The sequence below is a fragment of the Halorubrum sp. CSM-61 genome, assembly GCF_003781945.1.
In the GTDB taxonomy this organism is placed as follows: domain Archaea; phylum Halobacteriota; class Halobacteria; order Halobacteriales; family Haloferacaceae; genus Halorubrum.
Map to the genome: position 1 here is coordinate 1 of NZ_RJJW01000007.1, position 115,343 is coordinate 115,343.

A 115,343-nucleotide genomic window follows, 5' to 3' on the forward strand; every position below is an offset into this window, starting at 1 on the left:
CTCCCCCACAGGTTGACCCCCACCCCCACACCGTGAGTAAACCCCCGCATCTGCTACTAATGAATCAACCTACTCAGCTATAGGGAGAATTTAACCGTCGCCTATGTGTAAATAGTTAACATGGCTCTCTCATCCGGCGACGATCTCGACGCCGTCCTCACCGAGCGCCACTCCTACCTCCGCGTACTCATCGAACACCCACGCTCGAAACGCGATTTAGAAGACGCGGTGGATGTCTCGCGCTCCACGCTGGACCGTGCCCTGCGCGACCTCGCTGCTGCTGATCTCGCCCGGTATGAAGACGGCGTCTGGATGCCTACGCTTCTCGGGTGGTGTAGCTACCGAGCGCAGGAAGCGTATCGTGACCAGCTCTCTACACTCGCCGAAGCCGCCCCAATCCTCAACCACCTCTCGATCGACGAGCCGATTGGCTGTGCGTTCCTCGATGGCGCTGACGTCTACGAGGCCGACCCATCGATGCCGGACGCAGTCATACAGACACTTCTCGATTCGGTTGAGCACGCAACGGAGGTGTATGTCGCTACTCCAGTCGTCGTGACTGGCTTCGCCGAGGAATTCTACGAATGCGTGAAGATTAGCGAACGCTACTCGCTCGAGATGATCCTGCCAACCCAGGTGTTCGAACAGGTCCATACCGCGTTTCCGACGCTCACGAACGAGTTGATGAACGACGGGAACGTGCACCTGTATCGAGCATCGATCCCGTTTTCGTTCGGGCTCTGGATTGCGGATGCGGACGAGGTTGGAATCGTGGTCTTCACTGAGCAAGGGCTGGGTGGCATTTTGGTGAACGATACCGACGACGCGCTCGACTGGGCGACAGACCAGTATGAACGCGCGAAACAGGAGGCTGAGCCGGTCTTCCTCCGAGGCCGCCTCTGAATAGGAGAAAATCACCCCTCCAATTTTTGATTCAGTTCTCGATATTTTGAATAGAAGGTACGCATCAAATCCATCCTCCGAGATTGTGAAAAGTTGAGACTATAGTGAGCTCAGCGAGGCTGTAATGCGTGGTTTCGGCTGTTTCAGTGATCGAGGACTGGCTCAGATTGCTCTCCAAACGGCTATTTCTATTGAAATACCAACCACATACGCGAATTTTAGCGGCTTCCGACAGCGTTGCCACTCAGACGCCGCGCTAACACGGGTGAAACCTCTCTCTATCCGATTCCCGTTTCCTTCTTCAGCAGCGTCAGTGTGTTATCGGCCGTCACAATCGGCGAGTGCTCATACTCGCCAGTCAACTCGATCTGGACGAGCAGATCGACCGCTCGCCAGATTGAATACAGGAGACACGCGAACGCGAAGTAGAAGAACCTGAGTCCGAAATCCTTCGACGTCGTCGCAGCCATGAACCGTTTGATCGACTTGTAACCACTCTCGATTTCCCACCTGTAGCCATACTCCGTGAGGTATCCACTCCCCCGATTCGTCATGAACACCGAGTACTGCCGGTGATCGTCATGCTCGGAGTTCTCCTTCCGTCGATAGATCAGCGTTGTTGAGTGCCACTCGTTGTCACCGAGATGGAGTTTGCGGTCGGTTTCGTACCGATCTCGATCATATCGAAGCAACCGCTTGGCCTGAGCCCTCTCACTCGTCTGCATCCGCTTGGGCACGACATACGAGAGCCCGCGCTGGCTGATCATCTCCAAGACGTGCTGGCTGTCGAACTCCCGGTCCATCAGCACGTTATCGACGTGAACAAGGTCCTCGGCAGAGTCGAGCAGATCCTCGACGATTTCTAATCGTGTCTCACCCTTTCGGACCGGACGCGCGTCCAGCACCATTGGTACGGCATTCCCGACCAACTGCACCGTCGCCCACTGGTAGGCGTACTCGTCGGTCTTCTCCTTCGTCCCGATGATCTCGTCTTCGTGGCCGGTGCGGTCGCCTGTGAAGGGATCGTCTTCAGTGATATCGATCGCAACGATTCCAGCACGATAGAACGCCTCCGTCGCTGCGACCTCTTCTAAGAGTCGGCCCACCGCTTGCCGATACATCTCTCGAATCCGTTCGATCGAGAGATCACGAAGATGGTCACGATGCGCGTGTCCCATCGGAGTCCGGTCACGAGTCGATTCGTGGATGAAACTGCGAGCTCCCTCGTTCGCGGCGAGATTCTCTCGCAATCCCAGATACGTTTGCAAATCCCAATACGCATTCTCGGGGATCTCACAGCCCTCACTACGACTGAGCGAGAACGTGGGGAAGATGATGCGGCTGACGTGGTCGGTGATTTCGCTCGCCTGGTCAAGAACGGTCCCATTATCTGGGTTGGGCTGACCGGATTCAGTATCGTGGTGGCGGACCGTTCGATCCGGTTCACGCGGGACCGTGATGCCCGCGTTCTGAGCGGTGATGAGGATCGTTCGAGCAACGATTTCGATGGTCTCGCAGAGCTCGTTCGTGAAGCGTGTGTGCCAGCTTCGCCACAGCGTCGACTGATCTGGGATCGACTCGATACCCAGTTGCTTACGGATATCAGATCGACGGTTGAGGTACTCAACGAGTGCTGTCTCGTGGTCCCACCCGTGGAGTTCTTTCAGCACGAACAGACGAAAGAGCGTGGCCATCTCGTAGCATGTTGAGTTCGTGTAGCGATCGAGAGGATCGAATCGAAAGTAGGCCAGCGGAACCGTACAGACGAACAGCTCAACCGAGGTATGGGCGTCCTGATCGAACCACGCTTCCGACACAGTACGAAGGTCCGACTCCAGTCCAGTTAGCGAACTCCGGTCATACAATGGTGTCGAGTCGTACGCCGGCCACTCGACGTGCGATTTCCGGGCGATCCGACGAAAGACACTCCGGCGAGACTCACTGGTTGGTGCCACTACGAGACGCTGGACATTTCACAGCCAAGAACTCGTTCTCTTCGACGGACAATCAACAGAGCAGACTACAGGTGGCCGTATCCCTTGCGTTCGAGTTCCGCCTTCAGTTCGACATGCATCGCTTCGACAGTCTCCTCGCCGAAGTGCTGTCCCGTCATCGCACCCGAGATCTCCGCGATTTCAGCGTGCCACTCGCGCACTGCGTCCGCAAGGGCCGCGAGGAGTTCTTCCTCCGGCTTGTCTGCTCCGTCAACCTCCTCAACGACCTGCCACCCCGGCTGGAAGTTTTCGAGGACGTATCCCCTCTCTTCGAACTGAATCGCGAACCGCTCGCAGACCGCCCCGAACCCCGTTTCGAGACTGAGTAATGGAATGACGTGGACAACATCATCTCGCTTCTCCAACTCACGAAGATCCGCAACGGGGACAGCAGTTTCAGGGAGCACTGAATAGAGTGGGTCAGGGAGTGGCGAATCGCTTTCAGCGGCTCCTGACGCGTCGTACTGGTCGCCGATAGACTCGCCTTTCTCTTTCACGACCTCCGGGGGTTTGTCGCTCGGCTCATCGCTGAGAATCTCTTTCAAGATTGCGTAGAACCGCCATTCGTCGCCGTAGTCATAGAGGTAGCAGATGCGATCGTACTGTTCGAGACCGAGCTGGCGGGTCATCTCCCCGATCGTCACCTCACCGGCGTTCTCGATCCGCTCGGTACGCAATATCGGATCGCCACCAAGCGACTCTTCGTACTCTTGCGGGCACTGGTATTTCACGGCGCTGTCCCAGTAGTCTTCATCTTTCCCGACGAACCAGAGGTGGCCCTGATCGAGTCCGACTGCGGGGTTGATCGCCGACTGGAACTCGGCGATGGTTCTGTCCGCGCCGACGACGATATCCCGCCACAGTGACGTCGGATCGGGGTCGAACTTGACGCGAAAGCGGTAGGCAGTCATCTCTGCATCTCCGCTCCCGTGCGGAAGCTGGTGAGATCGTCGATACGCTGTTCGAGCTCCTCGATCTCCGCTCGGAGCTGGTTCGCCTCGTCGTCCTCGCTGGCAGCAAGGCGGTCTTTCAACCCCTGCAATCGGGACTCTTTGACGTCTTCATCGACCTCTGCTTTGCGAACGTATTCGCTTTCTTCGACCTCATACACATCGGATTCGGAGAGCGTGGTGACTTCAAGCGCTTCATCGACTTTCGAGCGGTCGACGCTCAGCACACGTTCGCGGTCGATGCCAGCGTTCTCGAGGCGTTCCAGCACCTCCTCGTCGTCTTTGAGCGAGCGGTTACGGCGACTCGTCCGTTGGACGGAGCCATACTGCCCGGAAACCGGACGGTCGTGATGGAGCCGAGCGAGGAGGACATCCGCGATCTCCTTGCGGAATTCGTTAGCATCTCGCTGGACATCCGAAAGCAGGGTGTAGAGATTCACCAACGCGTCCGTCTCCAGTTCGGAGAGGTCAGTCACATCGTGACGTTTGAGTGCATCGATGAGGAGGAGCGTGTCCGAGTAGACATCAAGTCCGTCGGGTTCAGTTCGTTCCTCGTCCGTTGGTTCCTGCTCTGCACCCATCACCTGCGTTGCCGTCGCAACCGCTGATTGTGTGATGATGCCAGCGTCCTCATCGACCTCGAATCGTGGATGGACACTCCACACCGCCGGGTATGGGTCGGCATCCGGCGGGAGACGGTCAAGGTCAAACCCGTCGGAGGCGTCCTGAATTCGTCGATAGAGCGTTTCGAACTGATCCCGCTGGAGCGGCCGCGTCTCGTCTCTGTCTTCGAACTGAATGATGACTCGAGCGTCCTGCACGTCAGTAATACGAAATCGCTGATGGGAGAGTGGCGTGATGAGCGTCGCACTCTCGGGGAGGTTGTCGAGCTCCTCGAGAAGCGTGTGCCAGCTGGCGGTGAAAGACATATACAGAGGTTGCGAGCCATTCCGACTAAATCTTGTTCACGACGCGACTACTGGCGGGTCGTCTCTTCAACAGACACTCTGATACGTGGCTCGTCGAAACCACTGATATGGCTGAAACGTACGCACTCCGTGTTCAGGTCGGGTCACACGAGTACGACGGCGAGTTCTATCTCGTCGGCAACGGATACGGAGCCCCAGCAGACGTGTTGGACCACGTCGCTGCCGACCACCTCTTGCGAATCGCGAATGCGCCACGTATCGAAGAGTACCTGCTCGATGTGCTGAAGCACGGAGAGAATACAGGTGAAGCCGAGTATAAGAGGACAGACAGCGATGTCGAATGCTGGATTCACGTCGACGTCTCCTACCAGAGATACGCCTTCGGTGTCGGAGACAGCGTGTTCGAGTTCTCAAGCGAACCGACCAAAAGCGAAATCGCATCGACTGTCACGCAACTCCAATCGTAGGCTGTGGACTCTCGTTCAGGGATCGAAGTGGTAGATGTAGGGGTGATCAGCCTTCCCAGCGGGCATAATCTCTTCGAGTAGCCCATGAACCTCAGATTCGGAGGGAGCGCTGGTGATGATCCGATCATCGTAGATCGCTACATAGGCTTCGTTGAGTCCCAACTCGCGCAGTTCGCGACCCAAACTGCGGGCTCGAGCCTTCCCCATTTCTTGGTGATAAATCCGCTCCAGCTCGTCGGTTTTCTCCCGCAACTGCTCGATCTCCGACGCGTACCGCTCTCGGTTGCGCTTGTTCTTCATATAGAAGCGCAACTCCTCGGCGTCCGTCTTTTCGTCTTCCTCGGGTGCTGGAAGCGAGTCGATAATGCCGAAGCGATGTTTGGCCTCCTCGTATTCGTCATCGATGTCAGTACTGAGCGAGCCCCCGAAGATGATGTTCTTGACACCGAGCCATCCATCGTAGACGATCTGGTCCTCGAACGGCAATAGGACGACACTCGAAACCGGGACTGGAAGTGCCGACTCGTCCCACAGTTCGGCGAACGGAAGCCGAGCCGGACGGACTGCGTATGCTCTCGGCGGTTCTGTCCAATCGAGGAAAATCGCCTCGTCCTCTCGATAGCGAACGACGACGAACTCTCCGGCGACGAAGTCAGTCCACGCTGCGACCTGTTCGAGATCAGCGTCCGACAGATCAGCCGGATTCTGTTCAACGAAGTCCTCTATCAGATCCGTCGTTGACTCGTTATACAGCGTGTTTCGGAGCGGGATAAGTTCGTCAGTATAGTGCTGTTCCAGATCTGCGACCGATTCGATCTCGTCGATGACATCAAATCGGTCGTTGACATATACCAACAGATGGGCGTACAGGTCCAGAAACCGTTGCTCGCTCTCTTCGGACAACCGTCTGTCGGCTTCACTCATCGGTAATAGATATGTTCACGGGCACACTAAGTCATGAAAGCTAGCCACAAACTGACCACGCCAATGAGTGAACCAGACCAGCAGCAATCGGTCGCCCGCCTGATCGCTCTTTTCGAGATTGGAAACCACGAAGAGACGGTAGAGTGTCTTGATCGGCTCGGCTGATGCTGAGACTCTCAAGCGTGGGTGCGGGCAGTTCGGAACGTCACCGAGGAGCGTTCATCCCGAAGACCCGGAGGAGTTCCCGGCTCAAAAGCGATGACTGATGCATCTAATTTTAGTAGCGAGAGAATCCCGCCGAAGCCGTCTTGTATCTGTCTGACGATCTATACGCTATGGTTGACCGTGCCCAACCCGAACTGCTCTCGCTGTCATTCGAGCTGTGGCACCCCAACTGCTGGGCACTCCAAGTGACTGACTCCCTCGATACAGAATTGTTCGCCTACGGCACGCTGACCGATGGGCAGGTCGCTCGTGAGCGATACGTTGTCTCTGGCGAGTCAGAAGCTGCGCTCAACCGGACTATTGAGACAATTAGTGAATCATCGTTGACCACAACAGTCGCGGAACTGGGAGCGACTCCAGATGGTCCAGCGATTGGCAGTCACACACGAGAAATCTTCGTCGAGTTCGATGCCGCCAACAGCATCGACTCCTCGTTCGTCACGCGCGGGTTCGTCTACGACGGGCTTCCGAAAATGATCGATGGCCACGAAGAGTGGTCGGTTCTGGTCTACGCGTCTCGTCGTGAGGTATTCGACGCGTTCGATACCATCCGTGAGGAACGTGACGCTGACATCACACTCGAACGGATTACCAGCGTCGAGTCTCCCACAGCTCACTCGGTTGACAAGCGGGAACGCCACCTCTCGCCACGCCAACAGGAAGCACTCGCGCTGGCCCGCGAGCGGGGCTACTACGAGTGGCCCCGTGAGGTAACGGCGGGCGAACTCGCCGCCGAACTCGGCGTCGCGAAGACGACGTTCCTCGAACACCTCCGGCGGGCCGAGTCGAAACTTCTGGACCCCGAGTGAGAGATTGCGGCTGATCGAACGCTCCACCCCGACTATGTGAGGGGTAGTTTCAGGCTGTTCGAGCACCCGGGTCCGGGTATGGCACAACCCACTCACGAGCGCGTCGATTCGCCGGACGCCTCTACCGTTTTCGAGTACCACGACCTCACCCCACCGACGACCGCCGACATCTACCGCGCCCGGCAAACACTCCACGACCACCTCCCGCGGACGCCCCTCGTCAGAAGCGAGTGGCTCTCGGCGGAGTATCACGCCGATATCTACCTGAAACGGGAGGACACCCTGCCGACGGGGTCGTTCAAGATTCGGGGCGTGACGACCCTTCTCGCGAATCTGGACGAGGAGTTTCGTGACCGCGGAGTCGTGACGGCGAGCACCGGCAACTACGGACGAGCACTCGCGCAAGCCGCCCGCTGGTTCGATACCGAGGCGATCGTCGCCGTTCCAGAGGGAACCGGCCAGAATCGAATCGACGGGATCGAGCGGCTCGGTGGCCGCGTCAAGGTGGTCGGTGACGACTACGACGATTCGGCGGACTGGGCCGCTAAAATCGCTGCCGAGGAGGGGTATCGGTACGTCCATCCCGGCAACGAACGGCTGGTAATCGCCGGGACCGGGACCGCCGGGCTGGAGATCGCAGAGTCGCTCCCCGAGGTCGACGCTGTCCTCGGGCCTGTCGGTGCCGGGAGCATCGGCGCGGGCTACAGTTTGTCGGTCGGGGCTGTTACCGACGCCAAAGTGATCGGTGCGCAGGCCGCCAGTGTGGACACGGCGTATCGGGCGTGGCAAACTGGCGACCTCGTCCCGCAGGAGGAGGCCGACACCTTCGCTGACGGCATCGCCGCTCGCGTCCCGTACGCCCTTCCAGTACAGGTGATGCGCGAGGAGCTGGATGGGATGTACACTGTCAGCGAAGAGGCCATCGTCGAGACGGTTGCTGCGATGTTCCGAGAGGAGCACATCCTGATGGAGGGCGCCTGTGCGCCGCCGTTCGCGGTTCTAGACGATTTCCGAGAGGACATTACGGGGAAAACGGTCGCGATTCCAGTGACCGGCCGGAACCTTCCAACAGCGAAGGTCGAACGGGTGATGGCCAGTCGATGAGTCCCCGTACTCGAAGTCAGTGCGATACAAAGGGAGCGATATGAACCGATCCGAGCTTCCAGACGGAGCCTTCATCGACCCGAGTGGAAAGAATGCCGAGGCGGTCCGTGACCTCGCTGAGGAAATCCTCGATCAACTGCTCACACAGCTCGAAGCCGCTGACGACCGGTCGCCATTACCCGAACAATCGACTACTCCCTCCGCAGCTATTCCGCAGTCGCCACGATCCCAGGACGACCTGTTCGACGACCTCGAAAGCGTCGTCGAGGGGTCGATGAATCCCGCTCATCCCGGGTACATCGGCCACATGGACACGATGCCGACGACCGTCTCGGTGCTCGGCGATCTCGTCGCCTCGGCGGTCAACAACAACATGTTGAGCGTGGAGATGTCGCCGGTGTTCTCCGAGCTAGAGGTCGAGTTGACCGAGGCCATCGCCGACGAGTTCGGTCTCGGTCCCAATGCTGGCGGAGTCCTCGCGAGCGGCGGATCGCTGGCGAACCTCCACGCGCTATCGGTCGCCCGCAACCATGCGTTCGACGTCCACGGCGGGGGACTTGCCGGGCTGGATTGCGAACCGGTGGTGTTCGCCTCGGAGGTGAGCCACACCTCCTTGCAGAAGGCTGCGATGCTGCTCGGACTCGGGACCGACGCCATCGTTGCGGTCGAGACGGACGACCGCTCTCGAATGGATCCGGCTGCCCTGGAGCAAGCGATTGAGCGTGCGAAACGAGACGGCCGAGCGCCGTTCTGTGTCGTCGCGACGGCCGGAACGACCACGACCGGGAACATCGACTCGCTGCCGGAGATTCACCAAATCGCCGACGACCACGGCCTGTGGTTCCACGTCGACGCGGCCTACGGCGGCGCGCTCGTCTTCTCCGAGGCCGAGCGTGACCGACTCGACGGGATTGAGGCCGCGGACTCGGTGACGTTCAACCCCCAGAAGTGGTGTTACGTCGCCAAGACGTGTGCGATGGCGTTGTTCGCCGACGTCGACGTGTTACAGGAGGACTTCCGGATCGGAGCGCCGTACATGCGCGGTGACGATGCAATTCCAAATCTCGGCGAACTGAGCGTCCAAGGGACCCGGAGAGCGGAGGTCCTGAAGCTCTGGCTCACCTTGCAGCATCTCGGTCGCGACGGGCTCGAACAGTTGATCGACGAGAGCTATCGCCTGACTGCGGAGGTCCGCGACCGCATCGCCGAACACGAGGCGTTGGAGTTGGCCAGTGAACCGGAAATGAACCTCGTCTGTTTTCGTGCCGCACCCGAGTGGTGTCCGCCCGGCGAGCGCGACGACCTGAACAGTCGACTACAGCAAACCTTACTCTCAGAGTTTGACGTGTTCGTGTCGTTACCGACCTATCGAGACGACCGGTGGCTCCGCGTCGTCTTGCTGAACCCGTTCACCGACGCAACAGTCGTCGACCGGCTGTTCGACAGCATTGACGCATTCCTCAAACATTCCGACCAGTAGAACCGGTAATAAAATATTCAGTCGGAGTATCCTCTTCTCAAACGTCTGTGGAGAGGCAGCGCGAGAGATAGGCATCGATGTCTGGACCAGTCTCGTTCGCCAGGACGGTTTCCACCCACGCATCCCGCTCGAACGAAAGCACCTCCAATTCCCACACACATGCGGTGATATCAGTTTCGGAGATATCTTCGAATTCGGTCGGTGTGTCCGGTTGTGAGAGGTAGACGACATTCTTCAACACGTTCTCGTCGACCCACCAGTTCAGCGAGACGAAATTCACATCACGCGCTTCGTGAACGATCAAAACGGCTACGCCGTACCGGTTCTCGGTAACCGGCGGAGAGGGGAGGCGGTCGACCGCCCGCTTGCTTCCAGCCGCAACCATATCGTCCGGTGGATATTCGCCACGCGTCGAGATTCCGTACCGTTTGATCTGCCACCCATCACGTTCCAGACAATCGAGAAACCTGATTGGACGTGTCTGGTACGGCTCAGAGAGGGTAATCGACGCCATATCGGCCCTACGGGTACGCGTAAAATAACTGTTCAGTCCCCTCGTAATTTCCTCCGGTCGTTGCTGTGCCGTATGACCTGCACACGTAGGAATCGAACTCGCCAACCCCTGCCTCACGCACAACCTCGACCGTTCACTCTAATCGATAGACACAGATTGTCCCCGTCACGGATGTGTTTCAGTCAGCCTGCTATAGCAGGTCGTAGATTAACTAGAGGAGGGACACCCCATGACATATGAGATTTGATCTGACCGAGGATCAACGGGCGCTTCGAGATCAGGTTCGGGTGTTCACAAATGAAGAGATCGAACCCAAGGCAAGAAATCTTGACCGGGAGGAGGAATATCCGAGCACGATCTTCGACGAACTCGGTGAACGACGTCTGACGGGCCTGACGATCCCGGAAGAGTACGGGGGACGGGGCGAAGGCTTCGTCGAGCTCGCGCTAGTGATCGAAGAGCTATCGGCTGGGCTGATGTCCGTGGCAAGCACCATCGGACTCCATCTCGGAGTTGCGGAAGTCATCGAGCGCTTCGGAACCGAGACACAGCGTGAGGACTTCCTCCCCGAGATGGCGTCCTTCGACACTGTCGGCGCTCTCGGCTTGAGTGAGGCGAACGCAGGGAGTAATAAACTGGAGAGGCTCTGTTGAAATCCTTCGTCGGTGATAAGTTAAGCCCCGACTGCGGTCAGTACAGGTGAAGCAGTTACCGCTTCAGGAGTCGATCGGACGAGAGCAGCGTGCAGGGGACGGTTCTCATCTGATGTCGATCCTGGTATTAACTAACCAGTCAGTCAAAATTCTCTTAACTAACCAGTTAGTAAGTAGGGGTAGGGAATGGAATCGGAGACACGAAGGGAAATTATCGAAGCGACAAATCGTGCACTCTGCGAACACGGCTACGCCAGCCTGACGATGAAACGAATCGCCGCGGAGGCGTCGATGACGACCGCGGCGATCCACTATCACTTCGACACGAAAGAGGAACTCCTGAACGCCTTCCTCGACGAACTTATCGAACGGTTCGAACAGGAGTTAGCCTGCAACGCCAGCGACCCACGGGAGCGGCTCAACGCGTATCTCGATGCGGTTTTCACTCCGCCAGACCCCGCTTCAGACGGCTTTTCGGTGGCAATCATGGAACTGAAAGCGCAGGCTCCGTACCACGACCTGTTCCGAGAGCGGTTTCTTGATCTCGACGAGTTGATGCGGGAAGTCGTCGCGGACATTATCGAAGACGGCATCCAGGCCGGCCACTTCGAAGAAACGGACCCCGACGAAGTCGCCCGACTCGTCACGACGGTAAGCAACGGCGCACATGCCCGTACCGTCGCGCTGGGTGAACAGGCAGACGAGACGCACCAGGTACTCGAACACACGCTCGAACTACACCTCGGATGGAAACCAGGTTCTGAGGTGATCGCGTGAATCTGTTCAAGGGCCAAGAGGAACTCGACCTCACGAACGGTGGGATCATCAAGCCGCTGTTGTACCTCTCGCTCCCCATTGTCGTCACGAATCTGCTGCAGACTGCCTACAATCTGGCGGACACCTTCTGGCTCGGCCAGTACTCAACGGAGGCGCTGGCGGCCATCTCCTTTGCGTTCCCGATGGTGTTCCTCCTCATTTCGCTCGGGATGGGGCTCGCGGTTGCAGGCAGCGTTCTCGTCGCTCAACACACCGGTGCAGACGAAACCGACCAGGCCGAGTACGCCGCCTCACAGACGGTCACGTTCGCGTTCCTCGCATCAGCTATCCTCGGCGCGGTCGGCTATCCATTTGTGAGGCTGTTCCTCGCGTTCCTCGGGGCCTCACCCGAGGTCCTACCAGGCGCGACAGCCTATATGCAAGTGGTCGCCCTCGGCTTGCCATTCATGTTCGGGTTTTTCGTGTTCATCTCACTGATGCGCGGGGCCGGCGACACCATCACGCCCATGCTCGTGATGTTCGGGACCGTCGTCCTCAACGTGATTCTCGATCCGTTCCTCATCAACGGCTGGTCTCTTGGACCACTCGCGTTCCCCGAACTCGGCATCCAGGGCGCGGCCATCGCTACCGTCTTCTCGCGGAGTCTGGCGATGCTCGTCGGCCTCTACATCATGTTGTCAGGGACGCGCGGCATCCAGATCAATCTCACAGATATGAAACCCGACCTCCAGTATTTGCGGAAGATCCTTCGTATCGGTGTCCCGGCGAGTATCGAGGGGACCGGCCGTGCGCTCTCGATCAACGCCCTGCTGATCGTGGTGGGGCTGTTCTCGACGTCAGTTGTTGCGGCCTTCGGCATTGGGACGCGCGTCTTTTCGGTTATCTTCCTGCCTGCAATCGCCGTCGCCCGCGGAGTCGAGACGATGACCGGCCAGAACATCGGGGCGCAAAAGTACGACCGCGCTCAGAAGGCAAACTACGTCGCCGCGAAGGCACTGTTCGCCATCCTCGGACTTGCAGGCGTGGTAATCTTCCTCGTCCCGACGCCTATCGTCGCGGTCTTCACCAACGACCAGGCCGTCTTGGACGTCGGCGCGGAGTTCCTGCGGTTCGTCGCCCTGTCGTTCGGATTCATCGGGATCCAGCGAGCGTTCACGGGTGGCTTCCGCGGCGCTGGTAAGACGCTGATCGCCGCTGCTATCTCGATTATTGCGCTCGCCGGCGTTAGACTCCCCACCGCATACGTTGCCTCCCAAGGCGTACTTCCCACCGACCTGTGGTTCCTCGGACAGCCCGACGCCCGCGGGATCTGGATCGCGTTCTTCGCCTCGAACGTCGTCGGCGCGATCATCGCCTACGCGTGGTTCCGTCGGGGAACGTGGCGCGAGGGCGACGTCCGTGACACACCGGACCCTGCAGGGATCGAACCAACGGAAGGCGACGCCTCGGTCGGAGACGATTGAGATTTGCAACCTCTCGTGAGTTACTGAAACCAGTCGCTGGCAGCGATGTTTCATGCTGTTCGCAGCTCTCATCGACCGGCTGTTTCAGGCGAAAATATATCTGAAGAATAGGATTTCAACAGAGCCATCGCTCCACAAGGCGTGGAACGCACGCTTGGAAACTGATCTCTACGGCCAACGGAGTCAATCCGAGACGGTCAACTCAACGCTCAAGCGGAAGTACGGTGCGTTCGTTCGCTCACGACGCTGGTGGAAACAGTTCCGTGAACTTACCATCGTCTGTCTCATTCATAATATAGACCGATCACTCTGAGCGGTCAATACAGGGAATCACATACTGATAGAGATTGTTAATCTACTCATGTCGTTGTAGTGGGCCGTGGATTTAATCCCGTGTGAATGTACCTATCACATATGGTCTCCCGACATTGGCTCTATTTCAGTGGGTTCGTCGTCACGGGTATCTTGGTGGTTGGCGCTGGGTTGATTGGACTGTTCGAGGGGCTGTCAGCGCTGTCCGGGGGTATCCCGGCGAGTGGGGAGTTCATTCTCATCGCAATGCTCAGCGCCGCAGCCGAATGGGTGATTGCTGTTATTGTCCTCGGTCTGTTTACAGGTTTCTTTCTCGTTGCGACCGGTGTGTCGATTCTCCGGAATGCTTCTATCCCGCGAGATGACCGACTCGTATCAGTTGTCCAGTGGCTCGAACGACAATATCCACCCCTTCGGAAATTTGACGTATCCGGACATGTTGAGCCGACGACCGAGGAGCGGAGACAGGAGATTGAAGAGGAATACGTCTCAGGAGAGATGAGCGAGGCAGAGTTCGAGCGCAGACTCACACAGCTGATGGATGACACGTCCAGTGAGGAGCGTTCACAAGCTTCCACCGACTCAACGATCGAAATCGAAGACGATACTCGCTGAAACTCTCTGAGCAAGTCGTCTTTGCGGGCACAAAACCTACAAGACTCGCAACTGAACTCAGAGCCGAAGATGTCCGAAGAGACATCTACCCGCCGTCAGTTTTTGAAAGCCGGGAGTGTTGCTCTCACAGCGGCGCTTGCGGGCTGTAGCAACGTCTCTTCGTCTGGTACAGAGCCATCACAGCCGGAGAATCAGCAAGTAAACTCCACGTCACAAAACAAGGGCAGCAAGTACACCCAAGTCTATCGTGAGACGATCCCGTCAGTCGTGTTGGTGGATACGGGACAAGGACAAGGGACTGGGTTTCTGTACAATGATGCGCATATCGTCACGAACGCGCACGTCGTTGGCACCACATCAGAGACACAGATCCGGTTCCACGACGGAACGTGGAGTGACGGGACAGTACTGGGGACTGATTTCCACAGCGATCTCGCCGTCATTTCCGTAGATGAGGTCCCGGAGTCAACAGAGCCGCTGTCATTCGTTCAAAACAGCCCAGTCATCGGTCAAGAGGTCGTCGCCATCGGGAATCCGTATAATTTGGATGGAACGGTCACGTCAGGCATCGTTAGCGGTCTCGACCGGCTGATCCCGTCACCCGCAGGGTACCAGATTCCGGATGCGATTCAGACGGATGCTGCGGTAAACCCCGGAAACAGTGGCGGGCCACTGATGTCGCTTGATGGGAGCGTTATCGGTGTCGTAAATTCCAAGCGCGGGGACAACATCGCATTTGGCATCTCGGCTGCACTCACCCAACGCGTCGTTCCTGAACTAATTGAGGCAGGGGAATACGAGCACGCGTACATGGGTGTGTCGCTACAGAACGTCACACCGACGATTGCGGAAGCAAATGAGATGAGTGGGCCTCGCGGACTGTTGGTCGTCCAGACAGTTCGTGGCGGGCCAGCTGACGGTGTACTCCAATCGAGCGATATCGAGTTTGTGAATGGGGCCCGTGTCCCCGTTGGTGGAGACGTTATTCTTACAATCGACGGGGAACCGATGAGTTCCTTCGAGGATCTAGCGAGTTACCTAGCACTACAGACTCGGCCGGGTGACACACTTGAAGTGACCATCCTTCGTGATGGGACAGAGCAGACGGTTGAGCTCACACTCGTTTCGCGCCCCGAACAATCACAGTCTCCCCTACAGTAAGAGTAGCTTCAGGCGAGAATATCTCTGAAGAATAGGATTTCAACAGAGCCGCCTGGTTCTATCGTTCGAGGGCAGTTCGCCCTTGCGGACTTGTGCCCTGTATGTAGCACGGCCGCTAAAACCTATCACCGATTGAGGGTTTCAACAAGGCCATTCTCTTGGGAGCGCAGGTCTACTCTCGACAGTTATCAAACATTAACTCTGTCGCCCACTGAGGTGGTCAATAATGGTACTCGGTCAGTTCCTCCCCGATACTACAGCGGTACACGTGGTTGTTATCGTTGTCAGTACAGTGATGATCTGGTTCGGTAGTGTATGGCTCGAAAGTTCTGCTGAACACCTCTCCGCGTACTACGGCTTGCCTGCTGTGGTACAAGGTTCGATCGTCGTTGCCGTCGGGTCAAGTTTCCCGGAATTGATGAGCGTTGTCATCACCGCACTCGGAGGTTCGTTTGGACTGGGAGTTGGTGCTATCGTCGGCTCGGCCATCTTCAACATCCTCATGATTCCGGCACTGTCCGGGATAGCAACCAAGGAACCGCTGGACGCTAACCGGACAATCGTGTACAAAGAAGCCCAATTTTACATGCTGGCCGTATCCGCACTGGTGATTACGTTCGCCTTCGCCGTCATCTACTTTCCCGTCGAGGGTTCGCCAGCTCTTGACGGAAACATAACGCGCCCGCTCGCACTGATTCCGTTGCTATTGTACGGTCTGTACCTGTTCATCCAGTGGCAAGACGTTGGGGACCACGAGAGCGATGACAGTGGCAGTGACGTAAACGTGCTCCGTGAGTGGGGTCGATTAGCAGCCGGGTTGCTTGTTATTCTTGTCGCTGTTGAGTTGCTCGTCGGAGCGGTCAAGGGGTTGAACGCAACCTTCGGCATTCCTGAGTTCCTCGCCGGCGCGACGATTCTTGCTGCTGCAACAAGCCTCCCCGACGCATTGGTCAGTGTCCGGGCAGCACGTGATGCGAGAGGTATCACGAGTCTCGGGAATGTTCTTGGGTCGAACACGTTTGACTTGTTGGTGGCAATTCCTGTCGGCGTTCTCCTTGCCGGAAGTGTGCCGGTATCGTTCACCACCGCAGTACCGATGATGGGGGTTCTGACCCTCGCTACGATTCTCCTATTCACCGTTCTTCGTACCGATCTAACCATGACCACAGTCGAATCGTATGCGCTGCTGACTGCCTATCTCATTTTTGTCGGGTGGGTTATCGGAGAGACGATCGGAATGTTCGGACTCATCAAGATGTGAGGGTAGTCCCATAATCTCGGAGGATAGATTTGATGCGTGCCTTCTATTCTGTTCACTAGAAATAAATTAGAGTTGAAGTTAGTATTTTGACGGCTTTACACTGGGTATTCTTCACACCAATCTCGACTGTCAGTCTCTCCGACTAACAAAATGGACGCCCAAAGGTCAACACATCTATAATATAATCTACAGATTTAGGGGTGTTTTTACGCAAATGAAGCCAATTCACTAGCAAACTCCATCTCAACGAGAATAATTACGTGGTCTCCCGGCTCTAGGATCGTCTCTCCTCGTGGGCTTATCAACGACTGCTCCCGTGTGATTGCCCCGATTACGAACTGACCTTCTATTTCCTTCACGAGGTTTTTGATCGGCTTTCCCACGAGACGTGAATTGTCACTTAACTCAAGCTCTAAGACTTCTGCCTGATCGTTTTCGAGGACCGCGATGTTTTCTGCAACGCTCTCGTAGGTGAACCTGATAATCTCTTCAGCGGTTACGGTTCGGGGATTAATCGCAACATCGATGCCGATCTCTTGGAACAGTGTGATGTAATCCGGACTGTCGACGATCGCAAAGACCCGATCAACACCGAGACGCTTCGCAAGAATCGATATGAGGAGGTTTTGCTCGTCAGAGTCAAGCGCTGCGATGACAATATCCGCCTCATCGACGTGCTCTCGCGTGAGGAATTCCGTGTCGGTTCCGTCGTGTTCCAGTACTATTGTCTTCGGGAGATTCTCTGCGAGCCACTGCGCACGGTCAGTGTCCTGTTCGATAATCCGGGCTGCTAGCTCACGCTCTTCGAGAAGTCTGGCTGTTTGATACCCGATCTCGCTGCCACCGAGAATTACGATATCATCTGTACTGTCTGGGGTTACCTGCGGTGCGATATCTCTGGCAAACAGCTGGATACTTTCCGGACTCCCGATCACGACTGCCCGATCCCCAGCGACGATGTCTGTCTCCCCACGGGGTAAGATCATCTCCTCGTTACGGAAGAGCCCGACAAAGGTGAGCGATTCAAATCGGTCGGCCTCAGCAACCGTCTGTCCGACGACCGGACTGTCTTCCGGGAGTTCAAATTCCGCCATTTGGACGAGCCCCCCTGCGAATGGATCGACATCGATCGCCGCTGGTAAACCGATAATTCGCACGATGTTCTCTGCAGTCTTCAGATCTGTACAGACCATGAAGTCGACACCGAAGGCTGTCTGGTCACGTTCCCAGGTCCGCAGATATTCCGTGTTTTTCACCCGCGCGATGGTGAACGCATCACCCAGTGTTTTCGACGTTCCACACGCGACGAGATTCGTCTGGTCATCGTCGGTACAGGCAATGACCATGTCGGCATCCGGAACATCCGCCGAGCTCTGTATCTCGGATGTCGTTCCATCACCGGCTACGGTGAGCACGTCGTATTCGTATTTGAGTTCCTCTGTACGATTCGGATCGATGTCGATCACTACCACGTCGTGACTCGTTGCGAGACTGGCAGCAATACTCGTGCCCACCTCACCTGCCCCAATAATGACCACCTCCATAGACACACTACATATCTATTCGCTGAAGTCGGTTACTATGCCCCCGGCTCTACTGTTGATACAGTGAGCCCAGTAAGATTGCGCTGGGGGGCTGTGACAGCAGTGACTTCAAGCGATCCAGTTCATTGAGTATCGATTCTGTCGTTGGGTCGTGTCATCGGAAATAGAACTCTTGGACACTCCCGATGGATACAAGCGTACACCGAGTAGAAAACGGAGAACGTGAAGAATGGTGATACCGATACTCAAGAGGATGCTTCCTTTCTGGTCAAGGGAATCTCCGTCTGTCGAGTGTCCGTCTTGCGGTACGCCAATTAAGGTCGCTCTTGAAACGTGTCCCCATTGCCGTTCTGCTGTCGCTATCGAATGCCGCGGTTGTGGGAACACGATCGAGACAGAGACAAACATGTGTCCTGACTGTGGGGGAACCGAATACGAAATATTCCTCCTCGAGTAGTCTACCACGCCGACTAGAGTTGTTCAGCGAATCTGCGATCAAACACCCCACTGTCCCACGGATGATTTCACATCAGCCCATATTTCGAATCTCCGGGAGCTAGGTCCTTGCGGGTGTCGCAGCGCAAGAAAACGGATCGTCGATCTTCTCTTGTAGCATCCTCTTCGACAGTTTAATACAGCGAACGAGTCACCGCTATATCGATCGAATAAATATGTCTTGGGGGGTCAACTGGAAGGCGAGTGTGGGGCTTCTCGGGGTTGGAATCAAATATCTTGCTGTCACGATGCTGGTTCCGCTGGTCGTGGCGGTTGCCTACGGTGAAGATATCTGGGTGTTTTTGGTCTCGATGGCGCTGGTCGCCGCGATCGGGTTTCTCGTCGAGCGAGTAGACCCGGATCCAGACCTTGGCCCCCGAGAGGCGCTGTTATTTGTGTCTCTCGCATGGCTCGCCGCTGCGGCCATCGGTACTGTCCCGTACCTCCTCGCCGGCTACGGGACGGCGTCGACAGTCGGACTTCAGACTGGGTCGATTGGCGCACTCACGGGATCGATCAGCAACGCTCTGTTCGAATCGATGAGCGGGTTCACTACCACGGGCGCGACCGTGCTCGGAGAGATCAGCACGGACCGTCACTCGCACGCTGTGATGATGTGGCGCCAGCTTACGCAGTGGCTCGGCGGGATGGGGATCATCGTGCTGATGATCGCCATCCTTCCTGAAGTCGCGGTTAACGGTGCACAGCTGATGGAGTCGGAGGCGCCGGGCCCAGAACTCCAGAAACTCACGCCGAGAATTGAGGAGACGGCACGCGCTCTCTGGCTGATCTACTTCGGATTTACCGTGGTGTACATCGTGATCTTGTACGGGCTCCATCTCGCCGGGATGGCCCCAAACATGAACCTGTTCAATGCGATCGCCCACGGGTTCACGACACTTCCGACCGGCGGATTCTCGCCGGAGGCCGACAGTATTGCGGCGTTCTCAGCTGCCGTCCAATGGGTCGTCATTCCGTTCATGGTCGTCGCCGGCGTCAACTTCGCGTTGTTCTGGCACGTATTACGTGGCGAGATCGAGATAGTGCTGGAGAACGCGGAATTTCGCGCGTACGCTGGTGCGATCGCAGTTGTGACCGCCGTCCTCGCGGTGCTTCTGTTCCGCGGCGCGGCGCCGACCATCGAATTGGGTGGCGCGACACAGGGGATCGCAGAAAACTCGCTCCGACAGGCCACGTTCCAGATCGTGTCACTTCTGAATTCGACCGGGTACGCGACCGCCGACTTCGTACAGTGGGATACCGACGCGCAGATCTTGCTCATGTTCGCGATGTTTATCGGTGGCTCTGCCGGCTCAACTGGTGGAGGTGTCAAGATCGTGCGGTGGCTCATCGTTGGGAAGACGATCCGCCGGGAACTGTTCACCTCCGCTCATCCTGACGTTGTTCAGCCCGTTCGCCTCAGCGGGAACGTCGTCGACGAGGATGCAATTCGCGGCATTATGGCATTCACGATTCTGTACCTCGTCTTATTCGGCATCTCGGCGGTGTTTCTCTCTCTCGACGCCGCACGGATCGGGATTCAGCTAACGATGCTTGAGTCGACGAGTGCGTCGCTCGCGACGATCGGGAATATCGGACCGGGATTCGGTCGCTTAGGCCCATTCGGGAGTTATTTGTTTTTCCCCGACACGTCGAAGCTGCTGATGGTGTTTCTGATGTGGATCGGTCGGCTGGAGATCGTCCCGGTGCTTGCGGTGTTCATTTCGGCGACTGACAATCGATAACGGTCATCTCACTTCATCTGACATTACGGATTTTCCATAGATGAGAGGTCTTCTAATTGTCTCTCACATCCTCAATGTAGAGAGCATATATTCTTAACTGACGAGAATTGTAGTGTTTGTATGACGAGTACCGACGACGCCGATGGGCAGGACCTGCTCGGTCATGTACTCCTCCCGGTCGCCAACGAAGAAGACGCGTTTGCGAGTGCGATGGCACTCGAACCGTACGAGCCGGAGCATGTGACAGTGCTACACGTCGTCGAGAAGGGCGAGGGCGTCCCGGACAAGACGCCCGTCGAGCAATCTGAGGAACTGGCCTCGGAGTCGTATGCCGCCGTTCGGCGCGTATTCCCCGATGCCGACGATCACACTGCGTACGCTCGTGACATCGTCGGCGCCATCTTCGACGCGGCTGATGAGGTTGACGCTAGTGCGATCGCCTACCGGTCCCGCGGCGGGAACCGAATCATGCAATTCCTTTCCGGTGATCTCTCTTTGAAGCTGGTCACAAATGCACACCTTCCCGTGATCGCTCTTCCACGCGAGGACTCAAGCGAATGAGCGACGAGGAGCTCGCCAAGGACCTGGGACTGGTATCGGCGATGACAATCGGGATCGGGACGATGATCGGGGCGGGGATCTTCGTCCTCCCTGGCGTTGCCGTCAACGCTGACGGCGGCGCCGGTCCGATTGTCGTCGTGTCGTTCATCGTCGGCGGTGTGATCGCAATGGTGAACGCGCTCTCCGTCTCCGAACTCGGCACCGCCATGCCGAAGGCCGGAGGCGGCTACTACTATATCAACAAGTCACTCGGTCCGATGTTCGGGTCGATCGCCGGGATGGGCGATTGGATGGGGCTCGCGTTCGCTTCCGCGTTCTATTGTATTGGGTTCGGCCAGTATCTCGCTGTGTTCGTCGGACTCCCCGCAATTCCTGGTCTCAACTCGATTCAGGTGGGGGCGCTCGTGGCTGGAGCTATCTTCATCGGTGTGAACTACATCGGTGCGAAAGAGACTGGCGGGATTCAGACGGTGATTGTCGGCCTTCTGCTTTCGATTCTCGCGATCTTCGCTGTCGCCGGTTTCTTCTCATTCGACTACGCGACGCTCGCGGGCAACGAGGGCGGCCTCGCCCCCGGCGGCTACGGGGCGATCCTCCCTGGGACCGCGCTCGTGTTCGTCTCCTTCCTCGGGTATGCGAAGATTGCCACAGTGGCCGAGGAGCTGAAGAACCCCGGTCGAAACCTCCCGATAGCGATCATCGGGAGTGTCGGCATCGTCACCGTGATCTATGCGATCCTCGTCACAACGATGCTCGGCGTCGTTCCGTGGCCAGAGCTCAGTCAGGACGCACCGGTGGCGCAGGCAGCACGCGTGGCCTTCCCCGAATCGATCGGTCCGATCAGCGGTGTCGCGGGCGTAGCGGCCGCAGTGATGACCGTTGGTGCGCTGCTGGCGACTGCCTCGTCGGCGAATGCCTCGATCCTCGCGTCGGCTCGGATCAACTTCGCGATGGGTCGCGACAAGATCGTCACCAACTGGCTCAATGAGATCCATCCCAACTACGCGACCCCGTACCGGTCGATCCTCGTGACGGGCGGGCTCATCGTGGTCTTTATCGCGCTGTTGGGACAAGACATTGAGATCCTCTCGAAGGCCGCCAGCGTGCTCCACCTCATCGTGTACGCGCTGATGAACGTCGGGCTCATCGTCTTCCGTGAAGCCGACACGCCGGAGTACGATCCCGACTTTACCGTTCCGCTGTACCCGCTAACGCCAATACTCGGCGCAGTTCTATCACTCGGGCTCGTCGCGTTCATGGACGGGATCGAGATCGCGCTGTCTGGCGCGTTTGTCGTCGCCGCCGTGGCGTGGTACTTCATTTACGCCCGCGATAAGACCGACAAGCAGGGCGTGCTCTCCGAACACATCCGGAGCCGCGGGAGCGACCTTCCCGACGGGGTCGTCGATGCCGCGGACGCGGTTGCTCCGACCGGAACCGGGAACGACGGGCCGACGATCATGGTCGCCGTGGCGAACCCGCGGACCGAAAGCGCGCTCATCACCCTAGCAGGTGCACTCGCCCAACACGAAGGTGGTCGCGTACTCGCGACACACATCGTTACCGTCCCCGACCAGACCTCGCTTGAGACGGCCGCCGAGAACCGGACCGGACTCGACCAATCCTCTGAGGAACTGCTCGCCGCCGCCGCGTCTGACGCAGAGTCATTCGATGTGCCGATCGAAACAAAGACGATCCTCTCACACCGCGGGATCGAAGAGGTGTTCGACGCTGCGCGGACTAACGACGCCGACACCGTCGTGATGGGCTACGGTGGGACACAGTTCGCGGGAGGACGGGTCGAGGGTTCGCTGGATGAACTCACTCACGACCTCCCGTGTGACTTCCTCGTCTTAGACGGCCAACGACTGGACCTCTCGGATGTGCTCGTGCCGACTGCCGGCGGTCCCTCTTCAGACCTCTCTGCGGAGGTTGCTCGCGCGCTCCGAGACACAGCCGGTATCGATGTTTCCCTACTGTACGTCGTCAATTCCGGAGAAGAGGCGTCCGGCCGCGAATTCCTCGCCGATTGGGCCGACGGGCACGGTCTCGACGACGCGGAGATTCGAGTTGAGACGGGCGACGTCGAGGAGACGATCGGCCGCGTCGGTGAGGAGTACGACCTCGTGATAGTCGGAGCCACCGAGCGCGGGCTACTCTCGCGAATCGTTCGCGGCTCCTTGGCATTCGAAACGATAGAAAATCTCGAGACGCCCGTGCTACTTGCGGAGCGCCCGTCCGCGCGATCGCTGTGGGAGCGGCTGGTCGGCCGCCGCTGAGGACATCCCTCTTCTATTTGAACCGGAGCGGTAGCCTTTCGGTGATCGGTTCTGAATCGCTGTAATATGTATTTGATCGTCGTAGGTGCGGGAGATATCGGGACACCACTCGTCGATCTCGCGACCAGCAGCGGCAACGAGGTCGTCGTCATCGAGCGCGACGAGGAACGGGCCGAACGGGCGTCGAGACAGTATGACTGTCTCGTGCTCAACGACGATGCGACTTCAAAAGAAACGCTCCAGGACGCGGGCGCCGACCGGGCCGACGCCCTCATCTCAACGACAGATCAGGACGCGACGAACATCATGGTCTGTCTGCTGGCCCAAGAACTGTCGATCCCGAATATTGTCTCGGTCGTCCACAACCCTGAGCACATGAACGTGTTCGAACAGATCGGCGTCAACACGATGCAGAATCCACAGAGCCTGATCGCAGAATATCTCTACCGGGCTGTGAGCCGCCCTTCAATCATTGACTTCATGCACATCGGAGAGGAGGCGGAGGTGTTCGAAATCACCGTCGGACCCGAGGCACCAATCGCTGGCAAGACGCTGCGAGAGGCGGACGAGGCTGATTTAATCGGCAGCCAAACCTTGATCGTCGCTGTTGAGCGGGACGGAGAGGACACGCCAATAACGCCGCGTGGAACCACACGCATCGAGGCTGGCGATCTGCTCACGGTCTACTCGGGGATCGGTGTGGCCCCGGAGGTGACGGACGTCTTTGGTCACGTGGAGGAACACGACTGAAATGACCGAACCGAACGGTGGCCGACTCCCGTCTGATCTGGGGGTTATCGCCCGTGACATCGGCTCACTGCTCCTGATGGAGGCTGGACTGATGACGGTCACCGTCGTCGTCGCCCTTGCGTTCGGTGAACTCTACGCCGCGCTCGGATTCCTTGTCGCAGGCGGGATGACGGCGTTTGTCGGTGGGGTGGCCAATCGACGATTCGCCGACGCGTCAGAGCCGAAAATGAAACACGGGATGGTGATCGCTGCCGGCGGGTGGCTCATGGTTGCCGTCTTCGGCGCTCTCCCGTTGTTCCTCACGGCGTGGGTAACGCCGCCGGCCGCGATGGACGCGTTCGTCCCCGCTGCTACGGACACCGGATCCTGGGATCCAATCAGCGTCGGCGGAACTACAACACTCTCCAGTCTCGCGTACTTCCGTGATCCGCTCCACGCCTTTTTCGAGAGCATGAGCGGGTGGACCGGGAGCGGACTGACGATGGCGATCCACGAGCCGTCACTGCCGCGGGCGGTACAGTGGTGGCGGTCATTCATCCAGTGGGTCGGCGGCGTTGGCGTCATCGTCCTCACAGTTTCAATCCTCTCACGTCCCGGCAGCGGGAGCTATGCGCTCTATCAGAGTGAGGCAAGAGAGCAGAAAATCCATCCGAGCGTCGTCTCGACGGTTCGGACGGTCTGGAAGCTCGTCGTCGGGTACACACTGCTTGCCTTCCTGCTGCTGTTTGTAGCGATCTCTGCCAGCGGAAGCACCTACTCCGAATCACTCACTCCCGGCGAGACCGCATGGCAGGCCCTCAACCACGCCATGACGGGCCTCACGACGGGTGGATTCTCCGTCACGGACAACTCGATCGCGACATACGGTTCACCACTGGTTGAAGCGACACTCCTCCCGATTATGATTCTCGGTGCTATCGCCTTCCCTATCCACTACATCGTTCTCAAAGACCGGAACGTACACGAACTGGTCGCAGACCTCCAGACCCGGTGGCTGTTTGCGCTTCTTGGGATCGGTGTCATTGTACTCTCGATACAGAATCTCGCATCCGTTCAGACAACTTCTGGCGCGTTCGCGACGAGTTCGTTCGTCCCATCTCCTGTGCCGTTCTTTGATGGGATACAGCTTGACGCTATTCGAGACTCAATATTCCAGTGGGTCAGTGCCCTGACTTGTACCGGGTTCCAATCGGCTCCAATTGGCCGCTGGATCGCTGGCGCGAAGGTGATCGTCGTTGGTGCGATGGTTCTCGGTGGTGCTGCGGGGTCCACCGTCGGCGGGATCAAGATCGTCCGCGGATACACGGTCGGTCGTGGTATCGCCTGGCAGTTCTCCCGCGTATTTCTGCCAAAAAACGCTGTCGTCACGGCGCGTCTCGGTGACCGGACGCTGGACCGCGAGACGATGGAACGCGAGTTCGGCGAAGCCGCTATTGTCACTCTCCTGTGGCTCGTCGCACTCGTTATCGGGAGCCTTGTTCTCGTCAATGTCGCCGGTCCGGAATTCGGCTACGCTGACGCGCTGTTCGAGGTCGCTAGTGCACAGGGGAACGTCGGATTGTCCTCGGGAATAACGGGTCCCTCGATGTCACCGCTGGCCGAGGGGATGTTCGTCCTCAACATGTGGATCGGGCGATTGGAGATCATTCCGGTACTCGTGTTCGTTCGGGCTGGTATCTGGGGCCTTAACCCATGATCTGGCTTTGTTGGAATCCACACAGGGTGACAGATTCTGATCTGTGCGATCAATACAGCCTCTGAACCTAGCACCGGCCGACCCAAATATTGAGACAAGTTCTGGAGACTAGTTCACCAACCGGACGTATCGTCCAATTACTGGATTATTCTGCATTGAGAACCGAAAGTAAACCCCCTACGCCGACCATAGAAAATCCGACGATGAGCGGCAGAAGCATCCCTGAAACATCAATAAGAAATACAGTTGCTGAGGCAGCGACCATACTGATTCCAGCCACGATCATCCATCGGCACATAAATCGTCTCTGTGTCCAGCCCATCAGCCCCGACTTAAAATATCTAATCATGAATGTCGAATACTCTATGGGTAAGTTGATACAATGGTATAAGGATCGACCAAGCAGTAGTTTCCAGCCGAGTTCCGCTGAAACAGCCGATCTATATACAGTCTACTGACCGGCTGTTTCACACGAGAACCTGTCTGAAGAATAGGATTTCAACAGAGCCAATGATCCCTATTCGGACCATCTAAAGGGACGGTTGTTTTCGCTTGGTTACTCCTCTTGAGAGTGGACCGGTCCCATGAACGACCAGTGTACTTTGTGGCTTCCGTCGGGATGCGGTTCCTCCGTAACGTGGTAAAGATAAGGTCCGTGTGGGCAGTCGTCGCAACCGTCCGCACACCGGAACTGTTTCACCACTTCTGTGTATCCCTCGTGTTCTTTTACGCGGAGGATATCGTCATTAGCTTCTGCGTTGATGGGGAGCTCCGCCTCTCCGTGGAAATGGAGCAATTCCTGGGCGTGGACGATCGCTTTCCGAAGCTCTTCCGGCGTACAATTGGTGAGTGCGTCGATTACTTCCCGGGGAAGTCCTTCCGGGGGTGTCGGACGCTCCGAAGAACGTGTCATAGACAAAGATTGAGTCCACACACATATAATGGATCTGTGGTTGTGACAGCACCGGGAGTATGTGGTTGTCAGGGAGGAAGCGGTCAGGATGACTTTGAGGATAGAGCCGAAGAGTTCTTTGAGTACACAGAGATCTCCTTGAAGATGGCTGAACGGTATCCCGGACTGCTGAGTTAGAAAACTAGGTCAGAACGAACATGTATTCATGGGTATGAGTCCCTCTAGCTGGCGGATCGATCAGTCACCAGTAAACGCTTCGAGCGTCTCTTCAGTAACACCTGACCGGGAATGAATTGTGACGAAATCGTTCTCCTTCATCACCGTCTCTCCAGTTGGCGTTATTGTTCCCTCGTCGCGGTTGATCCGGACGACCAACACATCCGGCGAAATAAGTTCCTCCTCGTTTGCTTCTTGGAGCGTTCTCCCGGCGATAGGTGCCTTTTTTCTGACAATAACTTCGACGACATCGGCGTCGCCAGCGAGACCTGCGACCCCGGTAACTGGTGAGGCTACCTCTTCGTCCCGAGGCCCGAATGGAGCATAGGGACGGAAATACTCTCGGTGGACCAGATCCTCGTCGTCGATCTCAATACCGAGCGAAATAATTCCTTGAGCGATTCGCGTGAGATCATCAGTATCTGTTCCGACGACCGTAATTCGGAGATCGCCTTTCCCGGACATGATCTCCCGGACGTTAATCACGCCCGGAATATCGAGGACGCGCTGTGCCATCTCTTTTCGGTCACGGTTTCCCGTACTGCAGACGTAATGATTGGTCAGCCGCCCGCCTACCTTTTGATAATTAACGTCGGCATGGTATCCTCGAATAACTCCTTCCTCTTCGAGCCGCCTAATCCGATTTCGGACTGTCGGAGCTGAGACATCGACTTTCTCCGCGATATCCGGAGCGGACGTGTGTCGGGCTTCCTCGGTCAGATAATACAGGATCTGTTCGTCGATCGTATCGATCTGAAGAGACATATTTATACGCTGAAATTGGCTCCGTAGGCCCTTTTAAATTATCGTTTGGTATTTGTTCTATTCTTGAGTTGCTGTCTCTGCCAGCCGGTGGCTGACCTGCTGAAAACGACGCTCAATACGTGATAGACACCCAGAAAACAAAGATAAACGATAAGAAAGTGAATAGGGAATAAATTACGGAATCGTTGGCTGATACGGCAGATTTTTATCTTACCGTAATATGCGTTCGTACACGATGTTCACCCACGGTGCACCAGCGGCAAATACGAATCACGTCTCGAATGGAGTGCCCCGCGATCCGGATGGCCCTGATGCTGCCTCGAGACGGAAGTGAGACCATGAGTAACACCAATGAGGATCCGACGCCACCGGACGATCTCCCCCAGGCGCTGATTCAACGGATCGATCCGTTGGAACTCCCCGAGTTGAAATCGCTCCTTTCGTACATCGAGAAGCGCATCGAATCACTTCGAACGCCAATCGAAGCGGAGATCGAAGCAGACGCCGCCGGGGAAGTCCTCAACATCGAGAACCATGGAGCGTACGCACTCGTGCGACAGCACCCTCCGGATCCGGATGGTCCAGGCGTGAATACGGATATTACGTCACTGTACCACGTTCGACGTGAACCGCACTACGACGGGACGGAATCGCTGTATTGGGCGTATCTTGGGGATCTCCATAACGCGGCGGAGGCACGGTGTGAAAGCTGTGGACAGACATTCGACCGTGGGGTAGACATATGTCCGAATTGCGGGAGTGACGACGTCGATACTGGGACGGAGGAATAATCATGCATCAATTACTGACTGGCCATCTCGTCGTCCCGGTCGTAAACGAGGAGGATGCGCGAGCCACAGCACGCACTCTCAGCGCCTACGAGTACGGTCAGGTAACTGTCGTTCACGTTGTTGAGAAGGGTGAAGGAGTTCCTGACAAGCTCCCGATTGAACAGGCAGAACAACGAGCTGCGGACGCGTTCGCTGCGTTTCGAGGTTTCATCCCGGAGGCAGATGAGGAAATTGTCTATCGGAGAGATGTGGTTGAGGCCATCATCGATGTCACGGCGGATGTGGACGCCAGCGCGATCGCGTTTCGCCCCCGAGGTGGGAGCCGGATCGTCCAGTTCCTCTCCGGCGATGTCGCTCTCAAGCTGGTCACGGACGCAGATAGGCCGGTTATCGCACTTCCAGAGGAGGACGGAAGCGAATGACGGTTGACATCATGATGTTCTCCGGAAGAGGTCCCCATGTGCCGGCCGCGGCTCAGCGGGCTGTCGAATTCGTGTCCGCAGCCGACGACGAGTCGTCACTAGCGTTGCTCAACGTCCAGTCTCCGGAGACGGGTAGTGGCGAGGATAGTTCTCACACCGATCGTGGTGGAGCAGTGATCAAGGAGTTATCCGAACGCGCTGGAATCAGATACATGACATATGATGCCGAGATCAGAGTTGTAGGGGATACCGAACAGGCGATCATCGACGCGGCTGAAGAATACGATACGATCTGTGTCGGAGCCACCCGATCCGGGACGATCTCTCAGGTGCTATTCGGATCGCTCCCGGAGACGGTCGGTGTAGAAATGGATCGGACCATCGTGATGGCTCGTGGCCCGGAGGAATCGGCGATGTCAATCCGTGAACCGCTGCTGCGGCGACTGGAGGTGTGATCAGCATGTACATTATCATCATCGGGGCGGGCGATATCGGAACCCCGCTCATCGAAATCGCAACGAGAACCGGATACGAAGTCGTCGTCATCGAAAGAGACGCCGCGAGAGCAGACCAGGTCGCCAGCGAATTCGACTGTATGGTCATCAACGCTGACGCGACAGTCAAAGAGACGTTGGAAGACGCGGGGGCCGACCGCGCAGACGCCATTATTTCGACGACGGATCAGGACGCGACCAACATCATGATCTGCTTGCTCGCAAAGGAACTCGATATTCCCGCGATCGTCTCGGTGGTCCACAACCCGGAGCATATGTCCGTCTTTAGTCAAATCGGCGTCAACACGATGGAGAACCCACAGCGGCTCATTGCGGAATCGCTGTTCCGATCTGTGGATCGCCCGTCGATTGTCGATTACATGCGAGTCGGAGATGTCGCCGAAGTGTTCGAGATCACGGTCACAGAAGACGCACCGATCGCCGGTCTGACCCTCATGGAAGCAGACGAGAAAGGATTGTTTGACGAAGACACGCTCGTTGTAGCGATCGAACGAGACGGATCGGAGTCACCCATCACCCCGCGAGGCCAAACTCGCCTCGAAGAAGGAGACCTGCTAACAGTGTACTCCGGCACTGGAGCAACACCGGAAGTGACCGACATTTTCGGCCATTACGAAGATCACGAGACAAACAACTCGAATGGATTCAGCTTGTGAGCAATCTGTTGGTCGCGCACCATCCATGACATCACTCATGCTTGGACGACAGTCACTTCGCACCCACTTAGCCAACCTGACAGCCTCTCGATTATCATGAGCCTGATCGTAAACAGACGAACTGTCGGCCGTGACGTCGGTCGCATCGTGCAAGCCATCTCGTTGATGATGGTGATTTCTATCGTCGTCGCGGCAGTAAACGGCGAATTCTTTGCAATTCCGGCTTTTGTCGTCTCTGCCTTCATTATGGCCGGTATCGGGAGTGCGCTCGTCTGGCGCTATCAAGACGCTGAGCCGCCGGAGAAACGCGAGGCGATGGTTACTGCAGCCACTGCCTGGGCGCTCGTCGGTGTTCTCGGAAGCCTCCCTTTCCTCTTCATCGCGTGGACAATCCAGCTCGATCCGTTGCCGATCTGGATGAACACACCGGCGATGGACGAGACGACAGCGGTGTTTCTGAACCCGCTCGATGCAGTCTTCGAGAGCATGAGCGGGTTCACTGGAACAGGCCTGACGGTGGCTGCCGTCGAAGAAAAACTGCCCCGGTCACTACACTGGTGGCGGTCGTTCATCGAGTGGATCGGTGGTGTCGGCGTTATTGTTCTGACCGTGGCTATTCTTCATCGGGGTGGTAGTGGCGGCTCATACACACTCTATGAGAGCGAGGCTCGCTCAGAGAAAATCCATCCGAGCATCGTAACCACCGTCCAGGAGATATGGAAGATCTTCGTCGGCCTGACGCTTGCCTCGATCGCCCTGTTCCTGCTGGCTGGCATGCCGTTGTGGGACGCCATCAATCACGGGATGACCGGGATCGCCACAGGCGGGTTCTCCGTTCACGCTGCATCGATCGGATTCTACGACAGCCCGTTGATCGAGTACGTGACTGTGCCTATCATGATCGCGGGAAGCATCGCGTTCCCTATCCACTATCTGATATTCAAAGGCGAGGTACGAACTCTGTACAGCGACCTGCAGACGCGGTGGGTGTTCATCTGGTTCGCTGTCGGCTCATTCGTTCTCACGGGCATTCTACACGCCAACGGCCAGTACGCGACGCTCGAAGAGACGTTCAGGGTTGCGCTGTTCCAGTTCGTCTCCGCCACCTCGAACACCGGCTTTGGCAGCGCGGCAGTCGGCGGTGGTACAGAGCAGGTCTGGAGTGCTGGGGCGACCCTGTGGACCTGTCTCGGAATGCTCACCGGTGCTGCAGCGGGTTCGACAGTTAGCGGTCTCAAACTCATTCGCGTGATAACGTTGATCAAGGGGACCATCTGGCAGATTCAGGACGTGTTCCGTCCACAAACTGCAATCAGGTATCTCCAGATCGGCGATCGACGTCTCAGTGAAGAGCAGGCCGAACGTGAGTACACAGAAGCGACCGTGGTGTTCATCCTTTGGATTACGTTCCTCGTAATCGGTGTTGCGGTACTTCTCCGTGTGCTCTCACCGGCTCATCCGCTTGAGTACGTCATTTTTGACGTTATGAGCGCACAGAGCAACGTCGGCCTCAGTAGCGGTATCACCGGACCAGACATGCCGGATACTGCAAAAGCGATGTTGATACTCAATATGTGGGTCGGACGGCTTGAGATCATTCCCATAGCGGTGCTAATTGGATCGGTCCTGCAGCGACTGAATCTATATCGCTAAAACGAACAAGACCACATCATTTTTAAATTCTGGTTAGTATGGTGTCTTCAAATCGGTCGAATGTCAAAAAGCTAGAGTAATTATATTTCTTCACTATATGAGCGATTCGTGAGTCTCCTGTACTGACGAGTGCTAGAGGGGGAACGTATCACGGCCTAATGGTTTCAACAGAGCAGCGCAGTTCTATTGGTCCACTTAATAGTGAACATCCTCGAATGAGCTCTTTGTGCGAAGCGTACCAGCTCGGGATCACCATCCGGAATAAACTCAAAGAAACCGGTCTCGTCACCGTGTTCGAAAATCTCGATCATTCGACAGACGCGGTCGAGGACGGGTATCCAGCGTGGCATCCTGCACCACTCTCGTTTCGCGCGATGATCCTCTCATTCGTGTTCATGGAGATCACTGGGGATTCGTACGCTGACTTCACTCGACGACTCACCCGGCAACCGGAAGTGGTGACTATCCTCGGTTTTAGCCGAGTGCCCGACGAATCAGCGTTCTCGCGGGCGTGGCGAAATCGATTCGACGACGCAACACACGAATACATCCACGCTGCTGCCCACTTCGTCATCAAGGAAGTCCACGATCGCGACATCTCAGCGCCGGAGGTGCGGCCTAAGGCAGAGATCGTCGACGATGAGCAAGAAGCCGCAGACCCAGTAGAAGACAAATCCTTCTCACAGGAGGAGATCATCCAGACAACGCGCCTCGCGCGTGATCACGCTTTTGGGCACTTCGACTCTGGTCGGGCGTCGAACGCCTCGTACGAGGACACACAATTCTTTGAGCTACAGACGTTCATGGGGATGGTCCACTGTGGAACTGCGCAGGGAGCGACTCGTTTTCAATATCGCCATGGCGAAGAGTACAGCCCCCATGGTGATACCCACCTCCGCGCCGTCAAGCAGTTCGATCCTGACGAGCTCGTCGACGGCTTCAACGAGACAACGGATCGCTTGCTTTCCGTGATCGCTTCTGAATCCTCATTCCGCCGTCCAGTCACTGCGGCGATCGACATCACCACCATTCCCTACTACGGAGAGGTCGAAGGAATGCCGATGGTCAGCGGGACGAAGGATAGAGACGGTCGAGCGTTCAAATTTGCGACGCTTTCGATCATCGGGCAGAACATCCCGCTCGTTCTGGCGGTTGAGCCGGTCCGTGAGAGTTCCGAGTGGGATGAGAACCCTTCGAATCAGATCCATCGTACTGTGCGACGGCTCGTTCGACGAGCGAAAGAGCATGTTCCAATCGAGACAGTACTGTGTGATCGAGAGTTTGACTCGAGACAAGTGTTCCAGACACTCTCAAACCTCGATGTGAACTACCTCATACCCAAGCGGATCTCCAGCTCCGAACAGGATGTACTCGAACAAATGGTGGAAGACGACCAAGAGGTGGCTGTTGAATCGGCTTCTGTCCATGTGGAATCTGGATCGCATCCAATGCGGCTCCTGTACGTGCCGTCGACGAGTGGGGAGGGAACGGCTGTCTTCGCGACGAATCTTCGAGTCGGTCCCGAGGAAGCCGAGACATTCTGTCAGCGCTACAGCCGCCGGTGGCAGATCGAGAGTGAGTACAAATCGATCAAAGGTGATTTTCTCGCCAAGACCTCCTCGAAAGACTACCGGGTTCGATTGTTCTACTTCGTGTTCGCGGTCCTCTTGTACAATATCTGGCGGCTCACCGACTTTCTACTGAAAGCGGGTGTGGGAGGTGAAATGGACTACGCACCCGTGTTAACTGCGGGTGAGTGTGTCGAACTCGTTGCCTCGTCGTTGATCCCGCACGACTAATCGGCTGACCTCTCGCTGGGTCCGCCGCTCAAGAGTGACAACCGTATTCAGCAGCACCAAAATCCACGCAATTTCGTGCTTTCGTCCGGTGGTTGAAGAGTAAAGCTTCAAAATCGATCCCTGACCGCTGAGAATCACCACGACTTGATGGCGATTCGATCCAAAACTAGCCTATCCTCCGAGACTGTGGTAGTCCTTGCGTGTCTCATCATTATACTCTTGACGAATTCATCATCGACAATAACTTTTCCACCTCACTATACTGAACGATGAAGACTGCTCGATGTTAAGCGGCTGTAGATAGCGCCGGTTTCAGGCTGATTTGATTCGCAAGACTTGCGCGTTGTATCTCGCACGACTATCGGTACACCTATTTGAGCTGGTATAACCCTCAACCTCAATAAGCAACTCTCATCGACTGGCTGTTCGGGCAGAGATGGCTGAACTACCCGCTCGGTGTATCTGCTTATCAAACAATAGTCACCAGAACCGGTGAGCGACGGAACACCTTCTGAGCGACGTTTCCCACGAATAAACGACTCGTCGGACCGTTGTATCTGAACCGCTCAGCGGAATCGCAACAAGTACACGTATGCTATTATTAAGTTATTGCATGGTTTCAATTTTGTACCTAATCGCACTTGCGGCAGCTATCTTTGTCGGGTTCAACATCGGTGGGTCATCAACGGGCGTGGCGTGGGGACCGCCTGTCGGAGCACGCATCACTAACAAAACCGCAGCAGCCGCCATGATGACGTTTTTTGTCTTCCTTGGTGGTTGGACAGTTGGACGCAACGTCATCGACACACTCAGTGGTGGTCTCGTCCCACAAGCGCTGTTCTCGACCGAAGCAAGCATTGTCATTTTAGGGTTTATCGGACTCGGAATGCTGCTTGCCAACATCTACGGGGTTCCCGTTTCAACCTCGATGACCGCAGTCGGGGCGATTGCCGGTCTCGGACTCGCAACTGGCGAGCTCGATTATGCTGTTATCGGTTCAATCATGATCTGGTGGGTTATTGCGCCAATCGTCGGGTTCTGGGTCGGTGCAATCATTGGTCGCCATTTTTACCCCTACCTCGACCAAAAGTTTGCTCTCGAACAATCCAGTGGCCCGCTTCTCACGCTCAACCGGTCAGGAGTCGTGCCGACACCGGAATTAGGCCCCGGAACCACTCCTCGTGAAGCAGTCAGCAGTGTTCTAGTACTCGTTATCGCCTGCTACATGTCATTTAGTGCTGGTGCGAGCAACGTTGCCAACGCGGTCGCACCACTCGTCGGTGGTGGATTAATCAACATAAGTAATGCCGTTATTCTTGGGAGTGTCGCCATTGGTATCGGTGCGTTCACCATCGCTCGGCGGACGATGGAGTCTGTCGGAAACGATCTCACAGACTTGCCATTACTGGCAGCGACGATTGTGATGGTCGTTGCCGCCAGTATTACGACAGTTGCTTCAGCGCTCGGCATCCCGATGAGCCTCGCACTTTCCACAGTCATGTGTATCGTCGGTCTCGGATGGGGACGTGCTACGCGCCCAACAGGGATTTCCGACCTCGTGAAAGGAAACACTAAAAATAAAATCTCAGTCGATGCAGTCGCCGTTGAAACCGGTGATGAAGTCCCACCAGTCGGCGAAGAAAACCCCGAAAACATACAAAACGCCAAGCAATTGTTCGACCCCTCCTCCGTCGTTCGGTTCGTCGCATTCTGGATTATTGGCCCCTCTATTGCCACCGGACTCTCCTATGTGACGTTCGTTCTCCTCCCAATCGCAGGGACTCCATGATATCCGAGACGGCAGATCTCTTGTTGGGAAACATCCTCGGGTAGCGAGGTTTCCTTCTTTGGTGGTCAGTAGGTGTGCTGTACTGACCGATTCACTCTGATTGAACAGGAAATAATTCTGTGGGAGAAACGCGCACTGTATTCAGTATGGCCTCTCCAAACTATCAGCAGTTGAGGATTTCAACAGAGCCACTGGAGATGGAGACGACCGCTGAACGTGACGACGATGGGTATGTGCTCAACGGCCACAAGCAGTGGGTGACGAACTTCTTCGATGCAGACTACGTCCTCACGTACGCAAAGACCGGTTCCGATGAGGACACGCCACACAGCATCAGTACGTTTCTCGTACCCACCGACGACTTCGAAGTCGAAACCGTGTGGGAGACGCTGGGCGCGAACAGTGTGAAGTCCCCGCGCGTCTCCCTCTCGGATGTTCATATTCCCGACGATCGGCTCATCGGCGAAGAGGGCGAAGGCTACGTCCAGCGTGGAGAGCTACATACTGGTGTGAACGTCCCCGCTCGCGGTGTCGGTATCGCCCGTGCTGCCCTCGAAGATACGGCGGCCTACACGAGCAGTCGTGAGCAGTACGGCCAGCACATCCGCGACTTCCAAGGAGTCAGCTGGGAAGTCGGCAAGATGGCCGAACGAGTCGATACCGCCCGGTTGCTCACCCTCCGCGCAGCCGACCGTGCAGATCGCGGACACGACGTCACACGCGAGTTCAGCATGGCGAAGATTAATGCGACACAAGCCGCCGTGGACAACGCTAACGAAGCGATGCAACTCTACGGCGGTATCGGTTACACGACGGAACACGACATCGAGCGGTATCTTCGTGATGCGAAACTCCTCACGATTGCCGGCGGCCCGAACGAAGGTCACAGGAACACGCTCGCTGAGGCAGTCTTCGAGCAACACGGCGACTGAGTCAGTCGAGCAGCTGTATCTCGCTGCTCACGGAAGCGTGATCTGGTTGTAGAGAAAATTCTAGCTAGTAGAATTTCAGTAGATTCTTATATGTAAAATTATATTATAATTTGCATTCCCCAAAGAATCATCATCCCAACGGTGATCGTCGCGACGATATTTTTCGTTCGCCATGCCACTATCGCAGCGACGCTTCCCGCGAGCAGTTCTGCTGGCTCGTACGTTATGACGGGCATCGTCTGTGGTGAGACGGAGACAGAGAGAAATAACGGGAGGACGAGCGCGGCAAACACCGCCGCTGGAATGAACCTGAGTACTCCCTTGATCCGTGGCGAGACCTCATCTACTTTCCCTATTATCGGAATGAATGAAAGCCGGATGAGATATGTCGCCAGACCAGCGGCGACGAAGATGATCCAGATCGCCAGTGGACTGTGTTCGGTCGTCATTCCTCCCCCACCTCGGTCGTCGAGCTCCGTTCAGCGTCTGGCCCATCGGTACCATCGACCTTCGGGAATTGTCCACCGCGGATGTCGATGACCACTCCAGCGACGATTCCTGTCGAAGCTGCAATGACAAGCCCGAGATTTAATGGAACTGACGAAGCGAGGACAGCGACAGCACCGCCGACAAGCGCAGCGATTTCGGTTGACTGGTCATCCAGCACCGAGAACAGAAGCGCGAGATACGTCAACGGGATGGCGAACTCCAACGAGAGTCCGGAGGGGAGATTCGCCCCAAGCACTACTCCGAGGGTCGTGCTACTCAGCCACGTCGTAAAGAACGCCGTTGCCGCTCCAAAGTAGAACAGCTTGTGGCTTCGTAGCTCCGTCACAGGATCACGATACTCCGTGATAGAGACCGCATAGATCTCGTCAGCGAGAAAGTAGGCGGCAACCCATTTAGTTGCCGTGTCGAATCGCCGGAAGTACGGCGCGATGGATGCGCTGTACATAATGTGTCGGATATTAATGATTATCGCCGTCACGATGACCACCGCAACGGGAGCATTCTGACCGATGAGGTCGATTACTGCCAGCTGTGCCGCACCAGAAAAGAGGAGGAGCGACATTCCGACCATCTGTGTGAGCGAAAGGCCCACATTCGCCGCAGTAACTCCTGTAATTAACCCGAATGGCAGAACGCCAAGGAGAAGGGGTACGGCAGCCACGATGCCAGCAAGGAACCCTCGTCCGGTATCAGTGTCTTCACCACTTGCTGTGTATATTGTCATCGCACTCGAAAAAAGTGGGATTTGGGGATAATAGAACAGCCAACTATAACAGGTAACCACCCCTACAGACAGGTGGAGTCAATCGCTCTACGACACGTATGGAAGAAATCACGAATACTGGTGCTCTCCGGCTCAAGATGGATCTCTGGCACCCAAACTGTTGGATCATCCAAACGACAGAGCAGTACGATGTCGGCATTCTCGGGCATCTCGTGTACTCGCGAAAAGGGGGAAAGGCAACATCACACGTAACGATCTACGGCCAGCAACAGGAGACGATTGAAGACGCAATCGGATGGATTTCTGAGTTCGAGTCGGTATATCATGTGTCAGAGATGATTAGCGGGTACCATCATCGTTCGTCGGCGACGCCACCGGGGAATGCGAGTCGTGAAATCCTCGTCGAACATGACGGCAGAAAACAGGTCACCGAGCAGTTCATTTCGAGAGGATTCGTGCATGACGAGCGGACGAACGTGTACGACGGGATAGAGCGATGGGTGGTTCTGACAAATCACGACTGCGAGGAGATTCAATCGTACCTCAATGAGATCCGAGATGAAATGGACGCAGAGATCACAGTCAGGAGTATCGCACCAGCGGCCCGTTCGCCGAGCGGAGAGTTAGAACCGCTCCCGCTCGACAAACTCACTAACCGTCAACGCGAAGTATTTCAACTCGCTCGTGAACGAGGACACTATTCGTGGCCGAGCAAGGCAAAACCCGGCGAACTAGCCGCGGAATTAAACATCAGCAAATCCACGTTCAATGAACACCTCTACAAGGCTGAAGAGAAACTCCTTGACATTTCGTAGCGAGTATTGTGGTTTCACTCACAGCAGAGGCTGTGGTAGAACGCTGGCATCCTTACGAGAATAGATCCTCTACTCGACCAATACAGGTCTCTGCTTCCGTTGCCAATCGTTCGACAACCTCACCTGCATGCAGGATATCGTCGGTCAAGCCGCTGCTCTGTCCTGCATAGAGGGCAAGCGCCTCAAGATCACCATCGACACCAGCCATCGGGAGGCCATCACTGTAGCGCTCAATAGGGTGACCGCCCGGGTCAATTCACGGGTTCGCTCCACGAACGTGGCGGCTTCCTCCGGCGGCCGCCAGGTGATTGCGAGGGTGCCGAATCCACCGGCGTTCGACACCGCGGCAGCTAGTTCTGGCCGGGTCGCGCTCTCGATAGGGGCCTGTACGATCGGGTGGTCTATGCCGAGACGAACACAGGGAGGCGTCGAGATACACATGCCTAACGTTCTCTACCGACACAAAAAGGTGTTTCTGGGGTACAGAACGGTTGTATCGTTATCCCCGTGTATTCGCAGCCACGATCCGTAATCGTCGGTAGTCTGCAATCCACACCCCGTCTTGGTAGTAGTCGTCCCGGAGTTGGTCCTCGATTGTGCTGATGAGTTCGGGCTGCTCGCTCTCTGGGATCGGTGCCAGCAGGCTATCCCCAAACATGTCGAGCCAATTTGCCAGTCCGTCCGATCCGTTCTCGAGTTCGGTTGGACGGTCGAACAGCGAGGCATACTGGGTTTCGAAGCTATGTGACTCGATTCTCGTTGTGTACTCTCCAATCGTGGGGAAATACCACGGGCTCGTGACATCGTACCCGCGGTCGGCGGCCACCTCACGGACGGTATCGACGATTGCGCTAACGTTCCCGGCTCCGCCGAGCTCAGCCACGAACCGTCCGTCCGGAACGAGCGCAGCAGAGATCGATTCGAGAACGGCGTCCTGTTCTGGAATCCAGTGGAGGGCTGCGTTGGAGAACACCGCGTCGAACGGCTCCTCGAAAGAGAACGAACGCGCATCAGCGTGAACGAACTCACAATCGGGATAGCTCTCGCGTGCCTGTGTTATCATTTCCGCCGACGAGTCAACTCCGACAGCATCCGCCCCGGATGCTGCGATACGGGCCGAGAGGTGCCCCGTCCCACAACCGAGATCGAGGATTCGCTCATCGGCTTCAGGGTCGAGAAGTCCAACAACATCTTCTCCATACTCGAATACGAAGGAGTGCCCTCCGTCGTAGGAATCACTATCCCATTGGTTCGACATTCCGTTCTCCGATCCGGTCATTAGACAGTACTCTCCTACACGAAAACTTAACGTTTCGTCCGATGTCGACGTGGTTCTTGGATCGATCAGGGCTGGCAGCATCAGTGGCGGCCACGGTCTATCGGCCGGGACCGCCACCGATGCCGAAGTGATCAGCGTCCAGGCCGAGAGCGTGGATGCGACGTATCAGGCTTGGCGGATTGGCGAGGTCACACCCAAGACGAGGCCAGTTCCTTCGTCGACGGTCTCGCGACACACGTCCCATACGCGCTCCCAGTAGAGGTGATGCGAGCAGATACACTCGATGTACACCGTCACCGAGGAGGCGATCGTCGAGACGGTCGCAAGAGTGTTCCGAGAAGAGCGGGTACTGATAGAGAGCGCGTGTGTATCGCCCTGCGCCATTCTCGACTCACTCCGGGAGGAGGTGGCGGGCAAGACGGTCGCAATTCCGGTCACCGGCCGAAACCTCCCGAGACCGAAGGTCGTCCGGGTGATGTCGCGTGTGTCAGCCCCCGAATCGAGGTCCCTGCACTCTGAGAGAGAGGTATGAGCCGGTCTAAGCTTCCCGACGCGTGCTTCGTCGATCCGAGTGGGGCCAACGTCGAGACTGTCCGTGAACTCTCGTAACCGCTCAGGACCGATCGAAGAGTTTCTCCTCGGCCTTGCGCAGATGTTCGTGGAACGTCGATGTCGTAATCCCAAGTTCGGTAGCGAGCGTCTCGGGGCTGACCTTTCTCGGCCAGGCGTAGTACCCACGCTCCCGAGCCAGATCGAACGTCTCACGCTGTCGTGCCGATAGCCGATCAAGCGGGAGTGGGCCCTGCCCACGCCCCGCCGCGGCTCGGTGGCGCTGTCTGACCGTGATGTCTGCGTCCGCAGCCGTTCGTATCTATCTTCTTTAACTGACTACTTGGGAATGCGTAGTAAGAGATCCCCTCCTCATTGAGATCCGTCAAACGGAGGGGTTTCACACCACTATACTACGGGAGCTCTTTCTTCAAGGTGTTATAATGGAGAAGGACAACAACGTCGTCGTCTCTAGGGTACTCCGGGTTATCTTTCGATAAGAGGCCTCTCCCCGGCACATGCCACTGGTCCGCCTGCTTGTTGGGAAGATTGATTACGATTCCTTTTCTCCGTGGATGGTCCCAATCGAACACGATATCCCCCGGCAGGAAGGGACTGTCAGCCCACCGCCCCTCTCTCGACATGCCGAGAGGGTTTCTCCTACAGTGTATTGTAGTTCTGGACCGATCGGTAACCGATCGGCGTCGACACCACTAGCAAATCGCGAACCGCATGACGCGAGAACGACACCAAGCAGTCTACGATGACACCCGTCTTCCGTTGTTTACTTTCCACAGCCTTGGGATCAATGTGGTTCTCCCGGGTAGCTATCTTAACCGCGAGCTCGAGCCGTTCGAGGAGTAGGCCGGCGACAATCAGGAGGAGGACGACGAGCGGGTGCGGCTCACCCAGCGCACGCCGCAGGACCTCGTCGACGACGTCGAGGCCGTCCAAGAGCAGTACCATCTCCCGAGCCGGAACGCCGCGATCAACTTCATGCTGAAGACGGCGTCCGACGAATCCTCGAGGAGTAGCCACTCAGCGGAGGGTGTCGTTATGGACCTTCTGTCCCGCCTCATCGATCAGCACGTTGAGTGATGTCCACTCGCCAAGGCCGCCGACGGTCGGGTGTGTGGGATCGGGGGTGACATATACCTCGAAAATAGTCACGGAAGTGAGGCACGTCGATGGGTGACAATAGCGTCGAGTATCGGGACTGGGTCGAGTACCCGCACGCCCGGCTCCGCGTCGAGATCGTGAAGGAGTCGGGGGTGCCGACGCGGTTCGTTGTACAGCTAGAGCGTCGCGTCGACGACGACTGGCGGCAGGTCGTTCGGTTCGACCACGACCCTGAGAACCCGATGGGCCACGACATCACCGAGGAAGGCCTCCACATGGACGTCTACAGAAACGGTGAGAAGTCCCGCGTCAAGGACGATTTCCCACCCGTGAGTTTAACACGAGCGCCGCGCTACTGTATCGCGTACATCGAGCAGCACGCCGATCCGCTGCTCCGGAGGTTCGAGACATGGCACGATCTGAATCAGGATCCGACTGGCGGGACGAGTCCATGAGCGACGCCGAGCTCGAGGCATTCGAGGACGCCGTCGGCGATCTCGGCGGTCGCGTGAGTGATTTCCTCGCCGAGGAGTCGGAGCTCTCCGCGGAGGAGATCGAGGCCGAAGTCGAGGACCTCCCGATGCCGGACCCCCTTGACGACCGCGCCGTCGACGAGTAGCGCCTCTACTACCTCTCTGGTTTCTCGGCACGTCTCACCGTCAGACAGATTGCTAGCGGTTTTGATGGTGGATCGGGGCGCGGGTCCGTGCGTGGCAGGACGGCGAGCATCGCGCTTTTGTCGCCAAGCCCGCCCCGACCGCCGACGCGACGAGCGCCGAGTAGGTAATCGTGGACGGCGGCGACCCGCGACTGCTACCCAACCCATGCCGCTACTACTTAGTAGTTGTTAAGGACTTTTACAAGTGCTTAGTGTATATAGCTGAGTACGCCAATGAAATCCCAGTCAGAAGACGGTAACACGGTCACGTATCAGTTTGAGATCGACGACTCCGACTGGCGGGAATGGAAAATGACGGTTCCGCGAACGAAGAGCCTCGATACCCGCATTCGAGAGCTCATTGAGGCAGACACAGAAGGTCGCATTGTGGAGCATGACGATGAAGAAGTGGCTGAGCCTGAACCGGCTGAGAGGCAGTCTGTCAGTCGAGAACCACAACAAACTGTTGATGAGGCTCACCGGGATCGGCTCCGCGAGGAGCTGGCTGGCAGCGGAGACCTCCTGGAGCGTCGTGTCGACGTGGTGATGTCGATGTACCACTTCCTTCGCCAGCGGGGCGAGGCTGAGAAGGACCATCTCCTGAATGCTGTCGACGTCGATGCGACCCGGTACGCGAGCCGCGAGAGCGTGTGGTCGAACATGGTGAAGGGGAAAGATACGCTGCGGGCGCTCCCCGGCGTTAAGACCCCTTCTACCGGGGAGACAGTGTGGAGGTACATCGATGAGTGACTTTGACCTCCCCCCGCTGGAATTCGAGGACTACGGCTACGGGATGATCGTGTGTAGCGGCTCGTGGTACTACTTCACGGTGCCCGTACAGATGGATATGGGCGCGTGGAGCAAGGACGTAGAAAATACGCGCCTCTACGGGGACGTGTACCACCTGGTGGGGGGTCTGAGTGAGGAGAAGACCGGAGATCGGGACGCCCCTCCTTCAGTCGAAAGTGCCGGCGAGGATGTCCTCATCGCGTACATGATGGCGCAGCCCGAGATGAATGCTGAGTCGGTGGCGCGTCGCTACGATCTGTCGGAGCAAGAGGTCAAAGACCACGTACGCGCAGTTCGCGAGCGCGCTGAGGAGGCACGTCAGGACGGTGAGGTGAAGAAGCAGATAGTAGAGTTCGTATTTGCCGAACGCAAACGCCGGAAGGAGGAGCAACGCGCTATGGAGGAGGCTATGTTCGAAGATGAGTGACGACCCTGACGGCGAGCTCGTCGAGGACTGCGATCACGGGAAGATCGTGCGACAACGAGTACCCGCCGCAGACGGTGCAGGAGTGTTACAATACGTCGGTGCTCGGGCTGCGGTTCAGGACCGACATCGGGCAGAAGTGGCGATAAGTTAGACTACAGTATGCCCTCTCCTTCCGGCGGAACCCATGACCTTCGGGATGTCCCTCCGGGCATCGCGGATTTCGACCCATCAGCAAACGAGCCCGACCTTGACATCTGGCCGATCGCGGGTGACATAGGCGCGGAATCGTTCTCCGGGGATCCAGATGATCTTGTTCCGATCTACAACTCATTCCCCGAGCCGCACGTGCGTTTTCTCACCCACGAGCAGTTCAGAAGCGAGTTCGGCTACTTGCCAAACGACCCCGCAGGAATCGTCTCTGACGACGTTGTCGAGGACATCCACGACCTGAACAGACTGACTCTCTCTGAATCGCGCATCGAGGCGTTCCGTCGCCTAGCGAAGCTATGGAATGGCGAGCGTGTCGGGCCGAGTGACGTGCATTTATTAGCCGATAAGGCCCCATCTTGGGACGACGTCTTCGGCGGTCTCGACCAGCGCCAGCTCGAAGCTCTCCGCCCGACTGTCCGCCGCCAAGACGACGCTCTCATTGACGCATTCGGGGGATACGAATGGTTCGAGGCCGAGTACACCGTCCCAGGCTGGCTCAAATCAACGTACATCGCACGGTCGCGAGCCGACTACGACATCGAAGAGCGCACTCGGACACTGATTAATGGCCGCGAGGACTTACCAAATCTGCGTGGGGACCCACATGAGGGCCTGACACATCGCTTTGGGGTGGGTGTCGAGGCTGTGCGAGCTGAGTATAACGAAGGGAGGGATGTCGAGACCTACGTGTCGCTCGGCGATTACACCGTGGACATCTTGGAAAACGATCCCGACCGCGGCGAGAAGATCATCGGCGAGGTCCTCACGTATCACCACAACAACGAGTTGTACAGGCATACTCACCGAAAACTAGCCGGCCTCGGTCGGCCCGCTGTCGTAATATTCGACACGCGAGCGACCGCCAAGAGGGTATTCAATCACTGGCACGACCAAGGCATCGAGGTGCCCGGCGCTCCGTTTGGGTCCGCGCTGAACCTCGAGTGGACACGTTCAAAGTTCGCCGAGGCCGCCGCCGACAGCTCGCGACCGTGGGTGATCGAGGAGATATTCACCGTGGCCCAGCTGTGGGATGTCGTATTCGGAGACAGTCCAACCCCGACCGCTTGGTTTTTATCGTCAGTAAACTGGTAGTTCCACCGTTCCACACACCCCACCACTCTCCTTCAAATCGATGCATGGTGTACATGTATTACTGGACATGCAGATACCCCTGTCATAGTGGAAGAACAACCGGCTCAGGGCTTTCCGGAGTTGGTATTGGGTGCGGAACGGTTGTTGAGACGATGAAAGATGTAATGGAAAATGACACGTAGGTAAATATTCGCAATCTGTGTCGGTAACTGACAGTTGTAACTCTGTTGAAACCTCAATAGTTGACACATTTTGACCCGGCTGCGGTCAAGACAGGTGATCCACATAGCGACACACAGTACAAATGTGCGTTCTGTGAATTCAGAAGTTAGGTCTCAATAGACGTACAATCGAGACGAGGACCATCCTGATCTGCTTCTACTAACGCCTCCGAAGCAGCTACCTGAGATCCGATCATTTAATGAGTTCCATATAGAATGGAATAAATAATTGGTTAAGAGAATGTTCATCCGTCTTTAGTTAAGCGAGAAACCGCGTGATAGCGACGGCTTATCGAGGTATCTTTCAGGAGGAATCCCAGTCTATGTACGACAAGGATTCCTCATCTGGAATTATGCGTCGGCTCACTACACTGGTTCCCTCCGAGTTCCTCGAAGAATGCCGAGGAACTCGGCGTGGTCAAACGTGACCGCAAGCTCCTGATTCCTGCCTTCGTTTGGGCATTCGTGTTCGGCTTCGCCGCAGGTGAAAGCCGAACGACCATCGGTTCAATACACAGGAGTCGGTCCTGGATGGGGGTGTGGACGGGCCAACCGATCTGGGAGTACCGGGTGTGTGGCTCGGCTCGCTACGGCCCCAATCTCGAGTAAGGCCAGTGCTTGGCATCGATTAACCAACAGCCTGCGACTACCGTCGAGATTCGTTGGTTAAGACTAGGATCCCCTACAAGCCCAACGTCAGTCTCGATGGCGAGTCTTTCCGCGTCAGCGAGCGCGTGAGCATCTTCCTCAACGCCCGAACGCCGGATCCGGCACCGAGGCGGGCGATACCCTCGATGCCGAGGTGCCTGAGAGGCCCGTGAGATCTCCGAACAGGAGTCGAAAGAGGATATCACGACCGCCGAGCGCCTCGCGCTCAGCGTGTACCTCGACACCAAACGGAAGTGTAACCCCTTCTGGGCGATGCCAGAGCTGGTCACCAACTGAGGTCCGACAAGACGCTCGCTCACCGGCTACGTATCGCTCAATACCGCTCATAGCAGCCGTTAATTATTATGATTTCGTGATGATCTCATGGCTCGCTTGGGTCGGTTCGCGCGTCCCGCGTGTGGGGACCCGTCTCGGTCCCGCTTCGAGAAGATTGAGAGGGGCATCGCCGACGGTACTGACGAGACGAGCGCCAACAGGGATGCTTGGGCCGACGCCGGCTCTCACCGCCGCCGAGCCGTGTTGGTGGGGACCGCAGGCGTGGCAGGGCTCAGCGGACTCGCCGTCTCACGCGGATCGCGTCGACTGACCGACGGGGGCGCCCATACGGCAACTGACGATTCGCCTCCCTCGCCAACGGACGACCCGACGCTCGTCGCGCATCGGGGGTTCGCGGGGGAGAACCCCGAGAACACGCTTGCGGCCGCGCAGGCGGCAACGCGTGAGGACGGCCCCGGCGGCCGCGCCGATTTCGTCGAGTTCGACGTCGTCGCCACCGGCGAGGGCGATGTCGTGGTGTTCCACGACGACGAGCTCGCGGGTCGCGACGGGGACGAGCCGGGGGTCACGGATGTCGACGGCGTCGTGTGGGAGACGGATACGGAGACGGTCACGAGCGCAGCGGTGCTCGGAAGCGGAGAGACTGTGCCCCGGCTCAATGAGATGCTCGCCGCGATCCCGACGGATGTCGGCGTCAACGTTGAGTTGAAGAACCCGGGCAACGGGTCGCTCCGGTTCGGGGAGAAGCTCTCCGAGGGAGATCTCGAAGCGCGGAAATCAATCTGGGGTCCCTTCGTCGACCGCGTTCTCGCGGCGTTGGACGCGACTGATCACGAGGTCCTCCTCTCGTCGTTCTACGAGGCGGCGGTCGCGGTCGCAGCCGAGCGGTCGACGTACCCGGTCGCGCCGATTCTGTGGGACTCGGTTGAGGACGGGATCGCCATCGCCGAGCGGCACGACGCCGCAGCGGTTCACCCCCCCGCAGAGATGATCCGACGGACTCCCTTCTTTGACGACGCGCGGTTCGGCGGCACCGACATCGTCGAAGCTGCTCGGACGGACGGCCGCGCGGTCAACGTTTGGACGGTCGAGACGTGGTATCAGGCGGAACGCCTCGTCGAGGCCGGCGTCGACGGGCTCATCGCCGACTACTCGACGCTGCTGTCGGAGTGAGCGTCGGCCGTCGAACCGCCGGCTAGGTTCTGGAGCGATACGCGCCGGTATGTATCTCTATTGACTAATATATGCTAAGATGGCCTGAACCGTGCCCCTCGGGAGAACTATTATCAAAAGTTATACACTTCGTTTGGAATGATTGATGCGTATGGCTCCAACTCGCGGGAGTTCAAATGGTATCTCACGGCGGAACACCCTCACGACCACTGGCGCCGCGCTCGCCGCGGCGACCGGCCTCACCGGTTGTCTCGGAGGCAGTAGCGGTGGCGGCGGAGCGGAGTTCTCTCCGATCGCCGAGGAACTCACCGTATGGCACGCTATGGGCGGGACGAACGGGGAGACGCTTGACCAGATCGGGTCTGACTTCGAAGACGAGACGGGGAAACCGGTTAACATGGAGTTCCAGGACAGCTACGAGAACGTCCTGACGAACACCCTGTCCGCGTTCGACTCCGGGAACGTCTCGGACATGCTCCAAGTTGACAGCCTGTTCGCACAGCAGGTGCTCGACACGGACCAAGTCCGCCCCGTCGAGGAGATCCTCCCCGACGACTTCGATTCGGGCGTCTTCCTCGACAACGTCGCGGAGTTCTTCACCGTTGACGGCGAGCTCGCCTCGCTCCCGTTCAACAACTCCAACGCGATCATGTACATCAACCGGGATGCTTTCGAGGAGGCCGGGCTCGACCCTGACGACCCGCCACAGACGCTGGCCGAGGTCAGGAGCGCATCGGAGCAACTCGTCGACCAAGACGTGACGCAGTTCGGGATCACTTGGCCGAACCACGTGTGGTTCGTCGAGACGTGGTACGGGTTCGAGGGCGAGCTGATGACGGACGCCGAGAACGGCCACGCCGGCGAGCCGTCCGAGTTCCGAACGCCGGACGCGGCCTACGACATGTTCGAGTGGTGGAGGGGGATGGCCGAAGACGACCTCTACACGAATCCGGGGATTGAGGCGTGGGGCGAGGCCACGTCGCTCTTCACCGAACAGGAGTCGGCGATGCTGCTGACGAGTACCGCGTCGGTCGCCGGACTCATCGCCAACTCGGACGGTTTCGAGGTCGGCGCCGCCCCGTATCCGGGCATCAGCGACACGCGCGTCGGTCCCGTGATCGGTGGCGCCTCGTTTTACGTACCTGACGGGCTCCCCGAGTCGCGGTACGAGGACATCGGCCAGCTCTTGCAGTACATGTCCGAACCGGAGGTCCAGACGCAGTGGCACAAGGGGTCGGGGTACTACCCGATCACGCAGCCGTCGGTCGACTCGCTTCGCGAGGAGGGCTGGTTCGAAGAGAACCCCATGTACGGCGTCGCCCTCGATCAACTCCAGAGCGGGGATGCGAGCAACCCGGCAACGAAGCGCGCGCTCCTCGGGCCGGCGCGGAACGTTCAGACGGTGATCCAGGACAAGTCCGTCGACATCCTGAACGCCGACGACATGGACGCCGAGATTGAAGCGCTCAAAACGGAGGTCGAAGACGTGCTTGACGGCTACTACAACTGACGAGGCCGACCGACGCACGCCAGATCCAAACGATTCGAACCCACGCCCATCTAACCCACACAACGTTATCTCACACGAATGTCCACACGCGAAATATTCGACAGTCGGATCGAGTCGGGGTTGCTGTTGCTGCCGACGCTCCTCGTCACGGTGGTGTTCCTCTATTACCCGACGGCGCTGGCGTTTCGGACCAGCTTCTTCGACTCGAGCTTCGGACGGGCCGAGGTGTTCGTCGGGCTCGAGAACTACGTCGGGCTGTTGACCAGTTCGGGGTACCACCGGAGCATTTTCATCTCGGTCGTCTTCGCGGCCGTCGTCGTCGTCGGCGTCGTCGTCGTGTCGCTGTATCTGACCTTCCTCATCCACGAGGTCGACACGGGTCAGGGGCTCTACCTGATTTCCGTGATCTGGCCATACGCGCTTCCGCCGGCGGTCGGCGCGCTCGTGTTCCTCTTTATCACTCACCCGACGCTCGGCGTGCTGACGGGGCCCATCGAGTCGCTCGGCGTCGAGGTCGACTGGTTCAACAACGGGTCGCAGGCGTTCGTCGTCGTGGCGTTGGCGGCCATCTGGAAACAGATCGGCTACAACGTGATCTTCATGATCGCCGCGATGAACAACGTGCCGGACACGCTCACGGAGACCGCCGAACTAGACGGAGTCGGCGGGCTGCGCCGGCTCGTATCTGTGTACATCCCGATCATGACGCCGACGATATTCTTCCTCGTCATCATCAACACGATCTACGCCTTCTTCGGCACGTTCGCGTTCGTCGACCTCCTCACGAGCGGCGGGCCGTCGAACGCGACGAACATCCTGATATTCAACCTGTACCAGGAAGGATTTTCCTTTTTCAACTTCGGCGTCGCCTCCGCGAAGTCGGTCGTGTTGTTCGTCATCGTCGGCGTGCTGATGTTCGTCCAGTTCCAGATTACGGACAGATATTCGTATTACGGTGGCTAAGATGGTCGGAGTACTCCAGTACGCGAAACGGCGGGTCGACGCGCTGAGAGGCAACTACGAGACGCAGCGGATCCACGAAGACGATCTCGGGACCCACTTCCAGCTCCTGCTCCTCGTCGTGGTGGTGGTGTTCCCGATCGCCGTCGCGCTGGCCGTCAGCACGAAACAGTCCGGGGTCGTCACCAGCGTCGTCGACCTCTTCCCCGGGGGTAACGCCGTCGAGAACTACCGCGAAGTGCTCGTGGACTATCAGTTCGGCCGCTTCATGTGGAACTCGTTGGCGATGTCGGTCGTGATCGTCGTCGGGAAGCTCATCATCTCGGTGTTCGCAGCGATGGCGATCGTCTACTACCGGGTCCCGTACAAGGACCTCGTGTTCCTGTTTATTCTGTTCACACTGCTTCTGCCGGTTCCCGTCCGGTTCATCCCGCTGTTCCAGCTGATGAACGACCTCGGGTGGAGCAACACGATCCTTGCAATCACGGTCCCGTACCTCGCGAGCGCGACGACGGTGTTCATCCTCCGCCAGCACTTCCTGTCGATCCCGACGTCCATCGTCGAGACGGCGAAACTGGACGGCGTCGGCCCGCTGAAGTTCATGCTGTTCGTGCTGCTACCGATGTCGAAGGGGGTCCTCGTCGGCGTCTCGATCATCATGTTCGTCTACGCGTGGAACCAGTACCTCTGGCCGCTGATCATCATCGACTCCGAGGCGAACCAGGTCGCGCAGGTCGGCCTCCAGCTGTTACAGGGCGACGTGCAGGGCGGACAGCTCTCGTGGTCGCTCGTGATGGCCGGGTCCACACTGACGCTTTTACCCCCGCTGCTCCTGATGATCGTGTTCCGAAAGCCGCTGTTAGAGACGTTCAGTATCCAACAGAAGTGACAATGACAACCGTAACACTACACAACCTACGGAAGGAGTTCGACGACGTCGTCGCAGTTAACGGGATCGACCTCGAGATTATCGACGGGGAGTTCCTCGTCATCGTTGGCCCGAGCGGCTGCGGCAAGAGCACGACGCTCCGGCTGCTCGCCGGCCTCGAAGACGCGACCGACGGCGAGATCGTCATGGACGGTCGAGACGTCACCGCCGTCGAACCGAAGGACCGAAACGTCGCGATGGTGTTCCAGAACTACGCGCTGTACCCGCACATGACCGGGCGGCGAAACATCACCTTCGGCATGAAATCGAGCGGCGACTTTACTGACGAGGAGATCGACCGGCGCGTCGAGGAGGCCGCGGAGACGCTCGATATCGCCGACCTGCTCGACCGGAAGCCGCAGGCGATGTCTGGTGGGGAGCGCCAGCGAATCGCCCTCGGACGAGCCATCGTGCGTGATCCCGACGCGTTCCTGATGGACGAACCGCTCTCAAACCTCGACGCGAAGCTCCGCATCCAGATGCGCGCGGAGCTTGCACAGCTACACACCTCGCTCGGGACAACAACCGTGTACGTGACCCACGATCAGACGGAGGCGATGACGCTCGGTGAGCGCGTCGTCGTGATGAACGACGGGCAGATCATGCAGGTCGACGAGCCTCAGACGCTGTACGACTTCCCAGCAAACCGGTTCGTCGCGGAGTTCATTGGCGACCCGGCGATGAACATGCTTCCCGTCGATATCGAGAATGGGACCGCCGTCCACGAAGCGTTTACGATCCCGCTCCCGAACGCCGACGGAGGCGTTCGGAACGGCACGAAGAAAGGAGATGATGCATCGATTCACGACGGACAGCGGGCCGTGCTCGGCGTCCGTCCGGAGGACTTGTACTTGGCGAGCGAACGGCCCGACGCGGGCGACGAGACGCTCGACGCGACCGTGAACGTGACCGAGCCGCTCGGCGACAGCCTGCTGTTACACTGCTCGATCGGGGAGACGCCTTGTAAGATCCAGGCAAAGGCGCGGTCCGAGATTCACCCCGACGACACGGTTTCGATCGCGTACGACCCAGCTCGACTACACCTGTTCGATCCGGAGTCCGGTAACGCGTTCTATCACTCTGAGTCATATGCTTCGAGCGAGAGTGCGGCCGCGGCGGCGGATCACGGATGGCAGTCTCGGTAGACGATCCGTCGCGGTAGGCGACCTCAAGCTCCTACCTCGATGTTAGAACCGCAGAATAAACGCAATAGAACATTCGAGAAAGGGTCAGTCAACCCGGACACTTCGCCATCGAGAACTACATAGCAGTATAGTCTACTAATACAAACTGATTAATTCGGGAGCATAATATCTTCATTTGAGTCCGATCCTCAGACGAACTGTTTTGGCTCTGGACCTACCCATATGAACACGAAACCACAGTTCGGTAACGGCGTTGAAGCACAACATGAACGGTTCAAAATCGACAGCTACGGGAAGATCTACATCGTCGGAGATATCCACGGGAGCCGAAAGATTCTCGAACGGCTCCTCACCGACCTCGAATTAGCGGGCGATGATCTTGTCGTCTTTGTCGGTGACCTCGTCAGAAAAGGGCCGGACAGTCCTGGTGTTATCGATCTCGTTCGTGAGGATTCGCGTCTCATCAGCGTCCGTGGAAACAACGAGCAGAAGATCGTGCGCGGCGACAAGAACCCGGACTGGCTCCGCGAGAGTGACCGCGAGTATTTCGAATCACTTCCGGTTGCCATCTCGTTCGACGACGTGCTCGTCGTCCACGGTGGCATCGATCCTCAACGGTCGCTGGCTGACCACACCGTCGAAGAGCTGCTGACGATGCGTTCCCCGCATGGTGATGGGTACGACGGACCATTTTGGTATGATGATTACGAGGGGCCCTATCGCGTCTTCTTCGGCCACACTGTTCATGACCACCCGGTGGAGCGAGAACATGCTGTCGGCCTTGATACCGGCTGCGTCTACGGCGGAACGCTTACCGCGTACGACTACCGGAACGACGAATTCCTCACCGTAGAGGCGAAGACTCATCAAGAACGCGCCAACTCGAAAATTGTCGATCCGGCCTGAGTGGCTCTATTTATTCGGCCCTTGGTAGAAGAGAGATATTTTCCAAACTAGTTCTTTTGTGACCCTCTTAGCCACTATCCGAAGTGGAACGATGGTGGGCGATTAGCGAAACACTCGGCCTAGTGTCCATGCGATTCCGTTCGCCACGGAACAGAACAGAAGAAGGCCGATGAAAAGAGTAGCCGGTCCCGAGTCGTAATACCCGATACCGAGAGCAACAGTCACCAATGAGCCGAGACAGATTCCCACAACTGGAGCCAGTCCCAACAGAGCGCTGATCAAGATGCTCACACGCTCGTAACCGAGCACTCCAGCGATCACGGCCCCACCGAGGACGCTACTGGACAGAACGACATTCGAAGCGAAGTTGTAAGTCTCGGCGCTGATTCCGTCACCAGCGTAGCCGATTCGAAGGACAACGTACGCTACTACGGTTGCCGCACAAAGAACCAGTACACCGGTGACAATACTGAGATCTTCATTGATCGAGGGTCGATCGGAGAGTATCTGACTCTCAAATAGTGAATTCCTCATGAACGTAGTCACTTGTACTCAGTCTGAAGACGGTTCCGTGCTCCGTCGCGCGTTTTGAAGTATCGTCGGTCGCCCTCTGCTGTCCGAACAGCCCAGTCGTACGTCTCGCTATCAGGACGGTACCAGTATTCTGAGTACACGTCGAACACGGACACTCCCCCATCCGAGTGGGTCTGTTTTTCATCGGCATCGAGATCGGCTTCGTCCGACACCTCGGATCGAGCGTCCGTCTCGCTCTCTGTGAAATCCTCAATGAGAAGCGCTTCCTCGATCAGATCCGTATCGACGATCATTCCAGGACCGTAGCCGTGGTCAAGTGCTGCTTCCGTCGCTGTCATCAGTATCTCTTGGATGTCTCGAACCGGGTCGTCGTCGGAAGAGACCGCTTCGTAGCTTCCGTCGCTCTGCATCACCCATCGACGGCGGTTATCTGTTAGTGACGCCTCCAGTATGAACCGGAGCTGTTCGCGCAGTTGCGTGTCTTCGACCGGCGTGACCGCTTCTACTCGATAATCGAGATTCCGGGTCATCCAATCAGCGGAGCCGATGTACCACTCGGGACTGCCTCCGTTCTCGAAGTAAAATATCCGAGCGTGTTCGAGGAATCGGCCGACAATCGAGTGGACGGTGATATTCTCGCTTAGTCCTTCAATACCGGGACGAAGCCGGCAGATATCTCGGACGATCAAATCGATTTCGACGCCAGCCATCGAAGCACGATAGAGTTCCTCGACCATCGACGGGTCTTCAAGCCCGTTTATTTTGACCACAATCCGTGCCCGCTGACCATCACGAGCGTGCTCGGCCTCTCGTCTGACCATCTCCGTGAACCGCTCACGCATCGTTACGGGTGCAATCAAGAGCTTCCGGAAGCGGTCGTCAAGCGTCGGTCCGGTAAAGAAGTTGAACACCTTCGTGAGATCGAACCCAATGTCTCGATCAGCGGTCAACAACCCTAGGTCGGAATACCCTTTCGCGGTTCCTGAATGGTAGTTTCCGGTGCCGATGTGCGAGTAGAGCTGAACGCCATCGTCCTCTCGGCGCACGACGAGCGCCGTCTTCGTGTGCGTCTTCAGCCCTACAGTCCCGTACGCGACGTGGATGCCCTCTTCTTCGAGTTGCCGAACCCATTCGAGGTTGTTTTTCTCGTCGAACCGAGCCTTCAGTTCGACCATCACCGCGACCTGCTTGCCGTTGTCGGCGGCATTTATAAGGCTCTGAATTACCTTCGAGTCGCTCGCGGTTCGATAGATCGCCGCCTTCACCGCGAGCACGTCGGGATCGGTCGCGGCCGCGTTGAGGAATCGCTGAACCGTCCCCTCGAACGAGTGATACGGGTGGTGCGCGAGAATGTCCCCGTGTTTAATTTCGTCAAAGATACTCTTCGTCTCGTCTCTAGTATCACTCGCCAGTGAGCCTAATCGGGGATGAGGCTTTGGTGACCACGCCGGCGGCTTGAGATCGGGGCGATCGAGATCGATGAGCTCGAAGAAGTCCTCGAAGTCGATCGGTCCCTCACGGTGGAACACTTCTCGGTCGTCGACCCCGAGCTGATCTTTGAGAATCGCCAGCGACTCGTCGGGCATATCAGCGTCAACCTCTAGCCGGACTACCGTCGCGAAGCGTCGCTGTTCGATGACCTCCTCAACCATATCGACGAGGTCTTCGGCGACCTCTTCGTTCCGCCGCACCTCGGCGTTTCGCGTCACCTTGAATTTCGATACGTCACGGATGTCGAGATCGGGGAGCAACAGGTCGAGGTTACGTTCGATGAGGTCTTCGATGAGAACGTACCTGTCAGCCTCGCCAGAAACGCTGATGAGGCGGGGTTGATTCGGCGGAATCTTGATCCGGGTGAATGTCGGCTCTTCACCCCCGTTCGACGAGAGCACAGCGAGCGAAAGCGAGAGGTTAGAGATGAACGGGAACGGGTGAGCGGGATCGAATGCGAGCGGCGTCAGTGTCGGCAGAATAGACTCCTCGAAGTGCGTCCGCAGCTGTTCTTGATCTCCTTCGGGTAACTCGTCAGGGGTACAGATCTCGATCCCTTCGTCGGCGAGCGTCGGTTTGAGAACAGACTGCCAGTATTCCGACTGCTGCGCAAAGAGCGGGCGTGCGGTGTCGAGTACTTCGACCCACTGCTCTTTCGGTGTCCGTCCATCGGGCGTCGTCTTCGTCACGCCGGCGTCGATCTGCTGTTTGAGTCCGCCGACGCGCTTCATGAAGAACTCGTCCGTGTTTTTTGTGAAGAACGCGAGAAATCGGAGCCGTTCGAGCGGCAGATTCCGATCGTCCATTCCCTCTCGAAGAACTCGCTCCTGAAACGCCAGTTCGGAGAGTTCTCTGTTGAGGTAGTACTCTGGGTCTGTGAGGTCTCTGTCGGTCACAGAATCACCCGCAAGGAGAACGTGGATACCGCGACGCGGCTCCTGTATCTGTCAAACTGAAATATTCCTATCATTTTTGAGTCAGCGGAAACGACACCTTACAAATGAGAGAGTAGCACTCATTTTTCGGGTTCACCTGACTGGGGTCGGTTATCTTTCGACATCGGACTAGCGGGATGAGATCTCGACTGACGGTTCGGGTGCTGACAGAGACCCTTCGCCACCGGACAGGGCACCATCGGGAAGCCATGTGTCGTCGCGTTCCATCCACTCTCCGATCGGAAGTCGCTGAGTAGTCTCTGAGGGGATGACAATTTCAGTAGCGTTAGAAATGATCCCGTACTTTCGAATCGCCATTTTGGGCTCGTTGAGATCGTGCCTACCTAGATGGGGCTTCACGCGAGCGTACAGATCCTGTTTCGAATACTCGCTTCGTCGCCCTTCGAGTGCGCGAACGGCGTTACAAACTGGACAGCTAAGGACCATAGCCGATTCCATGACTTACAGATGCTACGCTAACTACAAGAAGCCCGATCAATAGTTGTATATACTAATATATAATATTTAAAACCGTCCGTATCGAGGCTAAGCTCACGGATAACAACCTCCCCCACCGAGCGAAGTCGGTAGACTGAGCGAAGTAAGGTGGAGTTGTTGACCACGGTTGCTCCGGTCAGTGGGGGCGCTTCGCCGACGCGTCAGCAATCGTCTGAAACTGCGTCGGGTCTCGGAGGAACTCCTCACCCGTGTCGGTGATCGCCGACTGGTCGATGTATTCGACGCCGTCGCCGTACACCGCTAGCACGGGCTCGTCTTTGAACTCACCAATCGGGCGAGACGTGGTGCACTCTATTGCGACGTACGTCCCTCCCGGGAGGGTGGGCGCGTCCGCGTACACCGCCGGGAGGTCGTCCCTGTGAACGCCGACCAGCATGTGACCGGGAAGGATCACCATCGCGGTCCGGTAGCCGATCGCCGGCTGCGAAAGCATCCCGACAAGCAGATACGTGAGGTCCTCGCAGTCACCGCAGCCATCGACAAGCGTCTCCTCGACGGTTCGGATATAGTCCGGCGCTCCCATCGATTCCGCATCCGTCGCGTATTCGAGCGAGTGTACAAGTCCGATCGCTCCGTCGAGAAGGACCGACTCAGGGAGCGACCGTCGAGCACTCTCGCCCATCGCGCTCGCGTTGACGAGCGTCTCCGTGAGTCGCTTGGCATGAGCGCTCGCCTTCGCCGCTTCGAAGCCACTCAGATATCCGTGCGTCTCGTCGGCCGCTTCTCTGTACGCGGACCGTTCGATCGGAAACTCCAGGCGCCACTCACGCCCGGACCGGTCCGTCCACTCGTACGTCATGGCGTAGCCGTCCGCGGTCCGTTCCCGAGCGACCGAATCTTTCCCGTCGATGGGTGTCGGCCGCGTCGGCTCGCTCGCAGAAAGAGACAGCGCCACAGACCACAGATCGGACAGTTCGAGGACCGAGGAAGCGACGACCCCAAGCGCGACTCGGTCCAGCGTTTTGCTGAGGAGTTCCCGTCGTTTCATGCCCACCGACGGATCACCTCGGATTCGTCCGTCACCGGTAGAGGCGTCCGAATCGGTGGCGGGCGAAACATCCGAGTCCGCGTCGATCGGGGCTTCGGATTCGACGGGGACCGGTAGCGTCGGGCTTCGCGACCGTCTCGCCCGCCGCAGTCGCGGTACATCCGGGGGGTTATCGGAAGCATTCGGGCTTGACGACGGAGTCGACATCCACCGTCACCCACGTCGACAGCCGCTCGTCATCGGTCGCCTCAGCTGGGAACACCGTGACCCGATCGGGACCCGAAGACCGCCTGTCAACCTGATGTACCAGACCGGTAAACGCGGGACTCACCGATTTCCGCCCGGTCGTCTCGTCGTTCTTCGACCTCCGGTTGGTATCTGTTGTCATCTGTTACTCGTTCGAGTTATTCGGCAGCCTGTGCTTGAACCCTTATAATAGGCGAACGGACGCGTCAGAAGCCGACCGGTGGGATATATACTCGTCGTGACCAGTCCGTCATGCCCCTTCTCGCTCAACGAAGACGAGTCCACTCCGACATTTAGATTGTAGTTTTCAGATTGAGATAATCAGACTATCGCGTGGGCCCGGACGGGACTCCGGAGATGGGCGATCATGTCATAGTCGGCTTGATACAAATTCGACTCTCTCTTGATCAGAGAACGCCCGTTCGGCCGCTGATTTCGTACGGAGCGATATATATCACTCATAGCAACGAAAACCGTGCCTCGGTGAAATCCCCAGGTGTATGTCCTCGCCCGAATGCGGGACGCTATCCCCGGTACTTGATACGCTCCACACCGGTGTGGCGATCTATGACGCCGCCTCCGGGGCTGTTATCGACGCAAACGCGCGAATGGAGGAAATCCTCGGTTACAGTTCGGACCAACTGCGTGAGCTCTCCGTGGCCGAATACACGGCAAACACGTACCCACACACCGAGTCTGAGTTCCACAATCGACTCTCTAGGGCCGCCAACGGAAGCCCGCAGCAGTTCGTGTGGCGAGCCAAACGAGCGGACGGCGAACTCATCTGGATTCAGGTGTTTACTTCTCGACAGCGTCCGACGGCGGACCGCTGTGTCCACGTCGAGGTACGGGACATTACGCGTCACTACGACACCCACCATCGAGCGGAGCTGTTCTGGCGGGTCCTTCGGCACAACCTCCGGAACGAGGCCGCGATTATCATCGGATGTGCGGAGCAGGTGATGAACGGCTCTGAGAGCGAACCGCCCAAAGAAGTGGTCTCAACCATTCTTTCCAGAGGAGAGAAGCTCGGGAACATTGCGACGTCCGTGAAACAAATCGAACACGCGGTGACCGACTCGCAGACGAGCGTCGCCCGGGTTTCCGCCGCGGGCGCCGTGCGGGACATCGCGAATCGGATAGGCGCCGAACACCCCGACGCGGACATCCGAGTCAGCGAACGGAAACGGATGTGGATAGACGTCAACGATGCGTTCGAGTACGCGCTCGCACACGCCGTTGAGAACGCGATTGTCCACAGCAACGACGAGGCGCCGGCAGTCGAGATAACGGTCGGCCCGTCGCCCAACACCGGTCGCGCGGAGATCCGCATCGAAGACACGAATCCGCCGATCCCACCCGAGGAGATCGCCGCGCTGTTTTCGCCGACCGTCACTACGAGCACGTCCCATGGCTCCGGGATCGGCCTGTTCGTGATGAAGTGGTGCGTCGAATCGCTCGGCGGAGAGGTGTTGTTCGAATCGCGGAATTCCGGGGGAAACGCCGTCTGCTTGCTCCTGCCGCCTAAGCAACTCCCGGATTCGATGACGACCGATTGAGTTCGCTGTTCGCGACGCCGCGTACGTCTCAATGGGAGTTACCCTCCATCAGTCAGCATGAATCGGTCTCCAATTCGCTCCATTCAATATCGATCCGAGCTCTGTCGGCAGCGACATGTCCAGAGGCGAAACGGGAGGGTTCACGAAGACAATCGAGGCGACCGCACCTGTGAGTCACCTTGATAATCGCAAGCGGCTCTGTTGGAATCCTCAAACGATGATTTGTTTTCGGCGGCATACTAAATATATCGCGCGAGTCGGTTAGGTGAGTGGCAAACGTGCCCGCGGACACCGGCCCGCTCACGAGTCAACACAGTCAGTGCCCACTGAACCGGCGGCGACGCTGAGAGGCCCACCCTGTGACCGCTCCGAGGGGAACGAGCAGGGCACCGACCAGCGGACTCCACGCAGTAGCGACGGTTCGAGTAACATCGACAGCAGTCCACAGCGGTTCCGGATAGAGCTGTATTGCGTAGTGTAACCCCTGCCCGGTAACGATACTGAGGAGGAGTGGAAACAGTAGTACGTACACTCCTGCCAGTATTGGGACGAGTGCCACGATTCCGAGGGCCATCGCGCTACCCACGAAGGCCCCCTGTTCCGGAGTAGATACCCGAGACATGACCCGTCGCCAGACGATTGCGCCCAGCACAAATCCCGCGACAAACGCGAACTGTGGCGCGTGTCCGACCCAGTACTGCGCGTCTGGCGACAGCCGTAACGGGGCAACCATCGCCACGAGCACATAAAGGAGGGAGGCGGCGAGTGCCGCCGCCGCCGTGACGACCCCGGCACCCATATCCCACCACCACGTCACCGAGCGTTGCTGCCATGTGACCATACGGACTTGAACGCTGCGTGGGAATATAACTGAGCGCAACCGGTCGGTGACAGTTGTATCCTCTGTATTCAGCAGCTGGTTACTGTCAGCATCTGTGGATTACAACAGATGGTAATATACCAGCTCTCCTTTCAATTCTGCCAGACTGACGTGAATAGAAGGCACGCATCGAATCCATCCTCCGAGGTTGTGGGAAGTTGAGACTACACCCGGTTTAGCGGGGCTGTGATGCGTGGCTTCAGCCGAATCGATGAGCAGAAACGGATCCAGATCGCTTTTTGACTGGGCGTTATTGTTGGATCGTCAACTCATTCGGAGTGTTTCCCAGACCGCGGGTAGTGTAGCCACTCAGACGTTGCGCTACCACGGATAGAGATCCTCGCTATCCGATTCCGGTTTCCTTCTTCAGCAGCGTCAGTGTATTATCTGCCGTCACCGCCGGCGCGTGCTCGTACTCACCAGTCAACGCAACCTGGACGAGTAGATCCACGGCGCGCCAGATCGAGTACAGGAGACACGCGAACGCGAAGTAAAAGAACCGTAACCCAAAATCCTTCGACGTCGTCGCCGCCATGAACCGTTTGATCGACTTGTAGCCGCTCTCGATCTCCCACCTGTAGCCATACTCGGTGAGGTGACCACTCCCGCAATTCGACATGAACACCGAATACTGCCGGTGATCGTCGTGCTCGGAGTCTTCTTTCCGGCGGTAGATCAGCGTCGTCTCGTGCCACTCGTTCTTGCCCAGATGGAGCTTGCGGTCGGTTTCATACCGGTCTTGGTCCCGCTGGAGTAACCGCTTCGCCTGGGCCTTCTCGCTGGTTTGCATCCGCTTCGGGACAACATAGGAGAGCCCGCGCTGGCTGATCATCTCCAGGACATGCTGGCTGTCGAACTCTCGATCCATCAGGATATTATCGACGTGGACGAACTCTTCAGCCGAATTCAGCAAGTCCTCGACGATTTCCAGCCGTGACTCGCCTTTCCGTACCGGGCGGGCATCAAGGACGAGCGGGACGGCGTTCCCGACCAACTGAACCGTCGCCCACTGGTACGCGTACTCGTCACTCTTCTCTTTCGTCCCGATGATTTCGTCCTCGTGGCCGGTGCGGTCGCCGGTGAAGAGATCGGCTTCGGTGATGTCGATAGCGACGATACCCGCCCGAAAAAACTCTTCAGTCTCTGCGACCTCATCCAGCAGTCGACCGACCGCTTGTCGGTACATCTCTCGAATCGCCGGTATCGAGAGGTCACGAATGTGGTCACGGTGGCCGTGACCCATCGGTGTCCGGTTCCGCTCCGACTCGTGAATGAAGCTCCGTGCCCCCTCATTTGCAGCCAGATTCTCACGAAGGCCGAGATACGTCTGTAAGTCCCAGTATGCGTTCTCGTGGATCTCACAGCCATCCCCACGCTCTAGCGAGAACACGGGATAGACAATACGACCGACATGATCAGTGATCTTCTCTGCTTCCCGCAGGATGGTGTGATCGTCTAGTTCTGACTCCCTGAACGTGTCCTCGTGGAGCCGGGGTTTTCGGTCTGGTTCACGTGGGACCGCGACATCCGCGGTCTGGGCCCTGATGAGGACCGTCCGCGCTGCTATCCTGACGGTCTCACGAAGTTCGGCTGTAAACCGATTGTGCCAACTGCGCCATAGTGTTGACTGATCTGGAATTGATTCCAAATTAAGTTGTTCGCAGAGCTCCGGCTGTCGATCCAAGTACTCAACGAGGGCTGTTTCGTGAGCCCAACCGTGGAGTTCTTTCAACATGAATACTCGAAAGAGAGTATCTACCTCGTAGCGCGTCGAGCCAGCGTAGCAGTCGTGGATTCCGAAATCGACGTAGTTGAGTGGATACTGGCAGACAAATTGCTCGACTGAGTGGTGTTCCTCATGTTCGAACCACCGGCGTGCAATAGTTCTGATATCTGCTTGCAGGGCGTCAAGAGAACTGCGGTCGTACAGAGGTGTTGAGTCGTACACTGGCCAATCGACAGTTGATTTTTCGGCAATGTGCCGAAATACATCTCTTTGAGAGGTTCTTGTTTGTGTCATCTTGTTGGGGAGAGAATCGAAGGAGGTCGGATTCCTGGGTCCAGAGAAGGGTCAGAGCAGCCCACTGATTCCCGTCCAGTACGGGTTCCGGAGTGGCTAGTCGTCTGCGACAGCCTGAGTGTTCGGCATCTCCGGATGTGCTTCGGTCTGTTCGGACACTGGCATCCACTCCAAGGATTCCTCGTAGTGGAAGACGCGGTGATCCTGAGTTGGATCGACAACCGTCAGTGAGAGCCAGTCGTTGTCCAGCAATTCGGTCAACTTTTCGTTGTCGGCCAAGACGCCGGTGACGCGCTTGACTGGCGCGTGTACGACCGTCGAGAGGCGGAGCGGCTGGTGATACGGTTTGTCATCGGCGGCCATCAGCGATTCGAGGGGGAGACCGGTCATCAGGTCGCCGCCGTTGCCCTGGTAGACGCCGATGTTGCCGACGGGGTTTTGGGTCACCTTCGACCCGCTGCCGTAGACGGCGTTGTCGACTGTCGAGAAGTAGTACTGGGTATTGATCCACTGGGTGACGACCATGGGGCCCGTGAGGATCGCTTCGAGCGCGCCGCCGTCGGGGTCGGTCGACCAGTCGTACGAGTGGAGGAATGCACGCCCGTCGAGATCACAGCCGCTGGTCAACTCGCGAGGGCCGATCACGAAGCCAGCGTTGCCAGCCAGCCCCCACTCGGGACGCGTCTCGGCCCAGTCGGCGGCACGACGTTCCGTCTCGGTGACGCCGGCCGAGCCGTCGGCCCCCATCGCCTCGGCGCGTTCGGCCGTCGCGTGCTCGCGAGCGGCGGCGAGGTCTGCGCGCAACTGGTCGAGGTTGTCCGTGTGACTCTCGGGTACGTCGCCGTCGTATAGTTCGATCTCGTCGGTCGTCGTGTTGTGTTCGCCGGCGAGGAAGACGGTGTCGTCGGGGATGTCGAAGCCGCGTTCGCGCAGCTCCGTCTTGACCTTAGCGTCGTTGCAGATCGCTGCGAGGACGCGGGCACTCGGGCCGCCGGGGTTGCCGGCGCAGGCACCGCAGTCCAGACTCGAGTCGTAGGGGTTATTGGCCGTCTCGCTGGCGTGGCCCGTGAAGACGACAAGGCGACTGAACTCTTCCCAACCCATCTGCTCGAAGGCGGCCGCGGCGTAATCGACTTTCTCCTCGCGAGTCAGTCCCACCCGGAGATCACCGACGTATTGATGCTGGTATTGGACGATCTGCGAACAGAACTCGTGGTCGTCGGGCACCGCGTCGTCGGCGGTATCGAACAGATCGTAGACACGACCGGGAACGAGCGTGCGGGCTGCAAGCGCCAGCCCGTACCCACTGCCAGCGTTCTCGACGAAGCCAAAGGCGGTGGCAGGGTTTGTTTTCAGTGTCTCGACGGCCTCACTCGCGGCCTCGCGGAGACTCGACCAGCGGTCGTGGCTCGCCTGCGTGTCCCTGTCGGTTGGAATCTCGGTGATATGGTGCTGTGGATCGAGAATTGGTGGGCAGGCATCGACCGCCACCTTGGCATCGTATCCCTGGTACTCCATCGGGATGCCGAAGAAGCCGGCGTAGCCGTGGGTTTCGTAGTCGCCCGTGGCCTCGATGTGACGACGGATGATCTCCGAACGGGTGTCGATACAGAAGACCAGTTGTGCATCCGGGCGACCCGATGGATCGCTCTCGGCGAGCGACTGGCTCTCGGCGGCGACGCGCTCGACGACTTCGGTGCGGTAACTCACCTCCCACGCGTTCAGGAACGCTTCGGCGAGTTCGTCGGCCGTGTCGACCTCGGTTCTGTCGGGGCCAGTCGAGGGCTCGATTGCGACGCCGAAGCCGTCGAGCAACGAGAGGCGGACTGCGAGATAGCCCGCGAGCGTGATCGGGTATGCCGACTGCCACACGTCCTCGTTGTCAGCGCGCTGCTTGATGAAGCCGGTCCAGCCGGGGAGCGCGGCCAGTTGCTCCTCGAAGATAGGTACCCATTGGCTCTCCGGGTATGGCTCCAGTACGGCCTCGATGGCCTCGACTGGCGTTTCGGGCAGATCAGCGACGACCCCTTCGTCGGGGATTTCACTGTCGTAGTCGGCCACTACACGGAAGGCGGCGTAGAATCCGTCCTCGCGGTTGGGCATCGACCATTGTGCATGGCCCTCGTCGAGGAAGGCCGACAGCCACTTCGTCAGTACGTGGTCGGCACGCTCGGCGGCGGTATCTTGGGTATTCGAATCGGCGGCGGTGTCTATGCGCTCAAGCAGCGTTTCCGGGTCGGCCTCGTAGCCGTGCTCTGCGAGTTCCGAGTCGAGTATCTCCGGGTCGATTTGGCCCTCGTCGAGTGCCGCCTGGAAGGTCTCCGGGCTCGGGTAGCCGCGACCACCCAGCAAGTCGGCGGTCTGTGTCACCGCCTCGCCGAACGGCAGGTCCTCGAATCCCGAGAGGGGGTTTGCCGTCACGAACGAGTGGATAGGCCAAACCGATCCGACGGTGGTCGCTGCTTGGTCGATGCTGTCTTCGATAGTGGGTTCAGTACTCATTGTAATCCTCCATGGAGGTCAGCAGGGTGCTGGACGCTGGTTGGCTCGCGTTCACCAGTGCCACGTAGAGACGCTGGCTGCGTTCGTGGACGCCGGTTTCCATGGCGACGTAGGCGGCGAGGAAGACGGCGGCGACGACGCCGTGAAACACAGTCAGTTCGGTCGGTGCCGTCACTGCCGGGAGTCCGGCCAAGAGAGACGAGATAGCCGTATAGACGAGAGCATAGACGGTGATGGCCGGGAGGAAGACTAACGGAACTGCCCCGTAGCGGACCGTCGCCGGTAGCGAGGTGTTCTGGACGGCACTGCGAGCCGCGTGGAGCGTAGTGAGCACCACGAACAGGGCAAGCAGGAGGCCGCTGTCGAGGCTCGTTCCCTTCCCCGTCAGCACTGCGAACAGCGCGCCACCGGCCATGCCGGTCAGGAGCGTGACGGCGACACCACCCACGCTCGTCGCGTGCCTGGTCGTCTCTGTCGGGCTTGTGCGTGCGATCTGTCCCCCTGCGCTGAGAAAGTTATAGGCTTTGTAGAATCCGTGCAGGATGAGATGGGTGATTGCGGCCCCGAAAAATCCGAGGCCAGCCTGCATTATCATGAAGCCCATCTGTCCCACCGTCGAACAGGCCAGTTTGCTCTTGACGTCCGGCTGGACAGATTTGAGGAGTTTCCCGAGTAACGCGCTGGCCGCGCCGACGCCGACGACCAAGAGCATAAGCGTTGCGTCGACGGTGATGACCGGCGCGAAACGGGTCAGCAGGATGCCGCCTGCGTTGACGAATCCCGCGTGCATCAGTGCCGACGCCGGCGTCGGTGCGGTCATCGAGGAGAGGAGCCAGTTGTGAAACGGGACGAGCGCGGACTGGATCATCGCCGTGAGGACGAGGGTTCCAGCGGCAACAAGCCACACTGGCCCCGCGAGCGTGTCGGTCGCCGTGGCGATTCCAGTGATCGTCGTCGCACCGGTCGTCCACCACAGCATCGTCAGCGCGACAGCGAGGAGCGCGCTGCTGGCGAGGAAGTACTTACTGGCCACCGTCGCAGCCTCCTGTGCCTGTTCCCAGCCGCTGACGATGCCGATGAGTTTCGCCATCAACAGACCCATCGCCAGCCATAGGAGTCCGAACAAAGCGATGTGGTCGGCCGCGACGAGTCCCATCACGGCTACAGTGAAACCGAACACCGCGACGAAGAAGCCTGTTTCGTGGGTGCTACCTGCCATGTAGCGGCGCGAGTAGCTAAGGACGATACCGCTGAAGAAGGTGACAACCACCCACATCAGTACCGTCAGTCCGTCGATGGCGACCACGCCGGAAATCTCCCAGCCGCCACCGAACTGGACTCGGGCGGCAAGTACGGCGATACTCGCGGCGAACAGTGACCACACGAGCCACGTGAGTGCCACGGGCACGAACGGCGACTCCACCGTTGTGTCCGGAAGCGCTCCGACAGTCGTCTTTGAGGTGCGTCCTGACATCGTCAATCAATTTACGACCCATCACAGCGACCGAGACGAGCTCGGGATACCGGTTCTGGTCGTCTTCATCCGAATTTGAGAACGGGATGCCTATTAAACTTGTCTATATTCACAAATCGTTCGAATAACGCCCATTATAGAACATTATGGTCTTCCAGGTCGTGCGGACGGGGGTACTCGACAGTGAGGGTCAGGTTAGTAGACCTGCGACGTGGACCGAGGTGTCTTCGGGGAGATGGGTCCGGATGGTAGTCGGTTCAGTCTCACCATCGAGGGTGACCAGATACCATTTGTCAGGGAACGAACTGTACTCCCCGTCTTGATCGTGGACGTAACCAGCGATCGTGACCGAAGGAGGGAGTGCCTGCTGGAGAAACCGAACCTGTTGCCGGACGTTGTACTCAACAAGTCGATTCCGTACTGTCCGAAGCGGCATCGACTCCGCCAGAAGCCCCCTCTCAAACCCATCTTCGACGAGTGAGACAAGCGGATCTAACCGTGCTTCGATCCCTGCGGGTGAATCTGAATCAGGGGCAACCCACCGCTCGTACGCGTCTTCGAGAACCTCGCACCTCGTGTGCCCAACGACGAGTACTGCTGTGATCTCGTACTGAGTTCTGAGGTGTTCGATGTTGCTGTCCAGAACTGTTTCGCCCTCGTATCGTTCCCGCGTCTGGTTCCCGAGTGTCTGAACGCCGACGACGTTCCAGGTGGCGTCAACCGGCCACAGTGACCCCTGGTGTTTGCAGTTGCTCATCGAGCATGAGACGACGAGGGCCGTCTGAGCATCCGATTCGTGTACCGAGTCCCGACGAGACTCGGTCCAGTCCTGAACTGATTCGATGACGGATGCGATATCATCCTTTTCATCCATAGACAGTTCACCTCTGTTCGCACGGGTCGATATCGGTCAGCGATACCTAAGAGAGATTTGTTTCCCGGGATATCGTTACCGAAGCGTTCGATATATGGATTCAAAAAACCATATCGTTATCGAGCACGGAGTGTCCGTATGGAAGCAGTCAGCGGGACCCTTCTCGTCGGGCAGTCGTTCGAGCCGACCCGTGGCCGTGTCGTCCTCGAGGAGGGTCGAATCGAGGCAGTCGAGGAGATGGAGACGACGTCGACCGACATCGTCCTCCCAGCATTCGTCAACGCTCACACGCATCTGGGGGATTCCGTTGCAAAAGAAGCGGCTGTCGGATTGTCACTCGACGAGGCAGTGGCACCGCCGGAGAGCCTAAAACACCGACAACTGGCGGCCGCTGACCGGTCCGACCTCGTGACGGCGATGCGTCGTACCCTTCGATTCATGCAGCGAACCGGCACAGTCTCATGTCTGGATTTCAGGGAGTCCGGGACTGCCGGAGCACGCGCGCTCCGTGAGGCGGCAGCGCCCGTTTCCCTCGACCCGTTCATCTTCGGGAGCGGAAAACAGTCCGTCCTCGATGTTTCCGACGGGTACGGCGCCTCCGGGGCAAACGACGGCGATTTCACCGAACAGCGTGCTGCCTGCCGGAAACGCGACGTGCCCTTTGCGATCCACGCTGGCGAACCCGACGCGACCGACATCCACCCCGCGCTCGATCTGGAGCCGGACCTCCTCGTCCACATGGTGCACGCAGAACAGGACCACCTGCAGCGAGTTACAGAGCAATCAGTCCCGGTGGCGGTCTGTCCGCGTGCGAATACCGTTCTCGACGTCGGAATCCCCCCAGTACGGGAATTACTCGACCACACGACGGTCGCACTCGGGACTGACAACGTCATGCTGAATCCCCCGTCGATGTTCCGGGAGATGGCGTACACGGTGAAACAGTTCGACGTGACCGCCCGAGAGGTGTTACGGATGGCGACGACGGCCGGTGCTGATATCGTTGGACTCGATTGTGGTGTCATCGCTCCCGGCCGGCACGCAGCACTCCTTGTCCTCGACGGTGACTCGGACAATCTGACGGGCTCTGTTGATCCAGTACAGGCAGTCGTTCGTCGCGCGACCGAGTTGGACGTCAAACGTGTCCTCGTTTAGGAATCGTCGCCTGTCTGAGTCTTGGAATTGAACTTTCCGAAGGGCGTCGTCTCGTGACTCCGAACGAGGACTTCGTCGGCAACGGTGAGCCCCATATCGAGAAGTTCCTGTGCAACGGGTGTAATGTCGCTGTCCGTCTCGCCGACTGCAGTGACGAGGAGGTTCTGTTCACCAGTGACCAACTCCTGAACTGATACCACTCCATCGATGTCCAGAATATCGGGGACGAGGTCACCACGTTCGGGAATCGCAGCGGTACAATAAAGCAGCATTCGGAGCGGATAGCCTGATTTCTGATAGTCGACGCTAGCGCTGTATCCTTTGATTACGCCATCGGATTCGAGACGCTGAATGCGCTTGCGGACAGTACTGTCGGAGGTACCGGTCCGCTCCGCGATGTCTCCGGACGACATGTTTCGAGCGTCTTCTTGGAGTGCATACAGGATCGCTTTGTCGACATCGTCGATCTCCTCGTCAGTCATATCAGTGTGTCCGCGACAAAGCCACTTTACCTTTGTACGCTGTTCGGGCATTCAACAGAACTCTCTGCTCTTTCTTCCCTGTGCCTCCCAACAGAGTCTATCATACAGTAAAATACTATGCGGTCGTGGAGGAGTCGGTCCAGTGTAGATGCCTATGCATTGAGAAGGCCGGTCTCAACTTCCATGGGGTCTGGAAGTTGAGACTACAACAGGTTTAGCGGGGCTGTGATGCGTAGTATCGGACGTTTCAGTGAACAGGACTGACTCAGATTGCTCTCCAAACGGCCAATCTTGTTGAGCCATCAATCATATACATGAATTTCGACGACTTCCGGCAGCGTTGCCACTCAGCCGCCGCGCTACCACGGAGAGAGTCACACCACTATCCGATTCCCGTTTCCTTCTTCAACAGCGTTAGCGTGTTGTCAGCTGTCACAATTGGCGAATGCTCGTACTCGTCAGTTACCTCGACTTGGACGAGCAGATCGACAGCCCGCCAGATCGAGTACAGCAGGCAAGCGAACGCGAAGTAGAAGAACCGCAGCCCGAAATTCTTCGACGTGGTGGCGGCCATAAATCGCTTGATCGATTTGTAGCCGCTCTCGATCTCCCACCGATAGCCGTACTCAGTGAGATGCCCGCTCCCCCGATTCCTCATGAACACCGAATACTGCCGGTGATCGTCGTGCTCTGAGTTCTCTTTTCGACGGTAGATCAGCGTTGTCTCGTGCCACTCGTTCTTTCCGAGGTGGAGCTTCCTGTCAGTCTCGTACCGGTCTTGATCACGTCGAAGCAACCGCTTTGCTTGGGCTTTCTCGCTGGTCTGCATCCGCTTGGGCACGACATACGACAGTCCCCGCTGGCCGATCATCTCCAGAACGTGCTGGCTGTCGAACTCCCGGTCCATCAGGACGTTGTCGACGTGAACGGCCGCTTCAGCAGAGTCCAAGAGATCCTCAACGATCTCCTTCCGTGACTCACCCCGCCGCACAGGTCGCGCATCGAGTACAATCGGGACAGCATTCCCGACTAACTGAACCGTCGCCCACTGGTACGCGTATTCGTCGGTCTTCTCTTTCGTGCCGATGATCTCGTCTTCGTGGCCCGTCCTATCGCCAGTAAACGGGTCAGCTTCGGTGATGTCTATGGCGACGATCCCCGCGCGGAAGAACTCCTCCGTCTCCGCAACCTCGTCGATGAGCTGTCGGACCGCCTGTCGGTACATCTCGCGAATCTGCTCGATAGGGAGGTCACGAATCTGGTCGCGATGACCGTGTCCGAGCGGTGTTCGATCACGCGTAGACTCGTGAATGAAGCTGCGAGCACCCTCGTTAGCTGCCAAGTTCTCTCGGAGCCCGAGATAGGTCTGTAAGCCCCAGTATGCGTTCTCGGGAATCTCACAGCCCTCACCACGATTGAGCGAGAACGCAGGGAACACGACGCGACTGACGTGCTTTGTAATCGTCCCTGCTTTGTCGAGGAGGGCCTGGTCGTCAGGGTCCGATCCAGTAGCGTCGTCGCCTCGATCCGGGAGGGTTCGGTCTGGCTCCCGTGGTACAGCGACATCCGCGTTCTGCGCTTTGATGAGAATCGTTCGAGCCGCTTTCTGGACCGTTTCGCGGAGATCTCGCGTGAAGCGCTCGTTCCAGCTGCGCCACAGTGTCGATTGATTGGGGACCGACCCCAATCCTAGGCGTTCGCAGAATCCGGAGTTGCTATCGAGGTATTCTACGAGAGATGTTTCGTGCTCCCACCCGTAGAGTTCTTTCAGCACGAACACTCGAAAGAGGGTGGCCATCTCGTAGCGTGTCGAACTTCCGTAGCAGTCGTGAGCCCCAAATCTAAAGTAGGCTATCGGAAGTTCGCAGACGAGCCCTTCGAGTGAGTTATGATCAGGGTGCGTAAACCAGACTCCTGAGACGACTCTAATATCCGATTCTAACCCGGCGAGCGAGGTTCGATCGTACAGCGGTGTCGAGTCATAAGCTGGCCACTCCACGTACGGCTGTTGGGCGATTCGTTGAAAGACAGTGCGTCGAGACTCGTGATCCGCGACCACTGTATGAGTTACGAGTCATTCAGCGGCGAAACCAGTATCTGTGAGGCCAGTCTTTTTGGGAGACTCGTCTGTTCACTGGCGTCCCCGATAGTAATGACCATCATTCCAATCGGTGTGATTTCGTCGAGGTGGAGGCGTTCAGTCGGTTCCAGCCCGATCGAAACGAGATACTCCAGCACTTCGTCATCCTGCGTCAAGATCCGCGTGACTTCCACACTCGCTGACTCTTCAATCTCAACCAGCGAGGCAACATCTTCTGATTGAGGGAGATCAAGGTTACTGTCGGGAATGGGATCGCCGTGGGGATCGGTTTCTGGCATGTCGAGCGTCCGTTCGATCTCTCGACAGAGCCGCTCGCTGAGGTGATGTTCCAGGATATCGGCCTCGGCATCGACTTCACTGATCGCGTACTCGAACAACTCCGCGAGCATCGTCTCGACGAGCCGGTGTCTGCGGACTACTCGTAGTGCGAGTTCTTCACCCTCGGTCGTGAGACGAATGGGGCGATACCGTTCTCGGTCGATCAGCCCCTGGTTCGATAGCGTACTGAGCATACTCGTTACTGATGATCGGGTAACGCCGAGCTGCTCTGCAATCTCTGAGTTGGACACCCGGCCGTCGGTTTCCTGCTCAAGGCGGTAGATGCGACGGAGATAGTCTTCCATCTTCGGCGTGATCACTGGCAACGATTCCGGCGCATTTGGGGTGTCAGAATCTGATGAATTCATTTCGTCTGGAATGATCGAACGCTTATCTTACGGGTCACCACACAGGTTCGTTGTGGAAGCAGTCGTCAGTCGTCACTCGGGTTGGCTTCGCCCATGTCGATACTTCCCATCTCAGGGGTGTCCTCCTCACTGAAGGCAGTCTGGAGTTTTCCAAACACGACGGCGGCGACGTAAATTGCGACTGCGAGGAGGACGATCACGCCTCCAGCAGTTGCCTCCGCGTAATACGAGACACCGATGCCGAGGATGACGGCCAACTCAGCGAGTACAACCGACACGAGTATCGATTCGTTGAAGCTCCGAGATACTTGTGATGCGCCAGCTACAGGCACGACCAGCATCGCGGCCACGAGGATGACCCCCATAATTTGCATTGCGCCGACCACGACCATCGCTGTCAACAACACCATGATGCGGTTGTACCAGCTGACCGAGAGCCCGGAAACAGCCGCTGCCGTCTCGTCGAAGGTGACGTACAGCAGTTGGTTGCGCGTGAGCGCGACCACGCCAATGATCATGACGAACAGCAGCAGGAGTATCGCGGCACTGTCCTGCGACACCGTGGCGAGGTTCCCGAAGAGGAACTGGTTTACCCCGACAGAAAGCCCACCGGCGTTGATGCTGATTAGTGTCGTTCCCAACGCGAAGCCCGTCGAGAGCACGATTGCCATCGAGACGTCGTTGTAGGCGTCGGTCGCCTCCGAGATGAGCTCGATGAACAGCGCAGCTATCATCGACACGACGACTGCCGTTAGGTACGGCGAGACCCCGAGTTCGAAGACGGCGTTGATGAACAATCCCACGGCGACGCCGGCGAACCCGGTGTGGGCGAGCGCGTCACCGATCAGTGCCAACTGCCGATGAACGAGGAAGGTTCCGATCAGGGGTGCCATCACCCCGATACAGAGCCCGACGAGGATCGCCCGGTGCATGAAGCCATACTGGAGCAGTTCCAGCCCGGTCGTCCGAGCCACCCAAGACATGAACCCCGACCAGAGTTGCAGGAACCAGTACAGTGGTTCGAAGATGGGAGACAAGGGTCCCGCCTGAAGTGGAATGTTGGGAGGGTACGTCATAGAGAACCACCCAGCAGGTTCGCTGTGGTGCCAAATGCGCGAGCCAGGGCGTCACTCTCGACGAACTCTCTGGCTGGTCCGTCGAAGTATATTTCCCGGTTGAGACAGATGACGCGTTCGGCGTGTTCGGTGACCGCGCCCAGGTCGTGCTCGATGAGTAGGACCGTGATACCGTCCTGATTCAGTGCATCCAAGAGATCGTAGAACGCCTCGACAGATTCGATGTCGACACCAACGGTCGGCTCGTCGAGCACGAGCAAGTCGGCCTCGCTGGCGAGCGCACGGGCGATGAATGCCCGCTGGCGCTGGCCGCCAGACAACTGTGTCACACGACGATTGGCGAAGGCTGTCATGCCGACAGTGTCGAGCGCCCGGTCAACGATGTCCCAGTCCCCGCTGGAGAGGCGACCGAAGCCGACGTGTGGGAACCGACCCATCTTCACGACTTCTCGGACGGTAATCGGCATCTCTTTCGAGGCGCTGGCGTGCTGGGCGACGTAGCCGATCCGGGAGCCATCGTCAAACTGGTGTGAGGGTTCGCCGAACAGCCAAGCAACTCCCTCGTCCGGTCGGAGCAACCCTAACATCAACTTCATCAGCGTCGACTTCCCCGATCCGTTCGGACCCACGACTGCAGCGTACTCGCCGGGGTCGATCCGAAGCGAAATGTCCTCGACGACCGGGGAAGACGTGTATCCGAAGTCGACCCCGGATAGTTCAATGACCGACTCGGTGCTGCTCGCCGTCCCCGAACTCGTGGTACTCGCAGGGTATTGTGTGCTCATTGGAAGTTTACTCGAAGTTCATCCACTCGTCGGCCCAGCCGTCGGGCCCAGCTTCCTCCGGGGTCTTGGTACCGAGGACGACCTCGAGCGTGGGGCCGTTGATGTTGTACGCAACCTCCTCGTAGCCCCAGTTGTTCTCGACCCAGTCCTCCCGAACGCCCGCGTACGGCGTCACCGGGAAGTACCCCTCGACCTGGGTTTCGGCGAGCAGTTGCTTCGCGGGCTTTCGCGATTCGAAGACGCCGTTGGCGATGTACTTGATGTCGTTCTCTTCGATGAACTCCTTCGCCTCGGCGATGTCCGAGGGCTTGACGTCGCCGCTGGCTGCGAGGTTCGTGACGAGGGGCTCCATCTGTGCGCTGTACCTGACGCCCCAGTACTGGAAGGCGTTGTGCGCGGCCAGTTGCACCGCATCCCGCTCGGACTCGTCGAACATGGCCTGGAAGTCCTGATCGATCTGTTCGAGAATCTCGGATTTGTACGTCTCGGCGTTGTCCCGAAGCGCGCTTTCCTGCTCGGGCACGAGTTCGGCGAGTCCCTCGGTGATGTTATCGACCGATATCATCGCCCGCTGTGGGTCGAGCCAGAAGTGCGGGTCCTTGCCTTGCTGCTCGCCGACGCCTTCTTCTTCAGGATCGAGAGTGGCCGCGAGATCGACCAATTCGACGCCCTCGCGGACGTTGATCAACTGCGTGTCGACGTTGTCGTCTTTGAGCGTCTGAATCGCGCGGTCGGCCCACGGCTGGAACCCCGGACCGACGTGAAGGAAGGCGTCTGCTTCGATGATGTCTTGCGTGACGCTCGCATTCGGCTCCCAGCCGTGACCGTGCAATCCCGTCGGAACGAGGTTGCTCACTTGGATAGGCGTCCCGTCGACGATATTCCGTGCGAAGTCGTAGAAACTGAAAAAGGACGCAACTGCGACGGCAGGGCCGTCTCCATTCGCACCCTCGTTGCCTGAGTCGGTCGTGGGTTCAGGATCGTTGCTACTGCCACTACTCGTACATCCGGCGAGGCCAGTGGCGAGAACTCCCGCACCGACAGTAATGGCTCTTCTGCGTGAGAAACTGTGCTTCGCTTTCGACTGTTGCGTATCGTCCATCGTCGGCTAGTCGGTGATGGGACAAAGGATATAATAGTTCCTATCAAAAATAGAGTTTAGACTAGTCTAATTCTGTGGCTGTCGTATCTCGCGTCGAGATCTTACTGTTAGCAGTACTGTTAGTAATGTGAGGGGAACAGCGTCCACAACTACGGTTTCGAAACTTTCCTCGCTCGTGTTCTCGAAGGTGTCTCGACCAATGGATATGCTTGAAGGGAGGTTCGTCGCTCACCATGACATGTGTTCGAAGTGAAAACGACGATAATGACGAAGCCAATGGTGGGTGACGAGTACTCTGAGCCACAAATAGATTCGAGGACCGTATGCATTGGGACGGCCAGTCTCAACTTGTGCACGGGCGACCGGCCGATCCCAGCAGCTGGCAACCGATTCCCGGACCGGGCCACTGCGCGGGCCGCCGCTCGCGCCACCGAGCAATACCGGTCGGCGCTGCGCCGCTATGACCCACAGGTCCCCTACTACGACCTGATCGTCTGTGAAGAGACATCCCGAGACGCGACAATAGTACAGCCACAGGAGACGGCGACCGAGACACCGAAGCACAGTCTGTCTGAGCCCGCCATAGCCGACAGCACCACGCCCGAGCGTCGCGACCTCGTCGAGTTCTGCCACCGCGTCGCCGGTGCTGTCTTCGAGACGCTTTCCGAGGGAGGCTATGACGGCATCGAGAGCGGCGTCATGGACGCGTATTTCCAGCACGCCGAGACCGTCGGCGATCCCGACGAACTCTGTCTGTGCCTCCTCGAGAGTATGACGAGTGAACTCCACGAGCGTCTGTCCCCTGCCGACCAGGCCAAGGTGCTCACCGACGCCGCAGCCCGACTGGAGTCGCCCAGCGACGACGACAGCGCGCTCGATGCGAGCCTTACTACACTCGAACAGCGGGGGCTCATCGAGAGCTACACGCGCTCGCCGTACTCGGTCGACCTCGATGGCGGTGCCGGTGCCGTCGTCGTGCAGATCTCTGGGTACGCGCTTTCAGCGCACGAGGACCGCCTCCCCGTGTTACCGCTGACGCTCGAACTCTGCCGGCACCACACGGAGCAGTCCCCACAGTCCGTCCAGGTGGCCGCCGTAGACGACGGCTGGCAACTCACGTTCGGCCTCGCGGACACGGGAGACCAGAACGGCCTCGTGAGTGCGCCAATCGACGGGGAGGCGTAAGATGGCCGTCGACACCTACATCGAGCAAGCACGAACCCGAGCTCGATCCGAGCAGGAGGCCGTCGCCGAGATGCGGGACGCCTACGAGACGTTCATCAATCGGGTACAGCAGCTACAGCCCGACCAGACGCCGTCGTCGATGGCTGGCCTCACAACAGCCGGTGGGGTCACCCACCTCTCCGCAGACGCGTCCAGTGCCGATGGCTGTCGGCCTGTCCGAAGGGCGTTCGCTGAGACGATTCGGCCCCACAGCGTCGCCGATCTCGACGAGACCGAGTCCTTGCTGGAAACGATTCGCGAGGAGTTCACTGATGCAATCGCAGTAGCACTCGCCCCGACGACGGAGGCCTCGTTCACTCCCGACCTCAAGCGGATGGTCCTGGTCGAAGCACAATCTCGGCGGGCGGAAGCGACCGCGTTACAGAAGGCGCTCGGTCGGGAGGACGCACACCTCGACGAGGCGAGTGCGGCGGTCGACGACATCATCGCCTGGATCGTCGACGCGAACGAGACGCCGTTGACCGACCTCGGGTTCGACGCACTACAACAGCGCCACAAGACGTTGGCCAGCCACCGCGACCGCTGTGAGGAGGTGGTTCGCGACCGCCAAGAATTTCTCCAGAAGACGACGAACAACGGTGTCGACGCCGGCGTCCGCCACCGAAGTCTCATGCCGTACCTCTATCAGGATTTCCCGGCCAACCATCCGGTCTTAGCGACAGTCGCACGACTCACTGAAACGTGTCAAGAATGTCAGCGAGTAGTCCGTGACCATCTGATTCGGAGGGTGTGACCGATGGGTGACGGGCCTCGTCGACAACGAGCAAAGGCGTCGGCATGGGTGTACCTCGCGCCCTTCGGGACCGATAGCGAAGCGACGGACACCGAGACGAAGTCAGGTGATCAGACTAGGAAGTCAACCCAAAAGACATCAGACGGCCCTGAGACGAGATGAGCGGGACAGACCAATACCTGCTGGCCGTGTACATCGAATCACAACGTAGTGGGGTACCAGTCTCGTCCGGAGCTGTAGCTGATCGACTCGACAAATCCCCGCCGTCAGTGACGGAGATGCTCCAGCGACTCGACGACCGTGGGTTGGTGACGTACGAGCCATACGAAGGGGCGACGCTCACGGACGCGGGCCGGGAACGGGCGACAGCCCTGCACAAGTCGTACGTGACGCTCTCGTGGTTCTTCCGGAGTGTACTGGAACTGGAGACACACGAGTCGGAGGCGATGGAGCTGGCCGGGGTGATTGACCCGAGCGTGGCCGACCGGCTCACGACCGTGCTTCCGGTCGAAGAACTACAGGAAGAAGACGTTATTTAAACCAATTCTATACGGCCCGTGAAGGCTTGGATATAAGGCACGCATCAAATCCATCCTCCGAAGTTGTGAAGTTCCCACAGTCTCGGAGGATGAGCTAGTTTTGGGTTGAATCGTCATCTATTCATGGTTATTCTCACCACTCAAGGACCGTTTTTGAATCTCTGAGTTTGAACTACCGGACAAGCGTACGAAATTGTATGGATTCTAGCGCTCCTGAATAGAGTTGCCACTCCCGAACGGCAGACTCAGCGAGATTTTAGCGGGTTAGTCGTGTGGAATCAATGCTGAGGCAACGAGCTCAACACACTCACCCGCAGTAATCACAGGTGCGTAGTCCATCTCGCCGTCAACGTCCGCTTTCAGCAGGAAGTCGGTGAGCCGCCAGATATTGTACAAGAGGACCGCGAACACGAAATAGAACAAGCGAACGCGGTAGTCTTTTGAGGAGGTCTTCGCGAGAAAATCACCTTTGATCGATTTGTACTCACTTTCGATCTGCCACCGGCGGCTGTAACGCTGACAGAACGCCTCGGCTTCCTCGGGACCGACTCGAAGATTCGTCGCGAAGGCGGCCGTTCCCTCTCCACTCGTCGACGGTACGTACAGGAGCCGCATTGGATGCGATCCAGATTCCACATGGATAGAAGCCGACTCAACGGCCACCTCTTGGTCGTCTTCTTCCATTTGTTCGAGTACATCCTGTTCGGAGCTGGAGACCCGCTTCGGAATGAGGTAGTTCACATCAAGGTTTGAGAGCGTCTGGAACACTTGTATCGAGTCAAACTCTCGATCACACAGCACTGTCTCGATTGGAACGTGTTCTTTCGCTCGTCGAACGAGTCGTCGCACAGTACGATGGATCTGATTCGACGGGTTCTCATCCCACTCAGAACTCTCTTGAACCGGCTCGACAGCTAAGATCAGCGGGATGTTCTGCCCGATGATCGACAGCGTCGCAAATTTGAACGCTCGACCGTCCCTATCTTTCGTCCCGCTAACCATCGGCATCCCTTCGACATCCCCGTAATAGGGGATGGTCGTGATGTCGATCGCCGCAGTGACTGGACGGCGGAATGAGGATTCAGAAGCGATCACAGAAAGCAAGCGATCCATTGTCTCATTGAAACTGTTCACGAGCTCTTCAGGATCGAACTGCTTGATGGTGCGAAGGTGAGTGTCGCCATGTGGGCTGTACTCTTCACCGCGCCGGTACTGGAAGCGAGTTGCTCCCTGCGCGGTACCACAGCGGACCATCCCCAGGAATGTCTGTAACTCGAAAAATTGCGTGTCCTCGTACGAGGCATTCGACGCTCGACCAGAGTCGAAGTGTCCGTAGGCGTGATCACGCGCTAGGCGCGTGGTCTGGACAATCTCCTCCTGTGAGAACGATTCGTCTTCTACTGGGTCTGTATCTTCTTGCGTATCGTCAACGATCTCTGCTTTTGGCCGCACCCCCGGCGCTGAGATGTTGCGATCGTGGACTTCTTTGATAACGAAGTGGGCGGCAGCGTGGACGTATTCGTGGGCTGCGTCGTCGAATCGATTTCGCCATGCCCGCGAGAAGGCCGATTCGTCGGGCACTCGGCTGAAACCGAGGATAGTCGCCACTTCGGGTTGCCGGGTGAGTCGTCGAGAGAAGTCGGCGTACGAATCCCCAGTGATCTCCATGAACACGAATGAGAGGATCATCGCGCGAAAGGAGAGTGGCGCAGGATGCCACGCTGGATACCCGTCTTCGATCGTGTCTATCGAGTGGTCGAGGGTCTCGAACGCAGTGATGAGGTCTGATCCTGAGAGTTCGTTCCGGATGGCGATCCCGAATTGGTACGCTCCGCACAAAGAGCGCATTCGCGGATGCTCATCACAAGCCTGGCTATCAAAACCGTTCATAGGATTGCTGAAGTGGAGATGGGGGTGAAGAGGCTGACCTACTCCATCCCAATCATTTGGATCCCCTCAACGAGTGATCTGTCGATATCGTCGTACCCGAGAGTGCGCCCACCGTGATTATTCGCGAACGTTTCGGCTTCATCACTGTCAGAGAACGGCAGTAGGTCCGGACCCATTCCCCCCATCACGTCCGTTTCGACGGCGTAGGTGAGATTAGTCGCATCCGCAAAGGTATCCGGTGCGGTCGGTGCTGGCATCTTCTTTCGTTCCGTTCCTTCAGGGATCCCCCAGTTGATGCGAGAGTAGTCCGTGACGTAGATCGCGGTCGCCTCCGCACCGTCATCCACCATGTCAAAGTGATACGGAAAAAGCCCGTGCGCGAGCGTGTGAAACCAAGCGAGGTGGGCTGTGTCTTCAGTGTCCTCGGCGGGTCCCTGTCTGGGTTCCGGCTCTGCGTCGGCGTAGAAAATCTGTCCATTAGGCCCGCCGTGATCTCCGATCACCATTCCGCCTTGGTAGTCCGTTTTCTGCTCCGACAGATCTACTGGATTAGGAACCGACTCGGCAGAGTTTCCGAGACAGCCGGCGAGACCCATCGCGACTCCTGTACCGATCGCGTGAACAGCGTGTCGACGCGACACCGAACGCTGGCCAAACTTGAGGTCCATACGCTACCGTTCGGCCACATACGGAATTCCATTCTGGTGCGGCCGTCGAACGCCATCTCCCCAGCGAAGCGAGTGACCCACAGAACGTGTCAGTGTCACATCCCGCCGAGCGGCTGGTAGTGGGGGAACATCGGGTGCGGGAGATGGACGCCGAGCGCCATCAGTCCGTGTGCGAACAGAACGTACCCCAGCACGACGAACACGACACCGAGCAGGCGATGAACGCGACGCCGGTGGGTGACATCGATCGACTGGATGACGGTTCCATAGAGGAAGACAGCCGGAATCGTTCCGACACCGAGAGCACCGAGAGCGATCCCGCCGGTCGTTGGGGAGCCGCTCGCGAAAGCGAACAGGTACGCAGGATACAGCATCGGGCAGGGAAGAAATGCGTGAACAGCGCCGAGGCCGACGATACTCGGGCTGTTCACGTGGCGGTGAACTCTCGCCGCGAGCCACGACGTTACGCGCTGTACGCCGGGTATGCGAATATCGCCGCCGCTTCCTCCGATAACGTACCGAACCCCTGTCGCCACGATGAACCCGCCCACCACGAGGCCTACAGTACCTCGCAGGACATCGGCGACCGGCGTCAGCTGGTCGGCGGTGACGAACACGACGCTCCCGAGCGCACCGAAGGCGGCCCCGAGAACCGCGTACGTCGTCGCCCGGCCGATGTTAAACAGGAAGTGCTGTCGAACTTCGTAGGTCGTGAGATGCCCGGCCCGTCCATCGTTGACCGTCGTGGTTCCGCCGTCCGGTTGCGGCGTCATCTGTTTCGAGTACATCGTAACGAGCGGGCCGCACATCCCGATACAGTGTGCGCCGCCGAGGACGCCGATGAGAACGAACAGCGCGACGTCGATCCGGAACAGCGACTCGATCATACGTAGTGTCAGTTACCGACTGGCTTGTGTCGTCTGGTGCGATCCTCGACAAACAGATCCGATCGAGTGCTGCGACGACAGTTGAGAATTCTTGCTTTGCGGACCCGCAATCGCGCGCGTTCGAGAGTCACACCAGATTCGATAAGTCACCACAGACCGACGTAACCGTGTGGCAGTTTTCGCTCCCGATGACGACCGGTCGCGACGCGTTCGCCTCGCGATCGCCGCGATCATGACCCTCGCTGTGGTCGTAACTGCGGGCGCGTTCGTCATTGATCCGGCCGAGTCGGTTCCCGATCCGGTGGCGTACGACGACACCACCGAATTGGGGCTCTCGTCGGAGACCGACGCGATGATGGCCGGAAACGCAACGCTCCCGCGGACGCAGGTGTTCTACTCGCAGCTACAGTACGTCGTCGGATACAACGGGATCAGCTCGTTCGTAGCGTCGCTGTCGGACGGACGAACCGAGCGCCAGTTCGGCTATCCGCTTGTCGCGTACGTCGAAACCTTCGATCACCGCAATCCGGACACGACCGACGGCGGGCTGTTCACGGCGACCGGGGCCGGCGGGTGGACTCCGGCCGAGGAGGCGTACTACGTCGTCGACAGCGACGCTCGCACACCGGCGGGCGAGGCCGTGATACCCTTTAGAAACCGAGAAGTGGCTGAGTCGTTCTCGGCCGACCACAGCGGAACCGTAGTCGACTGGGAGTCGATTCGAAACCGCTCGTTCGACGTCGACTCCGCGGCGACGGTGCGATCGCTCGCACCGAGTCGGTGGCAGACGGCCAACGATCGGATTTCCGAGGCGGAACGAACCGCTGACCGTCCGGTCTCGGTAGTTGTCGGGGAGGACGCGCCGACGATCGACGCGGCGGTCGAGGCAGCACCGTCGAACACGACGGTCGTCGTCCCTAAACGAGTCTATCACGAGACGGTGACAATCAATAAATCTGTGACCATTGCGGGCGACGACGCACGGATCAGTGGCGACGGCAACGGATCGGTCGTCACCGTTCGCGCGGCCGATGTAGCCATACGAGGACTCCGGATCGACGGTGTCGGAAACCGGACGCGAGACCCGGAGGCGGCGCGTACCTCTAGGGACGAGGAGAGCGAGGCGTGGGACGCGAACATCCAGAGCGGGTACGGCCACGGTGATGCCGGGATCCGAGCGATCGCTGCGCCGGGGCTCGTCGTCGACGACGTCGTGATCGAAACGAACGCGAGCGGGCTCCTGTTGCGCGATGGATCGCACGCGGTCGTCCGTGACCTCCGCGTCGACGGGTCCGAGACATGGCAGAACGGATTCATGGGGATCACGGGGATGAAGTCGCGTGTAACCGTGACTGACAGCCGGTTCGAGGGCGGTCGTGACGGGATCTACCTCCATCGCGCGGACGGATCGGTCATCCGGAACTCGACGTTCAAGGACAATCGGTACGGCATCCATCTCATGTACACCGGTGACGCGCTGGTCGCGGACAACACCGCCCGCAACGAACTGTTCGCGGGGATCACCGTGATGACCCGCCCGTCGGGGAACACGATCGTCGGCAACGACGTGCGCAACTCCGGTGCGGGGATTCAGTCGTCGGGGACCCGGACGTACATCGCGTACAATACGCTCGTCGGCAACGAGCTCGGGTTCTCGACGAGCGCACGCGGGTCGCTGTACGAACACAACGTGGTCGTCGACAACGAGCTCGGGGCGCGTGCGACGACGATCGTCCCGTCGAGCCGCGTCGTCGCGAACGACTTCGTCGGCAACGACGACCACGCCGCCGCCGGCGCGGGTGCGCTCCGCATCTGGGCGGACGGCGACCGCGGTAACTACTGGGAGGGAGCGAACGTCGGACCGCGGCCGTCCAGCGAGCGGGCGTACCGTCCGACCTCGCCGGTCGACGCCGCGCTCCACGGCGAGATCGCGGCCGTCGCCGTGCGCGAGTCACCCGCGTCGGTCCTGCTCAACCACCTCCGTGGTACCGTGCCCGGTGCCCGCTCCGGGAGCATCATCGACCCAGTACCGGCGTCGGCACCGTACCATCCCGAACGGATCGACGCGGTGACGAGTCCAGACTCCGAACGCGCGGAGCCAGTCCATGTGGACTGGAGAACCGAACTCGGCTCGCTCACCGACGATCAAGACACGACCCATGAGAATACGACAGATCAGAATACGACAAATCCGAACACCGGCAGCGCAGTGGGTGACAACAGATGAGTGACCACACACTCGCAGAGGTCGTCGACCTAACTCGGACTTACAGCGGGGTTCGGGTTCTCGATGAGGTTTCGCTCTCGATCACCCCCGGCATCACCACAGTCATCGGTCCGAACGGGTCCGGGAAGTCGACGCTGCTCGGCGTCCTCGCGGGGGCAGTTGAGCCGACCGCGGGAGCGGTACGATACGCTCACGAGGGGAGTGATGACGGCGAGAATGACAAGCAGATCGGCTACCTCCCGCAGCGGGTCCCGTTCCGTGGGGAGTTCACGGCCCGAGAGACCCTCGGCTTCTACGCAGCGCTCGTCGGTGACGATCCCGACGCGGCCCTGGCGGACGTGGGACTTGCCGACGCGGGCGACAGACGAGTTGCGGCGCTTTCGGGCGGAATGCGACGCCTCCTTGGGATCGCACAGGCGACACTCGGCGATCCGACCGTTGCCGTACTCGACGAGCCGACGAGCGGACTTGACCCCGAAATGCGCGAGCGAGCATTCCGAGCCGCAGCGGCCCGTGCGAGCGACGACACTGCCGTCGTCGTCAGCTCCCACGACCTCGACCTCGTCGACACGTACGCCGACGACGTCATCGTACTCGACCGCGGTCGCGTGGCCGTGGCGGGCTCCCGCGATCGTCTGATCGATGACTACGGGGTCGACGACGTGAAGGATCTGTACCGCGCGGTCGTCAGCGATAGAGCGAGCGCCGAGAGCGATATCGATAGCGGTGACACAGACGGCGACGAGGGATCCAAGGGTGCGGATGAAACCACGTCGGAGTCCGTCCACGTCACGGGGGTATCGGACCGATGAGTCGGTTGCTCGCGGACATCGGGACCGTGTTCCGTCGCGAACTGGTAACCGTTCGGCGGACTCCCGGCTACGTCGTCCTCGCGGTCGGAATTCTCATCGTGCTCGGCGGATTCGTCGCGGTCGGTGGTGGCGGGGGGACAGGGTTCGTGCCGGCAGTCGTCGACCTTCTGCTCCCGACAGAGATACTTGTCCCGCTTCTCGCGATAGTGCTCGGGTACCGTGCGCTGCTCATGGACACCACGAGCGGCGAGTTCGCCGTGATCCGGACCTACCCCGTGAGTACCGTCGACTACGTTCTCGGCGTGTTACTGGCGCGTATCGCGGCGCTCGTCGCCATTGTGGGCGTTCCCTTCGCACTTGTCGGGCTGTACGTCTCGTTGACTGCGGCGCCGGACACGGGAATTTTCGCGACGCACAGCGGAGTAGACTCGCCGCTTCTGTTCGTGCGGTTCCTCGCGTTCGTCCTCCTCTTTGGGACCGCGTACCTGTCGCTGTCGGCAGCGGTCTCGGCGCTGGCGTCGAGCCGCCGGAGCGCGATCGCGCTCGGTCTCCTCGCACTGCTCGTCGGCGTCCTCGGCGGTGACCTCGCGATCCTCCGATCGCTCTCGGGTGGTGCTTCTCCCAGTGAAATCCCCGGGCTGCTCGCGCTCACGCCGAACGGAGCGTTCCGTGGGCTCGTGTTTGAACACGTGATCGGCGTCGCCTTCGCACCTGACGGCGGGTTCGTTCAAACTGGTCGCGCGGTCGGCTCACTCGTCAGCTGGATCCTCGCCGGAATCGTGGTCGCTGTCACGACACTCACGTACGCCGCCCGGGTCGATGTCGTTGTCGAGCGGGCACGGGAGCGGCTCGGAGAATACTGAGACGAAATTCTATTCCCAGTCATTTCGGCAAGTATCGTGTTCAATCCGAGACGGTGTCGTTACCGACCGATCCCGGCGCATGTGTGTATACTGTGTAGAGAATGATCGCTGCGATCAAAAAGTCGAGACTATGTCCGAGGAAGTGGTGGACCGGCATCGGTACGATACCGAGAATCGTTCCAGTGCCCAAAATCGATCGGAACAACAGCATGCTGACCGCGACAGCGATCAGCTGGTACTGTGCCCCTTGACGACGACGATACGCGACGACGCTGACGACGAAGAGGATACCCGTACCCATTCCGGCGACGAGTGCAGCCGCGAGCAGCAGTAGTGATCCCTCCACGGACCACCCATCGAGCGCGGACAACAGGAGGGCGATTGGCTGCGTCACAACCGCCTTTGAACGGCGATGAATAAGAAAACGACCCTTCATCGAGACTCCCGTGTAGTTCTGACCCGATTTGTCGGCTAACACCGCGGTTTCGTCCGTTCGGCTCTGTTGAAATCCTCAGCAAGTGATACATTCTGACCCGGTTGCGGTCAATACAGGTCAAGCACGTATCGTTTAATTTGGAATATATTCATCAACTAATATTCAATTTCTATTTGATTACCGCAGTGGGGTTTGCCCTATTCCTCCCGAGCATCAAGAAAACGGTTGACGAGTAGAGGGACAATCATTCCGAATACAATGAGAACTACAAAATTGACCCCTCTTGGGTACTCAGTGAAGCCTACGAGGGCAAAGAATATGACGAGGGCTGACGCTCCAAATGCGTAGAATATCTTATTTTCACGGGTAACCATACGCAGAGCGATGCTTCTGAGGGATATAGTTCCACCGGCCTTGTTTAGACGTTTTGAAGGACAGCTAACTCGGTAAACTAACTGACCTCTGAGTCAGAACCGAGTTGTATGTCTTCTCGTCTCTCGCACTTCACAGATCGCCTGGTAACACTGGCAAAACGCGCAGTCTCTGACGAGCCTTCACCAGCAGTCAAGAAGGGTGACGGTGGCTACGCCGACTGGGTGATCGTTGCGATCCACGGCCTCCGCGAGTACCTTGACCTTCCGTACCGACGGCTCCTCGATGTGCTTCACGAAATGCAGGGAATCATCAAGAAGATGGATCTCAAGCCGAGCGAGCTGCCGGACTTCACAACCGTCTGCGCACGGAAACAGCAGCTCAAGATGTCTGTCTGGAGAGTTCTTCTTCGGCTTTCCGCTGATCTTCACGATACCGGAGAAGTGCAGGCCATCGATGCAACTGGCTTCGACCGTCATTCAGCCAGCCACCACTACGCAAACCGGACAGACTACACCATCAAATCGGTGAAGACGACAGCGTTGGTAGACTGCGAAACCAGTATTGTCTTGGATATTCACTGCTCGACGAGGCAGCCGCACGATACCCACGTCGGGCGGCAGGTACTCACACGAAATCTTAGCCACTTACAGACTGTTACCGCTGACAAAGGGTATGACTGGGACGATCTGCGTCAAGAACTTCGGGAGGCTGACATCCGACCAGTGATTAAACACCGAGAGTTCTCTCCACTTGATGTGGCTCACAATGCTCGGCATGACGATGACATCTATCACCAACGGTCAGTGGTGGAGTCCGTCTTTTTCGCACTTAAACAGCGGTATGGAGACACACTCCGGGCTCGAACGTGGTTTGGGGAGTTCCGAGAACTCGTTTTGAAAGCGGCGGTCAGAAATGTTGAAGTCGCTATCTAACAGTTCAACTCAGATGTTAGCATTTAGGTTGTAATTGACCGTTGACTCCCTTCTATTGTTGCTCTCTGTATACCATGTATGTATGCTGCGACAACGATGGCGATGAGGCTGAACGTACCAAGAATGCGAACAACTGGGATTTCGGCTAACGGAGGCACATCTGCTTGAAGAACAATCTCAGCTACCGCTCCAATCACAACGAGGCCGAGCACACCAGCCCATAACCACATTGTTGCATATCCAAGTTTGTTGAGATTGGCAGTTTTTACAGCGTGACCGAGGAGAATAGCACCGGTCATAAGTGGTACAATAAGAAGGAACCGAGCAGAGTTTACCACTAAGATACCAGCACCGAGAGAGATTGCGGTAAAATACACAAAAGCCGTGACGGTCAGACGGATTGAGGGGAGGGCACTCATAGAGAATGGTCAGTCGCACAAATAGTTAATAATTTCCTCGGTTGCCACACCGCACATCAAGTGAGTGCGTTATATGTCGAGCCATTAATTGAACTAAAACAGTAGGTATCTAGCGTCTAAACAAGGCCGTGTGCGCGGATCGTAGCCGGATACACCACTTAGCAGGCAACCGACTACTGTGGCTCCTATTCTTCCGATTCGTCGGTCAGAACGTCGACGCTGTCCGGTGTGACAGCCAACCGGATTCCGTCGACCGTAAACCGTACTTCTACGTCTCCATATGGCGCGTTCACGAGCTGGTCAAGGGCGTCAACGTCGACGTAATCCTGGAGATGGAAGGCGTCGGCATCGAGCCCACGCGCCTCCAGCGTCTCAATAATATCGACAAGGAGATCATTCGGCTCGGCCGGGCTGTCCACTGGTGAAGAACTCATCTGTACGCTCAGAATGTCGGATGGCAGCCGTTTAAAGGTTTGTAGTCAACTACAGAAGCGATTAGCTTTGCTACTTGACGTAGCGCGTTCGAGATAGCGTCGGCGCAACCACAAGCGATTATGCGCTTTGATGCTGACTGGATGTCTCGCGCTGATGATCGGATTCTGGAACATCTCGCTGAAGAGGGCCCCGACACTCCCAAGGAAATGGCAGATAGCGGTCGCGTTCGCTTTTCTCGCCAACACATCAACGCTCGCTGCAAAACGCTAGTAGCCTACGGGCTTCTTGTCCACCTCGGTAACGGTGTCTACGACATAACCCGAGAAGGGGAACAGTACCTCAATGGCGATCTAGACGCTCGAGAATTAGTACGTGGAGGATAAATTCCCTCTTCTGGAGCTTGGAGTCAACAGGGCAGCGTAATTCCGAGTGGTAACTAGGTTGAGGAACGATTCCAATGCGAGTCTCATATAGAACCTCCTACGGAACAAAGTGGAATATGAGCCTACAGAGAATCGGTGACGACAGGTGAAGCTGGCCTTGCGATGCGAACGTTAGATAGCGGAATCACCATAGATGAGAGGCAGTCGGTTCCGTTCACACCAGAGTCCAACAGTATTTTGAGCGGCTTGCACCCGTAGACCGCTTCGTTCTAGATAATGCGTCTGGATTCTCCCCTGTCACACAGGAATATGCCCAGAATCGCCGGATACAGATCATCAAGGTTCGCACATAGTACGCTAATATCCGCACTCTTCACACTCCCACCGGTACCCCTCACTACGTCTTTTATCACTAACCGGCACTTGTAGAGATCCGCATCGGTAGCACTCATCAAAATTATCCTCGGGGAACGCCTCCTCGAATTCGTCTATACAAGCCTCTAACTGCCGTCGTCGTGTGGATTTTCTAAACCATTCGTTCGAGTCCAAGATTCTCTTATCCAGTTCGTTTGCCTCCTTCCGCCAATCCGCTAACGATTCTAAGAACTCATCTATCGAGCTACTCTCTTCGAGATCCTCAATACAGTCCTCTATGGCTTTCCGTTTTATATCTGGTTCTGCGCGTTCACGGGCAGCATCCCAACTCCCTTTGTAGAAGCTGTCTTGCTGTTCTTTAATTTCCTCAGGTCTATCCTCCAGTTCACCAGCTTCCTTACGCCACTCCTGACAAAGAGAGTCTACGACATCCGATACACTCATATCAAGAACTGTGTTTTCAAATGAAATAAGAATCCGGGTGAAAATACTGCTCTACCCTGCCTAGGCGAAGACTGCTAACTCCGGTGACTCCAGCTCCCATTCGCAGGCTTCACCAGCAAATAAATCGTTCTCGTCGATGAGAAATACCAAATCGATCCTCTGGAAGTGTGATGAATTGTTTTGAGGGATACTGCTTGATGAGGGGAGAACACTCAATTATTCATGGTATCTATTACCATGCGGAATGGCGGCATTCTACCGAGGCGGCGAGGAACGGGTCAACGTCTTTGAGGTCGATGAGAGGTATCTGTTCAAGCATTATTTTGACAACGAGGAGGTGTTCGATCGCCTCAAGCACTACTACAACAACCAGCATTATCGCTTCGAGGTCCCTCCGGACGAATTTACCCAGCTCCGATCGTTCCTCAGTGATCAAGGATACGGGCTAGTCATCGTCGATACGATCGAAGAATTCGTCGTCGTGGTGCAAAAATACACGACCCATCCCGACAACATCTTTAAACAGTCCGTGATCCAGCGCAGCGTCAGTAACTACAATTGTTTCTTGCTCACAGACCAAGAAGCGGTCGAACAGGCAACCCGTGACCACGCGACTCGGCTCATTGACACCGACCTAGCCAATCCATTCTAAACGAGAAACAACAGGAATCACAGCGTTCGAGGGTCCGGCTCAACGATACTGGCAAACGCAACGTTCTGTTGTACCTGTTCGATCTCGACAGTCGGTACCTCACCGGGCTGAGCCTCCGGAACGATCACGACGTACCCGCGGTCCACCTTCGCGATGCCATCCCCCTGGTCGCCAACCGCCTCAACCGACACTTCTCGAATCTCACCCTCCTCAACGGGTGGCTCAAAAGAACCGTGTTCACCGACAACTGAGGAAGGTCCTGACGACGAGTCTGAAGGTTGGGTCTCGGATCGGGCTGTTATATCCTCGGCTTCGAGAACGGCGATTCGATACATCTCAACGGGCTGGATAGCGTCGTGGCACACCTCACTCTCTGGAACCTCGAATGTGTAGCTCCCGTCGTCGGACTCAACAGTCGCAGTGAATACCGAGCGAAGTGTGTCAGGGATCTCGACCATCACGAGAAGATTCAGCGTCCGACGCAAATAGTCGTTCCTCACGTCGTCAGTCGGGCGCATAGGCGTCCGCCACATAATCGCGAAGTTCCTCGGGCGTCATCCACGTGTACGCACGATCCACACGATCCATTGAAAGGAGATAGTGTGCGAACATCCCGTCGTAGGCCGCGTACTGTTCCTCCTCGGTCTCGTACGTTCGATAGAAGGCTCGCGTTCGCTCCCGATAGGTCGGCTGATCGATGTAGCCTGCTTCCCACGCGTGCCCGCCTTGGGAGTGTTCGTACACCCCGACGATATGATCCGCGTAGCTGACCAACAGCTTGAATTTCGACGTGAAGAACTCCGATACATCCAGAATATCGTCCATCAGGAACGCGTCGACCCCGTCATCGGAGTTCGAGGCTGCGGCATCGCTCGCGAGTTGGTCGCGAACAGCCTCCAATCGTGGTCGCTCCTCCTCCCCGTAGGAACCGAGAACGAAGTAGGACGTGTTGTTGATGAACCGTCCGAGATCCTCGTGCATCGCGGTCTGGATCGCCTCGACCCGTTCGGGTGTGAGCGCCTCACCGGGCTGGTCGCCCAATTTGTCGATGACGGCACGGGTAGCGTCGTCGTTGGTCATACTGGGTAGGATTCACTACCGCCACCTAACGGTACGGAAATACGACCGGAAGTGGAATGCCCCCGGCACTCTGGATACCACTTCGAGCTTCACCGAAATGGTTATCTGACCAGGGGACAAACACTAAGACACAATGTCCCGGCCTGACGCCACCCCGCTCACGCCAGCCGAGAACGCGGCCGGCCTCGATCCGATCGCAGCGTTGAGTGCCCTCGACGACACGACCCGCGCGAATATCATCGGGACGATCGTTGGTCATCCGAAAGGCGCGCCCTCGAAGAAGGAACTCGAATACTACAACCCGAGCGTCGCCGCGTCGACGCTCACCGACCACCTCATTCGGCTGGAGGAGGTGGGGCTGATCAAGGCCATCGAGCGAGATCGTGAGGGGCTCGAGCGGGGCCAGCCATACCGGTTCTTTCAGCTCACCAATGCCGCCCGCGAGCTGTTCGACCGGAACAACCTCTTCGAGCGCGACGCATATCGAGAGCTATTCGCCGAAGTCGAGAAAACAGACGAAATCAAGACCGCCGAAGACGTCGACCGTCCGAACAGACAGAACTGATACTCACCTCGGGGCATACGTTTTACCGGACTGCGAGCGCGACATCCGGGATATTTCGAAAGCATACCCAGGGCAAAACCACCGAGAAAGATCTGGCTCTGTTTCGATTCAGAACAGATGAATCGTAACAGAAGGCACGCCTCAATTCCATCCTCCGAGGCTGTGTGAGATTGTGGTCACAATATGTCATCTTCTCCGATAGACATTTGACCACGGCTATTATTGAATTACAAAAATGGTGGATGTCGAGTCTGTTGCCGTATTCAGTTGCGAAATGGGTGAGGAAATCGAAAAACCGACCCCGGATCTTGTTGGCACGCTTGATGAAGACGATCTAGTTACTGACGCTGGTGCAGAAGCCGAGCGGATTGTCGCAAGTATGCTGCGGGACACACTTGGGCGACGTTACAATAGTGACGACACGAAGAATGCTCGCAACCACATCTTCACGGATGCTGCTCGTAGTGCATCGGTAAACCTTGAGGGTGAGGACCGTACGACTGTAGAATTACTCGAAAGAGTTCGAGATGGGAGTGACATCGAAAGTGTTGGAGAGTCTCTTTCCCAGCTCTACCTTAATGAAGCACGCTCTGTATCGGATCTTCTCATTTATACTCAATTTAGCGAGTACGACGAAACCTTCGCTGCGATTCTAAAGACTCCCTACTTAGAAGGCGCTCACGAAATTGACCTCGACCACGAAGACACAGAAGCAGTATTCACCGAAAACGAGCGCGTTATCCAAGAAGAGACGGACAAAAGCGTCGTCTATCCTAAGTACGACAAATACGAGGAGCTAATTGACGAAGATAGTGCACAGCTGTATCAGGAGGGAGGGGCACAACACTACGCCAAGTATTGGTACGGGTTCCTGAATCTCAAAGCAGCTCCGCATCCGGACGAACTAGTTGAGTCTGCAATCAAGCAACGTGCCAGCGAAAATGAAACCTCGGCTGCTTATTCCACGTATCAGGACTTCACTGATGGGGGCCCAATTACGTTGGATGATGCCGATGGAACGGAGGTAGACGTTGATCAGGGAGACGTTAGTGTTCGAATTGCAGGGAAATCGATCCGTGTATCAATAAGTGAGTTGCGTGAAAGTGATAATGTCCAACTCGCACGAGACGGTGATCAGTTCTATATGCTACTGTCTGACCTACAGCCAGAACTCACAGTCGGAAGTGGGAATGGGAAGCGCTCCTTAGTAGACGACCTGTCTAATGTTCCTGACATCCGCGACCTGTTCTAGCCTATTCAAATGACGCCTCGTGAGTTCATTCAAAGGATAGTCGCAGTTTCGAGTACCGGATCAGTCAATGATGAAGCCATCTCTAATCTCTCGATAAATACTGAGGCCAGCTCTCTGTCCGAGGACACATTCAAAAATCTATTCGAGGCTTGGGATTCGTTTCCTGCGTATTTTAGCGGATTTCGCTTGATAGCTGATGATCAGCGGTTGTTCGAATTGTCTGGGAGAGAACTCAGCGTAAACGACGAAGGTCTAGAGGCGCTCGCAGACCGCGATCTGGATCCTGCCGTCGACGTAGATTTTTATCGCCGAGGGTTTGACCGGTACTATCCAGATGAGATCCGGAACGCTGCTGGCTTGCTTTATGAATTTGCATCAGAACTCGACGATGCGAACACTACCGTCACCATCGAACTTGGCCTTCAGAAGGGACGAATTGCTTCGGACCTCCTCAGCGAGGAGTTCTCCTCCGGATTAAACTTGAATCCTCTCCTTTGGTGGTCGCCATCGGATTTGTTCAGATGGATCGGAAGTCACAGCCCACATGAGGTTGCTGCTGAGCTATTCGAATACGAATCCTTCCCTGTATTTCTCTTTCTTCAGGATGCTCCTGATGAGGTCTTTCCCGTTACAATGTGGACCGCGAGTAGCGTTGAAGGACTCCCAAAGGAGGAGCTTGAGGAGGCTGCCGACCAGTACTTTGACTCTATGTCTGCTTCCCGAAAGTTCACTCACTGGCGTGGAGACCTTTCACCAATCCACCCTTCGATAGTTGAGGGTCTTTGGGAAACCTGCGATAGCGAACAAGTTTCTTCTCTCTATGCATACTCTCTGTTAGGTGTTCTCTCCGCAGCTGTTGACCATGACGGCCAGATGATGCAGTTCCAATTCTCTAGTGAACCTGAATTCAATCCTCGGATTGACTTGTCTGAGCAATGTGTAGAGTGGGGCAATGACGGCATATGTGCAATTCGAGATCTCCACCAATCGTTTGAAGCTGAAGAGAAAAAAGATGCATTTCGAGATCTCTGGCAGTTAGCTATAACTGAACACTGTCGAGGTACGGAGCGTGGCATCGAAATACTTCCAGAGGTCATTGAGGATGTTAAATCAAGTTACCAGAACCTCCAGGTATCTGCTGTCGAAGAAAACTTCGAAGCACTAAGTGACGTACTTGAAGACACGCAGACTTTGATGGCTGGATTGACCGATCGGCTTTCGTCGGCAGCCAACGAAACTTCTCAAGATATCCAACGATTGACGTTCACACTCCTTGGTGCAATCGTCGCGAACATCTTCTTGGTACTTCGATGGAGCGACCGAGATCTGGTGCCACCGTTTTCGATTTTTGTTCTTATTGTGATCGTTGGGTTCTACCTCCCCCTCATTCAAGGGAGAATTGAGGACCTGAACGACACAATCACTGAGGTGAAGAACGACTATGAATTCTACGAGAAGCACATCCGCCGGTTCAACAAGGATCTATTCCGGTTTGGTGATCTAGAAGACCGGAAATCAGCATACGTGGGGTTGGCTGAAACGCAACGTCAGCGGGCACAAACCCAGCTTCGAAGGGTCTTCTACGCTCTACTCACCGTCTGGTGCGGATTGGCAATCTGGTCTGGGTTTGCATTTTCGTTCGGACAACCGCAGTCACTTGCGTTAGCGGTCTCTGGTGTAGTGCTTGCAATCCTTTCTTTTGCTCCCACTGATGGACCGTTCGGCCACGGTGGTTACGACTATTTTAGCAGAGGGGCGGCGGTAGTCACTCTTGTCATCATCTCCCTTTCGTTCGTTTACCCCCTACTTCCGCTGTCTATCGGAATCATCCCGAACTTCTGATTGGACCGTTCCGACGACACATTTTTGAAAGCCACCTGAGTCCGATAGTCCGTGTCAATTACACGAGCGAAGTCTATTGATTCTCTCTACGAGGAATGCAAGGATTTCGACCTTGTGCTCGTGCCGGATGCGCCGATGGCGAGTGCCCTGAACCGGCGTCTTGACCAACCCCACTTCGGGCCATTCGCGATCACACCACGGCGCCTGGCTGCCCGACGCCGAGAACAGGCCGAGGATCGACTCGCGTTCCTCGAAATCATTCAGACAACTGACCTCAACTGGAAGGAGACGTCCTATGCGGTCGGGAACATCCTCCAGTGCTGGGAGTATCAGGGGACGGCTGACGCTGTTCTGGACTACGAGCAGTTCGCGACGACGGCAACGCACACTGCTGTCGACTGTATTGCAGAGATGGACACGACGTCTAACCGTCTCACTGAGTACAGTATCGAAGCCGACGCGTCGGTCGCTGTCGTCGGCTTCAAGCAGCTTACCGAACTCGAACGCTCGATCCTTCCCCCAGACTACGAGACGGTCGACCCGTTCACCGAGGAGTCATTCGACCATCCATCGTTCCGCATTCTCGACTCACCGGCCGCAATCGTCGACGCGGTCCTCGATACGGTCACACCGGAGAACGCCGACGACGTGGCTGTCGTCCTCGATGCAGCTAGCCAGTATTCCCCGCTCATTGAGTCGGCGCTGGAAGCTGCAGAGATTCCATACTACGGTGGTCCGGGGTTCAGTGACGATGCTCGTCACCGCGCATTCTTACAGCTCCTTCGAAGTGCCCACGCTGGTCGGGATACACGAGTAGGCGACGTTCGACCACTCCTCACCCAGCTTGGGATGCCTGTCGACATCGAGCACGACGAGAAGCGTCTCTACGACCTCGACCGCCCGGAAGTAGACTGGCTCCTCGAGTTCCGCGATAAAATCCGTTCCCGCACATTCGAAGAGGCCATCGACGAATACGAAGCAGTCACGGACGCCTCTATCGACGCCTTCAGAAAGGAACTCGCGACGCTCGGTCTCCTTGACGACGCCGTCACCGAACCGGCAGTTGACCGTCTCGAGTTCTACCTGCAGTCGTACGAAGTGCCTGTGGATCGGGAGAACGAAGGTGTCCTATTGGCAGATGCAAAATCAGCCGCTCACGTCGACCGTGCCGTCGTGTTCTATCTCGGCCTCGACGAAGGTTGGACACATTCGTCGCCTCGTCGCCCGTGGGTCGACCGAGATCAGGAGTTCGAGCGAAACATCCGGCAATTCCAACTCCTCCTGCAGAACGGTGTCGACCAGTACTACCTCGTACAGGACACCGCCGGCGGAACGCCCGTCACCCCGTGCCTATACTTCGAGGAACTGTTCGACGAAGAGTTCGACCGATTCAGTGACTTGGACTCACTGCGGCACTTACGGGCGTCTCGAACGACACAGGACGGATTCGAAAAAGAACCACTCGATGTCTCCCCCGAAGAAGTCACTGCACTCAGCCAATCGAGCCTGAACACCTACGTAAACTCCCCCCGCGACTACTTCTTCAGTCGACTCGTCGACAACCCGGACAAGGACCACTTCAGGGAAGGGAACCTGTTCCACGACTTCGCGGAGTTCTATGTCTCGCATCCAGACATCATCACGTCTGATACACTCGACGATGTAGCCGCAGTCATTCTCGACGAAGTCGACCCGCTCCTCCGGGGCGTCGACCGGGAAGTCCGACTCACCAAGTACCACGTCGGTCTCCAGACCATCGTTGAATTCCTCGATGCAAACTCACCTCACGGTGACGGCCTGGTGACGCCTGACGGTGGTTGGGGAGAGAACTTCTTCGCCGAGTATTACGACCGCCCCATCGATGCGTCGCACACTGAACGTTGGTTCGAGAACACTGATCTTGGGTTGAAGGGCAAGATCGACCTCGTTCACAGTCCGACCCGACTCCTCGACTACAAGAGTGGCTCAAAGAAGTCAGCATACTCGATTGTAAAGCATTCGGCGCTTGATCCACCGAGCGACAAACCAAACTTCCAGGCGTTGCTGTATCTCGCCCACCAGCGAACTGAGCACCCGGATGAGGAACTGCGATTCACGTTCTTCCACTTCCTCGAAACGCTTGATGATGTGGTGACTGGGAATGGGTCTCTCGAAGACTGCCTCACTACGGTGACCTACTATCCAGTCACCTTCGAGGAATACATCGCGAGCCCAGCTGTCTTCACGGAACTGCAGGAAGACGCCGCGAACGACTGTAACAAGACCTTCTCGAAGTCGACGTACGAAATCTACCGGGCTGTGTTGGATAGGTATGAGTTTCCGGACACCAGCGACAGCGACGAACTCATCGAATCGGAATTCGGCGACGCACTCACCGAGCGACTGATCGCTGATGTCGGGGACTACAAGTATGTGAAAAAGGGCTGTAAGCAGGCACTACGACACTTGCTCCGGATCCGCAACCAGAACTACTTCACCGGCGACGTGGACGCATTTGAGCAGTTCGTTCGAGAGCGCCTATCGGAACTGAACACCCGCCGTGCGGGTAACGAGCGCTTCCCGGTTCAGGGACTCGGTGGCGATCCAAACTATCGGTACGTGGACAACCGCGATTGCATCCTGGAGGGTGAGTCACGATGACTGCACCAAACGACCAACAGCAAGACCTCATCGACAGCAAACAGGGCATCCACGTTGTCGACGCCGGCGCAGGGACTGGAAAGACGTTCACCGTCACCCGTCGCTACGCCGAAATCGTCGACCAAGACGACGTCGAACCTGAGGACGTCCTCCTCGTGACGTTTACCAACAACGCGGCGACGGAGATGAAGGACCGAATCGTCGCCCACTGTGACTACGGGATGCGTGAACTCTCGGACGCACCGATCCAGACGTTCCACAGCCTCTGTCACGACATCCTCATGGAACACGGCTTCGAGGCACCGACACTCCTCGGCATCGACGACCGCATCACGGGGTCCACACGTGTCCTCGAAGACGAGAACGTCGAGAAGGCGCAATTCCGCGAGTTCATCCGTCGGTTCAGCGACGACCATCCCGAGTACGACGACTTCTTCCGCGCTATCGAGGAACCAGTCGAACTCCTCGGGTTAATCAATCAGCTCGCGGCGAAAGGTGTCTTCCCGACGGCCGATGGCTGGTACCGGAACGGCGAGCGGCATCTGGACGGTGATTTCGAGACGTTCCGCGGGATCTTCGACGAGCTGAACCAGCCCCGAAACGACGGGAACAAGCAGTCGAAGCTTCGCTCGAAACTCGGCGGCTACGGAGACGGCAAGTGCTACCTCCCAGACGCGCCCGAGGAGGACGAGATCCGTGGCGGATGGGGTGAGAAGCAGGTTCCTGATGGCGTCGCACAGCTGGTGTTTGACGAACAGCGAGAGGGCCTCAAGAACTTCGTTCACGACGTCTACCACGAGTACCTTGAGTTCGCACTCAGTCGGAACTACCTCAACTTCAGCTTTCTTCAACTATTTGCGTTCGTCCTGCTCTGTGACGACCATCGACTCCGCGACGATGTCGCGTTCGAGTACGTAATGATCGACGAGTTCCAGGACTCTAGCGAGATCCAGTTCAAACTCGCTCTCCTGCTCGCGAACACGAACAACGTCTGTGTCGTTGGCGACTGGAAACAGAGCATCTACTCGTTCCAGTATGCTGCCGTCGAGAACATCACTGAGTTCGAATCCCGGCTGGATCGGTTCGTCGACGAACTCAACGAGGACCACGAGCGAGTGTCGTGGGCGACCCGCCCGATCATCGATATCGAACTCGTCGAAAACTACCGGTCGACGCAGGACATTCTCGACTTTTCCGAGCACAGCCTGGTGACGTCCGCGGCGAGCACGGACGACGTCGACGAGACGGCCGTGCGAGATAGAATTGTGTCGCTCTCCTCGAACGCAGCGCACGAGAACTCTCAGATAGCGGCGATTCAACACGAAGACGAACACGAAGCCGTTCTGACCAAGATTCAGGAGATCGTCGGGAACGACGCGTATCAGGTCGAGGAGGATGGGGAACTTCGTCTGCCAGAGTACAGTGACATCGCCGTTCTCACCCGAACTCGTGACTTCGGCCGAGAACTCCTCTCTGTCGCCGAGGCGTATGGGTTGCCGATGGCGTACGAAGGAGGCATCGAGTTGTTCCGGTCTGACCCGGCGAAGCTTCTCCTGGCGTGGCTGCGAATCCTCGAATCCGACGCGGAGCGGGGATGGGCAGTCGTGCTTGAGGAAGCTGGCTACACGCTCGACGAGGTCAAACACGTGCTCGATAGCGAGGAGTACCCCACCAACATGCAGGCGTTCAAGTCCGAGCTTGCGTCACTGGAGACGGTCGGTGGGATTGCCCAGCGCGTGTTCTCCCAGTACGACTACGACGGGGCCTACGCTGACGTGCTGCTGACGACGATTCAGTCCGTCCACAGCGCGACAACATTGACACGAGGTGACCTCATCCGATTCATCGAACGCGGCATCGAGGACGGAAGCACCCACGAGGTCCACGCGAGCGCCGGTATGAATTCGGTGACGGTCCAGACCATCCACGCGGCCAAGGGACTCGAGCACCCCATTGTCGTGCTCGCGAACATGAACTCCCATTGCTTCCCACCGTCAGGCGGGAACAGTAACGCGATCACGTTCGACGATCCGATTGGACTACGCCAGCGAAAGCTCTACGCCGATGATCACGGGTATCCACATATTCACGATAACTGGCGGACTGACGTCCTCCGGAAGTGTCTGCCGCGTGGATACGACGAAGAGCGACGCTTGCTCTACGTCGCGATGACGCGGGCTGAGAGCCATCTCGTGTTCGCTGCAGGCGAGAGCCCGAACACGTTCATTGAAGAGCTCCCGGTCGACCTCGAGGAGCTGGAACCCAACGTTCAGGAAGACGATATCGACGAGACGACGCAGGCACACTTGCAGATTTCCGTGCCGACACCGGACGGCCCGGTCGGACACTCGCCGCACACGCTCATGCGCGACGATGTGTTCGAGGACGTCGACGACGGAAGAGGGACCGCGTTCGGAACGCAGACCCACGAATTCGCTGAGCGGTACGTACTGGAGGGAGACGTCGAACCCTCGAACGACGACGAGCGTCACATCAAGTCGTTCATAGACTCGCTCGATGGAGAATTCCGAGTCGAGGAGGACGCCTATCTGCCACTCACTGTCGACGGCGAACAGGTCACCATCTCAGGAATCGTCGACCTCGTTCACATCCGTCCCGATACCGTCGAGATCATCGACTTCAAGACTGACCTCGGACGGCATGCTGAGGATGAGTATCGGAAGCAACTCAGCGTGTACTATCACGTGTTGGCTGAATGGTTCCCTGGCCGAGACGTGACTGCAGGTATCTTCTATACCGCCGAAGGGGATCGCGTTAACATCGACCCACTCACGAAAGCGGATCTAGCCGCACTAATTGGTCAAGAACAGCGTTCGGAAGCCAGCGTTCTCGAGTAGTAATACCGCAGATCCAGATATCTCTTGGACATAACCGGAATTCGTTTGGGGCCAAGTTGTTCGGCGGCAACAGATTCCTCAGAGCAGAGAAGAACATCCGCTCAGCACCGACCGAGATGAACTGAGGCTGCGTGTTACTTGTCCGACGCCATGCATGCGTTTATAGGGTAGAAGAGTCAAAATTAGGTCGACCAATGAGTCTTGATGAGGCGGTTGAAGAAGCGCTCGCGGCGTACAATATGTCGCGCAGCGAAGAGGCCGAGGAAACGGGCCGAACAGTCGCCACCCTCCAAGACTAACAGCGCCACTTCACCGAGGTTTCGAATCTTTTCAGCAAATTCTCACTTCGGTAGCCCTGGCGTTGCCTTCAGTTCCGGATATCCAGCTCGTTCGGTGGCTTCCTTGACGAATCAGTGTACTAGCTCTATTCGCTCCGCGGCTTTGCTCTATTGAACTATCGAGGGGTCGCCGTATCACCGCTCTTTGGTACAACTTTGGCATTCGAGACCATCTGAAATCGTTTGAAGCGGGTTGCGTTCGGTGAGTTCCCGTTCACACGACGAACATCGAACAGTATCGGCTACACCGATCCCACTCCCGTATCCGAGAGTAACGGTTTGATGGATGCTACCGTCGATAAGTTCGAAATCGATCTCGCCTCGCTCGTACTCAACTTCCGTCAGAGTAAGCGGTGTGACCTGCACGTCGAGTGAGTGCCGCTCTCGGATTTCTCGTTGTCGATTGGGAAATCCACTGTCACGGCGCTCCTGTAATTCGTTGAGCGTCTCGTCGAGTTCCTCGTACTCCGATTTGAGTTCTTTCCGTTCTCGCAACGCTTGGACACGTGAATCCTCGTCTCCTGTGTTGATCTTCTCACTCAGATCGTTGATCTTCGACGACAAGTTCGAGTGTTCTTCCTGTAGCTCCTGGATACGCTGTTGTTGCATCTGACGGTACTCTTCAACTTCTGAATCTGCCGCACGCGAGGCTTCTCGATGAATGTCGTCGAGCTGCCCCTGTACGCTTTCCAGCAACAGTTCCCGGGCTGTTTCGAGGAGAGGCCGCACATCTGTCTTGGTCAGCTGTACAGCGCCACTAGTGGCCGACTCGCTCTCTACTGTGGTGGTCCCGAGGAATGTCTCCGCCAGTTTAGGAAGGCTCTCCTCTGACCGCGTGTCTACAGCGACGGCGCGGAGAAGCTGTTGCTGGTATTCACTGACGGTCTCGATACCGACACGAAAGAGAACCACGATGGCTGTGCGGTCGTAATACGGAGTGAACTGTGCGCTCTGCACCTCGACAGAGCTGTTTTGGATCCACTCCGGACTCTCGATGTCAGATTCACTCTCTATCGACAGCTTGCCAGACGGCGATCGTTCACCCGCCTCACGGAGTAGCTGTTGAAAGAACGCACTCTCCGGATGCAGCCGTTTCGTTCTATCATCGTCATCGTCTGGAGTACCCTCCCCCCGGATGAGTGTGTGTCTCCCGTGGGTGATCTCGGTGTCTATGTCATCGGGTACCGACACCAGCCAGTGATCGTCACTTCGCTCGATGGAACAGCCGATAGATCGGAGATACCGTTCTGTGAACTGCTCTACCACAGATTGCGTGACAGAAATCGAAGCGTCAGTCATCGCTTTCCCCTAGGTCGAATCCTTCGAACACGCCGCTATTGAACTCCTCAAGTTTGTCGGCGAGTTCACGCTGTTCTTGGAGGTCAACTGCCATCGCATCGAAGTCGTTCTCAAGATCGACTTCGGAATCAGCGGCCACCAACCGTTCGAAGATCTCGTCTTCGAAGCTTGTCCCCGACTCTTCCAAGCGGCTCAGGATTGAGCTCAGTTCTCCGACGCTCTGCTGGAAGAGATCGATCTTGTGGTACAACCGTTCCAGTACGTACTCTTCGACCGTATCTTTCAACGCCATATTGAAGATGAATACGTCTCGCTTCTGGCCGATCCGGTGTACGCGTCCGATACGTTGTTCAACACGCATCGGGTTCCACGGCAAGTCTAAATTGACTAATATATTGCAAAACTGTAGGTTACGGCCTTCACTCATAGCGTCGGTTGAAACGAGGATTCCTCCTTCTTCTTCGAAGTCCTCGACAATTTGCTCCTTCTCGCTGCTTGAGTGCCCGCCGTGGAATGCGTGTACTGTGTATCCCTCCGAGGCAAGCCTGTCGAGGATCTGCTGTTGGGTTGCTCGGAACTGAGTGAAGACGATGACTCTCCCCATCTCGACGTTGTCACGGGCTTCTTCGACGATATCCAAGAGTCGTTCCTGTTTGGTCACGGTATCGATCTCATCGATCAGATCTAAGATCGACTCCAGTTCGTCTGCGTGCGTGAGCTCCGACTGGTCGTAGAGTCGCTTCTCGATGGTCTTCTTGAGCGCGACCGGGCTGCTGACGACCTCCTTCTGGAGGAGCATCAGTACGAGCTTTTGACCCTGGTCCTGACTGTACGCCCCTTTGACGTAGTCGGAGACTGCCTGGTAGAGTTCGCGTTCCTTCGGGGTGGGATCGAACGTTCGTGTGTCGATAGTCCGATCTGTGAAATCGATATCCGTGTCTTCGCGTCGGTTCCGGATCATCACTTTGTTCAACCGATCCTGTAGCTCGTCTCGATTCACCAGTGTCTCCTGATTGCTGTTCACGAAGTAGTGATGGAAGACGTCGCGTGTACCGAATAGCCCAGGGCGGAGTAGCGAGACGACGTTGTAGAGGTCAGTCAGTTCATTCTGAATCGGCGTCGCCGTCAGGAAGAACGCGTAGTTGTAAGAAAGCCGGTCAATCAGGTCGTAACGGTCCGTCTCTTCGTTTTTGACGTAGTGGGCCTCGTCGAGTACCAGAACGTCCCAGTCGCGATCAAGAACCGTCTGACGATGTCGCTCGCTCTTCGCAGTGTCGATGCTCGCAATGATGTAATTGTGGGCGTCGAAATCCTCGAATTCATCGTCGTAGTTGCAGACGAAGTCGAGACCGAATTTCTCTCGGAGTTCAGCCTGCCACTGTTTGGCCAGCTGTGCGGGAGTGAGGATGAGGACGGATTCGTCCGTTTCACGGAAGTGCATCTCCTTGAGAATCATCCCGACCTCGATGGTCTTCCCGAGGCCGACTTCGTCAGCCAGGAGTGCTTTTCCATCCATCTCGAAGAGAGCCCGGTAGGCTGCATCCACTTGGTGTTCGAGAAGTTTGACGGCGTTCTCGTCCAACTCCTTCAGTGACCGGAGTTCTGAATCAGGCTGGCCTGCTTGCAGACGGACTGCTTGGATACTCTGCAGGTGACTCCCATCAGTACCGTCCTCAGACAGCGAATCCAGAAGATCGTCAGCAGATTCGTGTGTGACCTCGATATCGACGAGGTCGTACCCGCTCATACGTTCGTAGAAGCAGGTGTGCGTGAAATACGTTTTGTGACTACCAATCAGCAACCAGGCAGCTGTGTCTCCATTTCGGAAGTGTACATATGCAGCTGAGCTCCCACCGAATCACTAAGTGGATGTGAAATAACATTAGGGTAGGTAATCAAAGATGACCCAGTGGGCCAGTCACTACTTAGAAATCCCCGAAGCAATCCGAAGTAACGATGCCCTTCAAACGCAGATTGCCGACATCATTCCTGGTCGCCCAATCTATGGAAAGAGGGTAGAAGGTGGTAACCGAGAACAAAATGCACGAGATATTCTCATCGACTTCTTTGACTGCAAAATCGAATATCAAGAGGCATATGAACGTGTTCTACAGGAGCTTCCACGGCGCGAATCTCCGCATTCACACAATAATAATACGTTTAGCAGCGATTGGAATGAAGCCTTGATTCGGATGCAAGCTGTTCGCTTCTACAACCACGGGGCATTTCTACAACTGAAGGAACTCGGGTACTCAGAATGCTATATTCCACATTCGCCACACGAAAACAGAGGGTCAGAGTGTACCAGGAAACTAGCTGGCGACACGTGGGAAATTGACCCGCTACTTAACCGATTGAAAGAACGGTATGATAACGAGAACTACGACACGCCCGTAACAATCCCTAGTCGACCGAATTGTACCCACACTCCGATTCCCCCCGATATGTCTGAAGACGACTCACAAAGCCGCTGAATTCGCGGGACCATAGTGTTTATTGGGTGCCACTGAGGTTTGTTTAAGTATCAAGATGGCACAGACGGGATCCTTACCAAATACGCTCGAAGACACGGTGACCCTCAGCCGCGAGCTTAGGGAAGAAGGACAGATCGATGGGCAGGTAAAACTCTACAATGTTGACGACGACGACGAGTTCGAGTCTGACGCAGCACTCTTTTTCGAACGGACGCTGATGACTCAGGGCCTTCGAGAGGCCCTCTCGATTCTTCGTGATTCCTTGACTGGGGACGACCCGCGAGGCACGCACATCCTCTATGGCCCGTACGGTAGTGGGAAGTCTCACCAGATGGTGGCACTGTACCACTGTTTCGATGATCCCGACGCCGCAGGTGCGTGGGCAAATGATTCGGTTGAAGGGTTCGACGCTTCGCTTCCGGAGTCGGCAACGCCGATCACGGTTGCGATGCAGAACGAACAGTACGAGTACCTCTGGGAACCGTTCTTCGAGGCGCTTGATTACGATCCTGGGACGTTCGAGTCGGGTGGCTATCCCGATATGCAGACGATTCAGGAGGCCGTCGGCGACACCACTGTCGCATTCTTCGTGGACGAATTAGAGGATTGGTTCGATACGCTTCAGGGTGATCGAAAGAGCGCGAACAAGGCGTTCCTCCAGTCACTGCTCGAATCGACCGCGCTTTCGGATCTCGAACTCTACACAATCGTCTCTGTGCTCCGCGAAGGATCTGAGGTTCACGACATTCTGAATCGGGAACAGGCGGTCGAGGTCAATATGAACAACCAGGTGGACAAGCGCGAGGTCCTGCGCCACCGCCTGATCGACTCCGTAAACGAGAGTGCGGCGCGAGAGATCGTCAACGGGTACTTCGACGCGTATGACCAAGCCGATGGGCACGTGGATCTCCCCGACGACTTGCTGTCGGAGATGCACGATCTCTATCCATTCCACCCTGTGCTTCTGGATGCCCTCGAGACACGCTACTACGCTGATGAGGGCAACCAGAACACGCGCGGGATGATCTACCTCTTCTCGAAGGTTCTCTTGCAGATGCAGGATCAGACGGACCTGATCACACACGGCGACATCGACGCCATTGAGTTCGAGGACGAACTGGCGAAGATCAACTACGAACGACTGAATGCCGCTACCGGTGACATCAAAAGTCGTGTTGACACGGATGAAGTGCCCCACGGTCGTCGCATCCTGAACACGATCCTTCTCTACTCGTTGAAGCCGAGCGAAGGCGAAGGTGCGGAGGTCTCGGAGATTGTGATGGGTGCCTACCAGACAGGTGACCTCGTTTCCGATGTCGTCCTCAACCTCGAACGATTGCACGGCGTTGCATGGCACCTCCACAAGCTGAACGGGAAGTACGCCATTCGTGACCGGCAGAACCCGAACGCACTCATCCGGAACGCAGCTGTGGATGTGTCGGAGACGTCGGCGAAGGCCGAGATCGCGGACTTCATCACGGATATCTTCGGCTCGAACGCGCACCCAGTCGGGTTCCGGACGAACGATATGCGGGACATTCCGGACGACCGTGAGGTGAAGGTCGTCGTGAAGGACGGCCAGTGGACCCAGGACGAAGTGAAGAAGGTCATCACGAACGACGGTCGCGGACGCGAGTGGCGCAACACACTCGTGTTCGTCCAGCCCTCGGGGGACAAGGCCATCGAGTCCGGCACACGGTACATCGACAAGGCGCGGTATATTGAGGGCGCGCGACAGGTACTCGCCGACGAGTCTCTCGACGACGAAATCCGCACCTCGATTCGCAGTATGATGGAGCAGGAGGAGAACGAACTCCGTGAAGAGCTTCAACTCCTGTACGGCGATGTGATCGACGGCGACAATCTGATGGACGATGACGAGTGGGCGAAAGTGGAGCCGATGGATCTCGATGTCTTCGTCCTCGACGAGGCGGAACTCGACGCCTCGAACATTGCGGACTCTGCGGCAGCTGACCCGTTCGACCTCCAGTCGCACGTCTGGGACATCGCCGAGGACCTTCTGGAGCGACGTGGGGAAATCTCGGTCGAAGACATCTACGAGCAGTTCCTCCGTGACCCGGAACTCCCGATTCCCGGCAGTGCCAACGACGTGTTGAACGCAACCGTCGAAGCGCTCGACGGCAAGCCGGTACTCGCCCGTGATACTGGTGGGTTCCGTGACGACCTTTCCGGAAGCTCACTGGACACTGTGCTCGTTCAGCAGGACGACGTGGACGTGTGGGGCGTCGATGACACCGAGCAGGAACTCCGCCAGCGCTTCGGCAGCGGTACGACTGCACTCGATATCGGTGACTTCGAACTGGAACTCGTCGAAGACGGTGAAATCTGGATCGATGGCGACAGTCACGACGTCGTGATGCGGGCTATCGGCCGGCTCGCCCGTGAGGACCAGTACGTCATCGTGAAAGGGAACGAGATCCTCGACAAGCCACAATCCGACGCGACGCTCCGCGACGTCGGCGGTGCGGAGGTCGTCGGTGCGTCGTCCCTCGTGGACCGTATCGAGGAGCATATCAACGACGACGGGTACGCGAATCTCGACACGATCATCGGAGAGGTTCGGTCGGACGAAGCGGTGTTCCTGCCGCCGGACGAGACCGAATCGGTTGCTCGTGAGGCGGTCAACGAGTTCCTCGTCGACGACTACGTGCTGGAGGCCGGCGGTCGGTATCTCGGATCGCTCGGCGACCGGGAGCCGACGACAGTCAAGATTGTCCCGACGGTATCCGACCGAATCGGTGACCAGATTCTGGCGTACATAGAGGACTTAGAACCGGGTGACCAGTTCACCGTCAACAAGGTCACCGACCGCTTCGACGACAGCGTCACCGAGTATATGGTGCGGACGTTCCTGCTGGAGAACATCGGGAAGGACGAGGAACCGGAGTACGTTGTCAACACGACCGGGTCGGACAAGGCCACCGACTGGGTTCCCGGCTATCCGTTCCGGAAGGCTGACACAGAGGCTGATACGTGGCGCTTCGAGTACAACGGCGACGACGTCGCCGCGATGCGGAGCAAGTGGCGGAACAACCACCAGACGGGGAGCGTCGAATACGGCGACGTCACGTTTATGCTGCCCGACAGGGAGGGTGTTCCCAGTGCTCTTCAGGGGACCGCCGACGTCGAGCGTACGCAGGTCAGCTTGACGTTGCGGTCCGAACAGGACTACACAAAAGTGCAGGACCTATTCGAGCGGATGCCCGAAGAGGCGTCGAGTTTGAAGGTCGAGATTAGCTTCCAAAAATAAACGATACTCTCTGTGGATTACTCTGAAGGCGAGCGCTCTATAATATCCCCGTTCCGCTTAAGTCCTCTTTAGGAGGGGTCGCCCCTTACCGTATTTCTGTTAAGTAAGTTGCATCCATGTACAAATGCCGACGCATCTCTATTTACCTGGTTGATAATCCTTCAAATGGGCAATTGATAATTAAGCGAATATATTATTACAATCCCCATTCATGATGTGGAACAATCAGTATGTCCGACGAACGTGTTCCAGTCTCGGAACGTCATCAGGCCTTTGTTCAGGTTTTAGATTCGCATATTATAGATCCTGGAGAGCCGAGTGTCCCATTCGAGGTCGAATTAAAACCTCCACTACCCAAAAACAGCCGGATCTTCCTTCTGAGCCTCACACATTCAACACGAGATAACGAATATAATGTCCAGCCGATAGAACCAGAAGGAGACGGAGAATTAAATCTTGATATAGACGCATTCGTTGTGTTGGCGGGATATAACGACGAAAAAGACGTATTTGCGCTCTGGGATGCCGATCTTCAACGTGAATTCTCCTACTCACAGACGATTCAGATTAAGGAGTCCACGCTAAACAAGGCGGTCAGAGAGGGCATCGCGAGACAGAAACGTCGATTGAGAAAAACGCCGCACACAGAAGTCGCGTTAGCTGCTAGACCCGATTCGCTGAAGGAAGCTCTCATTCAACGGTATAAACGAACACGAATTCGATCACTTATTGACGACCACTTTCCCGATGGTTGGAAGGATTCGCCCAGCAAACATTACAAGATTGAAGAGACGATTATTCGATTTCTCGAAGACTATGGCGACGACGAGCTAACAACCAGTAAACGGCGTCAGTTTGCGCAGGAGGCTGTTGCAGAAGATGAAGATGTGAAAATCGATACGGTCCAGTCCAAATGTACGGAGGATCTTCAAACAGACCCGGACAGCTCAGACACACTCACAGATGTGTTTGATTCTCGTCTCGAGGAGATTGAAAAGGCATGGAAGGACATCCAAGCGGCGTCAGAATCTGACTCCTCCGATATCGAAGCTACCGAAACGGATATAGCCACTCCACAATCGTCGCCGGAATCATGGGAGGACGTGGATGAGCTGATTGAGTCGACCGAATCTCCGTCACAACCGGAGGACTTGTACTTCCCTCGAGGGAATGATGAACGTCCAGTACTCAATCAAATCGACGATGCACTCCGATCCGGAAAACACATTATCATTACGGGACCACCCGGATCAGGGAAGACAGCACTCGCCGAGTATGTCTGTCGCCACTACGTTAACGACGACTATAGAGTCGCTACAGCGACCGCTGACTGGTCAACGTTCGATACAATTGGAGGGTATCGCCCCGAATCAGATGATCAGCTGAGTTTCAAGCCTGGTGTCTTCCTTCAGCGATTGCTTGATCCATCCACTCTCGAACCGAAAAATGAGTGGCTCGTTCTCGACGAACTGAACCGCGCTGATATCGGGAAGGCATTTGGATCGCTATTTTCCGCGCTCACGCATCGAAACATTTCCCTTCCCTTTGATATCAAAGGAAACCAAGTGATGCTCTATGGTGATCCCGATACAGTTGACGCAACGCCAGTAACTGCGTACAACTACTACATCCCATCCGACTGGCGGTTGCTTGCAACGATGAATACGGCCGACAAATCATCACTCTATCAAATGGGATATGCCTTCATGCGACGATTTGCGTTCATCTCAGTTCCAGTGCCCGACCCCAATCAAGTGACACCCGACCTCATCAAGCGATATATTAACTGCTGGGATGATATCGAGATTCCCGATGCTGACGCTGACATCTGGCCGGAAGACGTCACAGATGACGGTGTGGAAAGCCCTGCTGAACAGATTTATGAGGATCTGAGTACCTTGTGGAGCGTTCTATTTGATGAGGAAGAAGGCGCTGACCTCCAGATCGGGCCAGCACTGATTAAAGATACAGTTAGCCATACTCTCTTTGAGTTACACACGTCAGGAGAGCTAGACTACGGGAATGCCTTTGCGGCAAATATACTGCCACAACTAGATGGCATCCCCATTGAAACAGCAACAAGCACAATAGATACACTACATGGAAGGATAGAAGCGAATGGCGCTGGAAGCTCTCAGTTCTCCAAAGAGGTGCCGATCCGTACTGCTGAGCAAATACTGAGCGATGTCTGACGACTCACCTCAGAAGCCAAAGCGCGACGAGCTCGTCAACAATATTGCGGAATATCTGGTCGGATACATTGGAGAGGGTATCTCCATAAAACCGGCCCTGAGTGATTTCACCCCAAATATAGACATTAATGATCTCGAGGAGTTACTGGGATACTACTTCCTACTCACTGGTGAGGAAGTACTCTCAGACAACCTCCCGAGATCGAAGCTCACGATCGGAAATACACCACAGACAGATATCCATGGTAATTCGATCGGAGTGCGAGACTTCGTCACGCTACTTGCGTCAAGAGCACGCTCACTTGATATCGAGGTCAAGACAACAACGGAGATCTATAGAGGAGAAGCCCCCGGCCGAATCGATTGGAACGAGACGATTAAGCATCGATATTCATCTGGTGATTTGACTAAGCAAACATTTGCTTGTCAAACTCAACAGCCGACGATCAAATCTGCCCGAAACAAAATCCTCGTTGAACTACTCACTATAATGGAAAATATCTATACACGATTTGATAACCAGGTCGCTGGAGACGACCCTCCACAGTGGTTTTACCCATGGCTCAAAGAGCACAATCGAACGCCGCTAAAGGAGCTTCAGCAGCAAGCGACGGCTGTCGGCGAAGTGAATCTCCCAAGCGATCTGGGGGAGCTGCCTAATCTTCGCTTGCTCGTTAATACAACACTCAACCAAACACGCCTTTCGAACCTAGAGACGAAATCGATCACTATCTCTGACACAGAGATACGACAAGTCCGGAGCGATCGGACACCCCTGTATCGAGAGGCCGCAGAATTGTTATCGATGTATCGGCGCTTGATGCGAGAGGATCTAGATGTGGACCTAGCGAAATCGATCCTAGGATCGATGCTTATTCAGCCCCCAAACGGGGATCAGGATCTGTCTACACTGTATGAGTTGTATTGGATACTCCGAATATTAGACACCCACAATGAGTCAAAGCGGAACCTCTTCTCGATGAGCTCAGATGAGCATCTCATTGCTCGATGGACCGAAAAGGGGGCCACGTATCTCCTCTTCAATGACTGGGACGGGACATATAATGGGCAAGAATATCTCCATTTCAACACGCCGACTGCGGAAGATCTTTCTCCGCACTCGGAGACAGTTGATGATGATCAAAATAATACGGACCTCTCTGAAAAAGAAGATCTATACTTGCGAATCCGAAATGTATTGAGCAACCGCTATCGGCTCGAAACGAGTGTTCTGGACTACAGTCCAGATAGAAAAACGCCGGATATTGTTTTGGTTAAGTTATTAGATTCTGATGATATCCCCCAGATTGAGAGCGTGCTTATCGGAGAGGTCAAGCACTCACTGGATACCCCTTATCTTCGAGACGGCCTTCAGCAACTTCTGGAATACGGCGCCTTCGTGAAAATCGGAGAGGATGCCGAACTCCACGCTGGCGCCGACAAACCGTTCCTGGCTAGTGACCCGTCCGTCATTGGCTCCCCCGAAGTTGAACTGGGCTACTTTGTTGGCCATCAAGATATCCTCGAGTACGCGGGACCGACCGGCATACATATCATTGGGTTTGGACAGGAAGAGCAGCAGATTATTTGAGTGGCCTCAAGACTCTCGGGATATTGCTTACTCAACAGTTCACCACGATATACGCGTTGACACCCCTGCCAACGGTCGAGTCGACCCAAATCCTTATGCGAGTATACACTCCTCTAATTGAGGTATGGACGGTTCATCTCTAGAGGAACAATCTACCAAAGAGGGGCGTCTTCCTATCGAGAAAGGATTTCCGATAGAACGAGTTAATGAAATCGCCGCGAAGGAGGGTCGGGCGAAGATGCATTATCGGCCCATCTACACGATGCACAAGTGGTGGGCCCGGCGTCTCGGCTGTGTCTTCCGCTCTATTTCGCTGTACTCACTACTTGATGATCCAGAGAAGGTAGATGTCTTCGAACCCGGGCATGAGAACGAGACACTTGCCGGGTTTAGTGATGGGGACGGCGCTGACTTCGATATCGAGTCGGTGCTTGAACAAGTTGATATCACTAACCCGCACAGCCTCTGGGAACTCTATCCCAAAGACGTCCGAGTCGAGGATAAGAAGATTCTCGATCCATTTATGGGCGGAGGCACCTCGCTCGTTGAAGCCTCACGATTTGGCGCCGAAGTTGTCGGCAATGATCTGAATCCAGTTGCGTGGTTTGTCACAAAGAAGGAACTCGAGGCGGGGCAGACGGATGTCGAGGAGCTCAAGGATGCGTTCGAGCGTGTAAAACAGGATGTGTCTGATGAGATCCTTCAATATTACCGCACCCCCTGCCCGCACGGAGATCACGACGCCGATGTGATGTACAACTTTTGGGCGAAGGAACTCGATTGTGTGTCCTGTGGGCACACAGTCCCGCTGTTCAAGGACTACCGTGTTGCACAAGGGCGATACGAGAACGATGATCAGTACAACGTTTTGTGCCCCGATTGTGGCGCAATCACACTAGTTGACGACTGGCAGTCGGAGAGTTCCTGCGGGGAGTGTGGAAATGGATTCACGCCGAAGGAGGGCAATGTCTCGCGTGGGGGGAAATACAATTGCCCAGATTGTGGTCAAAAGTACGCGATTACCGATGCTATTCAGGAACAGAGCGGGTACGACACCCGGTTGTATGCCTTAGAGTATTACTGCGAGCACTGTGACCAGGCGGGCGAAGAGCGAAGCAAGTACAAGGGATACAAGCAAGTCGATCCCCAGGATGAGAAACTCTACGAGGAGGCCAGCGAAGCGTGGACATCCAGTGACGAGTTACAGGAGTACGCCCCGACGGAGCATATTCCGGAGGGACACATCCCCTCCGAACGCAACCCTATTTTCGACCATGGATATGAAGATTGGGAGGATATGTTCACCGACAGACAGCTGCTCTGTCTGGCCACGCTATTACGCTCTATTGACGAAGAAGTCGCAGACGAGAATCTCAAGGAGATGCTGTTGATCGGGTTTTCGGATAGCCTGATGTTCAATAGCACCTTTTCGATCTATAATCTGAATGCGAACAAGATCGAGGGCACGTTCCGGATGAATTCGTTCGTCCCGCAGACGGATTTCGTTGAGAACAATCTTTGGGGGACTGAGTTCGGGCGGGGGACCTTCTCGAATACAATGGAGAAGGTGTTCAATGGCGTGAAATACGCTTCAAGCCCAACTGAACGATATATTTCGAACGGCGAAACCAAAGAATCCGAGCCATTTACGAAGGAAATCGGTGGCGACTATACCCTTAATTTGGGCGACGCGCGGACGATTGACTTCGGGGAGAGTGAGTTTGATGCAGTCATTACTGATCCACCATATTACGATAATGTTATGTACTCCGAAGTGGCAGACTATTTCTACGTCTGGCAGAAGCTTCTTCTAGAAGACGAGTATCCCGGCTTCGGTTCCGACAAAACACCGCGAGCAGATAGTATTGTCACGAATCCGTTCCTCGATAAAACTGCTGAGGACTTTGAGTCAGAATTGAGTCAGGCCTTCGGCAATATCCACTATCACCTCAAATCAGAAGGGGTACTAGCTTTTACCTACCATCACTCTGATTCAGAGTCTTGGGGAGAACTATTAGAGTCACTCTGTGAAACTGGGTTTGAGGTAACGGCTACGTACCCCATCTCATCAGACCTGAACAAATTCATCTCCGGCGAAGCCGTCTCTTTCGACATCGTTGTAGTCGCCCGCCCAATCGACGAAACAGAACCAGCGTCATGGAAATCACTCCGCCGCGACATCTACCGTACGGCTCGACGCACCCGAACGCAACTCGAAGAGAACCGCGAGCTCTCCCGAGGTGACATCGGCGTGATGGAGATGGGCGCATGTTTCCGCGAATACTCCAAGCACCACGGGAAGGTTCAGCGTGATGGCGAGATCATGACTGCGAAAGAGGTCGTCCAGGAGATTTATGGCATCATTCAGGAGGCCAGCGACATCGGCGTTGAGGACGTGTTCATCGACCTACTCGACACGTCGAACCCCTCGTTCGACGACATCAATAAGCTCTGTCGCGGGACGAACGCCACCCCGGATGATCTCAAGGATACCTGCCTGTACAACCAAGATGACGGCTTTGAACTCGGAACCTGGGATAACGAGAAGCGCAGGGCGTACATTGAGGAGCGCGTCAACGGCGACGGTGGCGACCATCTCTCGGACCTCGACAAGCTCCAGTTCCTGCGGTACCGCTACGAGAAGGGCCAGGCGGTCCAGAACTACGTCGAAAAATGGGATGTCGATGACGATCTGCGCGAACTCGCCGGTCGGCTCGCCGACGTGACCGGCGACGACACGTACACGCGGGTGCTCGGAGATCGGGATATCACGAGCTACTGATCCCGGTAGTAGCTCTCCGTACTGTAGAATCGAAAAACCGGTGCGTTTCCTGTGCCCACGTCCGTCTTCGACGCCATAGGCTTGCGCCGCCGGGCTTCAGGGACATGGTCACACAGGCTCTACGCAGCACCGTTGCGCTCGATAGTTGATTAGCCGCGCCGTGAAATAGCGCTTTGGATGGCTGACCGAGATACGCTGTTGGAGTGAATACCACCCTGGGAACTTTCTACCTCCTCTGAACACAGGACCATATGGAATCGGGAAAGAAGTCGTTAGAGGAACTGACGACGGCAGGGGTGTTCCACGTTCCGGAGTATCAGCGCTACTACTCGTGGACTGAACCGGAGTGGGATGACCTCTGGACTGATCTCTACACGCTTCCGCCGGACAAACAGCACTACTTCGGGACGATCATCATCCAGAAGACAGACGAAACGGAAAGCGGTGGGAGTACCGGTGGCTACGGCTCTTCGAGAGAAAAGCCCATCAACCTCCTTATCGACGGCCAACAACGTCTCACCTCGCTTGCGTTGCTGGTTCGCTCGATGACGGAGTGTCTGGCAGAAATCGCGCCGGAAACGGATCACGAGGCCGAGATACTCGACGACGTCGAAGAGATGCGCGAGACACTTCTCGTTGAGGACAACATCTATCAGCTCCAGCTCCTTGACGAGGAGGACAACAAGTACCTCGAATGGCTACTCACGGGCCACGACGTTCACGAACCGGACCGCCCGTCTCAGCGGAAGATGATCGAGGCGAAGGAATACTTCGATGACCAACTTGACGACCTCACCGCATCCCCCGATGTCGATCCCGTGGACGTCGCTACGGAACTCAAGCTACTCTGGGAGACCATCCTCGAACTCGAACTGATGGTGTACGTTGTTGACGCAGCTAATCCCGAGAAAGCGACGCTCATCTTCGATAGCGTCAACGACCGAGGTCGGTCGCTCTCTACGTTCGACAAGACGAAGTCGTTCCTGATGCGGATGGCATACCTCGCTGCGGATACTGAGAGCGAGGCCCAAGCGACCATCCGCCGAATCCGGCAATCGTTCGGGGAGATGTACAACGACCACCAGACGATGTTGGAATCACCATACGTCACCGATATTAGCGATGATGCAGTCCAGCGCTACCACTTCATTTCGTATTTTGACTGGTCGAACTCCGACGAGTACAGTGATCCCGCCTTCCTTAGCGAGCTGAAAGAGCACATCCGCAAGCTTCGACAGGAAGATCCACGAGCGTGCTTGGAATACATCAAAGACTACACCAACAGCTTGGAACGCGGATTCAACGCGTTATCGAAGGTGTTAGACTGTACCGCTGATGATGAAATTTCGACCCTCGTTCAGCGAATACACCGCCTCCGTCACGCGACGAAGTTCTACCCGTTGCTCCTCAAAGCGTGGCCGAATCTTGATGACGATGGCAGGCAGGAGCTCCTGAACGCGATTGAGACGTACATCTTCCGCGTCTACTCGATTGGGAACCATCGAAGTCACACCGGTGAGTCCAGCCTCTACGTCCGCACGCGAAACATCAGCGAAGACAGTCCAGCCGATATCTGGGTAAGCAAAGTCGTCTCCCTAATGAACCGGTACGAGGACGACTCGCAGTTCCGACGGTCCCTTTCAGCTGCGGATCTGTATTCGAAAGCGAGCTCGCAGGACCTCCGGTATCTCTTCTACTTCTACAACGAACACCGAGCTGACGAGAGGGGTGAGCGCGGTGGACCATCGCTCACGGAAGCAATGAGCAACGAATACACGGTCGAACACATTTGGCCACAGAGTCCCGACGAACTACCCCTCGAGGATGCCGACGAGTATCCCAGTCCTGAAGCGCGGTACGACGCATACGTTGATCGACTCGGGAATCTCACGCTTGCGAGCAGACCGTGGAACTCGAAGTGGGGGAACGCTACATTCGAGACCAAGTGTGATGAGGGATACGTGGAGTCGAAGCTCTGGGTGCAATGGGATATCCAGAACGACTACGACGAGTGGTCCGTGGAAAATATCGAAGACCGCGAGGAGACGATAATCGACTTTGTCCTCGACGAATGGGCGACGCCCGAGACACGTCTTGGAAATGTCGAAGAGCCGGCGGACGCGATTGACCGGCTTACGAAGGAAGAACAGTTCGTTCTCAAGGCACTCCGCCAGAACACTGGTGGCGCGGTCCGTCGTGTTATCCACGGGGACGCGACCGAGCTTCCAGACTCACCGTTCGAAGAACCGAACTCGAACGGTACAGAACGAAATGAGGTAGGTTCGATTCTGAGCCGTCTCGAGAACGTTGGCCTCGCTGAGCAGAACAAGCATACCTGGTCGCCCACCGACGAGGCGCTTGGCATTGATCTCCCGACCTAACGCCCAACTACCGCGATCGGTATAATGCACTTCGACGCGTTAACTCCCTGCAAGACCTCCGACGGGACGATTGAGGTACCGCACCCCTTTTTGACCCCTCGGCGACGTGCTATAGGTAATGGCAGCCCCCGGACAAATACCCGGACAGTACAATCTCGTCATTGAAGGCGCCTACGAGACTTTCGAACACCAGATCCCCGTGAAGGAGTTCCTCCAGCGGCTCAAGGAAGATGATGTTCCCGAGACAGTGAGTGTCGTCGGACTGTCGGATGCCCTGAGTGACGAAGACCTGGCGAACGAACTCGCCCGTGAGATGGATCAACGTGCGAACGATCTGGAGTATCAAAGTCCCACGATACAGTTCGTCATCGAAGGGTCGTTTCATCGAAGCGGGAAGACCTACGACCTTCGGTACGATGACGAGCTCTACTCGCTTCAGCAGGTCTTTGGTCCACAACTTGAACGAAAAGAAGGTGGGGAGTGGCTCGTCGCGCCGTTTTAATCCTCAGCAGTGGTCATAACCGCCGTATGTAGTGTCGTACTATTTCCAGAAGGGGTACAGAATTGACCGCACCCTATTCGGTGTGGTCTTTGAGGGTTCTACTCCGGGTAGTGCCTTTCAAAGCCTGCAGTACTCGTTCTTCGACGGCGTCGCAGGCGTCGGTGTCCACAACAGAGTACCCATCCTCCCCGCCCCTGATCTTCTCTATGAATGCTCTTCTGAACGCAGCTTTCACTGAGGGGTATTCGATTATCGGATCGTAGTGTCGGTCGAAAATATCGTAAAGCGACAACAATGATTCGAGAGGGAGGAATGCAACTGGGATATCTTCCTTCTCCACATCCTCACTCTGCTCGAACCACTCCTGTACACGAGAGGCGACATAGGGGAATTGACCTTCTCGGAAATTATTCGAGACGAAGAGGTGGGCGTCCAGGTTTTCGTCATCTGAGAGCGAAACTGAGAGAGCACCACCGAGATTTTCCGTAACCATATACCAAGCAGCTTTGTTCTTCTCACCGGCATCGAGA

General features: G+C 57.0%; 100 protein-coding genes and 2 pseudogenes (1 of these 102 running past the window's edge). 62 read left to right on the forward strand and 40 right to left on the reverse strand.

Annotation, left to right across the window (positions count from 1 at the left end):
- The first annotated feature begins 120 nt into the window (after positions 1–120).
- A complete protein-coding gene (locus EDM04_RS12805; protein ID WP_123622727.1) occupies positions 121–903 on the forward strand; it encodes a winged helix-turn-helix domain-containing protein in 783 nt (260 codons plus the stop codon).
- Between the two features lie 278 nt (positions 904–1,181).
- Here the strand turns inward: EDM04_RS12805 and EDM04_RS12810 are convergent, their stop codons facing one another.
- The 3 genes from EDM04_RS12810 to EDM04_RS12820 form a co-directional block, all read right to left on the reverse strand.
- Complete coding sequence (locus tag EDM04_RS12810) at positions 1,182–2,858, reverse strand: transposase (protein ID WP_123622729.1); 1,677 nt, start codon at positions 2,856–2,858, stop codon at positions 1,182–1,184.
- 65 nt (positions 2,859–2,923) lie between these two features.
- Positions 2,924–3,808 (reverse strand): hypothetical protein, encoded by an 885-nt coding sequence (locus tag EDM04_RS12815; protein WP_123622732.1) that lies wholly within the window; start codon positions 3,806–3,808, stop codon positions 2,924–2,926.
- Positions 3,805–4,776, reverse strand: a complete 972-nt coding sequence (locus EDM04_RS12820) for a hypothetical protein (protein WP_123622734.1) — start codon at positions 4,774–4,776, stop codon at positions 3,805–3,807. The genes EDM04_RS12815 and EDM04_RS12820 overlap by 4 nt, the downstream gene beginning before the upstream one ends.
- Before the next feature lie 107 nt (positions 4,777–4,883).
- Between EDM04_RS12820 and EDM04_RS12825 the strand changes: the two genes are divergently transcribed.
- Positions 4,884–5,243 (forward strand): hypothetical protein, encoded by a 360-nt coding sequence (locus EDM04_RS12825; RefSeq protein WP_123622736.1) that lies wholly within the window; start codon positions 4,884–4,886, stop codon positions 5,241–5,243.
- 15 nt (positions 5,244–5,258) lie between these two features.
- Here the strand turns inward: EDM04_RS12825 and EDM04_RS12830 are convergent, their stop codons facing one another.
- Positions 5,259–6,167 (reverse strand): hypothetical protein, encoded by a 909-nt coding sequence (locus EDM04_RS12830; protein WP_123622738.1) that lies wholly within the window; start codon positions 6,165–6,167, stop codon positions 5,259–5,261.
- A gap of 335 nt (positions 6,168–6,502) precedes the next feature.
- Between EDM04_RS12830 and EDM04_RS12835 the strand changes: the two genes are divergently transcribed.
- From EDM04_RS12835 to EDM04_RS12845, 3 genes are all read left to right on the forward strand, one after another.
- Entirely contained in the window at positions 6,503–7,201 is a 699-nt protein-coding gene (locus tag EDM04_RS12835) for a helix-turn-helix domain-containing protein (protein ID WP_123622740.1), read from the forward strand.
- Positions 7,202–7,279: 78 nt separating this feature from the next.
- On the forward strand, positions 7,280–8,305 hold the full coding sequence (locus EDM04_RS12840; protein ID WP_123622742.1) for a threonine/serine dehydratase: 1,026 nt from the start codon (positions 7,280–7,282) through the stop codon (positions 8,303–8,305).
- Between the two features lie 40 nt (positions 8,306–8,345).
- Entirely contained in the window at positions 8,346–9,785 is a 1,440-nt protein-coding gene (locus EDM04_RS12845; RefSeq protein ID WP_123622744.1) for an aminotransferase class I/II-fold pyridoxal phosphate-dependent enzyme, read from the forward strand.
- 37 nt (positions 9,786–9,822) lie between these two features.
- Here EDM04_RS12845 and EDM04_RS12850 read toward each other — a convergent pair whose 3' ends face one another.
- The gene (locus EDM04_RS12850) at positions 9,823–10,299 is read right to left on the reverse strand and encodes an isochorismatase (protein WP_123622746.1); all 477 of its coding nucleotides are present in this window, start codon (positions 10,297–10,299) and stop codon (positions 9,823–9,825) included.
- Between the two features lie 236 nt (positions 10,300–10,535).
- Between EDM04_RS12850 and EDM04_RS12855 the strand changes: the two genes are divergently transcribed.
- The 7 genes and pseudogenes from EDM04_RS12855 to EDM04_RS12885 all read left to right on the forward strand — a co-directional run bounded on the left by EDM04_RS12855 (position 10,536) and on the right by EDM04_RS12885 (position 16,541).
- The gene (locus EDM04_RS12855; RefSeq protein ID WP_241154910.1) at positions 10,536–10,952 is read left to right on the forward strand and encodes an acyl-CoA dehydrogenase family protein; all 417 of its coding nucleotides are present in this window, start codon (positions 10,536–10,538) and stop codon (positions 10,950–10,952) included.
- 186 nt (positions 10,953–11,138) lie between these two features.
- On the forward strand, positions 11,139–11,729 hold the full coding sequence (locus EDM04_RS12860; protein ID WP_123622748.1) for a TetR/AcrR family transcriptional regulator: 591 nt from the start codon (positions 11,139–11,141) through the stop codon (positions 11,727–11,729).
- Positions 11,726–13,192, forward strand: a complete 1,467-nt coding sequence (locus EDM04_RS12865; RefSeq protein ID WP_123622750.1) for an MATE family efflux transporter — start codon at positions 11,726–11,728, stop codon at positions 13,190–13,192. The genes EDM04_RS12860 and EDM04_RS12865 overlap by 4 nt, the downstream gene beginning before the upstream one ends.
- A gap of 127 nt (positions 13,193–13,319) precedes the next feature.
- Positions 13,320–13,505: pseudogene (locus tag EDM04_RS12870) on the forward strand (IS5/IS1182 family transposase); the annotation flags it as partial.
- Between the two features lie 101 nt (positions 13,506–13,606).
- A complete protein-coding gene (locus EDM04_RS12875) occupies positions 13,607–14,119 on the forward strand; it encodes an SHOCT domain-containing protein (protein WP_123622753.1) in 513 nt (170 codons plus the stop codon).
- A 69-nt stretch (positions 14,120–14,188) separates the two neighbouring features.
- On the forward strand, positions 14,189–15,280 hold the full coding sequence (locus EDM04_RS12880; RefSeq protein WP_164471131.1) for a trypsin-like peptidase domain-containing protein: 1,092 nt from the start codon (positions 14,189–14,191) through the stop codon (positions 15,278–15,280).
- A gap of 226 nt (positions 15,281–15,506) precedes the next feature.
- A complete protein-coding gene (locus EDM04_RS12885; protein ID WP_123622755.1) occupies positions 15,507–16,541 on the forward strand; it encodes a sodium:calcium antiporter in 1,035 nt (344 codons plus the stop codon).
- 206 nt (positions 16,542–16,747) lie between these two features.
- Here EDM04_RS12885 and trkA read toward each other — a convergent pair whose 3' ends face one another.
- On the reverse strand, positions 16,748–18,085 hold the full coding sequence (gene trkA / locus EDM04_RS12890) for a Trk system potassium transporter TrkA (protein ID WP_123622757.1): 1,338 nt from the start codon (positions 18,083–18,085) through the stop codon (positions 16,748–16,750).
- Between the two features lie 253 nt (positions 18,086–18,338).
- Here trkA and EDM04_RS19160 point away from each other — a divergent pair, with 253 nt between their 5' ends.
- From EDM04_RS19160 to EDM04_RS12920, 6 genes are all read left to right on the forward strand, one after another.
- Positions 18,339–18,542 (forward strand): zinc ribbon domain-containing protein, encoded by a 204-nt coding sequence (locus EDM04_RS19160; RefSeq protein WP_394338985.1) that lies wholly within the window; start codon positions 18,339–18,341, stop codon positions 18,540–18,542.
- 214 nt (positions 18,543–18,756) lie between these two features.
- Positions 18,757–20,325, forward strand: coding sequence for a TrkH family potassium uptake protein (locus EDM04_RS12900; protein ID WP_123622761.1), 1,569 nt, complete (start codon positions 18,757–18,759; stop codon positions 20,323–20,325).
- A 120-nt stretch (positions 20,326–20,445) separates the two neighbouring features.
- Entirely contained in the window at positions 20,446–20,886 is a 441-nt protein-coding gene (locus tag EDM04_RS12905) for a universal stress protein (RefSeq protein ID WP_123622763.1), read from the forward strand.
- Positions 20,883–23,165, forward strand: coding sequence for an amino acid permease (locus EDM04_RS12910; RefSeq protein WP_123622765.1), 2,283 nt, complete (start codon positions 20,883–20,885; stop codon positions 23,163–23,165). Before EDM04_RS12905 ends, EDM04_RS12910 begins: the two co-directional genes overlap by 4 nt.
- Before the next feature lie 66 nt (positions 23,166–23,231).
- A complete protein-coding gene (locus EDM04_RS12915; RefSeq protein WP_123622768.1) occupies positions 23,232–23,915 on the forward strand; it encodes a TrkA family potassium uptake protein in 684 nt (227 codons plus the stop codon).
- Between the two features lies 1 nt (position 23,916).
- A complete protein-coding gene (locus tag EDM04_RS12920) occupies positions 23,917–25,611 on the forward strand; it encodes a potassium transporter TrkG (protein WP_123622770.1) in 1,695 nt (564 codons plus the stop codon).
- Between the two features lie 556 nt (positions 25,612–26,167).
- Here the strand turns inward: EDM04_RS12920 and EDM04_RS12925 are convergent.
- Positions 26,168–26,524 carry a hypothetical protein gene (locus EDM04_RS12925; protein WP_123622772.1) on the reverse strand — a complete coding sequence of 119 codons (357 nt, stop codon included), beginning with the start codon at positions 26,522–26,524 and terminating at the stop codon, positions 26,168–26,170.
- Between the two features lie 237 nt (positions 26,525–26,761).
- Positions 26,762–27,505, reverse strand: coding sequence for an Lrp/AsnC family transcriptional regulator (locus tag EDM04_RS12930; protein ID WP_123622774.1), 744 nt, complete (start codon positions 27,503–27,505; stop codon positions 26,762–26,764).
- Positions 27,506–27,843: 338 nt separating this feature from the next.
- On the opposite strand from EDM04_RS12930, the gene EDM04_RS12935 reads away from it, so the two are divergent.
- The 8 genes from EDM04_RS12935 to EDM04_RS12970 all read left to right on the forward strand — a co-directional run bounded on the left by EDM04_RS12935 (position 27,844) and on the right by EDM04_RS12970 (position 36,062).
- Positions 27,844–28,296, forward strand: coding sequence for a zinc ribbon domain-containing protein (locus tag EDM04_RS12935; RefSeq protein ID WP_241154911.1), 453 nt, complete (start codon positions 27,844–27,846; stop codon positions 28,294–28,296).
- Between the two features lie 2 nt (positions 28,297–28,298).
- On the forward strand, positions 28,299–28,718 hold the full coding sequence (locus EDM04_RS12940; RefSeq protein ID WP_123622775.1) for a universal stress protein: 420 nt from the start codon (positions 28,299–28,301) through the stop codon (positions 28,716–28,718).
- Positions 28,715–29,173, forward strand: coding sequence for a universal stress protein (locus tag EDM04_RS12945; protein WP_123622777.1), 459 nt, complete (start codon positions 28,715–28,717; stop codon positions 29,171–29,173). The genes EDM04_RS12940 and EDM04_RS12945 overlap by 4 nt, the downstream gene beginning before the upstream one ends.
- Before the next feature lie 5 nt (positions 29,174–29,178).
- Positions 29,179–29,889, forward strand: a complete 711-nt coding sequence (locus tag EDM04_RS12950; protein WP_123622779.1) for a TrkA family potassium uptake protein — start codon at positions 29,179–29,181, stop codon at positions 29,887–29,889.
- Positions 29,890–29,985: 96 nt separating this feature from the next.
- Positions 29,986–31,542 carry a TrkH family potassium uptake protein gene (locus EDM04_RS12955; protein ID WP_123622781.1) on the forward strand — a complete coding sequence of 519 codons (1,557 nt, stop codon included), beginning with the start codon at positions 29,986–29,988 and terminating at the stop codon, positions 31,540–31,542.
- 215 nt (positions 31,543–31,757) lie between these two features.
- Positions 31,758–33,341 carry a transposase gene (locus tag EDM04_RS12960; protein ID WP_123623075.1) on the forward strand — a complete coding sequence of 528 codons (1,584 nt, stop codon included), beginning with the start codon at positions 31,758–31,760 and terminating at the stop codon, positions 33,339–33,341.
- 613 nt (positions 33,342–33,954) lie between these two features.
- Complete coding sequence (locus EDM04_RS12965; RefSeq protein WP_123623077.1) at positions 33,955–35,130, forward strand: inorganic phosphate transporter; 1,176 nt, start codon at positions 33,955–33,957, stop codon at positions 35,128–35,130.
- A 146-nt stretch (positions 35,131–35,276) separates the two neighbouring features.
- Entirely contained in the window at positions 35,277–36,062 is a 786-nt protein-coding gene (locus EDM04_RS12970) for an acyl-CoA dehydrogenase family protein (protein WP_241154913.1), read from the forward strand.
- A 98-nt stretch (positions 36,063–36,160) separates the two neighbouring features.
- Here EDM04_RS12970 and EDM04_RS12975 read toward each other — a convergent pair whose 3' ends face one another.
- Complete coding sequence (locus tag EDM04_RS12975) at positions 36,161–36,511, reverse strand: AzlD domain-containing protein (protein WP_123622783.1); 351 nt, start codon at positions 36,509–36,511, stop codon at positions 36,161–36,163.
- Entirely contained in the window at positions 36,508–37,296 is a 789-nt protein-coding gene (locus EDM04_RS12980; RefSeq protein ID WP_123622786.1) for an AzlC family ABC transporter permease, read from the reverse strand. The genes EDM04_RS12975 and EDM04_RS12980 overlap by 4 nt, the downstream gene beginning before the upstream one ends.
- A gap of 98 nt (positions 37,297–37,394) precedes the next feature.
- Between EDM04_RS12980 and EDM04_RS12985 the strand changes: the two genes are divergently transcribed.
- Positions 37,395–38,111, forward strand: coding sequence for a helix-turn-helix domain-containing protein (locus EDM04_RS12985; RefSeq protein ID WP_206424464.1), 717 nt, complete (start codon positions 37,395–37,397; stop codon positions 38,109–38,111).
- A 144-nt stretch (positions 38,112–38,255) separates the two neighbouring features.
- Here the strand turns inward: EDM04_RS12985 and EDM04_RS19165 are convergent, their stop codons facing one another.
- Positions 38,256–38,552 (reverse strand): nitronate monooxygenase, encoded by a 297-nt coding sequence (locus EDM04_RS19165; RefSeq protein ID WP_123622788.1) that lies wholly within the window; start codon positions 38,550–38,552, stop codon positions 38,256–38,258.
- A gap of 58 nt (positions 38,553–38,610) precedes the next feature.
- Positions 38,611–39,390, reverse strand: coding sequence for a trans-aconitate 2-methyltransferase (locus EDM04_RS12995; protein WP_123622791.1), 780 nt, complete (start codon positions 39,388–39,390; stop codon positions 38,611–38,613).
- Positions 39,391–39,673: 283 nt separating this feature from the next.
- Here EDM04_RS12995 and EDM04_RS13000 point away from each other — a divergent pair, with 283 nt between their 5' ends.
- The gene (locus EDM04_RS13000) at positions 39,674–39,922 is read left to right on the forward strand and encodes a hypothetical protein (RefSeq protein WP_123622792.1); all 249 of its coding nucleotides are present in this window, start codon (positions 39,674–39,676) and stop codon (positions 39,920–39,922) included.
- An 81-nt stretch (positions 39,923–40,003) separates the two neighbouring features.
- Here EDM04_RS13000 and EDM04_RS13005 read toward each other — a convergent pair whose 3' ends face one another.
- Together EDM04_RS13005 and EDM04_RS13010 are read right to left on the reverse strand one after the other, a co-directional pair.
- Positions 40,004–40,261, reverse strand: coding sequence for a helix-turn-helix domain-containing protein (locus EDM04_RS13005; RefSeq protein ID WP_123623081.1), 258 nt, complete (start codon positions 40,259–40,261; stop codon positions 40,004–40,006).
- Positions 40,262–40,599: 338 nt separating this feature from the next.
- Entirely contained in the window at positions 40,600–40,905 is a 306-nt protein-coding gene (locus EDM04_RS13010; protein WP_123622794.1) for a hypothetical protein, read from the reverse strand.
- Positions 40,906–41,126: 221 nt separating this feature from the next.
- Here EDM04_RS13010 and EDM04_RS13015 point away from each other — a divergent pair, with 221 nt between their 5' ends.
- The 12 genes and pseudogenes from EDM04_RS13015 to EDM04_RS13070 all read left to right on the forward strand — a co-directional run bounded on the left by EDM04_RS13015 (position 41,127) and on the right by EDM04_RS13070 (position 52,022).
- Positions 41,127–41,513: a hypothetical protein gene (locus EDM04_RS13015; RefSeq protein ID WP_123622796.1), complete on the forward strand. Its 387-nt coding sequence runs from the start codon at positions 41,127–41,129 to the stop codon at positions 41,511–41,513.
- Positions 41,510–41,677, forward strand: a complete 168-nt coding sequence (locus EDM04_RS13020; protein ID WP_206424465.1) for a hypothetical protein — start codon at positions 41,510–41,512, stop codon at positions 41,675–41,677. The genes EDM04_RS13015 and EDM04_RS13020 overlap by 4 nt, the downstream gene beginning before the upstream one ends.
- A gap of 273 nt (positions 41,678–41,950) precedes the next feature.
- Complete coding sequence (locus EDM04_RS13025) at positions 41,951–42,466, forward strand: hypothetical protein (protein ID WP_123622800.1); 516 nt, start codon at positions 41,951–41,953, stop codon at positions 42,464–42,466.
- A complete protein-coding gene (locus EDM04_RS13030; protein ID WP_123622802.1) occupies positions 42,459–42,932 on the forward strand; it encodes a hypothetical protein in 474 nt (157 codons plus the stop codon). Before EDM04_RS13025 ends, EDM04_RS13030 begins: the two co-directional genes overlap by 8 nt.
- A 159-nt stretch (positions 42,933–43,091) precedes the next feature.
- Positions 43,092–44,234, forward strand: a complete 1,143-nt coding sequence (locus EDM04_RS13035; RefSeq protein ID WP_123622804.1) for a hypothetical protein — start codon at positions 43,092–43,094, stop codon at positions 44,232–44,234.
- 574 nt (positions 44,235–44,808) lie between these two features.
- Positions 44,809–44,962 (forward strand): annotated as a pseudogene (locus EDM04_RS13040) (IS4 family transposase); the annotation flags it as partial.
- A 699-nt stretch (positions 44,963–45,661) separates the two neighbouring features.
- Positions 45,662–46,573, forward strand: coding sequence for a glycerophosphodiester phosphodiesterase (locus EDM04_RS13045; RefSeq protein WP_241154914.1), 912 nt, complete (start codon positions 45,662–45,664; stop codon positions 46,571–46,573).
- A 322-nt stretch (positions 46,574–46,895) separates the two neighbouring features.
- Complete coding sequence (locus EDM04_RS13050) at positions 46,896–48,083, forward strand: ABC transporter substrate-binding protein (protein ID WP_123623083.1); 1,188 nt, start codon at positions 46,896–46,898, stop codon at positions 48,081–48,083.
- Between the two features lie 78 nt (positions 48,084–48,161).
- Positions 48,162–49,046: a carbohydrate ABC transporter permease gene (locus tag EDM04_RS13055; protein ID WP_123622809.1), complete on the forward strand. Its 885-nt coding sequence runs from the start codon at positions 48,162–48,164 to the stop codon at positions 49,044–49,046.
- A 1-nt stretch (position 49,047) separates the two neighbouring features.
- The gene (locus EDM04_RS13060; RefSeq protein WP_123622811.1) at positions 49,048–49,932 is read left to right on the forward strand and encodes a carbohydrate ABC transporter permease; all 885 of its coding nucleotides are present in this window, start codon (positions 49,048–49,050) and stop codon (positions 49,930–49,932) included.
- A 2-nt stretch (positions 49,933–49,934) separates the two neighbouring features.
- On the forward strand, positions 49,935–51,116 hold the full coding sequence (locus tag EDM04_RS13065) for an ABC transporter ATP-binding protein (RefSeq protein WP_123622813.1): 1,182 nt from the start codon (positions 49,935–49,937) through the stop codon (positions 51,114–51,116).
- Between the two features lie 222 nt (positions 51,117–51,338).
- Entirely contained in the window at positions 51,339–52,022 is a 684-nt protein-coding gene (locus EDM04_RS13070) for a metallophosphoesterase family protein (protein ID WP_123622815.1), read from the forward strand.
- A gap of 542 nt (positions 52,023–52,564) precedes the next feature.
- Here EDM04_RS13070 and ppk1 read toward each other — a convergent pair.
- Together ppk1 and EDM04_RS13085 are read right to left on the reverse strand one after the other, a co-directional pair.
- Entirely contained in the window at positions 52,565–54,943 is a 2,379-nt protein-coding gene (ppk1, locus tag EDM04_RS13075) for a polyphosphate kinase 1 (protein WP_123622817.1), read from the reverse strand.
- A gap of 673 nt (positions 54,944–55,616) precedes the next feature.
- The gene (locus EDM04_RS13085) at positions 55,617–56,300 is read right to left on the reverse strand and encodes a hypothetical protein (RefSeq protein ID WP_241154916.1); all 684 of its coding nucleotides are present in this window, start codon (positions 56,298–56,300) and stop codon (positions 55,617–55,619) included.
- A gap of 935 nt (positions 56,301–57,235) precedes the next feature.
- Between EDM04_RS13085 and EDM04_RS13095 the strand changes: the two genes are divergently transcribed.
- Positions 57,236–58,294 (forward strand): PAS domain-containing sensor histidine kinase, encoded by a 1,059-nt coding sequence (locus tag EDM04_RS13095; protein WP_123622821.1) that lies wholly within the window; start codon positions 57,236–57,238, stop codon positions 58,292–58,294.
- Positions 58,295–58,610: 316 nt separating this feature from the next.
- Here the strand turns inward: EDM04_RS13095 and EDM04_RS13100 are convergent, their stop codons facing one another.
- From EDM04_RS13100 to EDM04_RS13120, 5 genes are all read right to left on the reverse strand, one after another.
- Positions 58,611–59,135, reverse strand: coding sequence for a hypothetical protein (locus tag EDM04_RS13100; protein WP_123622823.1), 525 nt, complete (start codon positions 59,133–59,135; stop codon positions 58,611–58,613).
- A 382-nt stretch (positions 59,136–59,517) separates the two neighbouring features.
- Positions 59,518–61,194, reverse strand: coding sequence for a transposase (locus EDM04_RS18825; protein ID WP_123622825.1), 1,677 nt, complete (start codon positions 61,192–61,194; stop codon positions 59,518–59,520).
- A 96-nt stretch (positions 61,195–61,290) separates the two neighbouring features.
- Positions 61,291–63,696 (reverse strand): DUF2309 domain-containing protein, encoded by a 2,406-nt coding sequence (locus EDM04_RS13110; RefSeq protein ID WP_123622827.1) that lies wholly within the window; start codon positions 63,694–63,696, stop codon positions 61,291–61,293.
- Positions 63,686–65,170 (reverse strand): proton-conducting transporter membrane subunit, encoded by a 1,485-nt coding sequence (locus tag EDM04_RS13115; protein WP_123622829.1) that lies wholly within the window; start codon positions 65,168–65,170, stop codon positions 63,686–63,688. The genes EDM04_RS13110 and EDM04_RS13115 overlap by 11 nt, the downstream gene beginning before the upstream one ends.
- Positions 65,171–65,360: 190 nt before the next feature.
- The gene (locus EDM04_RS13120) at positions 65,361–66,044 is read right to left on the reverse strand and encodes a carbonic anhydrase (RefSeq protein WP_123622831.1); all 684 of its coding nucleotides are present in this window, start codon (positions 66,042–66,044) and stop codon (positions 65,361–65,363) included.
- A gap of 138 nt (positions 66,045–66,182) precedes the next feature.
- On the opposite strand from EDM04_RS13120, the gene EDM04_RS13125 reads away from it, so the two are divergent.
- Positions 66,183–67,199 (forward strand): amidohydrolase family protein, encoded by a 1,017-nt coding sequence (locus tag EDM04_RS13125; RefSeq protein WP_123622833.1) that lies wholly within the window; start codon positions 66,183–66,185, stop codon positions 67,197–67,199.
- Here the strand turns inward: EDM04_RS13125 and EDM04_RS13130 are convergent.
- From EDM04_RS13130 to EDM04_RS13155, 6 genes are all read right to left on the reverse strand, one after another.
- The gene (locus EDM04_RS13130; RefSeq protein ID WP_123622835.1) at positions 67,196–67,681 is read right to left on the reverse strand and encodes an Lrp/AsnC family transcriptional regulator; all 486 of its coding nucleotides are present in this window, start codon (positions 67,679–67,681) and stop codon (positions 67,196–67,198) included. The genes EDM04_RS13125 and EDM04_RS13130 overlap by 4 nt on opposite strands.
- Positions 67,682–68,063: 382 nt before the next feature.
- Positions 68,064–69,680 (reverse strand): transposase, encoded by a 1,617-nt coding sequence (locus EDM04_RS13135; protein WP_394338984.1) that lies wholly within the window; start codon positions 69,678–69,680, stop codon positions 68,064–68,066.
- 68 nt (positions 69,681–69,748) lie between these two features.
- Positions 69,749–70,468 (reverse strand): metal-dependent transcriptional regulator, encoded by a 720-nt coding sequence (locus EDM04_RS13140; protein ID WP_164471132.1) that lies wholly within the window; start codon positions 70,466–70,468, stop codon positions 69,749–69,751.
- Between the two features lie 65 nt (positions 70,469–70,533).
- Positions 70,534–71,544 carry a metal ABC transporter permease gene (locus tag EDM04_RS13145; RefSeq protein WP_123622842.1) on the reverse strand — a complete coding sequence of 337 codons (1,011 nt, stop codon included), beginning with the start codon at positions 71,542–71,544 and terminating at the stop codon, positions 70,534–70,536.
- A complete protein-coding gene (locus EDM04_RS13150; protein ID WP_123622844.1) occupies positions 71,541–72,329 on the reverse strand; it encodes a metal ABC transporter ATP-binding protein in 789 nt (262 codons plus the stop codon). Before EDM04_RS13150 ends, EDM04_RS13145 begins: the two co-directional genes overlap by 4 nt.
- A 7-nt stretch (positions 72,330–72,336) precedes the next feature.
- Positions 72,337–73,431 carry a metal ABC transporter substrate-binding protein gene (locus EDM04_RS13155; RefSeq protein ID WP_123622846.1) on the reverse strand — a complete coding sequence of 365 codons (1,095 nt, stop codon included), beginning with the start codon at positions 73,429–73,431 and terminating at the stop codon, positions 72,337–72,339.
- Between the two features lie 240 nt (positions 73,432–73,671).
- Here EDM04_RS13155 and EDM04_RS13160 point away from each other — a divergent pair, with 240 nt between their 5' ends.
- The 3 genes from EDM04_RS13160 (at position 73,672) to EDM04_RS13170 (ending at position 75,948) form a co-directional block, all read left to right on the forward strand.
- A complete protein-coding gene (locus tag EDM04_RS13160; protein ID WP_241154917.1) occupies positions 73,672–74,616 on the forward strand; it encodes a hypothetical protein in 945 nt (314 codons plus the stop codon).
- A gap of 70 nt (positions 74,617–74,686) precedes the next feature.
- Positions 74,687–75,409 carry a hypothetical protein gene (locus EDM04_RS13165; protein WP_241154918.1) on the forward strand — a complete coding sequence of 241 codons (723 nt, stop codon included), beginning with the start codon at positions 74,687–74,689 and terminating at the stop codon, positions 75,407–75,409.
- Positions 75,410–75,567: 158 nt separating this feature from the next.
- Entirely contained in the window at positions 75,568–75,948 is a 381-nt protein-coding gene (locus EDM04_RS13170) for a metal-dependent transcriptional regulator (protein WP_123622850.1), read from the forward strand.
- Positions 75,949–76,212: 264 nt separating this feature from the next.
- Here EDM04_RS13170 and EDM04_RS13175 read toward each other — a convergent pair whose 3' ends face one another.
- The 3 genes from EDM04_RS13175 to EDM04_RS13185 form a co-directional block, all read right to left on the reverse strand.
- Positions 76,213–77,796, reverse strand: a complete 1,584-nt coding sequence (locus tag EDM04_RS13175) for a transposase (RefSeq protein WP_123623085.1) — start codon at positions 77,794–77,796, stop codon at positions 76,213–76,215.
- 80 nt (positions 77,797–77,876) lie between these two features.
- Complete coding sequence (locus EDM04_RS13180) at positions 77,877–78,434, reverse strand: nitrous oxide reductase accessory protein NosL (RefSeq protein ID WP_241154919.1); 558 nt, start codon at positions 78,432–78,434, stop codon at positions 77,877–77,879.
- A gap of 167 nt (positions 78,435–78,601) precedes the next feature.
- On the reverse strand, positions 78,602–79,393 hold the full coding sequence (locus tag EDM04_RS13185) for a sulfite exporter TauE/SafE family protein (protein ID WP_123622854.1): 792 nt from the start codon (positions 79,391–79,393) through the stop codon (positions 78,602–78,604).
- A 169-nt stretch (positions 79,394–79,562) separates the two neighbouring features.
- Between EDM04_RS13185 and EDM04_RS13190 the strand changes: the two genes are divergently transcribed.
- Genes EDM04_RS13190 through EDM04_RS13200 form a run of 3 tightly spaced genes read left to right on the forward strand, consistent with a single transcriptional unit; the run spans position 79,563 to position 83,295 of the window.
- Positions 79,563–81,620 (forward strand): NosD domain-containing protein, encoded by a 2,058-nt coding sequence (locus EDM04_RS13190; RefSeq protein WP_123622857.1) that lies wholly within the window; start codon positions 79,563–79,565, stop codon positions 81,618–81,620.
- The gene (locus EDM04_RS13195; RefSeq protein WP_123622859.1) at positions 81,617–82,432 is read left to right on the forward strand and encodes an ABC transporter ATP-binding protein; all 816 of its coding nucleotides are present in this window, start codon (positions 81,617–81,619) and stop codon (positions 82,430–82,432) included. The genes EDM04_RS13190 and EDM04_RS13195 overlap by 4 nt, the downstream gene beginning before the upstream one ends.
- Entirely contained in the window at positions 82,429–83,295 is an 867-nt protein-coding gene (locus EDM04_RS13200) for an ABC transporter permease subunit (RefSeq protein ID WP_123622862.1), read from the forward strand. Before EDM04_RS13195 ends, EDM04_RS13200 begins: the two co-directional genes overlap by 4 nt.
- 40 nt (positions 83,296–83,335) lie before the next feature.
- On the opposite strand, the gene EDM04_RS13205 is transcribed toward EDM04_RS13200, so the two are convergent.
- Together EDM04_RS13205 and EDM04_RS18590 are read right to left on the reverse strand one after the other, a co-directional pair.
- Entirely contained in the window at positions 83,336–83,689 is a 354-nt protein-coding gene (locus tag EDM04_RS13205; protein WP_123623087.1) for a hypothetical protein, read from the reverse strand.
- A gap of 239 nt (positions 83,690–83,928) precedes the next feature.
- Positions 83,929–84,105, reverse strand: a complete 177-nt coding sequence (locus tag EDM04_RS18590; RefSeq protein WP_164471133.1) for a hypothetical protein — start codon at positions 84,103–84,105, stop codon at positions 83,929–83,931.
- A 108-nt stretch (positions 84,106–84,213) separates the two neighbouring features.
- Here EDM04_RS18590 and EDM04_RS13210 point away from each other — a divergent pair, with 108 nt between their 5' ends.
- Positions 84,214–85,038: an IS5 family transposase gene (locus EDM04_RS13210; protein WP_123622863.1), complete on the forward strand. Its 825-nt coding sequence runs from the start codon at positions 84,214–84,216 to the stop codon at positions 85,036–85,038.
- A 23-nt stretch (positions 85,039–85,061) separates the two neighbouring features.
- Here EDM04_RS13210 and EDM04_RS13215 read toward each other — a convergent pair whose 3' ends face one another.
- Both EDM04_RS13215 and EDM04_RS13220 read right to left on the reverse strand, forming a co-directional pair.
- Positions 85,062–85,457, reverse strand: coding sequence for a hypothetical protein (locus EDM04_RS13215; RefSeq protein WP_123622865.1), 396 nt, complete (start codon positions 85,455–85,457; stop codon positions 85,062–85,064).
- Positions 85,458–85,642: 185 nt separating this feature from the next.
- On the reverse strand, positions 85,643–85,876 hold the full coding sequence (locus EDM04_RS13220) for a HalOD1 output domain-containing protein (RefSeq protein WP_241154920.1): 234 nt from the start codon (positions 85,874–85,876) through the stop codon (positions 85,643–85,645).
- A 135-nt stretch (positions 85,877–86,011) separates the two neighbouring features.
- Between EDM04_RS13220 and EDM04_RS19170 the strand changes: the two genes are divergently transcribed.
- Positions 86,012–86,275, forward strand: a complete 264-nt coding sequence (locus tag EDM04_RS19170; protein ID WP_123622869.1) for a MarR family transcriptional regulator — start codon at positions 86,012–86,014, stop codon at positions 86,273–86,275.
- 357 nt (positions 86,276–86,632) lie between these two features.
- On the opposite strand, the gene EDM04_RS13230 is transcribed toward EDM04_RS19170, so the two are convergent.
- Complete coding sequence (locus EDM04_RS13230) at positions 86,633–87,094, reverse strand: hypothetical protein (protein ID WP_123622871.1); 462 nt, start codon at positions 87,092–87,094, stop codon at positions 86,633–86,635.
- Positions 87,095–87,338: 244 nt separating this feature from the next.
- On the opposite strand from EDM04_RS13230, the gene EDM04_RS13235 reads away from it, so the two are divergent.
- On the forward strand, positions 87,339–87,746 hold the full coding sequence (locus EDM04_RS13235; RefSeq protein WP_123622873.1) for a hypothetical protein: 408 nt from the start codon (positions 87,339–87,341) through the stop codon (positions 87,744–87,746).
- Positions 87,747–87,763: 17 nt separating this feature from the next.
- Here EDM04_RS13235 and EDM04_RS13240 read toward each other — a convergent pair whose 3' ends face one another.
- Both EDM04_RS13240 and EDM04_RS13245 read right to left on the reverse strand, forming a co-directional pair.
- The gene (locus EDM04_RS13240; protein ID WP_123622875.1) at positions 87,764–88,204 is read right to left on the reverse strand and encodes a TRAM domain-containing protein; all 441 of its coding nucleotides are present in this window, start codon (positions 88,202–88,204) and stop codon (positions 87,764–87,766) included.
- 46 nt (positions 88,205–88,250) lie between these two features.
- Entirely contained in the window at positions 88,251–88,826 is a 576-nt protein-coding gene (locus EDM04_RS13245; protein WP_123622877.1) for a hypothetical protein, read from the reverse strand.
- A gap of 133 nt (positions 88,827–88,959) precedes the next feature.
- Between EDM04_RS13245 and EDM04_RS13250 the strand changes: the two genes are divergently transcribed.
- The 5 genes from EDM04_RS13250 to EDM04_RS13270 all read left to right on the forward strand — a co-directional run bounded on the left by EDM04_RS13250 (position 88,960) and on the right by EDM04_RS13270 (position 97,983).
- Positions 88,960–89,391 (forward strand): ArsR family transcriptional regulator, encoded by a 432-nt coding sequence (locus EDM04_RS13250; protein WP_123622879.1) that lies wholly within the window; start codon positions 88,960–88,962, stop codon positions 89,389–89,391.
- Between the two features lie 235 nt (positions 89,392–89,626).
- Positions 89,627–90,643 (forward strand): hypothetical protein, encoded by a 1,017-nt coding sequence (locus EDM04_RS18720; protein WP_206424466.1) that lies wholly within the window; start codon positions 89,627–89,629, stop codon positions 90,641–90,643.
- Positions 90,644–90,652: 9 nt separating this feature from the next.
- On the forward strand, positions 90,653–92,485 hold the full coding sequence (locus EDM04_RS18830; protein WP_241154921.1) for a hypothetical protein: 1,833 nt from the start codon (positions 90,653–90,655) through the stop codon (positions 92,483–92,485).
- Positions 92,486–92,536: 51 nt separating this feature from the next.
- Complete coding sequence (locus tag EDM04_RS13265) at positions 92,537–95,125, forward strand: PD-(D/E)XK nuclease family protein (protein WP_206424467.1); 2,589 nt, start codon at positions 92,537–92,539, stop codon at positions 95,123–95,125.
- The gene (locus EDM04_RS13270; protein ID WP_123622881.1) at positions 95,122–97,983 is read left to right on the forward strand and encodes an exodeoxyribonuclease V subunit beta; all 2,862 of its coding nucleotides are present in this window, start codon (positions 95,122–95,124) and stop codon (positions 97,981–97,983) included. Before EDM04_RS13265 ends, EDM04_RS13270 begins: the two co-directional genes overlap by 4 nt.
- A gap of 473 nt (positions 97,984–98,456) precedes the next feature.
- Here EDM04_RS13270 and EDM04_RS13275 read toward each other — a convergent pair whose 3' ends face one another.
- Both EDM04_RS13275 and EDM04_RS13280 read right to left on the reverse strand, forming a co-directional pair.
- Entirely contained in the window at positions 98,457–99,620 is a 1,164-nt protein-coding gene (locus EDM04_RS13275) for a hypothetical protein (protein ID WP_123622883.1), read from the reverse strand.
- Positions 99,613–101,367 (reverse strand): DEAD/DEAH box helicase, encoded by a 1,755-nt coding sequence (locus tag EDM04_RS13280; protein ID WP_123622885.1) that lies wholly within the window; start codon positions 101,365–101,367, stop codon positions 99,613–99,615. The genes EDM04_RS13275 and EDM04_RS13280 overlap by 8 nt, the downstream gene beginning before the upstream one ends.
- 782 nt (positions 101,368–102,149) lie before the next feature.
- Between EDM04_RS13280 and EDM04_RS13285 the strand changes: the two genes are divergently transcribed.
- From EDM04_RS13285 to EDM04_RS13310, 6 genes are all read left to right on the forward strand, one after another.
- A complete protein-coding gene (locus EDM04_RS13285; RefSeq protein ID WP_123622887.1) occupies positions 102,150–105,365 on the forward strand; it encodes a DUF499 domain-containing protein in 3,216 nt (1,071 codons plus the stop codon).
- A 230-nt stretch (positions 105,366–105,595) separates the two neighbouring features.
- A complete protein-coding gene (locus EDM04_RS13290) occupies positions 105,596–107,557 on the forward strand; it encodes an AAA family ATPase (protein ID WP_123622889.1) in 1,962 nt (653 codons plus the stop codon).
- Complete coding sequence (locus EDM04_RS13295; RefSeq protein ID WP_123622891.1) at positions 107,550–109,148, forward strand: hypothetical protein; 1,599 nt, start codon at positions 107,550–107,552, stop codon at positions 109,146–109,148. The genes EDM04_RS13290 and EDM04_RS13295 overlap by 8 nt, the downstream gene beginning before the upstream one ends.
- Before the next feature lie 124 nt (positions 109,149–109,272).
- Positions 109,273–111,930 (forward strand): DUF1156 domain-containing protein, encoded by a 2,658-nt coding sequence (locus EDM04_RS13300; protein ID WP_123622893.1) that lies wholly within the window; start codon positions 109,273–109,275, stop codon positions 111,928–111,930.
- Positions 111,931–112,181: 251 nt separating this feature from the next.
- Entirely contained in the window at positions 112,182–114,311 is a 2,130-nt protein-coding gene (locus tag EDM04_RS13305; RefSeq protein ID WP_241154922.1) for a DUF262 domain-containing protein, read from the forward strand.
- Between the two features lie 118 nt (positions 114,312–114,429).
- The gene (locus EDM04_RS13310) at positions 114,430–114,813 is read left to right on the forward strand and encodes a hypothetical protein (protein WP_123622896.1); all 384 of its coding nucleotides are present in this window, start codon (positions 114,430–114,432) and stop codon (positions 114,811–114,813) included.
- A gap of 73 nt (positions 114,814–114,886) precedes the next feature.
- Here EDM04_RS13310 and EDM04_RS13315 read toward each other — a convergent pair whose 3' ends face one another.
- A protein-coding gene (locus EDM04_RS13315; RefSeq protein ID WP_123622898.1) for a hypothetical protein crosses the window boundary here: on the reverse strand, positions 114,887–115,343 show its final stretch. Its footprint extends 1,904 nt past the window's final position; 457 of the gene's 2,361 nt are visible here — the last part of the coding sequence; the start codon falls outside the window, past its right edge — the gene reads right to left on this strand; the stop codon is at positions 114,887–114,889.

Coding starts and splice junctions, on each gene's coding strand:
- EDM04_RS12805 (WP_123622727.1), top strand. CDS start 121: ATGGCTCTCTCATCCGGCGACGATCTCGACGCCGTCCTCACCGAGCGC.
- EDM04_RS12815 (WP_123622732.1), bottom strand. CDS start 3,808: ATGACTGCCTACCGCTTTCGCGTCAAGTTCGACCCCGATCCGACGTCA.
- EDM04_RS12820 (WP_123622734.1), bottom strand. CDS start 4,776: ATGTCTTTCACCGCCAGCTGGCACACGCTTCTCGAGGAGCTCGACAAC.
- EDM04_RS12825 (WP_123622736.1), top strand. CDS start 4,884: ATGGCTGAAACGTACGCACTCCGTGTTCAGGTCGGGTCACACGAGTAC.
- EDM04_RS12830 (WP_123622738.1), bottom strand. CDS start 6,167: ATGAGTGAAGCCGACAGACGGTTGTCCGAAGAGAGCGAGCAACGGTTT.
- EDM04_RS12835 (WP_123622740.1), top strand. CDS start 6,503: ATGGTTGACCGTGCCCAACCCGAACTGCTCTCGCTGTCATTCGAGCTG.
- EDM04_RS12840 (WP_123622742.1), top strand. CDS start 7,280: ATGGCACAACCCACTCACGAGCGCGTCGATTCGCCGGACGCCTCTACC.
- EDM04_RS12845 (WP_123622744.1), top strand. CDS start 8,346: ATGAACCGATCCGAGCTTCCAGACGGAGCCTTCATCGACCCGAGTGGA.
- EDM04_RS12850 (WP_123622746.1), bottom strand. CDS start 10,299: ATGGCGTCGATTACCCTCTCTGAGCCGTACCAGACACGTCCAATCAGG.
- EDM04_RS12855 (WP_241154910.1), top strand. CDS start 10,536: ATGAGATTTGATCTGACCGAGGATCAACGGGCGCTTCGAGATCAGGTT.
- EDM04_RS12860 (WP_123622748.1), top strand. CDS start 11,139: ATGGAATCGGAGACACGAAGGGAAATTATCGAAGCGACAAATCGTGCA.
- EDM04_RS12875 (WP_123622753.1), top strand. CDS start 13,607: ATGGTCTCCCGACATTGGCTCTATTTCAGTGGGTTCGTCGTCACGGGT.
- EDM04_RS12880 (WP_164471131.1), top strand. CDS start 14,189: ATGTCCGAAGAGACATCTACCCGCCGTCAGTTTTTGAAAGCCGGGAGT.
- EDM04_RS12885 (WP_123622755.1), top strand. CDS start 15,507: ATGGTACTCGGTCAGTTCCTCCCCGATACTACAGCGGTACACGTGGTT.
- trkA (WP_123622757.1), bottom strand. CDS start 18,085: ATGGAGGTGGTCATTATTGGGGCAGGTGAGGTGGGCACGAGTATTGCT.
- EDM04_RS19160 (WP_394338985.1), top strand. CDS start 18,339: ATGCTTCCTTTCTGGTCAAGGGAATCTCCGTCTGTCGAGTGTCCGTCT.
- EDM04_RS12900 (WP_123622761.1), top strand. CDS start 18,757: ATGTCTTGGGGGGTCAACTGGAAGGCGAGTGTGGGGCTTCTCGGGGTT.
- EDM04_RS12905 (WP_123622763.1), top strand. CDS start 20,446: ATGACGAGTACCGACGACGCCGATGGGCAGGACCTGCTCGGTCATGTA.
- EDM04_RS12910 (WP_123622765.1), top strand. CDS start 20,883: ATGAGCGACGAGGAGCTCGCCAAGGACCTGGGACTGGTATCGGCGATG.
- EDM04_RS12915 (WP_123622768.1), top strand. CDS start 23,232: ATGTATTTGATCGTCGTAGGTGCGGGAGATATCGGGACACCACTCGTC.
- EDM04_RS12920 (WP_123622770.1), top strand. CDS start 23,917: ATGACCGAACCGAACGGTGGCCGACTCCCGTCTGATCTGGGGGTTATC.
- EDM04_RS12925 (WP_123622772.1), bottom strand. CDS start 26,524: ATGACACGTTCTTCGGAGCGTCCGACACCCCCGGAAGGACTTCCCCGG.
- EDM04_RS12930 (WP_123622774.1), bottom strand. CDS start 27,505: ATGTCTCTTCAGATCGATACGATCGACGAACAGATCCTGTATTATCTG.
- EDM04_RS12935 (WP_241154911.1), top strand. CDS start 27,844: ATGAGTAACACCAATGAGGATCCGACGCCACCGGACGATCTCCCCCAG.
- EDM04_RS12940 (WP_123622775.1), top strand. CDS start 28,299: ATGCATCAATTACTGACTGGCCATCTCGTCGTCCCGGTCGTAAACGAG.
- EDM04_RS12945 (WP_123622777.1), top strand. CDS start 28,715: ATGACGGTTGACATCATGATGTTCTCCGGAAGAGGTCCCCATGTGCCG.
- EDM04_RS12950 (WP_123622779.1), top strand. CDS start 29,179: ATGTACATTATCATCATCGGGGCGGGCGATATCGGAACCCCGCTCATC.
- EDM04_RS12955 (WP_123622781.1), top strand. CDS start 29,986: ATGAGCCTGATCGTAAACAGACGAACTGTCGGCCGTGACGTCGGTCGC.
- EDM04_RS12960 (WP_123623075.1), top strand. CDS start 31,758: ATGAGCTCTTTGTGCGAAGCGTACCAGCTCGGGATCACCATCCGGAAT.
- EDM04_RS12965 (WP_123623077.1), top strand. CDS start 33,955: ATGGTTTCAATTTTGTACCTAATCGCACTTGCGGCAGCTATCTTTGTC.
- EDM04_RS12970 (WP_241154913.1), top strand. CDS start 35,277: ATGGCCTCTCCAAACTATCAGCAGTTGAGGATTTCAACAGAGCCACTG.
- EDM04_RS12975 (WP_123622783.1), bottom strand. CDS start 36,511: ATGACGACCGAACACAGTCCACTGGCGATCTGGATCATCTTCGTCGCC.
- EDM04_RS12980 (WP_123622786.1), bottom strand. CDS start 37,296: ATGACAATATACACAGCAAGTGGTGAAGACACTGATACCGGACGAGGG.
- EDM04_RS12985 (WP_206424464.1), top strand. CDS start 37,395: ATGGAAGAAATCACGAATACTGGTGCTCTCCGGCTCAAGATGGATCTC.
- EDM04_RS19165 (WP_123622788.1), bottom strand. CDS start 38,552: ATGTGTATCTCGACGCCTCCCTGTGTTCGTCTCGGCATAGACCACCCG.
- EDM04_RS12995 (WP_123622791.1), bottom strand. CDS start 39,390: ATGACCGGATCGGAGAACGGAATGTCGAACCAATGGGATAGTGATTCC.
- EDM04_RS13000 (WP_123622792.1), top strand. CDS start 39,674: ATGTACACCGTCACCGAGGAGGCGATCGTCGAGACGGTCGCAAGAGTG.
- EDM04_RS13010 (WP_123622794.1), bottom strand. CDS start 40,905: ATGGTACTGCTCTTGGACGGCCTCGACGTCGTCGACGAGGTCCTGCGG.
- EDM04_RS13015 (WP_123622796.1), top strand. CDS start 41,127: ATGGGTGACAATAGCGTCGAGTATCGGGACTGGGTCGAGTACCCGCAC.
- EDM04_RS13020 (WP_206424465.1), top strand. CDS start 41,510: ATGAGCGACGCCGAGCTCGAGGCATTCGAGGACGCCGTCGGCGATCTC.
- EDM04_RS13025 (WP_123622800.1), top strand. CDS start 41,951: ATGAAATCCCAGTCAGAAGACGGTAACACGGTCACGTATCAGTTTGAG.
- EDM04_RS13030 (WP_123622802.1), top strand. CDS start 42,459: ATGAGTGACTTTGACCTCCCCCCGCTGGAATTCGAGGACTACGGCTAC.
- EDM04_RS13035 (WP_123622804.1), top strand. CDS start 43,092: ATGCCCTCTCCTTCCGGCGGAACCCATGACCTTCGGGATGTCCCTCCG.
- EDM04_RS13050 (WP_123623083.1), top strand. CDS start 46,896: ATGGGCGGGACGAACGGGGAGACGCTTGACCAGATCGGGTCTGACTTC.
- EDM04_RS13055 (WP_123622809.1), top strand. CDS start 48,162: ATGTCCACACGCGAAATATTCGACAGTCGGATCGAGTCGGGGTTGCTG.
- EDM04_RS13060 (WP_123622811.1), top strand. CDS start 49,048: ATGGTCGGAGTACTCCAGTACGCGAAACGGCGGGTCGACGCGCTGAGA.
- EDM04_RS13065 (WP_123622813.1), top strand. CDS start 49,935: ATGACAACCGTAACACTACACAACCTACGGAAGGAGTTCGACGACGTC.
- EDM04_RS13070 (WP_123622815.1), top strand. CDS start 51,339: ATGAACACGAAACCACAGTTCGGTAACGGCGTTGAAGCACAACATGAA.
- EDM04_RS13085 (WP_241154916.1), bottom strand. CDS start 56,300: ATGACGTACGAGTGGACGGACCGGTCCGGGCGTGAGTGGCGCCTGGAG.
- EDM04_RS13095 (WP_123622821.1), top strand. CDS start 57,236: ATGTCCTCGCCCGAATGCGGGACGCTATCCCCGGTACTTGATACGCTC.
- EDM04_RS13100 (WP_123622823.1), bottom strand. CDS start 59,135: ATGGTCACATGGCAGCAACGCTCGGTGACGTGGTGGTGGGATATGGGT.
- EDM04_RS18825 (WP_123622825.1), bottom strand. CDS start 61,194: ATGACACAAACAAGAACCTCTCAAAGAGATGTATTTCGGCACATTGCC.
- EDM04_RS13110 (WP_123622827.1), bottom strand. CDS start 63,696: ATGAGTACTGAACCCACTATCGAAGACAGCATCGACCAAGCAGCGACC.
- EDM04_RS13115 (WP_123622829.1), bottom strand. CDS start 65,170: ATGTCAGGACGCACCTCAAAGACGACTGTCGGAGCGCTTCCGGACACA.
- EDM04_RS13120 (WP_123622831.1), bottom strand. CDS start 66,044: ATGGATGAAAAGGATGATATCGCATCCGTCATCGAATCAGTTCAGGAC.
- EDM04_RS13125 (WP_123622833.1), top strand. CDS start 66,183: ATGGAAGCAGTCAGCGGGACCCTTCTCGTCGGGCAGTCGTTCGAGCCG.
- EDM04_RS13130 (WP_123622835.1), bottom strand. CDS start 67,681: ATGACTGACGAGGAGATCGACGATGTCGACAAAGCGATCCTGTATGCA.
- EDM04_RS13140 (WP_164471132.1), bottom strand. CDS start 70,468: ATGAATTCATCAGATTCTGACACCCCAAATGCGCCGGAATCGTTGCCA.
- EDM04_RS13145 (WP_123622842.1), bottom strand. CDS start 71,544: ATGACGTACCCTCCCAACATTCCACTTCAGGCGGGACCCTTGTCTCCC.
- EDM04_RS13150 (WP_123622844.1), bottom strand. CDS start 72,329: ATGAGCACACAATACCCTGCGAGTACCACGAGTTCGGGGACGGCGAGC.
- EDM04_RS13155 (WP_123622846.1), bottom strand. CDS start 73,431: ATGGACGATACGCAACAGTCGAAAGCGAAGCACAGTTTCTCACGCAGA.
- EDM04_RS13165 (WP_241154918.1), top strand. CDS start 74,687: ATGCGGGACGCCTACGAGACGTTCATCAATCGGGTACAGCAGCTACAG.
- EDM04_RS13170 (WP_123622850.1), top strand. CDS start 75,568: ATGAGCGGGACAGACCAATACCTGCTGGCCGTGTACATCGAATCACAA.
- EDM04_RS13175 (WP_123623085.1), bottom strand. CDS start 77,796: ATGCGCTCTTTGTGCGGAGCGTACCAATTCGGGATCGCCATCCGGAAC.
- EDM04_RS13180 (WP_241154919.1), bottom strand. CDS start 78,434: ATGGGTCTCGCCGGCTGTCTCGGAAACTCTGCCGAGTCGGTTCCTAAT.
- EDM04_RS13185 (WP_123622854.1), bottom strand. CDS start 79,393: ATGATCGAGTCGCTGTTCCGGATCGACGTCGCGCTGTTCGTTCTCATC.
- EDM04_RS13195 (WP_123622859.1), top strand. CDS start 81,617: ATGAGTGACCACACACTCGCAGAGGTCGTCGACCTAACTCGGACTTAC.
- EDM04_RS13200 (WP_123622862.1), top strand. CDS start 82,429: ATGAGTCGGTTGCTCGCGGACATCGGGACCGTGTTCCGTCGCGAACTG.
- EDM04_RS18590 (WP_164471133.1), bottom strand. CDS start 84,105: ATGGTTACCCGTGAAAATAAGATATTCTACGCATTTGGAGCGTCAGCC.
- EDM04_RS13210 (WP_123622863.1), top strand. CDS start 84,214: ATGTCTTCTCGTCTCTCGCACTTCACAGATCGCCTGGTAACACTGGCA.
- EDM04_RS13215 (WP_123622865.1), bottom strand. CDS start 85,457: ATGAGTGCCCTCCCCTCAATCCGTCTGACCGTCACGGCTTTTGTGTAT.
- EDM04_RS19170 (WP_123622869.1), top strand. CDS start 86,012: ATGCGCTTTGATGCTGACTGGATGTCTCGCGCTGATGATCGGATTCTG.
- EDM04_RS13230 (WP_123622871.1), bottom strand. CDS start 87,094: ATGAGTGTATCGGATGTCGTAGACTCTCTTTGTCAGGAGTGGCGTAAG.
- EDM04_RS13235 (WP_123622873.1), top strand. CDS start 87,339: ATGGCGGCATTCTACCGAGGCGGCGAGGAACGGGTCAACGTCTTTGAG.
- EDM04_RS13240 (WP_123622875.1), bottom strand. CDS start 88,204: ATGGTCGAGATCCCTGACACACTTCGCTCGGTATTCACTGCGACTGTT.
- EDM04_RS13245 (WP_123622877.1), bottom strand. CDS start 88,826: ATGACCAACGACGACGCTACCCGTGCCGTCATCGACAAATTGGGCGAC.
- EDM04_RS13250 (WP_123622879.1), top strand. CDS start 88,960: ATGTCCCGGCCTGACGCCACCCCGCTCACGCCAGCCGAGAACGCGGCC.
- EDM04_RS18720 (WP_206424466.1), top strand. CDS start 89,627: ATGGTGGATGTCGAGTCTGTTGCCGTATTCAGTTGCGAAATGGGTGAG.
- EDM04_RS18830 (WP_241154921.1), top strand. CDS start 90,653: ATGACGCCTCGTGAGTTCATTCAAAGGATAGTCGCAGTTTCGAGTACC.
- EDM04_RS13270 (WP_123622881.1), top strand. CDS start 95,122: ATGACTGCACCAAACGACCAACAGCAAGACCTCATCGACAGCAAACAG.
- EDM04_RS13275 (WP_123622883.1), bottom strand. CDS start 99,620: ATGACTGACGCTTCGATTTCTGTCACGCAATCTGTGGTAGAGCAGTTC.
- EDM04_RS13280 (WP_123622885.1), bottom strand. CDS start 101,367: ATGAGCGGGTACGACCTCGTCGATATCGAGGTCACACACGAATCTGCT.
- EDM04_RS13285 (WP_123622887.1), top strand. CDS start 102,150: ATGGCACAGACGGGATCCTTACCAAATACGCTCGAAGACACGGTGACC.
- EDM04_RS13290 (WP_123622889.1), top strand. CDS start 105,596: ATGTCCGACGAACGTGTTCCAGTCTCGGAACGTCATCAGGCCTTTGTT.
- EDM04_RS13295 (WP_123622891.1), top strand. CDS start 107,550: ATGTCTGACGACTCACCTCAGAAGCCAAAGCGCGACGAGCTCGTCAAC.
- EDM04_RS13300 (WP_123622893.1), top strand. CDS start 109,273: ATGGACGGTTCATCTCTAGAGGAACAATCTACCAAAGAGGGGCGTCTT.
- EDM04_RS13305 (WP_241154922.1), top strand. CDS start 112,182: ATGGAATCGGGAAAGAAGTCGTTAGAGGAACTGACGACGGCAGGGGTG.
- EDM04_RS13310 (WP_123622896.1), top strand. CDS start 114,430: ATGGCAGCCCCCGGACAAATACCCGGACAGTACAATCTCGTCATTGAA.